Below are 114,237 nucleotides of genomic sequence, written 5' to 3'. Positions count from 1 at the left end.
CGGAATCGGAGCAGGAACAGTGAACTGGCAGGATACGTTCGACAACATAAAGAATTTTGATGTCAGCGAGCTGGACTTCAACAATGCCGGCATCTGGCCGATGCCGGTCAAGGTTGTGTTCCTGCTCCTGGTATTCGGTCTCGTTCTCGGCGGCGGCTACTGGTTCTTCGTAAAGGACCTGTACACCGAGGTGGAGCGCGCCGCAGAGCAGGAGCAGGAGCTGCGCCAGGAATACGAGCGCAAGGCCTATCGCGTGGCGAACCTGGATCGCTACCGCCAACAGATGGTGGAAATGGAGGAGACCTTCGGCGCCCTGGTGCGTCAGCTTCCCAGCGATACCGAAGTGCCCGGGCTTCTGGAGGACATCACGAACACCGCACTGGGCAGTGGCCTGGATCTGCAGGAGTTCGCCCTTCAGGACGAGGTTGAGCAGGACTTCTATGTGGAGCTGCCGATCAACATCCGGGTGCGGGGTACCTATCACGAACTGGCAACATTCGTGAGCAGCGTCGCCGGACTTCCGCGGATCGTGACCCTGCATGACTTCTCGATCAGCCGCTCTGACGGCAATGACGAGCTGCGCATGCAGATGGTGGCCAAGACGTACCGGTACCGGGCAGGAGGCGAACAATGAGAGTAACCGCAGTCGCCCGATACCTGGTGATCGCGGGCCTGAGTCTGGTGCTCGTGGCCTGCTCGCGGGATCAGGGCTATCAGGACCTGGACGAATTCATGAAAAAAGCCCGTAACGAACCCCAGGGGAAAGTAGAGCCCCTGCCGGAGTTCAAGGCTTACGAGGCGTTCACCTATGCAGCCTCCGATCGCCGCTCACCTTTTGAGCCGCCGGCTGAAGTGGTGCTGTCGGATCAGGAGGATGAAGAGGATGAGCCGGAATCCGAGATCAAGCCGAATGAGAATCGGCCGACCGAGCCGCTGGAGCGCTTCGAAATGAGTGATCTGGCAATGGTGGGCTCCCTGCAGCGGTCCGAGGAAGGGCGGCTCTACGCCCTGGTCCAGGATCCCGAAGGGGGCATACACAGGGTCACAGTGGGTGACTATATGGGGCAGAACCATGGACGCGTGCAGCGGGTAACCGAAACGCGCATCCAGCTGCGGGAAATTGTCGGTGACGGCAGCGGCGGTTGGGTCAAGCGGCCCCGGACCCTGTCGCTGGAACAAGAGTGAGCCGGGGTGCTGTCATGCAGATCACAACACGGAATCAGAAAAACCGCCTGAGGCACGCAATGCTGAAACAAATCGAGAAACTGCTGGTGATTGGTGCACTGGCGCTCACGTCCGCGGGAGCCGGGGCCCTGACACTGGAGAATGTGGACTTTTCCTCGCTGTCAGGCGATCGAACCGAGATCGTCCTGGGCTTTGATGGGGAACCGCCGGAAGCCTCTGGCTACACCATCCAGGATCCGGCACGTATCACGCTGGATCTTGATGGTGTCAGCAGCGACCTCGAGCAGCGCTATCACGATCTTGGTGATGGCAATGCACAGAGCATGACGGTTGTTGAGGCGGAAGATCGTACCCGGCTGGTACTCAACCTCACACGCCTGGTGCCCCATGAGGTGCAGCGTGATGGCAGCCGTATGGTTGTGACTGTGGGTGCGGATGCAAACCGGAGGGCCGGGACATCCAATGATTCAGACGGTGACGACGCTGGCGACAGTGAGGTCTCGGGCAGCGGCACCCAGGCGGTGGCTGGGGCCCCCATGGCGCCAGCATCGGATGCCTCGCTGGAAGGCGTGGACTTCAATCGCACCTCGGACGACAAGGGCGAGGTGGTACTGGATCTGTCCAGTTCGAGGGTCTCCGTGGACATGGATGAGCAGGCGGGCAAGATCCGGCTTGATCTCGGGCAGGTGGCTCTGCCGGAGCGTCTGCGCCGCCGTCTCGATGTGACCGATTTCGGAACGCCCGTGGAGCGTATTGATACCTTCACCGAGGATGGGCGCACACTGGTGGAGGTGACCGCTTCCGGCACCTATGACTACGCGGCCTACCAGACGGATGACCGCTTCACTCTCAGCGTGGAGAAGTTGACCGAGCAGGAGGCGGAGCAGCGCCAGGAAGAGCGCTTCCCCTACGATGGCGAGAAGCTCTCGCTGAACTTCCAGGACATCGAGGTCCGCTCCGTGCTGCAGCTGATCGCCGACTTCACCGGCCTCAACCTGGTGGCGTCGGACACGGTTACGGGCTCGATCACGCTGCGGCTTGAGAACGTGCCGTGGGACCAGGCGCTGGATATCATTCTCCAGACGAAAGGGCTCGATAAGCGTCGGATGGGGAACGTCCTGCTGGTCGCCCCAGCCCAGGAGATCGCGGAGTATGAGCGCCAGGAGCTGGAAACCGAGCGCCAGATGGAGGAGCTCCGGCCTGTGCGCCTTGAGACCATCCAGGTGAACTACGCCAAGGCTGGCGACATCGTCTCCCTGCTGCGCGAGGACGACGAACTGATCTCGGATCGCGGGTTCATCTCCTCCGATGACCGGACCAACACCATCAGTGTGCGTGAGACAGCGCCCACGCTGAAAGAGATCCGCGATCTGGTTGAGACCTGGGATCGCCCGGTGCGTCAGGTGCTGATTGAGGCGCGGATTGTGCAGGCCGATGTGGACGTCTCCAGCGACATGGGGATCGCCTGGGGTGTGAGCGGCAACGAGGGCAACTTCTCGATTGGCGGGAGCAGTGACTCGTTATCCGATGCGGCGGGTGGTAACTTTGGGGCTGGCGATTTCCCGGCGGACATGAACGTCGATCTTGGTGTGAGCGGTACCGGCACCAGCTCTGCAGCGATTGGCTTTACCAGCAGTGATTTTCTGCTGGACCTTGAGCTGTCCGCCCTGGAGTCTGACGGTCAGCTTGAGATCGTGTCCCAGCCCAAGGTTGTGACAGCCGACCGTCAGGAAGCGAGCATCAAGTCCGGCGAGGAGATCCCCTATCAGGAGGCGACGTCCTCGGGGGCGACGAATGTGTCGTTCAAGGAAGCGGCACTGGGACTTAACGTGACACCACAGATCACCCCGGATGACAACATCATCATGGACCTGGAGGTGAATCAGGACTCCCGTGGTCAGGTGACGGCAGGGGTTCCGAGCATCAACACCAGATCCGTCCAGACACAGGTGCTGGTGGGAGATGGTGAGACCGTGGTGCTTGGGGGGATCTATGAGTCCGAGGTCTCGAAGAATGTTGTGAAAACACCATTCCTTGGCGATATCCCCTACCTCGGCGCGCTGTTCCGGCAAACCACTGAGCAGGATACGAGAACGGAGCTGCTGATCTTCGTGACACCACGGATCATGGAAAGCAATGTGCTCGACTGACCGCCGGAACACCACCGGGTCATGGAAAAGCCACCTGCGGGTGGCTTTTCTTTTGTGGTAGTCTCAGGCACTGAACTGGAGAGCGGGTGCTCGGATCCTCTGCTATGGCGCTGCCGGAAAGAATCATCCTCGTTGGACCCATGGGGGCGGGCAAGAGCACCGTCGGCCGTCAGCTCGCCCGCGCACTCGGCTACCGTTTCCTTGATACCGACCGGGAACTGGAGGCGCGTACCGGTGCGGACATCCCCTGGATCTTCGACATGGAAGGGGAATCCGGATTCCGGGACCGGGAAAGCCGGGTGATTGATGAGCTTCTCAATGAATCTGGTATTGTGCTGGCAACAGGCGGCGGTGCCGTGCTGCGGCCGGAGAACCGGCAGCGGATGACGGATGGTTATGTGATCTATCTGCGTGTCACGCCGGATCTCCAGTACGAGCGGACGCGTATGGACCGCAACCGGCCACTGCTGCAGAACCCTGACCCGCGGGCGGTGCTGGAACGGCTGTTCGAGGAACGGGATCCGCTCTACCAGGAGATTGCGGACCTGACCGTCGAAAGCAGTCAGCGCGGTCCCCGTCACCTGGTACGCCACCTCTCGCGGGTTCTCGATGAATCGGAAGGACATGCGCATGCAACCGAAGCAGGATCATCTGAACGTTGAACTGGGAGAGCGCCGCTACCCCATTGTGATCGAGGAAGGCAGCCTTGGACGCATGGATCTCAGTCCATGGGTGACGGGGGAGCAGGTGCTGATCGTCTCGAATGAGACGGTCGCGCCGCTCTATCTGGAACAGGCCCGTGCCAGCTTCCCGGGGTGTCGGGTGGATGAGGTGATCCTGCCGGATGGCGAGCGCTACAAGACCTGGGAGACGCTTAACCGCATCTTTGATGTGCTGATCGACAAACAGCACACGCGCCGGACCACCCTTGTGGCGCTCGGCGGTGGGGTGATCGGCGATATCACCGGTTTTGCCGCCGCCACCTGGCAACGGGGTGTGGACTTCATCCAGATCCCGACCACACTGCTCGCCCAGGTGGATGCTTCCGTTGGTGGCAAGACCGGCATCAACCATCCCCAGGGCAAGAATATGATCGGGGCCTTCCATCAGCCACGCATTGTGGTGGCCGATCCGCTGACGCTGGGCTCTTTGCCGCCCACGGAGATGGCTGCGGGCATGGCCGAGGTCATCAAGTACGGCCTCATCCGGGATGAACACTTCCTTTCCTGGCTTGAGGAGCACATGGATCACCTGATGGCCATGCAGCCGGAGCCACTCAAGGAAGCCATCCGCCGCTCCTGTGAATGCAAGGCCGCCATTGTGGCCGAGGACGAGCGTGAAGCCGGTGTGCGGGCATTGCTCAATCTCGGGCATACCTTCGGTCATGCCATCGAGACACACACCGGCTACAGCGACTGGCTTCATGGTGAGGCGGTAGCCGCTGGCATGATGATGGCCACGGATCTTTCCGAGCGTCTGGGCTACCTGAACTACAACGATTCGGTGCGCGTGCGTCAGCTGCTGATCCGTGCGCGGCTGCCCGTGAACCCGCCGGAGGGAATGTCGCCGGTGCACTTCCGGGCCCTGATGCAGGTGGACAAGAAAAACGTCAGTGGCCGGGTAAGGCTGGTCCTGCTCCGGGCGCTTGGTGATGCCTTCGTGACCGAGGACTTCGACCCCGAGGCCTTCGAGGCCACCCTCAATCACTTCTGTCATCCACTGGACTGAACGATGAGTGAGCAGGTGGGTCAGGGCACGGCGGACCCCTTCGCCGAAAGCCCGGGCTTCTTCTTCACCGGGGCACAGCGCCAGCACCAGCTGGATACCCTGGGGCATCTGGTTGCGTTCGGAGATATGGTGCTTGCTGTCACCGGTGAGCCGGGTGCCGGCAAGAGCCGTCTTCTGGCCGAGCTCGCCCGTAATGCCTCCCACCTCCTTTCCGTCCAGCGGCTGCGTGCGGAAGGCCTCTCGGATGCCTCATCGCTGCCCGGCATGCTCTCGCGCCTCAGCGGTCAGGCACTGGTGGGTATGGCGCCGACAGAAGCGGCCAGGGCCTTCTTTCAGTGGAGTGTCGGGCAGGCTGAGCGGGATCGGCGCTGGGTCCTGGTGCTGGACGATGCGGATGCTCTGGGAGACGACGTCCTTGAGGCACTGGTCGATGGTTTCGCCGCCAGTGACACAGGGCGGGCAGCTGTCCCTGTGCTTGCGGGAACGGAGGGTCTGACCCGCCGTTCCCCTCTGACTGATCCGGCCCGTAGTGCCATTGTTCATGAAGCGGTTCTGCCGCCTCTGCAGGAAGAGGACGTCCGCCACTTCATTCACGCCAGCTTCGATCACGTGGGAGAGGATGCCACGCCGCTGCTAACCGACAGCGTCGTTCGCCGGGTTCAGCAGCAGAGCGGCGGTAACCTCCGCGCCATACGGACGGTGGCGCCAGGGATTCTCAGTGGCCGGGCGGCTCCGGAGCCCAACCCCCGTCATGCTGCCTCGAGCCGGTCGCCGGTCGCTGGGCCGCGCCGGTTTCCGTGGCGCCTCTGGGCCGGTGTTGCGCTTCTGGCGCTCGGGGTCAGCGTTATCCTGGTGTCGCTCCAGTACGGTGGCGGAGGGAATCCGGAACCCGTGACAGAGAAGGAAATGGCCACGGAAGCGGCGTTTGATGAAGTCAAACGCGCCCGCGAGGTTATTGCGGAAACGGAGCAGGCTGGGCAGCCGAAAGGGGTCAGTGAAGGCCGTATCAGGCGTGAGCCGCTTCTGGATGTCGCACCCATCATGGTCCCGGTTCGGGAAACCAGCCCGGAAACCGAACCTGGGCCGGAGCCGGATACGGATTCGGCCGATGCGGAAGCTGTGGCTGACACAGACGGGCAGGGCGGAAAGGAGGGGTTCAGCCCCCGCAACCCTGACCGCTTCCGCGAGGCACAGTGGTATCGGGAACAGGCCAGGGGTGCGTTTACCCTTCAACTTCTGGGTAGTTTCAACGAATCCACTGCCCTAGAATTCATGGAAGAGTACGATGTGGGCGATGCGGTCTATACCCGGACGCGGCATCAGGGTGAGCCATGGTTCATTGTGGTGCATGGCACCTATCCGGATCGGGGGGCAGCCCGCGAGGCCATTGATTCCCTGCCGGAGCGGGTTCGGGCCATGGGTCCCTGGCCACGTGCTTACGAGGATCTATAGGCTTAAAAGCTATAAAAACCTGCCTTGCTATCTTTTTCCAGACTCAATGATTTGAGCGGATTTTCGCGCGCGTGTAGACTACGCAGCCCTTTTGTGAAAACCGAGGGCTTAAAGATGCCTTGAGGTATTGTTTAAGCCTTTGTATTAGAAGAAAATCTCCAAGAGAGACTGCTATGATGACAGGTTTGTACCAGCCCGGTGAATACAGGGATAACTGCGGGTTTGGCCTGATCGCCCACAAGCAGGGTGAGGCCAGCCACAGGCTCCTGAATACGGCCATAGACGCGCTGACCTGCATGACCCACCGTGGCGGTATCGCCGCCGACGGGAAGACAGGGGATGGATGCGGTCTGCTGCTGAACCTTCCGGACGCCTTCCTGCGCAAGGTCGCGAAGCAGGATCTCGGGGCAGACCTGGGGGCTGACTATGGTGTGGGTCAGATCTTTCTGAGCCGTGACCCGGAGCGTGCCGCCCGGGCACGCTCCGTGGTTGAGGAGCGGCTGGCGGGCGAAGGACTGAATGTCGTCGGCTGGCGTACCGTGCCGACCAACACGGAATGCCTGGGGCAGATGGCACTGGATGCGCTGCCCGGCATTGAGCAGGTCTTTGTGACTTCAGGGTCCGTGGACCCGGATCGGCTGGGTGTGGCGCTTTTCGTTGGTCGCCGCCGTGCCGAGATTGACCTTGAGGACGACCCGGAATTCTACGTCTGCAGTCTCTCCAACCGCACGCTGTCCTACAAGGGCCTGATGATGCCGGTGGATCTGCCGACCTTCTACCCGGATCTGGGCGATCCGGACATGGCCACTGCTGTGTGTGTTTTCCACCAGCGCTTTTCCACCAATACCGCGCCCCGGTGGCCCCTGGCCCAGCCATTCCGCCTGCTGGCCCACAATGGGGAGATCAATACCATCGAAGGCAACCGCAACTGGGCGGTTGCACGGGGCTCCAAGTTCAGCAGTCCCAATCTGCCGGATCTGGAAGAGCTGCAGCCGCTGGTTAACCGTACCGGGTCGGACTCCTCCGCGATGGACAACATGCTGGAATTGCTGCTGGCCGGAGGCATGGACATCTTCCGGGCGCTGCGCATGATGGTGCCGCCGGCCTGGCAGAACGTGGACAGCATGGACGCCGGCCTGCGCGCCTTCTACGAATACAACTCCATGCACATGGAGCCCTGGGACGGTCCGGCGGGGATGGTCATGGCGGATGGCCGCTACGCCGTCTGCATGCTCGACCGTAACGGCCTGCGTCCCTCGCGCTGGGTGGAGACCGACGATGGTCTCATCACCGTGGCCTCGGAAATCGGTGTCTGGGACTATGACCCCGCTTCGGTGGTCGCCAAGGGCCGGATCGGGCCCGGGCAGCTGCTTGCCATCGATACCCAGGCCGGTGAGCTGCTGAGGACCGAGGATGTCAACGAGCGCCTCAGGAATGCACGTCCCTACAAGCAGTGGCTGCGCGAGAACGCCCTCAGGGTGGAGTCGACTCTGCTCCACGAGAGTGGTCAGTCCTTTGAGCTCATGGAAGAGGATGATCTCAAGGTCTACCAGAAGATGTTCATGGTCTCCTTTGAGGAGCGTGACCAGGTCCTGCGTCCGCTGGGTGAAAGTGGCCAGGAGGCGGTGGGTTCCATGGGGGATGATACGCCCATGGCGGTGCTCTCCAGCCGGGTCCGCCATGTGGCGGACTACTTCCGCCAGCAGTTCGCCCAGGTGACCAACCCGGCGATCGACCCGCTGCGTGAGTCCATCGTCATGTCCCTGGAGACCTGCATCGGCGCTGAACGCAACGTGTTCGAGGAGACGCCGGAGCATGCCAACCGGATCATCCTCTCCACGCCGGTTCTGTCGCCCGCCAAGTTCGCCCGGCTCGAAGAGAATGACCGGCCCGGTTTTGAGGTCCAGCGTATACGGTTGAGCTATCGTCCGGAGCTGGGGCTGAAGAAGGCCCTGGAAGCCGTGCGCGAGGAGGCCGCCGAGGCCGTGCGCAACGGTAAGGTGCTGCTGATTCTCAGCGACAAGGGGCTCCAGAAGGGCGAGCTGCCGATCAACGCCATGATGGCTACGGGTGCTGTACACCATCACCTGGTGGCCCAGGGCCTGCGCAGTGATGCCAACCTGATCATCGAGACCGGCTGGGCTCGTGACTCCCACCACTTTGCCGTGCTGTTCGGTTTCGGCGCGACCGCCGTCTACCCGTATCTGGCGTACCAGGTGCTCAACGACCTGGTCACCAGCGGTGAGCTGATGATGGACCCCATCGATGCCAAGAACAATTACCGGCGCGGCATCAACAAGGGTCTGATGAAGATCCTCTCCAAGATGGGGATCTCCACCATTGTGTCCTACCGGGGCGCGCAGCTGTTCGAGGCCGTGGGGCTTTCCGATGAGGTGGTGAACCTGTGCTTTAACGGCGTGACCAGCCGCATTCAGGGGGCCACCTTCTACGACTTCCAGCAGGATCAGGAGGTGCTTTCCGATCTGGCCTGGAAGTCGCGCAAGCCGATCCCGCCGGGCGGTTTCCTCAAGTACATGCATGGCCAGGAGTACCATGCCTACAATCCGGACGTGATCCGTACCATTCAGGAAGCGGTCACCACCGGCGATTACGGGCGTTATCAGGAGTATGCCGGGCTGGTGAATAACCGGCCGGTCGCGACGTTGCGTGACCTGATGGTGTTCCGCAAGGACATCCAGCCGGTGTCGCTGGACGAAGTGGAGCCGGCGGACAATCTCTATACCCGGTTCGACACGGCCGCCATGTCCCTGGGCGCGCTGTCGCCCGAGGCGCACGAAGCCCTGGCCGTGGCCATGAACCGCCTGGGAGGGCGCTCCAACTCGGGTGAGGGCGGGGAAGACCCGGCCCGCTACGGCACGGAGAAGCGTTCCAAGATCAAGCAGGTGGCCTCCGGGCGCTTCGGGGTGACTGCCGAGTACCTGCGCGAGGCGGACGTGATGCAGATCAAGGTCGCCCAGGGCGCGAAGCCCGGCGAGGGTGGGCAGCTGCCGGGTGGCAAGGTGAACGAGCTGATCGCACGCCTGCGCTTCGCCGTTCCCGGCGTAACGCTGATCTCGCCGCCGCCGCACCACGACATCTACTCCATCGAGGATCTGGCGCAGCTGATTTTCGATCTCAAGCAGGTCAATCCTAAGGCACTGGTCTCGGTGAAGCTCGTCTCCGAGCCCGGCGTGGGTACAGTGGCTGCGGGTGTGGCCAAGGCCTACGCGGACCTGATCACCATAGCCGGCTATGACGGTGGCACGGCGGCCAGCCCGCTGACCTCCATCCACTATGCCGGATCCCCCTGGGAGCTGGGGTTGAGTGAAGCCCAGCAGGCCCTGCGGGCGAACGACCTGCGCGACAAGGTGCGCCTGCAGACCGACGGCGGCCTCAAGACCGGCCTGGACGTGGTCAAGGGCGCCATTCTGGGGGCGGAGAGCTTCGGTTTCGGTACGCTGCCCATGGTGGCAGTTGGCTGCAAGTACCTCCGGATCTGCCACCTCAACAACTGTGCCACCGGCGTCGCGACCCAGGATGAGCGCCTGCGCTCCGAGCACTTCCAGGGCACGGTGGACATGGTCATGAACCTGTTCCGGTTCATTGCCCAGGAAACCCGGGAATGGATGGCTCTGCTCGGTGTGCGCACCCTTGAGGAGCTGGTGGGCCGTACGGACCTGCTGGAGCTGCTGCCCGGGGAGACCCCGCGCCAGCGCAATCTGGATCTCACACGGATCCTGGACAACAGCCACATCCCGGCGGACAAGCCCCAGCACTGCATGGTCGAGAAGAACACGCCCTTCGATCCGGGTGAGATGGCGGAACGCATGGTGGCTGACATGCTGCCGACCATCCAGGAGAAGCGGGGTGGCACCTTCGAGTACCGCATCACCAACTGTGATCGTTCGATCGCCGCGCGCGTGGCGGGTGAGATCGCGGCTGTGCACGGCAGTCAGGGCATGACGGATGCGCCCATTACCGTCAATCTCACCGGTTCGGCCGGTCAGAGCTTCGGTGTCTGGAACCCGGGCGGTCTGCATCTGAACCTGGAAGGGGATGCCAACGACTACGTGGGCAAGGGGATGACCGGAGGCAGCATCCGCATCCGGCAGCCGGCGACCAGCCGTTTCGAGACCCAGAAGACGGCCATCATCGGTAACACCTGCCTCTATGGTGCAACCGGTGGCTGGCTGTTCGCGGCCGGCATGGCCGGGGAGCGTTTCGGCGTGCGCAACTCCGGCACCCACGCGGTGGTCGAGGGCGCCGGGGATCACTGCTGCGAGTATATGACCGGTGGCCTGATCACGGTCCTGGGCGAGACCGGCCAGAACTTCGGTGCTGGCATGACCGGTGGTTTCGCCTATGTGCTCGATGAGAGCCGGACCTTCGTGGACAAGTACAACCATGAACTGGTGGAGATCCACCGCATCTCCAGCGAGCACATGGAGCCGTACCGGAACCATCTGCGTGGGGTGATCCGCGAACACGTCGAGGCCACGGGAAGTGCCTGGGGCCAGCATATCCTTGAAAACCTGGACGAGTACATCGGCGCCTTCTGGCTGGTCAAGCCCAAAGCCGCCAGTCTCAAGGGGCTGCTCGAAAGCACCCGTGCCCGGCCCGAGTAACGGCGGGCACGCACCCGGTTTTCAGGAATTCTGAGTTGAGGACGATTCATGGCTGAACGACTGAACAACAACTTCCAGTTCATTGAGGTCGGGCGCTGCGACCCGGAGAAGGTGGCGGTGACCACCCGCCGCGAGGAATTCGGCGAGATCTACAAGCCGTTCCGTAAGCAGGAGGCGGCCTCACAGTCCCACCGGTGCCTGCACTGTGGGAACCCTTACTGCGAGTGGAAGTGCCCGGTTCACAACTACATCCCGAACTGGCTGCAGCTGGTGTCCGAAGGCAATATCCTCAAGGCTGCCGAACTGTGCCACCAGACCAACTCGCTGCCCGAGGTCTGTGGCCGTGTCTGCCCCCAGGACCGGCTCTGCGAAGGGGCCTGCACCCTCAATGATGGCTTTGGGGCCGTGACCATCGGCTCCGTGGAGAAATACATCACGGACACCGCTTTCGCCCTGGGCTGGCGCCCGGACCTGTCAAAGGTCGAGTGGACGGACTACCGGGTGGCCGTTATCGGGGCCGGCCCTGCCGGGCTCTCCTGTGCGGACGTGCTGGCGCGTAATGGTGTGAAACCGGTGGTCTATGACCGCTATCCTGAGATCGGGGGCCTCCTGACCTTTGGCATTCCCGAGTTCAAGCTGGAAAAGCACGTGATGCGCACGCGCCGGGAAGTGTTCGAAGGCATGGGTATCGAGTTCCGCCTGGGAGTGGATGTGGGCACGGACGTGGCCATTGAGGACATGCTCAAAGAGTACGATGCTGTCTTCATGGGCATGGGCACCTACACCTATATGAAGGGCGGCTTCCCGGGCGAGGAATTGCCGGGGGTCTATGAAGCCCTGCCATACCTGGTCTCCAACGTGAATCGCCGCCTCGGCTTCGACAGCGAAGACGGGCGCTTCATCAACATGAAGGGCCAGCGCGTGGTCGTGCTCGGGGGTGGCGATACCGCCATGGACTGCAACCGCACCGCCATCCGCCAGCAGGCCGCCAGCGTCACCTGTGCCTATCGGCGTGACGAGGCCAACATGCCGGGGTCGCGCAAGGAGGTCTACAACGCGAAGGAAGAGGGGGTGCAGTTCAAGTTCAACCGCCAGCCCATCGCCATTATCGGCGAAGACCGGGTGGAAGGTGTGAAGGTGGTTCAGACCCAGCTGGGTGATCCGGATGAGAACGGTCGCCGCCGCCCCGAGGCGGTGCCGGGCAGCGAGGAAGTGATTCCCGCGGACGCCGTCCTGGTGGCGTTCGGCTTCCGGCCCAGCCCCTCGGACTGGTTTGACGACCAGAACGTGGAAACCGACGATGGTGGCCGGGTTATGGCTCCGGAAACAAGCCAGTACCCGTACCAGACGTCAAACCCCAAAATCTTTGCCGGCGGCGACATGGTGCGCGGCTCGGACCTGGTCGTTACGGCCGTGGCCGAGGGGCGCAAGGCCGCCGACGGCATCATGGACTATCTGGATATTTAATGACCCCACTCCAAAACGACAGGCTGTTACGCGCCATCGCCGGCGAGCCTGTGGATGCCACCCCGGTCTGGATGATGCGCCAGGCCGGGCGTTACCTGCCTGAATACCGCCGGGTGCGCGAGCAGGCGGGCAGTTTCATGGCCCTGTGCCAGGACGACAGCCTGGCCTGTGAGGTCACTCTCCAGCCGCTTGAGCGCTTCGATCTGGACGCGGCCATCCTCTTCTCCGACATCCTCACCATTCCGGATGCCATGGACCTGGGACTGCACTTCGTCACCGGCGAGGGCCCGCGCTTCCGTAAGACCGTCACGACGGCCGAGGATGTGGCGGCACTGCCAGAGCTGAATGCGGAGCGCGACCTGGGTTACGTGATGAACGCGGTATCCACGATCCGCCGCGAGCTCAACGGCCGCGTTCCGCTGATCGGTTTTGCCGGCAGCCCCTGGACGCTGGCCACCTATATGGTGGAAGGCGGTTCCAGCAAGGATTTCCGGGGCATCAAGCGGCTGATGATGGAAAGCCCGGAGGTCCTGCATGGGCTGCTGGGCAAGCTGGCGGATGCGGTGACCGACTATCTCAACGCCCAGATCCGGGCCGGCGCCCAGGTGGTGCAGATCTTTGACACTTGGGGCGGGGCGCTCAGCCCCCAGGCGTACCGGGCATTCTCGCTGGATTACATGCAGCGCATTATTGATGGCCTGATCCGTGAAAACGATGGCCGTCAGGTGCCCGTGATTGTCTTCACCAAGAATGGCGGTCAATGGCTCGAGACCATGGCCGGCTGTGGCGCGGACTGCCTGGGGCTGGACTGGACGACCCACATCGGCGAAGCCCGGCAGCGTGTGGGTGATCAGGTCGCTCTGCAGGGCAACCTGGATCCCTCCACGCTGTACGCGCCCGATGATGTGATCCGCAGCGAGGTGGAGCGGATCCTGGGTGAATACGGCACCGGTCCCGGTCATGTCTTCAATCTGGGGCACGGTGTGCACCTGGATGTGGACCCGGACAAGGCAAAGGTCATGGTCGACGCAGTGCATGAGTTCAGCGCCCGCTGAATGCCACGGAGGCGGCAGGGATGAGTAAGCGCAGCAAGGCCCGTACCGCCTACGTCTGCGGTGACTGCGGCGCCGAATACAGCAAGTGGCAGGGCCAGTGTGGCGCCTGCGGTGCCTGGAACACCCTCTCGGAAGTCCGCCTCGGGGGCGATACTGCCGGGGAGGCACGTGAGAGCCGATTTGCCGGCTATACCGGCCAGCGCGCCGCGATCCAGTCCCTTGACGACATCGATCTCACCGAGGAGCCGCGCATTCCAACCGGTATCACCGAGTTCGACCGCGTGCTCGGTGGCGGACTTGTAGCCGGTTCCGCCGTGCTTCTGGGCGGTCATCCCGGGGCCGGCAAGAGCACACTCCTGCTCCAGGTGCTGTGCGAACTGGCCCGCTCCCAGTCTGTTCTCTACGTCACCGGCGAGGAGTCCCTGCAGCAGGTGGCACTGCGTGCCAAGCGTCTGGAGCTGAGTGCCAGCGGCGTGCGCATGCTGTCGGAAACCGGTGTGGAGCGCATGCTGGAGGTGGCCGGCGAAGAAAAGCCGACGATCATGGTGGTCGACAGCATCCAGGTGATGCACGTTGCGGACGTGGAGTCCGCGCCCGGTTCCGTTTCCCAGGTGCGCGAGAGCGCGGCCACGCTGACCCGTTTTGCCAAGCAGAGCGGCGTGGTGCTCTTCCTCGTGGGGCACGTGACCAAGGACGGTGGACTGGCTGGCCCCAAGGTCCTGGAGCACATGATTGATGCTTCACTGATGCTGGAGGGCGACAGCGACAGCCGTTACCGCACCCTGCGGGGCATCAAGAACCGCTTCGGTGCCGTGAACGAGCTGGGCGTTTTCGCCATGCTGGAGCAGGGACTGCGCGAGGTGCGCAACCCCAGCGCGATCTTCCTGAACCGGGGTTCGGAGGCGGCCCCCGGCAGTGTGGTGATGGTGGTCTGGGAGGGCACGCGCCCGCTCCTTGTGGAGATCCAGGCCCTGGTGGACGACAGCCAGGGGGGCTACCCCCGCCGCGTGGCGGTGGGGCTGGACCAGAACCGGCTGGCCATGCTGCTGGCGGTGCTGCATCGTCATGGCGGCCTCCACTGCGGCGACCAGGATGTCTTCGTGAATGTGGTCGGTGGCGTCAAGGTAGCCGAGACCACGGCTGACCTGGCGTTGCTCTCCGCTATCATTTCCTCTTTCCGGGACCGGCCCCTGCCCAGGGACCTGGTCATCTTCGGCGAAGTGGGCCTCTCCGGTGAGATCCGGCCTGTTCCCAGCGGCCAGGAACGCATTCTGGAGGCGGCCAAGCACGGCTTCGGCAAGGCGCTGGTGCCTTCGGCCAATGTGCCGAAACGCCCGCCCGAAGGCATGCAGGTGACTGGCGTGAACCGGCTCTCCGAGGTGCTTGACGCCCTGAATGGTTTCTTTCCCCACTGACGCCTGCGGGAACGGACGCTATAGTTGGGCGATACACCCTGCGTACTGAATTCAGCATCCGGAGTTCCGTCCCATGACCCGAACCGTGACCGTTGAGAAGGACGGAGCCCTCCACCTGATCCGCATTGAACGTCCTCATGTCCGGAACGCTGTGGATGGCCCCACTGCGGATGCGCTGGCTGACGCATTCCGTGCCTTCGAAAAAGACGAACAGGCCAGGGTGGCCGTCCTCTCCGGTGCTGGAGAGCATTTCTGCGCCGGGGCCGACCTGAAGGCGGTGGCCAGCGGCGACGGCCGTAACCGCCTGTCTCCCGAAGGCGATGGCCCCATGGGCCCTACTCGCATGCGTTTGACCAAGCCCGTCATTGCTGCGGTGAGTGGCTACTGTGTGGCCGGTGGCCTGGAGCTGGCCGCTTGGTGTGATCTCCGGGTAGCGGATGAAACCGCGGTATTTGGCGTTTTCTGTCGCCGCTTTGGGGTGCCGTTGATTGATGGTGGCACAGTGCGTCTTCCCCGATTGATTGGGCAGAGTCATGCCATGGACATGATCCTCACCGGCAGGGACGTGGCGGCGGATGAGGGGCAGCGGATGGGGCTCGTCAACCGGCTGGTGCCAACGGGCCAGGCAATCGCGCGCGCCGTGGAGCTCGCGCGTCAACTGGCGGGGCATCCCTGGACCTGTCTCCGGGAAGACCGGCTCAGCGCTCTGGAGCAGTGGGGAATGTGCGAGACGGAGGCGATTGCCAATGAATTCACGCATGGACAGCGCACCCTGTCCTCAGGTGAGACGGTAAGTGGCGCTGCCCGTTTTCGTGATGGCCAGGGGCGTCATGGTGGGGCGGAGTGAAGCTGGAATCCGCCTCCTGAAGCGCGTCCTTTTCGGTCTGGGCGCCGCCCTGGTCAGTGTCCAGGCTCTGGCTCAGGCGGGTGGCGACGGCAACTGTCTAGCCAGCAGTGTCCAGCCCGAAGCCATTGACCTTGATCAGCCGCGTGATCAACTGGCCCGGCAGAGTGACCTGGTTATTCCGGACGGGAGCCGTGTAGGCCGAATCCGCATCGTTCGCCGCCCTATTTTTGATACCAGTGAGCCAGAGCAGGACAATGCCCTTTACCGGGCTTTGAATGCCCTCAACACCCCTACCTGGAAGTCGGCCCTGCGGGCTCAGCTGGTCTTTGATCAGGGCGACAGTTATGAGCCGGGCCTGCTTGCTGAATCCGAACGGATCCTGCGTCAGCGCGAATACCTGACGGCCGCCTGGGTGGGCGTCACCCGTGTCTGTGGCGATAAGGTGGAGGTAAGCGTCCTGGCTCGGGATACCTGGACGCTGCTGCCCAGTTTCGGTGCGTCCCGTTCCGGGGGCGAGAACACGACGAATGCCGGCCTCTCCGATCCCAATTTCCTGGGCTCCGGCAAGAGCCTGGGCGTTTCCTACACCAGTGATCCGGATCGCACCGAAACCAGCCTCGATTTCGATGATCCCAACGTGCTCGGTTCCCACTGGCAGAGCGGCTTCTCCTATGACCAGCGCAGTGACGGGCGTGGACGCAGCGCCTACCTGGAACGCCCCTTCTATAGTGAGCAGTCGGGATGGCGTGTGGGGCTCCAGGGCGTGGACGACGTGCGGGAGGAGTCGCGCTTTGTGGGGGCAGAGGCCATCGCCGATTACCGCCGCAGTCGTGAGTACGCCAGTGTGGACTGGGGCTGGCGGCTGGCGGAACGCGGCGACCGCCAGCTGCGGCTGCTCGGGGGGTATCGCTATGAAGCTTTCGCATTTGAGCGTCTTCCGGATGAACCGGCCCTGGATATACTGCCGGAGGACCGGACCCTGAGTTACCCGTGGATTGGTTTCGATTACCGACAGAATCGCTTCCGGGAGATGGTGAACCTGACCCGGCTGCAGCGGGTGGAGGACGTCCGCGATGGTTTTGTGTGGCGCACGGAGCTGGGCTATTCATCGCCCGGGCTGGGGGCCACCGAGGATCGGGTGGTACTGAATATGTCGTTCAGCGATGCCCTTCTGGCCAGCGACACCCGCTATGCCCGATATACGCTCAGCCAGAGTGGCACCTATCGGCTGGATGAGAGCCGTGTCGAGAACCTCCAGGGCACGTTCAGCCTGGACTATTTCCATGGGGGAGCTGTGCGCTGGAACAGCTGGTATACCAATCTGTCATTCACGGCGGCACGCAACCTCACCGCGGACCAGCAGCTGCTGATCGGTGGCGACAATGGCCTGCGGGGTTACCCCAGTGAGTACCAGCAGGGCAACCGGCGTGCGCTCTGGACGCTGGAGCGGCGTTATTTCCCGGATTGGCATCCGCTCAGTCTCTTCCGTATGGGCGGTGTGTTGTTCACGGATGTAGGGCGGGCATGGTTTGATGACGGGCGTCACAATGGCCCGGACGATGGTGTCCTGAAGGACGTGGGATTCGGGTTTCGACTGGCCTCCAGCCGGATCGAGGTGCAGCGGATGCTGCACCTGGACTTTGCATTCCCGCTGGATGGAGACGACAGCATCGACCAGATGCAGGTGCTGTTAAGGGGGCGTACCCGGTTCTAGTTCATTCCGGCCTGATGCTCGATGCGATCGGCTGTCCCGCTGATCAGCGCCCGCATCAGTTCGGCGGTTTTCCCGGGCGCCTCGATCATGGGCATATGCGCGATGCCCTCAAGGATCTCCAGGCGACTGTCCGGAATCGCTTCCGCCACCAGGGGCGCGTTGGCGGCATCAATGATGCGGTCATCAGCGCCCCAGAGAACCAGTGTTGGAGCCTGGATGCGCGCCAGAATGGCCCGGAAATCCATCTCCCGGTCCGCCTCCATGTCCTCGAAGATTTTCCGGTTGATGTCACGGTTGCGGTAGGCTTCACGGGCCATTACGGAGCTTATCGGCCAGGGGATAAAAGGGGGCTCGTTCATGGCGAAGGCCATCAATTCGTCGTAGTCGGACGGATCGTTCAGAACCAGCGGGTTCTCTCCCCTGGCCAGGCGCCTGTCCAGTTCCGCCGGGTGTTCATGGATGCCTGCGTTATTGAGAAGCGAAAGGCTGGTAATCCGAGCCGGGTATTCCGCTGCGGCTACGGCGACGATGGCGCCTCCCATGGAGTTGCCGGCCAGGTGGGCATGCTCGATGTCCAGGCGGTCCAGAAGCTGCATCAGTCGCTGCGCCTGGCGGGGAATACCATAGGCAAGTCCGGGATCCTGGACGCTGTCGCCATGGCCGGGGAGGTCAGGGGCGACAATGTTGTACTCACCCTCCAGCTGTTGGGCCAGCTTCAGCCAGTTTTCCTTGTTGGCGCCGAAGCCGTGAACCAGTATCAGGGTCTGGCGGTTTTCGCGCAGCTCCGGCGTGCGCAGGATGCTGAGCTCGCCGTACTCGAACGTCAGCTCCTGTGATTCAAGGCCGGCGGCGCTGGTTTCGTAGTTGATGGCCGCATCGTGGATGGATTGCTGCATGCTGGAACACCCTGCCAGCAGCAGCATGGACAGCAGCAGGGTGATGATACGCAGGGCGCATTTTTCCATCTGGATCTCCCGTTCCCTGAAAAAGGGTCAAGAATAGCGGCTCCCCCAGCTGTCATCCAGCGTTCTGCGTGCGTATCATCACGGCAGTTGCCATTCAACGGCTTTAGTGGAACCGCAGAGGGAAACCATGATGAACCAGAACGGATACGACGTTGTTGTCTTCGGTGCCACCAGTTTTGTGGGGCGCATCCTGGCTGAATACCTGCTGCATACCTTTGGTGTGGGCGAGGACCTGACCTGGGCGATCGCCGGACGTTCCGAGCAGAAGCTGGAAGCGCTGCGCTCGGAGCTGGGCTCCATGGCGGTGGATCTGCCCGTGATCGTGGCGGATGCCTCGGACGAGGCAGCACTCCAGTCCATGTGTGACGGCACGCGTGTGGTCATCTCCACCGTCGGGCCCTATGCACTCTACGGTGAGCCTCTGGTCCGGATCTGTGCCGAGAGTGGTACTGACTACTGTGACCTGACCGGCGAGGTCCAGTGGCTGCGCCAGATGATCCAGAAGTATGAGGACACGGCCCGGAACTCGGGAGCGCGCATCGTCAATTGCTGTGGCTTTGATTCCATTCCCTCGGACATGGGGGTCTGGTTCATGCAGGAGCAGGCGCAGGCGCGTTTCGGCAAGCCGCTGACCCGGGTGAGTATGCGGGTGAAGGCGGCCAAGGGAGAGCTTTCCGGCGGTACTGTCGCCAGTCTTCTGAATGTGGTGAAGGAGGCGTCCTCCAATCCGGAGCTGCGCCGGGAGCTCGCCAACCCCTACTCCATCTGTCCGCCGAACCATGGCTTCACAGCGCGCCAGCACACCGTGAAGAAAGCCGAGTATGATCCGGATTTCCAGGCCTGGACCGCGCCTTTCGTGATGGCGGCGATCAACACCCGGGTGGTGCATCGTTCCAATGCGCTTTCCGGCAAGGCCTACGGCAGTGACTTCCACTATGACGAGGCCGTGCTGGTGGGCAGGGGCCTCAAGGGGCGCGCCACCGGCTGGGGGATGACCGGTTTCATGGGGGGCTTCATGCTGGGGGCTTCCATTGCGCCGACCCGCTGGCTGCTGGAGCGCTTCGTGGTGCCAAAGCCCGGTCAGGGGCCCTCGCGTGAAGCCCGGGAGAAAGGCTTCTTCGACCTGAGGTTCTTTGGCGAAACCGAGGATGGCGAGACCCTGCGCGGCAAGGTGACAGGGGATCGTGACCCCGGCTATGGCGCGACCTCGAAAATGCTGGGGCAGGCCGGTGTCTGCCTTGCCCGGGATGTTGACCGGGAGCAGGTCGGGGGTGGCTTCTGGACCCCGGCCACGGCGCTGGACGGCCAGCTGCTGGAACGGCTTCAGAACGCCTCGGGCATGACCTTCGAGCTGCTTGAGGATCAGGCCTGAGGGCGGGCTGATCAGCCGCTTTCCACCTGTCTCAGAAGCTGCCCGAGAAGCCCTTCCGCCGCCTCGATCGGCGCCCGCCATTCCTCATAGTTGTGGACCATGGCGGGGGCATGGGGAATCGGGGGGGCTTCGTCCTGTTCGTCATCCCGTGCCGAGTCCGAGATGAACTGCAGCCGTTCGGGATTGGCGTCAAAGTGCTCCACCAGAAAATTACGCACGTTCTGTGACAGGGGCATGCGGTAGAGCTTGGTCAGGCGCAGGGCAATCAGCTCGGCCGCTGGCCCCAGGTTGTCCGAAAGTTCCTTGACCACGGCCGCACCAAGTCCCGCCTTGGCATCCGCACTGAAGCTCATTTCCAGTCCTTCCAGAAAGGCGCCACGGCTGCTTTCCAGTGCGCGCTGGACACTGGGGTTGTCCAGGTCGAGCAGCGGCCGCAGGATCAGAAGTACCCTTATGGCGAGGTGCTTGGCATGCTGGAGTGACATGGGCGAGTCATGCCTCAGCACCCCCATGTTGCCCGGTTCAATGCCATGGTCGTCCAGGTAGCGTACGAACTGGCCGGCGAACTCCAGTTTCTGTTCGTCATTGAGGGAGATGGTGCTTTCGCGGATGCGCAGTCCCTCACCCGGCAGTGCCAGGCTTTCGTTCTCGAACAGGCGTTCGCGCAGCAGTGTCCAGCGCTCAAGGGCACGGACGTAACGCACGTAGCGGTCCTGCAGGCGCCCCACTGCCTGACGGGTGAGCTTGGCATAGCGCAGGGCCATGCGGAGATTGCGCACGGCGCGGCGGTTGGTCTCGAGTTCATCCCGGCCGGACCAGCGCAGGCGCCCGACCAGGCGTGTCAGCGCGTTACTGGTTTCCTGCAACAGGGTGTCGGTATCGGCCTCCAGAATGCTGTGGTCCAGCGATGTCAGACGGGTCTCAATCAGGAAATAGGCCAGCTCACGCAGATAGAGCACGGCCGAGGCCTTAACCTGCCGATAGGCATTGTGCCAGCGTTCCAGCTCGTCCAGAGCCCTGGCCAGCTGCCAGTCGCCCTCGTAGTCGAGGGTCAGGCGGGTGATCTCACGTCCGCTGAGCAGTTCGAAAGCCAGGCCCAGGATGTCTTCGACGTCCTCCAGAGTCATCAGGGACAGGTCCTCCTGATGCGCGGCGGCATAGACCTGGCTGATGAAATGGTCGCCACGGGCCACGCCCTCGTCCTGGTTGGGCGCGTGACCCTGGAGGCGTTCGCGCAGCAGGTCGGCGATCTCGCCCGAATATTCCTTGAGCTGCGTCAGTGCAGCTTCGATGTGTTCCTCATACCGGAGGTTGAGGTCCCGGATGCGGCTGAACATACCGGCGCGCCGGAAGACCTCGATTTCTTCCGCGATGGTGGCAAGGGTGTTGTCATTGGTCAGGTCAAAGACCGCAACGGAGATGGTGTTTGACCCCAGATCCTGTTTGCGCAGGAGAATCGAGGCGGCGTCGCGCTGGCGCTCGGGCTTGGTCAGGGTGCCCAGGTGCAGATCCCTGGCGGTGAAGATCAGGTCGGGGATCATATCCAGTGTGCGGGTGATGTTGGTCCGTACGGTCTCCTGTTTCCGGCCACGGATGGTGGTTGCCATGATGCGGGCGACCACGCCGATGATGGCGGCGATGAACACGTAGATGGCAAAGAACAGGTAGGTGCGGAGTTCAACCGGCTCGCCGTAACCCAGCAGCGACCCCCCCTGCAATGCGAGGAAGGTTACCGGTCCCGCAGTCCACAGGAGTTGCGCAAGGGTCAGGGTCCAGGGGACCTCGCGGGTGCTTGAGACCAGGTCCTCAATGCGCGTACGCCCGACCCGTTCCAGATTGATGGTGGTACTGTCGTCCTCGGCATCCCGGTCGTTGTGCTCGAGACCCTGGCGGTTGAGAAGCTGGAACAAGTTGGCCGACCCGGTATCTGCAGGTGCTTTTCCATAAATTCTAGCACTTACAGCTCATGGTGGGGTGTTACAGCCAGGGCGCGCGGCTGGTTTCCACCTGCCAGAGAAGATGGTCCATGAGACGGGCTCCAGTCCCCCAGGGGATGAAGGGGATCCGGAACCCTCCGGAGCCCAGCCTGATGCCCAGGTTGGCCAGGCCTGCGTGGCGCTGGAGCGGGTTCTGGAACAGTCTCAGCGTCTGTACCCGATAGGCGTCGAACAGGGTGTAGTGGCAGCCGATAAGACCGCCGCGCAGGATCAGCCGTTCACCCTGCAGGCACCAGCCCTGGCGGCGCCAGTTGAGCAGGATCAGTGGGGGTACCGGCAGGAAGAGGGCCAGAGTCCAGGCCGGTACGTCACTCACCGCCACCCAGACAGCAGTGATTACTGCCAGCAGCCCCCAGAACGCGAACCGTGGCAGCATGAAACGGGCACTCACCTGCTGGAAGCGGAGGTTTTCCCAGTCCAGGCCCGGGTACAGTGCTTCGATGATGCGGGCCTGCTCAACGGGAGTGAGGGAGGGGGCCATGAGAGCGCCACCGCCGCCATCCGGCTGGTCCGGCAGTGAGGGGCCAATGGGATGGCAGCTGAGGTGGTGGCGCCGGAACAGGCGGGCCACAAAGCTCTGAGCCATATGCAGATGCTGGATGCGCTGGTGGCGGATGCCCTGCTCACGCCGTGTCACCAGCCCGGAGGTGACACGGTAGCGTTCGCCCTCCCGGAACAGCTGGTAGCCCTGATAGCGCAGCAGTGCCATGGTCATCGAGGCGAGGGCCATCAGTAACAGCAACAGCAGTATGGCCAGCGGCAGCACCAGGAAATCCGGAAGCCAGCCCGGCATGGCCTCAAGCAACGTGTTCATGGCCTGCTCGGCCTGCTGGTTCCGGGCATCCCCCATGTTCCGGGTCAGTGCGCCCAGCAGCGAGGCTGCAATGGCGCCGCCCCACAGGATGGCCGGGCTGCTGATGCCGTAGATGATCAGGTCCGAGGGGCGGCGTCTGAGCAGCTCCTGGCTGGCGGGAGAGTCGGCACCGGGGACCTCTGCCTCCGGCGCCTGCCGGGAGGGCGTTTCATGCAGGGCGCGATCCCGGAGGCCTTCCGCCTCAGCAAGGGGAATGCCGGGCAGGTGCACCTCTTCGCTGGCGGAGCCCGCGGATTCAATGGTCAGCCGAGCGAGCCCGAAAGGCCTGAGGTAGACCGGGCGCTCGAGCCGCACGTTCTGTATGCGTTCGAACGCCAGGGTCAGCTTGTGCCGGGTGAACACACCCTGTTGCACCTGGAGGGCGCCGTCGTGGACACGGTAGAGGAACCGGAGCCAGCCCATGACCGCCATGGCCACACCGAGGAGGACCAGTGTCAGGGCCGTGGTGGCGATCATCAGGGGGGATTCGCGTGCGAACGCTACCGTACCCGCGACCAGCCCCAGCAGTGGGCCCGGATTGCTGCCCACCAGCTGGCGCAGGAAGGTCAGGCCGTGATGGATGATGGCCAGGGGCGAGACCCGGTGCCAGTCACTGCTGTACGTCATCGTCCCCGCCGGTGTGCTCCGGGTTCTCTGTATCGTCGGCCTGATTAAGCAGGTACTGGCGCAGCTGCTGCCCCAGGGTCTCCTCCAGTCCCGGAATCACCAGGTCCGCCTGCTGGCCACCGGCGCCGTAGCACTTGAGAGTGACCAGCCCGAACCAGCGTTCCAGCGGGCCGTTCTCGGTCTGGATGTGCTGGATGCGGTTACGCGGGATGACGGTCGTGTTTTTCCATAGCAGGCCTTCATGGAAGAGGACATCCTGCTCGCGGATGGCATAGCGCTTGACCCTGGCGGCGGGATAGCTGAGCAGGGTGGGTATCAGCAGTACCAGCCACGCGGCCGCCACCAGCATGGCGCTGAGGGGGATGACACCCAGGGCGCTGAGCGCCAGCCCGGCGGCCCCGGCCGGCAGCCAGAATGCGAGTCCGCTCAGCAGGACCATGCGCGCATAGTCCGGCGCCAGGTGCTGCCACTGTGCTTCCTCGATGCTGGGCAGCTGTTGGGGGAGCAGGCTATGGTTGGAGAAAGACGTCTGCATGGGCATCCAGGGGAGCCGGATATGGGAGTGACGAGTATCAGGGGCGTGCGCCCACTGTTGCAAGCGCTTGCCGGGCTGACCTTCATGTTTCCGGCCGCAGTCTGGGGTTACGGTTCTCTGGAATGGCAGCAGTGGCGGGATTACGACGAGCCGGGCCCCGCGACGGCCGCGGAGCCCGTCAGCCGTTCGGTTCGCGGTCTGCAGGTGGGAGACCGGCATGGGCTGCGTTTTGTGTGGGATTACCAGCCACTGCGGATCCGGTCCGGCCAGCCCGCCCACAATGGCCACCTGCACCGTATGGCGCTGGAGACCCGGCAAGAGCGCGGCGCCTGGAAGCTTTATGCCAGGGCAGGCATCCATGCGACTTCCAATGTGCTCAAGCATCAGGAACCCCATTCCGATGTCTGGGTCGGGCGTCTCGGGCTCTGGCGTGACCTGACTGCCAGCGGAGGCTGGGCGCTCGGGGTGCGTGGGGACCATCGCTTTGGTCGTTTCCAGTGGGTGCCGGCGCTGCGTGGTGGCTTTGCCGCGGGTTACGGGCAGGTGACGCTTGACCTCCCGAGGATGGTGCGGTGGCGAAGCCCGCACGGGCGCTGGTCTCTGAAGGCGGCACGCCAGGGTGAAAAATGGGGAGCTCTGGACGACCAGCGCGGGCTTGAGAGTACGATCCGGCTTGAGGAGTGGAAACTGACCCTGATCCGGCGCTTCAGTTCCCTGTACCGGGGGATGGGCGTGGAGCTCGGGGCTGGCATGAGCCTGGATACCCGTGTGCGCTACCGGGAGGAAAATGGCCGGCTGATACGGCAGACACTGGGAGATCAGCCGTTCCTGCTGGTCCGACTGCACTGGTGATCTATACTGGACTGATTACCGGGCATTCATGAAACGGCTGTAGCGAGAGGTGTCATGGCCGAAACGGAATCCACACAGCCCCCGACCCGCGGGTCGCCCAATAACTGGGTGCAGTACCTGAGCCAGGTGGAAATGCCGGTTCTGGCGGAAACGCTGAGAGAGATCAGCAAGCTGACGGACAGCGACAGCTCCACCGTCAACCAGCTGGCGGATGTCATCCTCAAGGACGCGGACCTGACCTCTCAGGTCCTGAGACTTTCCAACACGGTGTTCTACAACCGCTCCCGGGTGAGCGTGAGCACCGTCAGCCGGGCCATCACCCTGATCGGTTTTGATGCGGTGCGGGCCATGGCGATCTCGTCCCTGGTGATCGATGCACTGCTCTCGCGCAATCCACGTACTCACCTGCTGCGTTGTCTGGCGCGGTCGCTGCATGCGGCCGTCCAGGCCCGCTCTCTCCTGCCTTCACGCAGTGGCGAGAAAAAGGAGGAGGTCTTTGTGGCCGCGCTGCTCAGCCATATCGGCGAGCTGGCGTTCTGGGCCTGCCGTATTCCCCAGGCCGATGAGCTGGACCGTAAGATGAACCAGATGGATCCCGTGGAAGCCCAGAAGGAGGTTATCGGAGCAAGCTTTGCCAGCATCACGCGGGGGCTTGTGAGCACCTGGTCTCTCGGACCACTGGTGAGCGAGGTGGTTTCGTCGGGGCGGGCGAACTCAGCGGCGTCGTCACTGGTGCGCTATTCACTGACACTGGCGGAAGCCTCTGAGCGCGGCTGGCAGGATCGGGAAGTGGATCAGGTCGTGGACAAGCTGGCCCGATCACTGAAGCAGCCCAAGGATGAGTTACTCGAAAGCATCCAGGAGAACTCCCGCGAAGCGGCGGAGGTGGCGGTGTCTTACGGTATGCCCCAGGTCACGGCTCTGCTGCCGGATCGGGATGACAGTGGTGCTCAGGGTGAAGGCCAGCTGGACTCCCACGGTGACCCCATGCTGCAGCTCCAGATCCTGCGGGAGCTGTCGGAACTGTTGGTCGACAACCCGGACCTGAACCTGGTGTTCCAGACGGTGGTGGAAGGCATGCACCGTGCCATCGGGCTCCAGAGGGTGGTGCTGCTGATGCGCGATCCCAAGGGCAATCACCTGGTCACTCGCAAGGTTCTGGGTGAGGGGACAGCGCACTGGCGGGATGAATTCATCATCGATATGAACGACCGGGATGCGTTACTGACCAGGGCAGTACTGCGGGGCGAGTCGTTTCACCTGGAAAAGCCGCAGGAGAAGCCCTGGAAAAATCTGGATCGACCAGGGTTCGATCGCCACATCGGGCGCCGTGCCGGCCTGTTCGGTCCGCTGATGGTGGGCGAACGGGTCGTTGGCCTGTTCTATTCGGATAACAGTGATCTGTTCCAGCCCCCGGGCCAGGAACAGTTCCAGGCGTTCAGCCACTTTGTGCAGCAGGCCCAGCTCTGTCTGAACAACCTCTCCGAGAAGGGCTGACTCCTGCCCCGATGCGGTGTTGTGCTAGACTTCTGCGCCCTGTCAGTCACCGGCATCGGAGTCGAAAATGACCAGTCACAGTGCCTATCCCAACCTGCTTGAACCCCTGGATCTCGGGTTTACCGAGCTGCGCAACCGGGTCCTGATGGGCTCCATGCACACGGGCCTGGAAGACCGGTTCTGGAATCTCCACAAGATGGCGCGTTACTTTGCCGAAAGGGCTGAAGGCGGCGTGGGGTTGATGGTAACCGGTGGCTTTGCCCCCAATATGGTCGGCCAGCTGGCGCCTTTTTCCTCCACCATGAACAACCCGGCCACGGCGCGCCTGCACCGCCATGTCACGGGCGAGGTTCACGATGCCGGTGGAAAGATCTGCCTGCAGCTGCTGCACGCGGGGCGTTACAGCTACCACCCGTTCAGCGTTTCGGCGTCCGCCATCCAGGCGCCTATTAATCCCTTCAAGCCGAGAGCGCTTTCCACCCGGGGTGTGGAACGCCAGATCCGGGCGTTCGTGGATGCCGCCCGGTACGCGCAGAAGGCCGGGTATGACGGCGTCGAGGTCATGGGCTCTGAGGGCTATTTCATCAACCAGTTCCTGTGCGGGCGCACCAACCTGCGAACGGACAAGTGGGGTGGCCCTTTCGAGAATCGCATGCAGCTGCCGGTCGAGATCGTACGTCGGATCCGGGAAGCGGTCGGGCCGGAGTTCATCCTGATCTATCGGCTTTCCATGGCGGACCTGGTGGAAGGCGGCCAGAGCTGGGACGAGGTGCTGATGCTTGGGAAGGCGATCGAGCAGGCCGGTGCCACCCTGATCAATACCGGGATCGGCTGGCATGAAGCACGCGTGCCGACCATCGTCACCTCGGTGCCCCGGGCTGCCTTTACCGGTGTGACAGCCAAGTTCCGGAATGAGGTCGAGATCCCGGTCGTGACCACCAATCGCATCAATGACCCGGCCACGGCCGAGACCGTGCTGGCACGTGGTGATGCGGACATGGTTTCCATGGCCCGGCCGCTGCTGGCGGATTCGGAATTCGTGCGCAAGGCCGAGCAGGAACGCGCGGATGAGATCAATACCTGTATCGCCTGCAACCAGGCCTGCCTTGACCATGTCTTCCAGGCGAAGAAGGCGAGCTGCCTGGTTAATCCCCGCGCCGGGCGTGAGACCGAACTCAATCCGACCCTTGCCGCGGTGAGCCATCGTGTGGCGGTCGTGGGTGCCGGCCCGGCCGGCCTTGCCGCTGCCACGACAGCGGCAAGGCGGGGACATCAGGTGACGCTGTTCGAGGCGGATCCGGTGATTGGCGGTCAGTTCAACTATGCCAAGCGGATTCCCGGCAAGGAGGAGTTCGCCGAAACCCTGCGTTATTACAATCGCCAGATCGAACTGCTGGCCATCGATCTCCGCCTCAACACCCGTGCCGATGCGGATGCTCTGGTTGAGGAGGGCTTTGACGATGTGGTGATCGCCACGGGCGTGAAACCACGAACCCCGGAGATCGAGGGAATCGACCACCCCAAGGTGTTGGGCTATCTCGATGTCCTCCGCCGTGATAAGCCCGTGGGCCGGTCCGTGGCCATCCTCGGGGCAGGCGGTATTGGCTTCGACGTGGGTGAATTCCTGACCCATGATTTCGAGCATCATCCCGAAGGGCAACAGATCTCGGTTGCTGACTGGCAGCGCGAATGGGGTGTCGACCCGAGCTGGGAGTCGCCGGGCGCGCTGACGGAGCCCCATCCGGAGCGCTCGCCGCGCGAGGTCTACCTGCTGCAGCGTAAGACCTCCAAGCCCGGCAAGGGGCTGGGCAAGACCACCGGCTGGGTCCATCGGGTTCAGCTGCGCAACCGGAATGTCGAGATGATTCCGGGCGTACAGTACCGGCGCATTGATGACGAAGGGCTACACATCAGTGTCCAGACGGAGGACGGTCATGAGGACCGGGTCCTGGCGGTGGACAATGTGGTGGTGTGCACGGGGCAGGAGCCGTATCGGGATCTGTCGGAGGAGCTGACCCGTCGCGGTGTGATCACCCATCGGATCGGCGGCGCGGATGTCGCCACGGAACTTGATGCCAAGCGGGCCTTCCAGCAGGGGACCGAGGTGGCGGCTGCCCTGTAAGGAAGAAGGGGGCCAGAAGGCCCCCCGAGGATGTGACGTCCCTGTCATGCCATGACCCTGGTGGGTCGATTGCCCAAGATCGAAGCTTGGCTTCGATGGTTTTCATATTAGATGACAAGCAATCTCAAATGCAAACAAAAATCCATTAATAGGTAGAAAGGCGTGACCGCATCCCTGAGGTTTAAAGGGGACGCGCCTCGTCCACCATGAAAAAAGGGCCCGAGGGCCCTTTTTCCATCACTGTTGCATTTCTGTCAGTCCGCACTGTCCGTGGGGGCATGTCAGAAGTTCACTTCAACACCGGCCCAGTAGGTGCGTGGCATGCCAGGGCGGGCACCCGCCGGGTTCCAGGATGAGATGTATTCCTCATCCGTGGCGTTCTCGACGCTCACAATACCGCTCACCTGTTCGGTGAAGGCGTAGCGTCCGGAAACATCCACCAGGAACCGGGATTCAATGGTCTCGTCCGCGGGGATAGCGCCGCTGCCGGCCTCGGAACGGGCATCGCTGACGTAGTTGCCGGTCACGTCACCGGACCAGGGACCGGTCTCGATGCCAGCGCTGACGGTCAGCTGATGCTCGGGGATATCCGGCAGCTCATCGCCTTTCTGCGCATCGCCCCAGGAGGCGAATTCGCGGTCAATGTTGTTGCTCGTGAATTCTGACTCGGTGTAGGTGTAGGTCACGCTGAGTGGCAGGTTGAGGCCGAGCTGCTGATCCGCGCCCAGATCGTAGAGTGCTGTTGCCTCCAGGCCCTGGATCTCGACTTCACCACCATTGAAGGTTTCACCGTTCTGGACTTGCTGGCTGTTACACCCGGAGGAGAGGCTGCATTCGGCCAACAGGTTGTCGTAGTCGTTGTAGAACGCGATCAGCTCGGAGGAGAAGGCACCCTGATTGTAGCGTGCGCCCAGCTCGTAGTTGATGCTGGTTTCCTCTTCCGCATCCGGCTTGGAGCCAGCGGGGGAGAAACCACGGTGCACACCCCCCAGCAATGTCAGTGCGTTGCTGACCTGGTAGGTGGCGCCGATGCCCGGTGTGACCACATCGTAGCTGTTCTCCCGGCCACCGGTGACGGTGCTCCGGGCCACATCACCGAACTCGGTGCGCTCCAGATCGATGGACTCGTAACGCACGCCTGGCATCACCTGCCAGCGGCCGAAGGACATGGTGTTGAGCACGTAGCCGGCAATGGCATCCGCCTCGGTCTTGCGGTTGGAGCCGGTGCGCGGGCCGCCACTGGTGCCGGTGAACACCATGGAGCCGGTCTCCGTCATGGCGTACTCATCGTCCCACTCATGCCGGTCGATTTCGTCCTCGTGGACGCGCAGACCCACGTCCAGGTCGTGCTTGATGTCGCCGGTTTCAAAGCGATAGCCGAGTTCCGTTTGGATGCCCTGGCTGTAGTACTTGCGGTTGCCGGCATCAACATTGGCGATCAGGCCCCGGTTGCTCTGTCCCTGGTAGGCATCGCTGGTGGCCGGGGTGCCCTTGAGCCAGTTCAGCAGGTTCTGATTGTCATCAGGGTTGGTGATGATCTCGGAGTGGCTGGTGCCCTCAACATTCCCCAGCTTGTACCAGTTCCTCTCAAAGTTGTTCCGGTAGAGCGTGGTGCTCAGGTCGAGATCCTCCGAGAATTCGATGTAGTGGGTCAGGCTGTACTGCTCGCGCTCGCTGTGGAAGCGATCCTGGGCCGAGGCGGCATAGCGGCGGTAGGGATCCTTCCGGAAATCGGAAAGGGTCTGGCCCATGTAGCTTTCGTTGGCGTCGCGCTCGCCCATGCCAACCTTCAGGTCCACCTGCTGGTAGTACTCGGCGCCCGGGGCGGAGTGCCAGCGCAGCTTGCCCACGAATTCGCGGCGTTCAAAACCGGTGTCCTGCTCGCTCAGGTTCTCGCTGCGCTCGCCCTGCACATCACGCGGCGTATCCAGGTCGCGGAAGCCATCGGAACCGTCGGTGTAGCCCTCGATCATCCAGCCCCACTGCCCCTCGGAGCCGCCAATGTGGGCATGATGGCGCTCACCGCCGTCGGAGCCGAGCATGGACTGGATGCGGCCACTGAATTCCTCGGACGGGATCGGCGTCGAGATCATGTTGAGGGCGCCGCCGTTGGTGTAGGGGCCGTACTGGATGGCGCTGGAGCCCTTGCGGACCTCCACATTGTGCATGCGCCCAACCGGCGGGAAGTAGTAGGCGGAAGGGGCTGCATAAGGAGCAGGAGCGGCCAGGATGCCGTCCTCCATCAGCGTGATCTTGCTGCTGCGGCCGGTAGCCGTGCCCCGCATGCCGATGTTCGGGAAGAGACCGAAACCGTCCTCCTGGCGCATGTTCACGCCCGGGATCTGCCTGAGCACCCGGATGGGGTCACCGTAGTTGTGTCGGTCGAGGGCTTCTTCATCGATTACATGGGCCGAGCCGGGCACATTGCTGATGCGTTCCGGTCCGCCGGTGATGGTCAGCTGATCCAGCGTGAAATCCTGCTGGGATCCGCCTTCCTGAGCCTGGGCGGCGCCGGTTGTGAGTGCAGCGGCAACGGCTAGTGCGAGGGTTCTGCGTCGGGAGTGGATTGTCTGCATGGTTTTCTTTCTTCTCCGCTGGACTGAGCTTGAAATTGATAAAGAAACGTAATGAGAACGATTATTGTGCGCAAAAGATTATTTAAAGCTTAACGCAGTGTCAATCTTTTATTTTCCTCAGGTTATCCGGAGGGCGTTGAAGGCAGGAACCGGCTGCGGTAGGCCCCCGGCGTCATGCCGGTACGGGCATGGAAGAGCCGGGAAAAGGCGCTGGTGTCTTCGTAACCCACGGCCCGGGTGATTTCCGCCAGGCGCCGGTGGGGCTGTTCCAGCAGTTTCTTGGCCTTTTCCACGCGCAGTTGCTGGAGGTAGCGCAGGGGGGTATCGCCGGTGGCATTGCGGAAGCGGCGCTTGAAGGTGCGCGGGGTCATATGGAAGTGCTCGGCCAGCTGGTCAATGCGGATGGACTCGGCGAGGTGTTCCGCAAGCCAGTCCTGTACCGCGCTGATGGCCTCGTCCTGGTGGTAGCGCCGCGCGTGGATGCTGCCATAGGCGGCCTGGCTTTCCCGGCCCATGTCCATCACGAAGGCCCGGGCCAGGGCACGGGCCGTATCCACGCCGCAGTAGCGCTCCACGAGGAAGAGGCCGAGGTCCAGCCATGCCATGCCGCCGCCGGCGCAGAAGACGTTGTCATCCGCGGTGATCAGCCGGTGGGGGCGCAGGTCCACTTCCGGGTAGCGTTCACGGAACAGGCCACTGTAGCCCCAGTGAGTGGTGGCCTCGCGACCGTCCAGCAGGCCGGCCTCCCCCAAAAGGAAGGCGCCGGTGCAGTTGCTGGCCAGGTCGCGGCCTTCGTCGTGCCACCGCTGGAGGAGGGGAAGCAGCGTCCGGTTGGCATCCAGGGTCCCGTCAATGTCGCCGCCGATGGTGGGAATGATCACCAGATCGGCCTGTGGTGCCGTGTCCCAGCGGCTGCCGGCCATCAGGCTGACGCCATTGACGCAGTGGCAGGGGCCACCGTCAGCGGTCGCGAGGGTAACGCTGAACCTTGGTTCCGGCTGTTGATCGTGGATACGGGCCCAGGTTACGCCCGCCATCCGGAACAGATCCATGACGCCGGTAATGGCGGTGGCCAGGGCTTTCTCAAAGCCGATGATGGTGACCTGGTAGTGCTCGGGTTGGGGCATTCTGGCATCCATGGCTGGCAGGATCCGCCAATATTGTGTCATTGATGACAGTAGGCGGCCATGGTCGGTTGTGGCAGTGTGGGCATGGAATGAATCACTGGAGACCCCATCGCCATGGCCGATACCCTGCTTGACCGACGCGATCTGGCGTTCCAGCTCTACGAAGTGCTGGATACCGAATCCCTGAATGAGCGTGAGCGCTTCAGCGATCACAGCCGGGAGACCTTCGATGCGGTTTTCGATACGGCGGAGCGTATCGCCCGGGAGCAGTTCGCCAGCCACAACAGCCTGGCCGACAGGGAAGAGCCCCGTTTCGAGGACGGCAAAGTCACCATGCGCCCGGAGGTGAAGGCGGCAGTGGAGGCCTACGCCGAGGCCGGCTTCATTGCTGGGCGCTATGATTACGATCTGGGCGGCATGCAGCTGCCAGAGACGGTCATGACCGCCTGCAATGGCTTCTTCATGGCGGCCAATCCCAGCACAGCGGGCTATCCCTTCCTGACCACGGCGGCGGCCAATGTCATCCGCACCTTCGGATCCCGGGAACAGCAGGACTGGTTCCTGCAGCCCATGCTGGAAGGGCGATTCACCGGCACCATGGCGCTGACCGAACCCCAGGCCGGCTCCTCCCTGGCGGATCTGCGCACCAGTGCCAAGCCCACTGACGAGGGGCATTATCTGATCAAGGGCGCCAAGATCTACATCTCCGGGGGCGAGCATGAGCTCAGCGACAACATCGTGAACCTGGTGCTGGCACGCATCCATGGGGCGCCTCCGGGAGTGAAGGGCATCTCGATGTTCATCGTGCCCAAGTACCGGCTGGGTGCGGACGGCAATCCCGGGGAGCGCAATGGCGTGGGCCTGGCCGGGCTGATCCACAAGCTCGGGTACCGGGGCACCACCTCCACGGCGCTGAGTTTCGGGGACGATGCGGACTGCCATGGCTATCTGGTGGGCGAGCCCCATCAGGGCCTCAAGTACATGTTCCAGATGATGAACGAGGCCCGTGTGGGTGTCGGTTTCGGGGCTGCCGCCATTGGTTACCGGGGATACCAGCACAGCCTTGAGTACGCCCGCGATCGTCGCCAGGGGAGGCCGCCCTCCGAGAAGGATCCGACCACCGAGCCGGTACCGATCATCCAGCATGCGGACGTGCGGCGCATGCTGCTGGCGCAGAAGTCCTGGATGGAGGGGGCGCTGGCCCTGTGCTTCTATGGCGCGCGGCTGATGGACGACAGCCATACCCACCCGGACGAGGCTCAGCGCCATCAGGCACGTCAGCTGCTGGATCTTCTGACGCCCGTCATCAAGGCATGGCCTTCCGAGTACGGGCCGAAGGCCAATGATCTTGCCATCCAGGTCTACGGTGGCGCCGGCTACACCCGCGAATACCCGGTGGAGCAGTGCTGGCGGGACAATCGCCTCAACCCCATCCACGAGGGTACCAACGGTATCCAGGCGATGGATCTGCTGGGGCGCAAGGTCTGGCAGGGCAACGGCGAGGCCATCCAGCAGCTGTTCGGAGCCATTCAGGCGGACCTTCAGGAGGCGCCGGACGAGCGCTGCCGGCAATGGGCCTATTCACTGAGCGAAACCCTGCAACAGGCCGGCAAGGTCACCCAGTCCTTGGGGCAGGCGCTGGCCCAGGAGCCCCCGGAGAAGGGGCTGGCCAATGCGAGTGTCTACCTGCGGCTCTTCGGCCACATCTGCGTGGCCTGGATGTGGCTGCGCCAGGCCAATGCCGCCACACAGGCCCTGGCCGGGGAGGTTTCGAGTGCGGATGAGGCCTTCTATCAGGGTAAGCTCCAGGCGGCCCAGTACTTCTTCCACTGGGAACTGCCCACGGTGGCCCAGGACCTGGTCCTGCTGCAGAACCGGGATGACACCTGTTACGCCATGCGTGATGAGTGGTTCTGAGCAGTAGGAGCTTGCTTCGCAAGCGATCAGGGTTATCGCGCGCAGGGCGCGCTCCTGCGGTGAAATAACAAGATTCAGGAAATGGGACTATGGCTCTGGTAAATGTTGAAGCGAAGGATCACATCCTGTTCATCGGCCTGAACCGGCCGGAGAAGATGAATGCCATGAACCGGCAGATGTACCACGACATCGCCGCCGCCTACGGCCGGCTGAACCGCGAGCCGGAACTGCGTGTGGGGCTGGTCTATGCCGAAGGGGATCACTTCACCTCGGGCCTGGAACTGGACGACTGGGCGGGCGTATTCGCCAACGGTGAGGGGCTGACCCTGAACGAGGGCGAGATGGACCCCTTCGGAATCGTGGGACCGGCCATGGACAAGCCCGTGGTCTATGCCACCCAGGGGATCTGCTTCACCTGCGGGGTGGAGATGATGCTCAACACGGACATCCGGGTGGCGGCGGACAATACCCGTTACGGCCAGCTGGAAGTCAAGCGCGGCATCTTCGCCTGCGGTGGCGCGACCATCCGTCTCCAGGAGGAGATCGGATGGGCCAATGCCCAGCGTTACCTGCTGACCGGGGATGAGTGGAGCGCCTCTCAGGCACATGAGTGGGGGCTGGTGCAGGAGCTGGTGGCGCCCGGAGAGCAGTTTGAGCGTGCCCGTGAACTGGCGGAAAAGGTCGCCAGGGCGGCCCCCCTGGGTGTTCAGGGCAGTCTGCGTTCCTCGCGTATCGCCCGCACAGAGGGGCATGATGCGGCGAAGGCCCGACTGTTTCCGGATCTCGCTCCGGTCATGCGGAGTGAGGATGTCCAGGAAGGCATCCAATCCTTTCTGGAGCGGCGTGAGGCGGTCTTCAAGGGGACCTGAGCGGGCCCGGGATGGGCGTTCTGCCGGTTGATCCACAGTCTGAGCGCCGATATGCTGCCAACCTTAAGCGTATGTAACGTTGCAAGAGATTGAATACGATGGACGACTGGCAGATCGACGTGGAGAGCCAGAAAGCTCGCCACAGCAGTGGCCTGGAGCTGACGTTCGAGGGGCGCCCCCGGACCAAGCATTTTTCAGGCAGCCCTTCCAGAGTGCCGGATGGTATGCAGTCCCTGGAGCTGGTACGCCTGATCCGTGAGGGCTACCAGGCCTTTGAGGCGGCCTGGCCGGAAGAGGGTGGCCCGCATGTGGCGCAGGCCACCGGCAAGCCGCAGCAGGAAGAGGGCAGTGGCGTCAAGGTCAGCCACCGCCGTCGTCGCAAGCTTTCCCGCAGCAATTCACCAGGGTAGCTCGGACCCGTCCGAGTGCCGGAATACCCCGCTGTTTTCCTGGTTCAGTTCGTCCACCCGCTGGATCAGCCGTTCTGCGGCCTCGCTGGGCGTAATGTGGCCGGTATTGCCGGTCATGGCCGTCTGAACGTAGCCTGGATGCATAATGCCGACACTGATGCCTCTTGGTTGCAGATCCACTGCCAGTGATTGTGAGGCGGCATTGAGTGCAGCCTTCGTCATCCGGTAACCGTAGCGCCCGCCTGAGTCATTGTCTGCGATTGATCCCATCCGGGATGTCATCATGACGACTTTACCGCTTTTGGGGATCAGCTCCAGCAGTGCGGTGGTGACCTTGAGCGGCCCCAGGGTGTTCACCTCGAACTGGGTCTGGATCCGATCCCAGTCCATATCCGCCAGGTTCTCATCGGTCATCAGGCCAGCGTTGTTGTAGAGCACATCGATGGTTTCCCCCTCGAGATTGCGCCGCGCCTTGCCAAGGCTGATGTCGTCGGTAACATCCACGCCTTCGATGATATTCACGCCCAGGGACTTCAACTCATCCGAGGCTGCGCGGCACAGCGCTGTTACCCGGTCACCGCGTTCGTGCCACTGGCGGGCGAGTTCGAGTCCGATGCCACGGTTGGCACCGGTAATGACCACGTGTTGGCTCATGAGTCCTCCTGTCGTGATTTAACTGGTCAGCGCAGGCCTGTCTGGTAACCTGCGCCGTATCAACAGCCTATTACGAAACCATTGAGGAGGAAAACGTGTTGCAGATACAAAGGTCATTACTGGTGGCAGGCATCGCTGTAGCCCTGACAGCACCGGCTGCGGCGCAGGAGTCGGACGAATGGAGCGGCTCGGTTGAACTTGGCCTTGTTGAAACCTCCGGCAATACCGAGGAAACCACGATTTCCGGTGAGGCGGATGTCACCCGCAACTGGAACGACTGGCGGCAGAATGTCCTTCTCCAGTCCCGGTACGCGGAACAGGGCGGGGAGCGGACCGCCGAACGCTATTCCGCGGCGACCCAGCTCGACTACAAGTTCAATCCCAATGACTTCGTCTTTGTCCGGGGCCGTTACTCCAACGATGATTTCAGTGGTTACCAGTTCCAGGCCTCGACCTCGGCCGGCTACGGGCGACGCCTCTGGAGCGAAGGGGACAGCTACTTCGATGTATCGAGCGGTCTGGGTTATCGTTACGGTCGGTTCGATACCCCTGATCCCGAGGAAGGGGAGGAAGAGGAAGATCCCATAGGGCGTCTCGCTGCTGACTTCCGCTATCAGCTGTCAGAAACCGCGCACTTCCGCCAGGAGGCGGAAACCGAAGTGAGTCTGGATGACGGGGATGCCATTTCGCGCTCAGTGACCGCGCTCCAGGCAAACGTGAACAGTTCCCTGGCCATGAAGCTCTCCTACACGGTTGAGCACAACTCCAATCCGCCGACGGGGACTGAGCGGACGGACACGATTACGGCGGTGACGCTGCTCTACGGCTTCTGAGTACCCATAAAAAAGCCCCGCCAGAGGGCGGGGCTTGCAGGCTGATCCAGGCTGACTGTTATTCGGACATCTTGTCCACGCGTTCCTGGATTTCCGGATTGGAGTTGTAGGCCACGGCGATGGCGTTGTATTCCTCAACGGTCATGCCCGCGTCCTCAATCACCTTGACCATCTCGGTCTGGGCTTTCTGCTGGAGTTCGCGTGCCTTGTCCTCGGATTCGGCAGATTCGATCTGGGACACATAATCCTCGCGAACCTTACCGATCTCATCCTGCAGCTCAACAAAGTTCTGGAGTTCTTCGTCGGAGAAGTCGGTGTTCTGCTGCTCCGGGGCACTCATGCTCTGGCCCTGATTCTGCTGGGCCTGACCCGTGCTGCTGTCCTGTGCCACGGCGGTCATGCCGGCAGTACTCAGTGCGAATGCGATGGCTGCGGTCAGTGCTTTCAGTTTCATGTTGGTACCTCCTCAGGGTAACGGGTTCTGTGGTGCGACACCCAGAGGAAACAACTGCTATGCCAGAACGGCGTCGAATGAATAGATGTTAAATGAAAACGCCTCCCGCAGGAGGCGTTCATGACAGCGGGTAAAGCCCTATTCGCCTGCCATTTCGTCCACTCGCTCCTGGACGTCCGGATTGGAGTTATAGGCCACGGCAATGGCGTTATACTCCTGAACGGACATGCCGGCATCCTCAATGGCGCTGACCATTTCGGACTGGGCTTCCTGCTGAAGCTGGCGCGCCTTGTCCTCGGATTCCGCCGCCTCGATCTGGGAGACGTATTCCTCGCGGATCTTGCCAATGCTGTCCTGAAGATTGACGAACTGCTGCAGCTCTTCGTCCGAGAAGTCCGCCGGCTGCTGGGACTGTTCCATTCCCGGATCCTGCTGGCCTTCGCCGCTGCCGTAATCCTGGGCCAGTGCCTGGGCGCCGGTCAGGCCGAGTGCCAGTGCAAGTGCAAGACTGGTGATTCGAATCATTATGGAAGTCTCCTTTGCTGGATTCGCACTGTCTCGTTGCAGGAGCTGTGCCAGCGCAGGATCACAGTCTGAAAATTGCCGTTTCTTAATCAGTTACTGGTCCCTCTGTTGAGTAAACGCCATGAGTTGGAGTGCCTGAGGGTGTGACATAATGACACATGGGGCGTTGCTGTGTGACATTATGCCACCCATACTCAGGGAGGAATCGATGAAACATCTGCGTCTGCCCGGCCTCCAGTTCACGCTGATTCTGGCAGTGGTTCTGCCGCTGCTGCTGGTCAGTGGTGTGGCGGTCTACTGGGGGCTGGGCGTGGTCCAGTCCCACGATGAGGAGCGTCTCCAGCAGGACCTGGCGCTTCTGGCCCAGGCAACCCGTTATCCGCTCTCCCGGGCGCTCCAGAACGGGGACTATGTCCAGGTCAACGACATCACCACCTCCATCTTCAGTGTGGGGCGTGTCTACGGGGCTTCCGTTTACGATCAGCGTGGCGACCGTGTCTCACAGGTGGGCATTGTGGACCGGGATGTGAGTGACAGCCGCAGCGCAGCGGATGCGGTGGCGCAGGGGGATGACCTGGGAACCTATCGGGAGATTGAGGGCGAGGATGTGTTCTCCCACTTCACGCCGCTGTTCAGCGAGGATGGCCGGATCATCGGGCTGTTGCAGATCACCCGCCAGCGCAGCGATTTCGACCAGAGGCTGGCGGATCTGCGCAACAACGCCTGGTGGATCTGGTCGCTGACCGCCGGTGCCATACTGCTCGTGGCAATCGGCGGGCATTATGGTGGCGTGGGGCGCCACGTCGGCCGGCTTTCCAGCGTCATGGCCCGGGTCCAGGACGGCGACCGGCGCATTCGGGCCCAGTTGCGGGGGCCGCGGGAAACCCGTCAGCTGGCGGCGGCACTCAACGAGATGCTCGACAGCATCGAAGCGGCGGAACAGGAGATCATTGACCAGAAAGCGCGGGAGACGCGGCTTAATCAACGCCTGCAGCACCAGGAGAAAATGGCCATGATCGGGCGGGTGGCCGGCGGTGTCGCCCACGAGCTGGGGGCGCCGCTGAGTGTCATCGACGGCCGCGCCCGCATGCTGGAGCGCCGTACAGGGGATGAGCGTGGTCAGCGCAATCTCGGGGATATACGTCACCAGGTCCAGCGCATGACCCGGATCGTACAGCAGCTTCTGGACTGTTTCCGGCATTCCCCCAGTGCCGCCGAGGAGCGCTTCACCACCGCGCAGTTGATGACCGGCGTGCTCGATGCCCATGGTGATGCCCCTGAAGGGATCACCCTGGAAATCGACAACGCGGCGCCGGAGGCGGTGATCAATGGCGACCGGACACGCTGTGAGCTGGCGGTCTCCAACCTGCTGCGCAATGCCTTTCTGGCGGCCAGCTCCCGGGTCATGCTGAGTGTCCGAAAGGGGCCCCAGGCCATTGCTGTAACCGTCGAGGATGATGGTCCGGGCATCCCGCCCGGTGATCGCGAAGCCGTTCTTGAGCCTTTCCACACCACCCGTGCTTCCGGTGAGGGCACGGGCCTGGGGCTGGCCGTGGTCCGCAGTGTGATGCAGGAACACGGGGGTGCCATCATCATTGGAAGCAGCCGCTGGGGTGGTTGTGCCATGGTACTGCAGTGGCCAAGGGCCGGTGGATCGGAAGGAGGTGAATCCGCATGAGTGTGCGTATCCTGGTCATCGAGGACGATTCGAGCCTGCTGGATCTGCTGCGCGAGGAGCTGGAGGCGGAAGGCTACGAGGTGGTCACCACCCAGCGGGCTGATGAGGGCCTCCGGCTCTGCCAGGAAGGGGCGCCGGATCTGGTGGTATCGGATCTGCGCCTGCCGGACAGCGATGGCATGGCCGTACTGCGGGGGACTCAGGCGCTTCCTGAGCCACCGCTGTTTGTTCTGATTACCGCCTTCGGGACCGTGGATCAGGCGGTGGATGCCCTCAAAGCCGGTGCGGATGAGTTCCTGACCAAGCCCCTGTCCATGGATCACCTGCTTCTGATGATCCGGCGTCTGCTTGAACAGCGGGCGCTGCGCCGTGAGGTGGATGCCTATCGCTCCAGTGGGGATGCCGCCGGTTTCCACGGGATCATTGGTGGCAGCGACCCCATGCATCGGCTGTACGATCAGATCCGGCAGGTGGCAACCGGGGCCATGCCGGTGCTGGTGCTGGGGGAAAGTGGGGTGGGCAAGGAGCTGGTGGCCAGGGCCCTCCATGCGGAGAGCCCGCGGGCGGAGAAACCTTTTGTGGCGGTCAACTGCGCCGGTATTCCCGCGGATCTCATGGAAAGCGAATTCTTCGGCCATGCCAGGGGTGCTTTCACCGGCGCGGATCGGGCGCGGACGGGTCTTTTCGGTCAGGCCGATGGCGGCACACTCCTGCTGGATGAGATCGCGGAAATGCCGCTGGCGCTGCAGGCCAAGCTGCTGCGGGCGCTGCAGGAGGGCAGTATCCGCCCCGTGGGGTCGGATACCGAGCAGAGCGTGGATGTGCGGGTGATCGCCGCCACCCATCAGGATCTGCAGGCCCGCGTGGCCAACGGTGACTTCCGTGAGGATCTCTACTACCGGCTGGAAGCGCTTGCACTGGAGGTGCCGCCGCTGCGTGAGCGTGCCGATGATATTGAGCGGCTGGCCATGTTTTTTCTGGACGCCTCGCTGCGGCGCAGTGAGCGCGGGGACCTGCGCTTTGATGACGCGGCTCTGGCCTGCCTGCGCGCCTACGACTATCCCGGCAACATCCGTGAGCTGGCCAATGTGGTCGAGCGGGCGGTGACGTTCTGCAATGGCGAGCGCATCCTGCCGGAGCATCTGCCACCGCGGGTGCGGGAAGCGAGTGACGCCGCCGGGTCGCCTCCCGAACCCACGGGTGCGGACACGCAGGGGCTTCTTGCGCCGGGGGAGGCGCTGCCGACACTGGAGACGCTGCAGCAGCGGTATGTGGAGCATGTGCTGGCGCAGGTGGCGGGGAACAAGCGCCAGGCCGCCCGCATTCTGGGCGTGAACCGCCGGACCCTCTATCGCTGGTTATCGGAGGATGACGAAGACTCCGCGTAACCCGGCAGACGATCCATTTCATCCCATGGCTCGCCATGGGTGCCTTCCCGGCATGCCACCCGCCGGTGCAGCGCGGCCCGGGCCATCATGTGGGCGCTGACCGGGGCCGTGGCGAACAGAAAGACGGTGATCAGTATCTCCTGTGCGCTCAGACCCTCGTGGCCCACGCCGAACCAGATCATGGAGCCCAGCAGTGTGGCGCCCACGCCCAGAGTGCTGGCCTTGGTGGGGCCGTGAAGGCGCATGTAGACGTCCGGCATGCGCGCCAGCCCTATGGAACCCAGAAGGGCCACCAGGGCACCGCTGAGCAGCAGCAGTGCGATCAGTGCATCCAACCAGAACGGCAGTGCCATGCTTTCCCCCATCATTCGATCACGTCCCCGCGCACCAGGTACTTGGTCATGGCCACCGTGCTTACGAATCCCATGAGCGCGATCAGCAGGGCCGCTTCGAAGATCAGTGATGAGTCCATGTAGATGCCACCCAGAACGATCACGGCGATGGCATTGACGTTGAGGGTGTCCAGGCCAAGGATCCGGTCGACGATGTCCGGCCCGCGCAGCAGGCGGTACAGGTTCAGAAGCAGGCTCAGGCTGAACAGCGCAAGGGCGATGGGCAGTACTGTGGCGGTCATTCCAGGATCTCCCTGAGCGGTGTCTCGTAGCGTTCGCGGATCTGTTCGATGAGTTCGTCCTCATCGTCCAGATGCAGGACATGCACCAGCAGGTAGGCCCGGTCCGGGCTCAGGCCCGCGGACACCGTGCCCGGAGTCAGCGAGATGCTGCTGGCCAGCATGGTGATGGCGAACTCATTGGTCAGCGACAGGGGGTAACGCACGAATGCCGGCGCCAGCGTATCCGGATCGCGCAGGATCAGTCGTGCCACACTCAGGTTCGAGCGCAGTATGTCCACCAGCAGCCGCAGCATGTACAGCAGCAGGCGGCCCGGGTTGTGCAGGTGCGGACGTTCCGGCCAGAACTGCTGGGTCGAGAAGGGGATCAGCCAGCCCAGCACCGCCCCGATCAGCACCTGCCCCGGGCTGATCGAGTTGACCAGCAGCAGCCAGAGCACCAGCAGGAACAGCGAAAAGTGGGGCCTGGGCCACCAGTGGGTCAGCTGCGGCATCAGTGTCATGTCAGTGCCCTCCCGTCAGTCTGAGCCCGGCCTCATGGACCGTCCTCACGTAATCACCGGGCGCCATCAGCTGTGCCGCTACTGACCGGGTATAGTCCATCAACGGTGCTGCGGCCAGGCTCAGCACCAGTCCGGCCCCTACCAGAACGATCACACAGGCGAGCCGAACCCGGTCGGCCCTCATGTCATGATCCCGTTCCGGTGACTGGCGCCAGAAGAACTTGCTGCCCGCCCGGCTGAGTGCCACCAGCATCAGGAAGCCGGCCCCGAGCAGAAGCGGCCAGAAAATTCCGGCGGCGCCTTCCGCGAGGCTCGCCTGGAGCATCCAGGCCTTGCTGACAAAACCGCTGAACGGCGGAAGCCCGGCCAGCGCCACTGCGCCAAAGAAGAACAGGATACCCAGGGTTCGCCTGTCCTTCATGGCGGCGGTGACGACCATGTAGTCTCCGGCTGCACCGCGCTGGCGGGCAATCAGGTCCGCGAACAGGAAGAAGCCTCCGGTCAGCAGTGTGGTGTGCACCAGATAGAAGAGCGCGGCGGCCAGGGCTTCGGTACTGCCCAGGGCAATGATCGCCATGAGGGTGCCTGTGGAGACGATGACCATGTAGGCGGTCATGTTGCGCAGGCTGGTGGCGCCCAGAACCCCGATGCCACCCAGCGCCAGCGTGGCCAGCGCGAGGGGCCAGAGCCACTGCCAGGCGGTCAGGGCCGCCAGTGGTTGATCCAGGGCGAACACCAGCGGAAAGACACGGATCATGGCGTACAGGCCGACCTTGGTCATGACCGCAAACAGGGCCGCTACTGGTGCGGCGGCCGCAGTGTAGGCGCGTGGCAGCCAGAACAGCAGCGGCAGCAGAGCCGCCTTGACTCCGAAAACCACCAGCAGCACCAGGGAGGCGGCCTGCAGAAGCGGCTGGTCGGCCTGTGGCGCATTGCTGATGCGTGTGGCCAGATCCGCCATGTTCAGTGTGCCCGTGAGGCCGTAGAGCATGCCCAGTGCCAGCAGGAAGAGCGCCGAGCCGATCAGGTTGATGATCACATAGTGCAGCCCGGCCCGGCTGCGTGCGGTGCCCCCGCCGTGCAGCAGCAGGGCGTAGGAAGCGATCAGCAGTACCTCGAAGAAGACGAAGAGGTTGAAGATGTCGCCGGTCAGGAAGGCGCCGTTGAGCCCCATGAGCTGGAACTGGAAGAGGGCGTGGAAATGGGCGCCGGCATCGTCATCACCCCGGCAGGCGTAGATGAGCGCCGGCACGGCCAGGGTGGCGGTCAGCACCAGCATCAGTACGCTCAGCCGGTCCGGAACCAGCACAATCCCGAAAGGTGGCGCCCAGCCACCGAGGGCATAGACCAGCCGTCCGTGCTCCAGGACCATGCTCCCCAGCCAGAGCACCAGGCCGAGACCGGCCACAGTGGCGCCCAGGCTGATGAAGCGCTGGGCGTTCAGGCCCAGGCGCGGCAGGGTGACCAGCAGTGCTCCGGTGATCAGGGGCAGCAGTATGGGCAGGACCGGCAGGTGATTCATGGGCGCCAGTCCTCCTCGGGATCCACACCGTCAACGTGGTCATTGCGCAGCTCCACCGCGGCGCGCAGGGCAAGCACCACCACGAAAGCCGTCATGGCGAAACTGATCACGATGGCTGTCAGAACCAGTGCCTGGGGCAGTGGGTCCGTTGGGTCCGCGGACTCACCGATGACCGCCGGGGCCGCCAGTGCCAGCCGGCCACTGGCGAACAGGAAGAGGTTGACGCCATGGGACAGAAGGGTCAGTCCCATGATGACCGGGAAGGTGCGACCGCGCAGCACCAGGTAGATGCCACAGGCGGTGAGCACGCCGACAGCAATGGCGTAGAGTGCTTCCATCTATCCGATCTCCTTGCCGGGGCCGTGCACGGTCATGAGTTTGCCCAGGTTGGCGAGGATCAGCAGTGTGGCCCCGACCACGGTGGTGAAGACGCCCAGGTCGAACAGCAGCGCGGTGGCCAGCTCCAGATGACCCAGCAGGGGCAGTTTGTAATGCCCGAACCAGGAGCTGAGGAACGCTTCGCCGAACACCAGGCTGCCCAGCCCGGTGCCGCAGGCAAGCAGCAGCCCCAGCCCGATCAGGGGCCGGAAGGGTGTGAGCATGCGTTCATGGGCCCAGGCAAGACTGCCGGCCATGTACTGCAGTGAGAGCGCAACCGCCGTGATCAGTCCGGCGATGAAACCGCCACCAGGCATGTTGTGCCCACGCAGGAAGATGTAGGCCGAGACCATCAGCGCTATGGGCAGTATCGGCCGCGCCATGGTGCGCAGGATCAGCGGGTGGGGATTCGAGGCCCAGTACTGGTCCCGCTCCTGCGGGATACGGTCTTTGAGCTGGAGGTTGCGGGTCAGGGCGAAGACGGCCACGGCTGCGATTCCCAGCACCGTGATCTCGCCCAGGGTATCGAAGCCGCGGAAATCCACCAGTATGACATTGACCACATTGCTCCCGCCGCCACCCGGTTTGCTCTGGCTCAGGAAGAAGTCCGCGATGGTGCTGTGGGGGCGGGTCATGATCGCGAAGGACACCAGTCCGACACCGAGCCCACCCAGAGTGGCAACGCCCAGGTCGCGACCCTTTCGCAACCGGCTCGACTCAAGGGGCGTGGTCTGTGGCAGGAAGGACAGGGCCAGCATCATGATGATCACCGCCATAACCTCGACCGAGAGCTGTGTCAGCGCCAGGTCCGGCGCCGAGAAGCGGGCAAAGGTGAGAGTGACGAAAAGCCCGGCGCTGCCAAGCAGGAGCAGGGCGAACAGGCGCTGGTGGTGGCCGAGCACCACCCCTACCGCCGAGGCCATCAGCAGTACCAGGCCCAGACCGGTCAGGGGATCCACGGGGGTCATGGTCTCGCCACCGTGCCACTGGATGCCGGAAAGCAGAACCGGTCCGGCCAGCACAATGGCCGAGAGGATGATCAGGGCGATGTAGCGCTGGACCGAGCCGTTCTCCAGTGCATGGACCAGCCGTTCGGCCGTACCGCCGGCGCGGGTCATCAGCCATTCAAAGATCTCACGGGCATCGGCCGGAGGCAGCTGGTCGTAAAGCCGGAACAGTGGCTCCCGGGCCATGTAGACGAGCAGACCGCCAAGCATGGCCGCCAGGCTCATGAAGAAGGCGGTGCCGATGTGGTGGAGCTGGTGCATGTCGTAGTCGGGCAGGGCGCTGCCTGCCGCCGCGGAGGCGACGGGGCCGATGAGACCATGGACCACCGACTCGGCATGCCAGCTCACCAGCACCACCGCCAGCGCCAGCACGGCAGCCGGGACCTGTATGCCCACGCCGGGGTTCTTAGGGGGCCAGACCGGCAGATCCTGCGGTTTACCGTTGAAGAACACGTTGTGGAAGATGCGGAAGGAATAGGCGGCGGAGAACAGGCCGGCAATGGCGGCCAGTGCCGGTGTGAGCCATTGCAGGGGCGGCATCACGGATGCGTTCATGCTCTCGATGAAGAACATCTTCTTGCTCAGATAACCGCCGAGCAGCGGCAGCCCGGCCATGGAGGCGGCGGCCACGGCGCTGATGACTGTCAGAGCCGGAAGTGTTCGCCACAGGCCGTTGATGCGGCGCATGTCCCGGGTGCCGGTTGCCTTCTGGACGGCGCCGGCCATCATGAACAGCGGTGCCTTGAACAGGGCATGGTTCAGCAGGTGGAAGAGCGCGGCCACCATAGCCATGCGTGTGCTCAGCCCCACCAGGAGGGTGATCAGCCCGAGATGGCTGACGGTGGAATAGGCCAGAAGCTCCTTGGTGTCATGCTTGAACATGGCGATGAAGGCGCCCGTCAGCAGTGTGGCCATGCCGGCGGTTGAAATGCTGTAGAGCCAGGCGTCCGTGTCCCCCAGGGCGGGGTGGAGCCGGGCCAGGAGGAAGATGCCGGCTTTCACCATGGTGGCCGAGTGCAGGTAGGCGGAGACCGGCGTGGGCGCCGTCATGGCATTCGGCAGCCAGAGGTGGAACGGGAACTGGGCGGACTTGGTCATGGCGCCGATGAGGACCAGGCCGAGCATCCAGGGGTAGAGCGGGTCCGACGTCAGTGCTGTTTCCGGTGCCAGGATGTCACTCAGCTGGAAACTGCCCACGCTGTTACCGATCAGCAGAACCCCCGCCATCAGTGCCAGCCCGCCACCGCCGGTAATCACCAGGGTCATACGCGCGCCACGGCGGGCCGGGCGTTCGTCCTGATGGAAGCCGATCAGGATAAAGGACACCAGGCTGGTCATCTCCCAGAACACCAGCATGAACAGCAGGTTCTCGGAGGTCACGATGCCCAGCATGGCGCCCATGAAGGCCAGCATCAGCGAATGGAAGCGCACGGCCCCGTGCTTGCCGGCGAAATAGAAATGGGCGTAGAGCGTGATCAGCAGGCCCATGCCGGCGATGATGAGCGCGAAGAAAAGCCCCAGTGCATCCAGCCGGAAGGCCGGCGAGAGACCGATCCCGGGCAGCCAGGGGTAGTGTTCGATGAGAATGGCGCCTCCCAGAACATCCGGGGCCTGGCTCAGCAGCACGCTGACCACGGTGATTCCGATGGCTCCGGCAATCAGGGCAGGCAGGATCGCTGTCGAGCGCCGCGAGACCAGCGGCGTAATCAGGGCCCCGAGCAGGGGCAGCGCGACAATCGACAGCAGCATCATGAACGCAGGTATCCTTGAGTTCCGACGCCGCGAAGGGTAATGGACGGGGGCTGGATTGTCAGCTACCCGAAGGAGGTATAGGCTGCTTCCGTTATGAGAGAGATCCCTGCCCGAGATCCTGAGCGTGAGCGTGCCACACTGGCACGGCTGGAGCGGTTTGCCCGTCTGACCGACTCCCGTTTCCGGGTTCCGTTCACCGGTATCCGCTTCGGCATCGGTCCCCTGATGGGCCTGATTCCGGGGATCGGGGATTTCGCCGGGCTGGTGCTGTCCCTGTACCTGATCCAGCAGGCCCGCCGGATCGGGGCGCCGCGTTCGCTGCAGCTGCGCATGCTGGGCAACGGTCTGGTGGATGCCGTGGGTGGAACCCTGCCGGTTGCCGGCGATGTGTTCGATGTGTTCTACCGTGCCAACAATCGGAATGTGACGCTGCTGCGTGAGCACCTGGAAGCACGGGTCGCCGAGCCTGAGCCGGGGTGGTGGCCGCATCCCGCGTGGCTGCTGGCGGCTGCGCTGTTGCTGGTGGGGTTGATATGGCTGATCGTCGTCTAAACCGCTTGCATCCTGTGCCAATGGAGTGAAACTGGGCGGCAGGAATCTACGACCGGAAACAAACGCATGTCTGAACCCGTTCAGTACGCCGGGACCACGCCGGGCTCTGATGCCAGCCCTATTGTCAGCACCCTTGATAACGCGGTGGCGAGCCTGGAGAAGGCCCCATCCCACGCTAAGGTCCATTGCGTAAGTCAGGTCCTGGACCAGGCCCGCAAGCTTCTGGGCCTGCCGGAAGGGCCGGCGCTGCTGTTCGAGCGTGCCCCCCGGCTGGAGCAGGCCGGGCTTTTCGTGGGCAGCGACTGGGAGCTGCCGGATTCCCTCCAGGCGCGCTTTGTGCCCTCCACCTTTGCCGAGGGCGACGCCCGGCTGATTGCCCTGGAATGTCTCAGCGAACTGCGCATGCTGGCCGTGGCCAGTGGCAGCTGGTTCCATCCGCGGCTGTCCGCCGAGCAGGCGGAACACTTTCTGACCCAGGTACTGGCCTTCAACCTGCAATCGGTGTTCGGCATCAGTGATGAAGCCGCGCGTAACCGCCCGGCGGACATCCAGCGCATGCTTGACCATCATCTGGGGTTCGTGGCCGAGCACATCGGCTTCGACAGCATTCTGGACCATGTGGTGGCTGAAGTGTGGCGCCTTCTGCGCCAGCGGCCGCTTCAGGTGGACAACATCCGCCAGATGATTGACCGTATCGCGGACTGTCTTTTTGATCCGGAGGTGAGCCTGGGCACCACGGCTCGCGGTGCCGAGCAGCTGGTGAGCGCGCTCTACGGACCCACCCAGCATTCCCGCGAGGATCCCGGACTGGAGGTCTACGAGGAACGGGTCCGAGGGCTCGACAACATGGCGCTGGACGCCGAAGCCGCCAGTTTCGCCCGCGCCATGCATGATACGGGGCTGGTTTCTCCCTACCATGCGACGTTTCTGCGCTATGCGCTGGAGCAGGACGATGCCGAGATGGTTTCCCGCTGTCTGGGGCTGAGCAGCACCGGGAGGGACTGCCTGCTCTGCTACCGCCGTTTCATGATGGACCTGGCCCGCTACAGCCTCTTTCCGGAGAACTGTCATGCCCTCTATGGGCTTGCCTGTCTGCTGGAGCGGGGCATTCTCTATCAGAACAGCATTGCCGCCGCCCTCTGGCGCCAGATGAAAACCCCGATCCATGCGGATGTGCGCGCGCTGCTGACCGGGCTCTATGGGGATGCCCATGAACCCGGTGTCTATCTGATGGGAGGGCTGATCGGTGCCCTGGGCCTGCCGCTTGGACTGGGCCAGGGCAACAATCCGGCCTGCCAGTCCACCCGTGCGCTCTCCATGTGGGCGTACACGGACCCCGCTTACCTTCTGCAGTTGGTGCGCTGGGCGTCGCGGGACAACCAGGTGGTGATGGAGTTCGAGGGCCAGGCCCTGAACTCCGCCTACCTCTATACGGGTGTGGTCAGCCAGTGGAACCTGGACCTGGATCCACTGTCACTGGTGCTGGTGCCGCATCTCGACCGGCTTTATCTGGAAATGGGGCGGCTCTCTGACGGCCGCGGGGAGGACCCGCACCGCTGGATCAATCCGGAATTCCACGGCTGGTGGGTGCACCGTGGGTTTGCGATCGCGGTGGACGTGGAGACCGGCAAGCTCGAGGATCCGGACGGCTTCATCCGGACCTTCTATTCACTGTACAACCCGCTCTACAACGGCAATACCCCCGTGGTGCACCCGCAGCCGGCCGGTATTGCCGTCACCGACAGCCAGGCCCGGTTCGTGGGCTGGCACGCCATCGCCATACTGCGTGTGGCCCTGGACCAGGACGAGGTGATGCGGGTGTATTTCTACAACCCCAACAACGACAGCGGTCAGGACTGGGGCAAGGGCGTGACCGTCTCCACCGAGGGCTATGGCGAGCAGCACGGCGAATCGTCCCTGCCGATCAGCGAATTCACATCGCGGCTCTATATCTTCCACTACGATGTGACCGACTGGCAGCTGCACACCACCGAAGTCCCGCCTGAAGAGATTCAGGGCGTGCGTGCCCTGGTGGAAGGCAGCTGGGCCGCGGACCGGCTGTAGGAGCGCGCTTGCGCGCGATCACATGCCAGCCACGGTAAAGCGCCCCTCCGGGAACCATCGCGCGCAAGCGCGCTCCTACGGGGGTGAGGTTCAGAACGAGCGACGGTGGTCGTAGGCCTGTTCCGGCTTGCCCGTGTTGCGTGCCACCGCCGTGCGCTGGTTGGCCCGCGCAATGATCTTCTTCTGAAGGCGGCTTTCCCAGCCCAGCGCCGTGCGGTCATCCGCCTGCCAGGCACGGTTGTAGAGCAGTTTGGTGGCCGCCACCGCATCCGGCGATTTCGCTTTCAGCTCCTCCACGAACGCCAGGGCGTCATCCAGGGGGGTATCGCTCACATGCGTGACCATCCCCAACCGTTCCGCTTCGGGCGCCTCGACGACCCGGGCGGTCATGGTCAGCTCCTTGGCCTTGTCGATGGGCATGAGTTCGGAGAGGGTGGTGGTGATGCTCATGTCCGGAATCAGCCCCCACTTCGCTTCCATGATCGAGAACTCGCAACCCCGCGTGCTGTAACGGAAATCCGCGCCCAGCGCGATCTGCAGACCACCGCCGTAACAGACACCATGGGTCACGGCGATCACCGGCGCCGGCACCTCCCGCCACAGGTAGCCCACGTCCTGGGCCAGGTTGCTGATCTTCCGGCCCGGCTTGAACAGCAGCTTGGCGAAGTTGACCGGATTTGCCGACACGCTCTTCACATCCAGTCCGGAGCAGAAAGCCTTGCCGGCCCCCTGAATGATGACGGCCCGGATCGAACGATCCTTCTTCAGGGTTTTCGCGGTGCTGGCGATGGCATCGAACATCGCCATATCCAGGCCGTTGTACTTGTCCGGCCGGTTCAGTGTGACGTAGGCGATGTCGTTGTCGATTTCCAGAGTGACTCGGTCAGACATGGTATTTCCTTTTTGGGCCGGATATCTCGAAATCTCTGAACGGATAGGGGCTGGTAATCTCTGACGGGAATGTCTGGAGCCATGGATGGCGGAAGACAAGCGTACAGGGATGTATTTACAGCGTTTCCCGGCAGAGATTACCAGCCCCTATCCTGCGCGTACACTCAGGCTGGAGAGGGTCCCTCTGTCTGCATAGGCGCCTGATACCGCCGCAACCGAAGCGCATTGGTCAGCACACAGACACTGGACGCGGCCATCGCCAGCGCCGCAAACATCGGCGACAGCAGCACCCCGATGAAGGGATACAGGATCCCCGCTGCTACTGGAATCAGCAGCGTATTGTACCCGAACGCCCAGAACAGGTTCTGCTTGATGTTGCGGATGGTTGCCCGGGACAGCCCTATGGCATTGGGTACGTTCTGGAGATCCCCGGACATCAGCACCACCTCCGCCGACTCGATGGCGATGTCCGTCCCCGTGCCAATGGCAATGCCCACATCCGACTGGGCCAGCGCCGGCGCGTCATTGATGCCGTCGCCCACGAAGGCAACTGCGCGACCGCCCTCCTGCAGGGCCTTGACCGCATCCACCTTGCCGTCCGGCAGCACCTCCGCCTGGACTTCATCAATACCACACTGGCGGGCGATGGCGTTGGCAGTGTGCTGGTTATCCCCGGTGATCATGGCCACGCGCAGGCCCGCGTCATGCAGGTGCCGGATGGCATCGACCGTGGTTTCCTTGAGTGGGTCCGCCACGGCGATCACGGCGGCCAGTTGCCGGTCCACGGCCGCGTACAGTGGTGTGCGGCCCTGATGGCCCAGCTTCTCCGCGGTATTGCCGGCCTGGTCGGTGGGGACGCCCAGCTCTTTCATGTAACCGGCCCCGCCCAGGGCCACTTCATGGCCATCCACCTGGGCGATAACGCCCTTGCCGGTCGCTGTATCAAACCCGGATACTTCAGAGAGGTTCAGTTCACGCGCCTCGGCGGCCGCCACAATGGCCCGGGCAATGGGGTGTTCCGAAGCCTGCTCGACACTGGCGACCAGCCGCAGAAGCTCGTCCTCCTGTTGATCACCCATGACCTCGAAGTCCGTCATCTCCGGCTGACCACGGGTGAGGGTGCCGGTCTTGTCGAACGCGACCACGTCGGTATTGCGCAGCCGCTGCAGAGCGTCGCCCCGGCGGAAGAGGATGCCCATCTCGGCACCCTTGCCGGTGCCCACCATGATGGATGTGGGCGTGGCCAGGCCCATGGCGCAGGGGCAGGCGATGATCAGCACTGCCACGCCGTTGATGAGTGCGAAGCTGAGTGCCGGATCCGGTCCGAACAGCAGCCAGATGCCGAAGGTCAGGGCGGCGGCCACCATGACCACCGGAACAAAGACACCGGCCACCCGGTCCACCAGCGCCTGGATGGGCAGCTTGGAGCCCTGGGCCTCCTCCACCATGCGCACGATCTGCTGCAGGGTGGTGTCATTGCCCACGCGGGTTGCGGTGAAGGTAAGGCTGCCGGACTGGTTGATGGTGCCGCCCACGACCTCGTCGTCCTCGGCTTTCTCAACCGGTACCGGCTCGCCTGTGATCATGGATTCATCCACCCAGGAACCGCCGCCGGTTACGGTTCCGTCCACCGGGATCTTCTCGCCGGGGCGTACCTGGACTGTATCGCCCTGGACCACGTCCTCAATGGCGATCTCCTGGGCGTCGCCATTGCGGATCACGCGCGCAGTGCGTGCCTGGAGCGTGAGCAGCCGCTTGATCGCTTCACCCGTCCTGCCTTTCGCCCGCGCTTCCATGTAGCGTCCCACCAGGATCAGGGTCACGATGACCGCCGCGGCCTCGTAGTATACCTGCACCTGACCTTCGGGCAGGATTGAGGGCAGGAAGGTGGCCACCACGGAGTAACCCCAGGCCGCCGTCGCACCCAGCATCACCAGTGAGTTCATGTCCGGGCCGCCGCGCAGCAGGGCGGGTAACCCCTGGCGGAAGAAGCGCAGGCCGGGGCCAAACAGGACAATGGTGGCCAGAACGAAGAACAGGTAGTACAGCGGCTGCTGGCCGATGGCCTGCATCTGCCATTCATGGAAGGCCGGGATGAAGTGGGCGCCCATATCGAGGATGAACACGGGCAGCGTGAATGCCGCTGCCACCGCCACAGAGCGCTTCAATGCCCGTGCTTCCGTAGCCTGGGCATCCTCCTGATCGTTGCCGGTGGTCTTCTCCCGGATCGGCGACGCACTGTAGCCGCTTTCGCTGATGGCGCGGGCCAGTTCACCGGCTTCGACGGTGCCGGCCACCACCTCCACCGTGGCCTTTTCTGTCGCCAGGTTCACGCTGGCATCCACCACGCCGGATACGGCCAGCGCGGCCTCTTCCACTCGGCTGACACAGGAACCGCAGTGCATGCCGGTGACCTGGAAGCGGAAGGTTTCGGTCGCCACATCGAATCCGGCCTTCTGGACCGCCTCTTTCAGGGTCCCTGGGGAGACGGAGTCGCCTGCATGGACCCGGGCTCTGCCTGTGGCCAGGTTCACACTGGCTTCGCTGACGCCGTCCACGCCGTGAAGGGCCTTCTCTGTCTTGCTGACACAGCCGCCGCAGTTCAGCCCTTCAATGGTGAGGTCGTATTCGCGCTCTGTTGTACTCATGGGTGCTCCTCCTGCCGCTACATTCAGCGGTTGAGATCCTTGTGATAGACCTCTGGGTTAGCGTATACAAACAGAATAAATGCCGTACCATGGTACGGGGTCAAGTTCAGGATCCGGGAGAACCATGCTGACCATTGGAAAACTTGCCGCTGCCTGTGATGTGGGGGTGGAAACCGTCCGTTTCTACCAGCGCAAAGGGTTGCTTGAGACCCCATCGAGTGAAGGTGGCGTAAGACACTACGGCAATGAGGACGTGCGTCGTCTCCGTTTCATCCGCAAGGCGCAGGCTGCAGGGTTTTCCCTTGCGGAGATCGGGGAATTGATCGGCCTGGATGCCAGTCATGATCATACGCGGGCTCGGGAACTCGCCCGGACCCGTATCGAGGCCCTTGAGGTCAGGATCCGTGAGCTGCAGCAGGCGCGCGATTCCCTGAGGCAGCTTGCAGCGGAGTGTGAAGCGGACGATTCTGGACCCTGTCCGATTCTGGAATCATTCGGGGTCTGACTGAGGCAACAGGCTGCAGCCTCAGCCGAGCTTGAGACCACTCAGCATGGGTTCGAAAACAAAGCTCAGCAGGAAGGCGAGGATTGCCGCTCCCCCTCCCATGGCCAGGGTCTCAAGCCCGGCCCGGAAGCGGCTCATCCCCAGGATCTGGCCCTTGACCCAACCGATTCCGAAAAGGGCGAGGATCGCGACTGCACCACTTACAAGAAACATTTGCAGACCTGCCAGGAAGGGAATGAGGAAAGGCAGCAGTGGTATCAGCCCCACACCAATGAACACCCAGAAGGTGGAGGCAGCGGCCTTCATGGGCGCCGGACCTGAAAGGGCGTAGCCGAATTCCTCCTGAATCATGGTGTTCACCCAGAGGCGCTTATCCGCGCTGATGGTCTCTACCACCTGCTCCAGTATGTCCCCTGAAAAGCCTTTCTGCCGGAAAATCTCACGGATCTCCTCGCGTTCGCCTTCGGGATCGTGATGGATGTGGCGTGCCTCCTGTTCGCGCAAGCGGTCCCGCGCATCATGGTCGCTTTTCACTGCCTGGTAGTTACTCACTCCCATGCTGAAGGCATCCGCGATAAGGCTCGCGATGCCGAGTACGAAGGCGACCATGCCTGGAAGGCCAGCGCCGGCCACACTGGCGATGACGGCCACGGTGGTGACGCAGCCATCGATACCACCGAGTATTGCATCCCTCAGGTAGCTCTGCTGCGGTTGCTGCGACAGGCGTTCCCGGATGGCATCCGGCTGGTGGCTGTGTTCCAGTGGGTTATCGTCCATTCAGGGCTCCCTGGGTCGCGTACAATTACCCGCCAATGTAACCCCTGTGGGCGTTTATAGCATTGTTACACGTCTAATCGGCAGCATAGAGTGACCCCATGGATACCCAGACCAGTGCCCTCCACGAGGTCCGCCTCGATCATGTCGTGTCGCTGTTGACCCGGAGTACGGCCCGCAGTGTGATTGACTTGGGCTGTGGTTCCGGTGCCCTGCTTCAGCGGTGCCTGGAATCCGGGGCGTTTGACCGTCTGGTGGGGTTGGAGTCTTCCGGCGTCTCATTGCGCAACGCGCGGGAACGCCTGGCTCACTGGCTGGAGCAGCCGGAGCCGGGGGTCCAGCTCGTCCGGGGTTCCTTTCAGGAGCCGAATGCCGCCTGTTCAGGCTTCGATGCGGCAGCGATGGTGGAAGTCATCGAGCATGTTCCACCACGGGATCTGTCGACCGTTGAGCGGGCGGTTTTCGAGTATTTCCGACCGTCCTTCCTGGTCATGACCACGCCAAACCGTGATTACAATCCCCTGCTCGATCTTGCTCCCGGCGAGCTCCGCGACCCTGACCACCGGTTTGAATGGAGCCAGGCCCGTTTCCGCCAGTGGGCCTCCGGTGTCGCCAAGCGCAACGGCTACCGCGTGCGTTTCGGCGGCATCGGCGAAGCGGATCCGGAGCTGGGCTCACCCTCGCAGCTGGCGTGTTTTGAGCGTATCGATTAACCCATACCGCTTCGAGCGCTCGATTTGAGACAGCCATAACACTCCGGATCGCCAGTGGGTGACCTGTCCCACATCCCGTGCTGACCGCGATTGATAAACTGGCCGCCGCCTATCCCGGGAACCCGGAGTCTGGAGGTTATGGCGATCCGGTTGATTACGGTCTTTTTCCTTTTCTGCGCTCTGTTCGTTCCGTCAGCGCTGGCCTCCTCGTTGGACCGTGCACGGGAAGCGCTCGACCAGGATACCCCGGAGCGTGCGGAATCCATCCTGTCCGAGAATATCCAGCCCGACAGTGTGAGCGATGAGGAGCGTGATGAACTCTTTTTCCTGCTCGCCGAGACCGCACGTCACTACGAGCACTTCAGTGAGGCCGGTAACCAGCTTAACCGCATCAGTGACCCGTTCTGGGGGGGCATGGGGTATTACAACCTGGCCATGGCGTACCTGGAGCGGCAATCGCTGAGTCGCACGCGCGTTGCGCTGCGGGTGGTCCGGTCGCTGGCTGCTGGCGATGGCTCACTGCGGGGCGCGGATCTGGTCAGCCGGGCGCGTATCGCCGAGGGGCTGCTCGCCCTGCGTCAGGACGATGCCCGGCGGGCGGAGCAGGCCCTGAGCCGTGTGCGCACGGACAGCACCCTGGTCAGCGAGGGCCTCTACCTGCTTGGCATCGCACGGGCCCGAAACGGCAGCCTGCACCGTGCCCTCCAGACCTGGCAGCGGGTGGCGCGTTTTCCGGTGGCCTGGCCGGGGGTGGCGGAGGCACGGTTGGCGCGCGTCTGGGGTTACAGCGAGTCCGGTCATCACGGTGAAGCGCTGACAACGGCGGAACGCAACCATGCCTACCTTGAGCGCAGCATCGAACGGCTTGACGGCCTGCGGGAGCAGGTGAGGGAACACGGGTTGGCGCGCCTGATCCGTTCGGAGCTGCAGGGAGATCAGGATCTGGTTGAGTTCCTGCGGGGCAGCAGGAACCACACCCGTTCGCCACTGATTGCCTGGGTGCTGGAATATGTGGCGGATGGCGGCGATCCCTCGGTGGAGTCAGCGAAACTGGACTCCGGATTTCTCGGGTTCCTGGCAGATGAGCGTGAACGGCTGGTGGGGTTCCGGGACCGCAACCTGCGGCAGCAGGCGCTGGTCTATGAGCAGGTGGCCCTGCGCCAGACGGAAAGGCCGGTTCAGCGGGGCGGATGGGAATGATGCGTGCCGGTCGCCTCCTGAATGCGGGCCTCATTGCGCTCCTTATGACCGGTGCCAGTGGCGCGCGCGCAACCGTGCTCCTGCAGGAAGGCGCGGCTACGCTGGGGGACCTCAGCCCCATTGTCATCCGTACGGGTAGCGGCACCGGGCCGGACGCCTCGCTGGAAGAGGCGGTGCGCCGTCACGCCCGGGTTTTCCGGCGGGCGGATGACCCGCTGGTGCGGGTGCATACGCTTAACCGCATCCAGAATCTCCAGGCCCGTTTCGGCGATCCGCTGGGCCTCTCCGAGAAAGCCTCAGAACGTCTGCACAGGGAGGCGCTGGACGACTTTGAGACCCTGCTGGCAGGCGCAAAGGGCGAACGGGAGGCGGAGCTGCTGTACGAGGCGGCCCGGGCCAGCGATATCGCGGGCCAGCCACGGCGCTCCGTGGGGTATCTGGAGCGGATCCTGGAGCAGCATGGGAATTCGCAGTTCATGGCGGAAGCGGCATTCCGCACGGGCGAGCACCGTTTCAGTCAGGGCCGATACGCGGACGCGGCGGAGGCTTTCCGGGCGGCCCGTGAGCATGGGCCGGATGACGATTTCCGCAATGACAGCCTCTACATGCTGGGTTGGAGCCGTTTTCTCAATGACGAGGCCATGAAGGCGGCGGGGCTCTTCCTGGTGTTCATGGACCGCTATCACGATCAGGGCACCGGCTTCGCCAGTGTCTCGGGCAAGGACGCCGAGCAGGTGGCGGATGCCCAGCGGGTGCTCAGCCTCATCGCCACCTATGATCGTGGCCCGGAAACACTCGCGCGCGTGCTCGATGCCCATGGCGACCGCCCCTATGTCGCTACCCTCTATGATCACCTCCTGCGCTTCCTGAGGGAGCGGGGTGATCATCAGGGCAGTGTGGCCACCGCCGAAGCCTTCCGTGCCCGCTACCCGGACCATGCCGCGGCGCCGGCGATGCTCACGGAAGTGGTTGAGAGCTGGCGGCTGGCGGGCAACACCGAACGGATGCGTGATGCCATGGCGGAGGCGGTGGAAGCCCATGCCGAGCCGGACGCGATGGCCGCGCTTGACCGGCCGGTGCGCCGGCAGGTGATGGGCTATCTGCGTGCACTGGGCGTGTGGCATTACACCCGTGGCCAGGCTCTGGAAGGCGGCGAATCCCGCAGCCATTACCGCCAGGCATCCCAGCGGCTGCGCCAGTACGCCGACCGTGCCGGGCGCTTCCGGATGGAGGCCGACGCCATGGGAACCGGTGCCGGCTACATGGTGCTGCTTGCAGGGGATGCCGCCCTGCGGGGTGGCCGCATCGCGCAGGCTGCCGGCCTGTATGAGTGTGCGGCCTGGTCCGAACCGCCCTTTCCGGGCGCGGGTGAGGCAGCCTATGCGCTTGTTCAGCTGCGCCAGGACCAGTGGCACAGGCAGGAGGACGCGGATGCCAGGAATCGGCTGATCGCGGATGCCCGCCGCTTTGTTCAGGACTTCCCCTGGTACGCTGATATCAACGGCGTGCGGCAGACACTGGCGAACCGGCTGTACGAGGCGGGGCGGTATACCGAAGCACGCGGGGTGGCGCGGACCCTGGTGGACGCCGATGCCACAGACGATCAGCACCGGGCAGGCTGGATCCTGCTGGGGCATCTGCGCACGGACGCGGAGGAATACGCGAATGCCGCCAGCGCCTGGGCCGAGGTGCGGAAGCTGACACCGGAGGAGGACGATCGTCTGGCGGATTTCCGGGAGCGCCATGGCCTGGCTCTCTATCGGGAGGCTCAACGGCTGGCCGCCGGGGAACAGTCAGAGCAGGCCCGAACCTGGTTCCAGAAGGCCTACAGGGCAGCGCCTGGCACCGATGTGGCCGCCAGCGCCCGCTATGATGAAACCGGCCTGGTGCTGGAGCTGGCGCAATGGGATGAAGCCATCCGCCTTCTGCAGACATTCCGCCAGCGCTTCCCGGAACATGAGCTGGCCCCGGGGGCGGGCGAACGTATTGTGCATGCCCACCGCCAGGCGGGCCGCCCGGGAAAGGCAGCGGATGCCATGCTCGCGACAGACCCGGATGATCTGGACCCTGAGGAACGCTGGAGCCGTCAGCTGCGGGCCGCCCGCTACTACCGTGAGGCGGGGCGCCTGCCGGATGCGGTGGCGCTTTACGAACGTTACCTGGCGGACGGGACCGACCATCTGGGCGGGCATGCCTTCCAGCAGGAGCGCCGGCATGAGCTTGCAATGATGCAGAAGACGCTGGAAAGGGAGGAGGCACTGGCCGGGACCCACAGGGCCATTGTCGAAGCCGAGGATGGGGCCGAAGGAACAGCCCGGAGCGCCCGGCTGGCCAGTCGCAGTGCACTCTGGCTGGGCCGGCGTGCTGCTGACGTGTTTGGGCGGATCGAGCTCGGGGCGCCGCTGGAGGAGTCGCTGGCACGCAAGCGTGACGTCCTCTCCGAGAGCCTGGAATGGTTTCGCAGAGCGGAGCGTTTCGGCATCGCGGAGACCGCCACCGAAAGCACCTATCGCATGGCGGAGCTGTACCGCCAGCTGGCTCAGGACGTGCTTGACTCCGAGCGCCCCTCAGGCCTGACGGATCTCCAGGCCAACCAGTACGAGATGTTGCTGGAAGAGGAAGCCTATCCCTTTGAGGAAAAAGCCATTGAACTCCACCAGCGCAATCAGCAGCGGATCCCCGAGGGCCACTGGACGGGATGGGTGAGCCGCAGCCTCGACAGCCTGGCGGATCTTTTCCCGGCCCGCTATGAACGCGACCTGCAATGGACGGAGGCACGCCATGAAGCGGCGCGCTGAATGGGGGATGGTGCTCGTCCTGGGGGTCCTGGCCGGCTGTGCCGGTATGCAGTCAGGGCCGGAGCCCGACGGACGTATGCCCGACAGAGTGGCGCTGGTTACGCCAGCGCTGGATCCGTCGGACCGGGATCGGCTGGAGCAGGTGCGCGCTGCGCTCGCTGGTGGTAGCCCGGCTGCTGCGGGGCGACAGCTTGAGCGGGTGGAAGACGATCACCGCTTCCACCCGGACGTTCTGATGCTGAGGGCCATGGTGGCCCGTCACCAGGACAGGCCGGGGCGGGCAGTTCGGGCGCTGGAGGCACTGCTGGACCAGTCCCCGCAGCATGCGGCGGCGGCCAACGACCTGGCGCTGCTCTACCGGCAACAGGGGCGGATTGATCAGGCCACGGCGCTGCTGCGCCAGGCGTTGGAGGCCAATCCTGATCGCCCGCAGCTGCACTACAACCTCGCTGTCCTCTCGGAACTCTATCTGCTCGATCTGGAACAGGCTCTGACCCATTACCGGCGTTACCAGTCGCTGACGGACGCCGAGGATGAGGAGGTCGCCCTGTGGATCCGGGACCTGGAACGGAGGGTGGAATGAAGACGCGGCACAGAACCCTGTTGATGGCCCTGGCGTTGTTGGCCCTGGCGTTGTTGGCCCTGCCGGTGACAGCCCAGGACGACCCGGAAGGCATCCGCATCGAGGGTGTGGACGAGCGCCCGGGTGTGATGCACCTGATGCCCTGGCGACTGCCCAGGGATGCCCCCATGGAGGCGCCCAGGGCGGAACAGGGGCGTCTGGGAGAGCTCCTCAGCCCCCTCGATGATCAGAGCTACCGTCGTTATCTCAGATACCGCAGTGACCCCGGCATGCTTCTGGAAGCGCTGTCGGGGGCTGCCTCAACCGGAGAGACCCGCTGACCATGCAGACACCGATAGCCAACGCAACGGAGATCCCACTGATGGAATCCGCAGTCCGTTTCTTCCAGCAAGGGGGGCTGTTCATGGTTCCCATTGCCCTGATCCTGCTCATCGGTCTGGCGATTGTGCTGGAGCGCATGATCTACCTGCAGGTGGCACGACGGCGCAACCGCAGGCTCTTTGAGTCCGGGCTCTGGCCGCTGTTGCAGAAGGGGGAGTTCCAGAAGGCCTCGAAAGCGGCCCGGGAGTCGGGCGTCGAGGTGGGCGAGATGGTGGCCGCCGGGCTGGCCCGCTTCCGTAACAGCCAGTCGCGTTCGGACGTGGAATATGCCATGGAGGAGGGGCTGATGGAGGTGCTGCCACGCTTCGAGAAGCGCACGCCCTACCTGGCCACCCTGGCCAACGTGGCCACACTGCTGGGGCTGCTGGGCACCATCATGGGCCTGATCTCGGCCTTCACCGCCGTGGCGGAGGCCGATCCGGCGGACAAGGCCAGCATGCTCTCGGACAGCATCTCCGTGGCCATGAACACCACGGCTTTCGGCCTGATGTCCGCCATTCCGCTGCTGCTGGCCCATGCCTATCTCCAGACCCGTACCAATGAAATGATCGACAGTCTGGAGATGGCCGGGGTCAAGCTCCTGAACCTGATCTCGGAAACCCAGGCGGGCAGTACCGCGCGCAGTGAAGGGTGAGGCCGGCCCATGAGACGACGCCGACATCGCCGGCAGACGGCGGAAGCCGACCTGAACATCACGCCTTTCCTGAACCTGATGATCGTGCTGGTGCCCGTGCTGCTGTTGAGTATGGTCTTCACCCAGACCCGCATCCTGGAACTGCGCTTCCCGGAAGCCGGTGAGCGCCTGGATGAGATGGTGGACGACGGGGAGGAACTCGCGCTCTACGTGATCGTGCGTGACGGGCGCCTCGAGGTGGGTGACCGTAATGGGGGCGTACTCCGGCATTTCGAGCCGGTTGAAGAGGGCCGCCCGGACTTTGCGGGGCTGCGGGAGCTTCTCAAGGGCGTGAAGGAGCGCTTCCCGGAGATCCGTGATATCCGGCTTCTGGCGGGGCCGGATACGGATTACCAGACACTGGTGACCACCATGGATACCGTTCGTGGCTACCCGGAGGTGGTGGCGGCGGATGCGGTCACCGCGGAACTCTTCCCGGACATCGCCCTCGGTGATGCGCCGGCGCCTGAGGGTGGGGGGGCGGACTCATGAAGGCATCCCGCCGCGCCCGCCGTATCCAGCGCCACTATCGGCGCATGAACCGCCCGGGTGGGCTGAACCTCACCGCCCTGATGGACATTTTCACCATCCTGGTGTTCTTCCTGATGGTGAACTCCTCGGATGTTCAGGTCCTGCAGGAGGACAGCGATATCCAGCTGCCGCGCTCCGCGGCGGAGCAGGTGCCGGAAAGTATCCTGCGGGTGGTGGTGGCCGGTGAAAGCATCCTCGTCGGTGGCAGCGAGGTGGCCCGGCTGGACGGCGTAACCGAGGGCAAGGGTGGCGAGATCATTGCCGATCTCCAGGCGCACCTGGCCGGGAGCGTGGAATCCGGTGATAAGGCCAGGGCGATGATCGTGGCGGACCGGAACCTGGATTACGCACGCCTGCGGCCGGTCATGCGCAGCGCGGTGAATGCGGGCTACACCCGGATTCATCTAGCCGTTGAAAGCACGCCGGAGAGTGAAGGAGGTAGGCCTTGAGCCGTTCTCCGTCGTTGCCGTGGCGCAGCACCCGGGGCGAGGACCGACTGCTCGGGGTGATACTGGCGATGCTGCTGGTGGTTTTCCTGCCGCTGGCCGTGCTGGTGCCTGGAATGGAGTTGCCGGAGCGGGCACCGGAGCAGTCGGACGAACCGGATCCGCAGATGGCGCGCATGCTCGAGGAACCGGAGGAACCTGAACCGGAGCCCAAGCCGGAACCTGAAGCCAGCGAGCCGGAAACGGAACCGGAGGCGGAGGCACCGCAGGCGCCCCAGCCGGAGGAGACGGTTGAAGAAGCGCGGGAAGTGGCGCGTGAATCCGGTCTGGTGGGGATGCGGGATCAGCTGGCGGAGCTGCGTTCGCTGGCGCCGGAGAGGGAGACTGCCATCCGGGAGCCGGGGAAAAGTGCGGATAGCGGTGCCGGGGCGCTTCCGGAGGGGCCGGACGAAGAGCAGCTCATGGCGGATTCGGGCGGCCCTGGTGAACCGGGCGACGTTTCTGTCGAGGAAGGCGAGATAGCCCGCCGCGAAACCCGGGATGTTGCCGGCTCCGAAGACAACTCCGGCGCACAGCCCGCCGAACCGGAGGAGCGCCCCATGGCGAACATCCGGGAGACCTTTGAGCGCAACAAGTCCGCGCTCTTCTCCATCTACAACCGCGCCCGCCGTCAGAATCCGCTGCTGGAGGGTGAGGTGGTGCTGGCCCTGAGAATCGCTCCGGGCGGGAACGTGCTGGATGTGGAGGTGGCCAGCTCAACGCTGGGCGATGAGGGCGTGGCGCGGAAGATTGCCCAGCGTGTTGCGCTGTTCAATTTCGGCGCCATGGAGGTGCCGGAGCGTTCGGTCCGGTTCCCGGTGGATTTCGCGCCACCGGGTTAGGCGTCAGGCGGCCTGCCGGGGATGCCCTTCCTCCGGAACGGGGGACTCGCCATTGAGTTCCGTCAGGTTGCGGATCATCAGCGAGCGGCAGTGCTCCATGAGCCAGGGCACATCGGCACTGCTCAGGTGCTCTGTCTCCACCGGCGGCAGCACCCTTACGGTGATGGTGTGTGGGCCTTTGCCCGATGCCAGTGTTTTCAGGTAGTCGCTGATGCACACCATGGTGATGGGGACCCCCGTGGCGATGGCGGTATGGAAAGCGCCCTTGCGGAAGGGCAGCAGGCCCTGCCCACGGCTGCGTGTGCCCTCCGGCATGATCCATACCGACTGCCCTCTGGCCGCGATCGCGAGATTGGCGGCCGTCATGGCGGTCATTGCCCTGGCCCTGTTGCGCCTCCGGATGAGCACGTTGCCGCCCAGCCAGAAGATCTGACCGAACAGGGGGATCCACCCCAGGCTCTGTTTGCCGACAACCACAGCATTGTCCGGGGTCATGCTGCCGACCACGTAGAGATCCAGGTTCGACTGGTGGTTGGCGATCAGAACGCGCGGCTCGTTGGTGGGAAGGTGCTGCCAGCCTTCCAGGCGTACCCGGGCATTGAGGACCCTCAGGCCGCACCATGCGTACATGCGTGCGCAGACCCTGTTGTTGCCGCGATGGAATGGGCGTGCCACACAGAGCAGAAAGCCGGCCAGGGTTGCTGGTATTGCCGTAATAAAAAGGCCGATCCTGTGAAACCAGCGCATTCGGTATTCCTCGTACAGGTGTTCACTTTATTTCAGTGTACAGCCGTACCGGAAAACTGTCATCGGTCAAATTGTAGTCAGCTGTAACCATCGCCAATGAGGTGTTCCGGAGGGCTCCGGGTCAGGGGGTGGCGTCGTCGAGGCAGGTCAGCAGCATGGCCCAGAATTCGGAAAAGTCGTTGACGACCACATCCGGCCGGTAGGGGTGGTTGGTATCACCCGGAAACAGCCGGTTTAGGGCCGGCAGGTCCCACTGGGCGCTGTTGAAGAATACGGCGGTCTGGCCAGCGCGCTGGGCCGCGCTTACATCCGTGGTGCTGTCGCCCACGTACCAGATGCCGGTGTCCGAGGCTTGCTCCAGGCGTTGCGCCGCGAGCAGCAGCTGGTCCGGGTGAGGTTTGCGGTGGGGCACGTCGTCGCCACAGATGTTGAGGGCGAACAGTTCTGTCCAGCCGCCGTCATCCACCAGCCGCAGTTCCTCCTCGAAGAATTCACGGTCGCGGTTGGTGATCACGCCAATGCGCAGGGGAAGTGTGTTCAGCGTCGAGAGCAGGTCCCGCACCCCCGGTTCCAGTGGCAGCACGGAGCCGTAGTGGCGGCGGTAATGATGCCGGAAAACCTGGTGGGCAAGGCTCTTGCTGGTGTCGTCCTCACCGAAAAGCACCTCGAAAATGTCGGTTCTTGAGATCTTGCGGTCGGCGCGGACCTGGGGGTGCAGGCGGGAGTGGTCGCGTGCGTAGTCCACCAGGCGCTGCTCCTCCGGGGAGCGGGCGTTGGAGGTGGTGGCGATGTTGTCCAGAAGGCCCCGTTCCCGGAGTTCCGGCAGCATGTCGTCCACCGCGTGGTACATGGCGTCCAGGGTATCCACCAGGGTGGCGTGCCAGTCGAACAGGATAACCCTGGGGAGTGTCAGGTTGACCACCGAGGGGTGCCAGTCCGGTTCGATACGGGGTTCCGGCGGCTGCGGCGCCGGATAGGGGGGCGGGCGCCTGGCATCGAGTGTGGCCCTGGCATCGCCCTCCAGATTTTCCGCGATGCGGTCGGTCAGCGCCTCGAAGGAATGGGCGATGGCGGCTGGATGGTGGTCGGGATCGCCGGCAAAACGGCGTTCGATGTACTCCGGCTCCCACTGGCCACCGTTGAAGAACACCGGGGTGACGCCCGCGTTGCCGGCAGTGATCATGTCCGTGGTGCTGTCGCCGACATACCATACCCGTTCATCCGCCGGGCAGCCTGCAGCCTCCGCAGCTTTCAGGATGATCTCTGGGTCGGGTTTGTAGGCGGTGACGTCCCCGGCGCAGACGATGACGTCGATCAGCGGCGTCCAGCGCCCGCCATCAACCAGGGTGAGTTCATGCTCCAGGAATTCCCGGTTGCGGTTGGTGGCCACACCCAGGCGGATGCCGGCGGCACGCCAGACGCTGAGGTACTCGAAGATCCCCTCCTGGAAGGGCCTGACTTCGCCGTAGTGGCTGCGGTAACAGGCGTTGTAGGCTTCGTGGGCAATCTGCTTGGCGGCAGTGTTGTCGCCGAAGATGGCATTGAAGATATCGGTGCGGGAGACCCGGCGTTCCGAAAGGATGCGCGGGTGGAGTCGACGGAAGAGGCGGATGTAGCGCACCAGCCGCGCGTCATCCGCGGTCTTGCACTGGTCTTCCGGGAGCAGTTCCTCCACCAGTCCCAGCTCCTCCAGTTGGGGGAGCATCTCTTCCATGGCTGAGAACATCGCGTCGTGGGTATCCACAACGGTTCCGTGCCAGTCAAAGAGGATCAGTTCAGGTGTCGCTGAGGCGGGCCAGTTCACGGTGCAGCTCCGCTTCGTCGCCGAGGTTCAGTTCCACCAGGCGCCGGAGGTGGGTGGCGCTTTCCAGGTCCATGGACCGGCACTCGAAACCCAGGCAGTCATCTTCCCGGTGCCGCAGCGTGGCGCCCATGGTGATCTGGGTGGTGTTGTCCGAAAGCCAGATGGTGATGGTGTAGCCCTCGCCGGGCTGCCCGCTGAAGTCCTCTGGAGCTTTCAGTAGCGCACCGTGGAGTGAGATGTCCTGTACCTGGCTGGGCCAGATGCGGTCTCCCAGATGGATCTCACAGGCGGCATCGAACAGGATGCGGCTGAAAAAGCGGCGTTCCCGGCTGGCCATGGGGCAAACCTCATCAGGGCGTTTCCTTCACTATAGTGAAAGATGCCCTGATGGGGAAAACCACTCAGGCAAGTTTCTTGTGCTTGACCCGCTTGGGTACCCAGGCGTCCTCGCCCTTGCGGGCGCGCAGGTCGCGGTCGTAATCCGAGAAATTGCCCTCGTGGAAGACCACCTCGCCGTCACTCTCGTAGGCCAGGATGTGGGTGGCGACCCGGTCCAGGAACCAGCGGTCGTGGGAGATGATCATGGCGCAGCCCGGGAATACCAGCAGGGCTTCTTCCAGGGCACGCAGGGTTTCCACGTCCAGATCGTTGGTGGGCTCGTCCAGCAGCAGGACGTTGCCGCCTTCCTGCAGCAGCTTGGCCAGGTGCACCCGGTTGCGTTCACCGCCGGAGAGTTCCTTGATGCGCTTCTGCTGCTCAGCGCCCTTGAAGTTGAACCGGCCCACGTAGGCGCGGGACTGGGTCTGGTACTGGCCCACCTGAATGATGTCCTGGCCGCCGCTGATTTCTTCCCAGACGCTGTTCTCCTCGTTGAGTTCGCGCATCTGGTCCACGTAGGCCAGTTCCACGGTCTCGCCCAGCACGATCTGGCCCTCATCCGGTTGCTCGGTACCGGCGATCATGCGGAAGAGGGTGGACTTACCGGCGCCGTTGCCACCGATGATGCCGACGATGCTGGCCGGCGGCACGCTGAAGGTCAGGTTCTCGAACAGGACTTCGTCGTCATAGCGCTTGGTCACGCCCTCAACCTCGATCACCTTGTTACCCAGGCGTGGACCCGGCGGAATATAGAGTTCGTTGGTCTCGTTGCGCTTCTGGAATTCCTGGGAGTTGAGCTCCTCGAAGCGCTTCAGGCGGGCCTTGTTCTTGGACTGCTGGCCCTTGGCCTGGGTCTTGACCCATTCCAGCTCCTGCTGGACGGCCTTGCGCTGGGAAGCTTCCTGCTTGGCCTCCTGCTCCAGGCGCTTCTCCTTCTGCTCAAGCCAGCCCGTGTAGTTGCCCTGGAAGGGAATGCCCTGACCACGGTCCAGTTCGAGGATCCAGCCGGCGACGTTGTCCAGGAAGTAGCGGTCGTGGGTGATGGCCACCACGGTACCTGGGAAGTCGTGCAGGAAACGCTCCAGCCACGCCACACTCTCGGCGTCCAGGTGGTTGGTGGGCTCGTCCAGCAGCAGCATGTCGGGACTGGAAAGCAGCAGTCGGCACAGCGCCACGCGGCGGCGTTCACCGCCTGAAAGATGGTGTACGCCAGCGTCCCATGGCGGCAGGCGCAGGGCATCCGCAGCCACCTCCATGCGTCGCTCGATATCATGGCCCTCGGAGGCCTGGATGAAGGCTTCCAGCTCGCCCTGCTCCTTGGCGAGGGCGTCGAAATCCGCGTCCGGCTCGGCGTAGGCGGCGTAGATCTCATCCAGACGCGCCAGCGCCTTGTGGACCCCTTCAACGGACTCCTCAATGATCTCACGGACGGTCTTGTTCTCGTCCAGCTGTGGCTCCTGGGGCAGGTAACCGATGTTCAGGCCCGGCAGAGGGCGCGCTTCGCCCACATAATCCGTTTCAACACCGGCCATTATCCGCAGCAGGGTCGACTTACCCGCGCCGTTGAGGCCGAGAACGCCGATCTTAGCGCCGGGGAAGAAACTCAGGTTGATGTCCTTGAGGATCTCTTTCTTCGGGGGAACGACCTTGCCTAGGCCATTCATGCTGAATACGTACTGAGCCATGGAATGGGTATCCTGCTGGGAAGTCGGAAAATGGAAGCTTGAATCTGGACGTACGTTAACCAATCGCAGCTTTCGAGGCAATAAAGACCGCCAGTGGCGGGCGTTCTGGCGCGTTTTGGGGCGGCGGATGTTATTGCGGCCCCTTTTCGGTAGAATAGCCTCGCCTTCAGAGAGACCCCGAGAGTTCATCATCGACCATTTTCTGGCAAGCAAAGGCGTTCCTCGGGGCGCGTCAATTGCCAGCACACGAGAGGCTGACAATGTTTAAGCGAGATATGACCATTGCCGGTTACGACGAGGAAGTCTGGAATGCCATGGAGGCGGAAGTCCGCCGACAGGAAGAGCATATCGAACTGATCGCGTCTGAAAACTACACCAGTCCACGCGTGATGGAAGCGCAGGGCTCGGCACTCACCAACAAGTACGCCGAGGGTTATCCCGGCAAGCGCTACTACGGTGGTTGCGAGCACGTGGACGTGGTAGAGGAGATCGCCATTGAGCGTGCCAAGAAGCTGTTCGGAGCGGATTACGCCAACGTCCAGCCGCATTCCGGTTCCTCCGCCAACAACGCGGTCTACCTGGCGCTGATGAAGCCGGGTGATACGGTGCTGGGCATGAGCCTGGACGCCGGTGGCCACCTGACCCACGGGGCCAGCGTCAACTTCTCCGGCAAGACCTACAATGCGGTGCAGTATGGCCTGGACACGGAAACAGGCATGATCGACTACGACGAAGTCGAGCGCCTGGCGGTTGAGCACAAGCCCAAGGTCGTACTGGCCGGTTTCTCCGCTTACTCCCAGGAGCTGAATTTCAAGCGTTTCCGCGAGATCGCGGACAAAGTGGGCGCTTACCTGTTCGTGGACATGGCCCATGTGGCCGGTCTGGTAGCAGCCGGTGTCTACCCGAACCCGGTGCCCTACGCGGACGTGGTGACGACCACCACTCACAAGACCCTGCGGGGCCCGCGCAGTGGCCTGATCCTGGCCAAGTCCAATCCGGAGCTGGAGAAAAAGTTCAACTCCGCGGTCTTCCCGGGCAGCCAGGGCGGCCCGCTGATGCACGCGATCGCCGGCAAGGCGGTGTGCTTCAAGGAGGCCATGCAGGATGACTTCAAGGAGTACCAGCAGCGTGTGGTGAAGAATGCCCAGGCCATGGCCGAGGTGTTCCAGCAGCGCGGCTTCGACGTGATCTCCGGCGGCACGAAGAACCATCTCTTCCTGCTGAGCCTGATCAAGCAGGACATCACCGGTAAAGACGCGGACGCCGCGCTCAGCAAGGCCAATATCACGGTCAACAAGAACGCGGTCCCCAACGACCCGCGCTCGCCGTTTGTGACCTCAGGTCTTCGGATCGGCACACCGGCGATGACCACGCGTGGCTTTGGTGAAACCGAGGCACGGGACCTGGCCGGCTGGATGTGTGATATCCTTGATGATCTGGAAAATGAAGAGACCATCGAGCGGGTCCGTAAGCAGGTTCTGGAGCTGTGCCGGCGTTTCCCGGTCTACGCTGACTGACCTCCTGCTGATACCCGCTTGCCGTCCGGGAGTGTAACGGGATGCATTGCCCTTTCTGCGGCGAGGCGGATACCAAAGTGATCGACTCGCGCCTGGTTGCCGATGGCGACCAGGTGCGCCGTCGTCGTGAGTGTCTGTCCTGCCGCGAACGCTTCACCACCTTTGAAGGGGCGGAGCTGATTATGCCCCGGGTGGTCAAACAGGACGGCTCGCGGGTTCCCTTCGATGAGGACAGGATGCGCGAGGGCCTGATGAAGGCCCTCGAAAAGCGTCCTGTGGATATTGAGGCCATTGAGGCCGCCATCAATCGGATCAAGTTCCGGCTGCGTTCCACCGGTGAACGGGAAGTGAAATCCCTGATGATCGGTGAGGAGGTCATGTACGAACTGCGCCAGCTCGATAAGGTGGCTTACGTTCGTTTTGCTTCCGTGTACCGCAGCTTCCAGGACATCAATGAATTCAAGGACGAGATCGAGCGGCTGAGCCACTCCGGTGACGTGGGCGATGAATCCCCCGTGACCGTGGCGGCACGGGCGCTGAAGGAATCCGTGGATAAATAGTCCGGAAACGGGTGCCCGCCTTGACCAACGCTTCCGATACCCGATACATGGCCCTGGCGCTGCAGCTTGCCGAACGCGGTCTGTACAGCGCACACCCCAACCCCAGGGTTGGCTGCGTGGTGGTCAGTGAGGGCGACATTGTGGGCTGTGGCTGGCACCGACGGGCCGGCGAGGCTCACGCGGAGGTGAACGCGCTCGCCGAGGCGGGGGCGCGTGCGCGCGGGGCAAGCGTGTATGTGACCCTGGAGCCCTGCAGCCATCATGGGCGCACGCCGCCCTGTGCCCAGGCGCTGGTTGATGCCGGTGTTGCGCGGGTGGTGGTGGCCACCGGGGATCCGAATCCGGCGGTAGCCGGCCAGGGGCTGGCGCTGCTGGAAGCGGCGGGCATCGAAACGCTCAGCGGCGTGCTGGAGGAACCGGCGCGGGCGCTGAACGCGGGTTTTCTGCGGCGCATGGCCGGTGGCGCACCCTGGGTCCGGCTCAAGGTGGCCGCCAGCCTTGATGGGCGTACCGCCATGGCCTCCGGTGAAAGCCAGTGGATCACGGGACCTGACGCCCGCTCGGACGTCCAGCGGCTGCGTGCCCGCTCCGGTGCCATCATCACCGGTTCCGGGACGGTTCTGGACGACGACCCGTCGCTGACGGTGCGCCCTGAAGAGCTGGGGGAGCTCGGAGACAAAACGCTGCCGCCGCAGCAGCCTCTGCGTGTGGTGCTTGACCCGCGTTTGCTTACGGCCCCTGACGCCCGTGTGGTGACGGGGGAGGGGCAATGCCTGGTGGTGAGCACTGCGGCGGCTCTGGAGGAAAGCCGGGCCAGGCCCCTGCGTGACGGTGGTGCCGAAGTGGTTACCGTGGACCCCGATGGCAGTGGCCGACCGGCGCTGGCGGCGGTCCTGGGGCTTCTGGCTGCGCGTGGGATCAATGACGTGCTCATTGAGGCGGGTGCCACGCTGGCGGGCGCGGCCCTGGAAGCGGATGTGATTGACGAATTCTGGCTGTACCTGGCACCAACAATGCTGGGCAGTCGGGCGAAACCCATGGCGGAGCTGGCGCTGGATCGGATGGCGCAACAGCACCGGATGGAGGTATGGGACCGGCGGGTGGTCGGCGCGGATCAGCGACTGATCCTGAAACCCGCGGTGTCCGGCCATTAAGAGACAGCGAACAGGGTGCAGAATGGCGCTGAACAGTATTGAGGAAATCCTTCAGGACATCCGCGAGGGTCGGATGGTCATCCTGATGGACGACGAGGACCGGGAGAATGAAGGTGATGTGATCATGGCCGCCGAGTGCGTCCAGCCCGAGCACGTGACCTTCATGGCCACTGAGGCGCGCGGCCTGATCTGCATGCCCATGGCCCGCGAGCGCTGTGAGCGCCTTAACCTGCCGCTGATGGTACAGCGCAACAGTTCCGGGTTCGGCACCAAGTTCACGGTCTCAATTGAGGCGGCCAAGGGAGTGACTACGGGGATTTCCGCCGCTGACCGGGCCCGCACCGTGCAGGTGGCTGCATCCCGGGGTGCCAGGGCGGAGGATATTGTGAGCCCGGGCCACATCTTCCCGCTGATGGCGCAGCCCGGAGGCGTGCTGTCTCGGGCGGGTCACACCGAGGCGGCCTGCGACCTGGCCAGTATGGCCGGATTCGAGTCGGCCGGTGTGATCTGTGAGGTGATGAACGATGACGGCACCATGGCACGCCGCCCCCAGCTGGAGGAGTTCGCGGAACGCCACGGACTGAAAATCGGCACCATTGCGGACCTGATCCACTACCGCACCATGAACGAACGCACTGTTGAGTGCGTTGATCACTACGAGATGGCGACGGAATACGGGGTATTCCGACTGCACACCTATCGCGATTCCATTCAGGGTGAGACCCATCTGGCACTGACCATGGGTGAGGTGGACCCGGAGAAGCCAACGCTGGTCCGGGTCCACATCACGGACACCCTGCGGGATCTTCTGCACGCCAACTATCCGGGATCGCCACGCTGGCCGCTGCACGAGGCCATGCGCAAGGTGGCCGAGGAAGGCTCAGGGGTGATCGTGCTTCTGAACAACGGCCAGGACAGCTATGCACTGGAGGAGCGCATTCGAGGCTTTTTTGAGGCCCACTCGGATGGCAAGCCATCCACGGACTCCTCAGGCAGTTCCGGTGTCTACCTGACCGTGGGTACCGGTTCCCAGATCCTGCGTGAACTCGGGGTGAGCCGGATGCGGCTGATGAGCGCCCCCATCAAGTTCTCGGGGATTTCCGGATTTGATCTGGAGGTTGTGGAATACCTCCCCTACGATGACGGGAACGGCCAGTAAGGTTGAGACCCGCTACGGAGACAGCAATGACAGACATCAAGACCATTGAGGGTGACTTCACCGACTGCCGCGGGGACTACGCGCTGGTGGTGGGTCGCTTCAACGGGTTCGTGGTTGAGAGCCTGGTGGAGGCGGCTACGGACACCCTGATCCGGCATGGCATCAGCCGGGACAGTATCACCATCTACCGCGTACCGGGCGCGTACGAGATTCCGGTGGCGGCCCAGAAAGTGGCCCGGAGCGGGCGCCATGATGCGGTGATCGCACTGGGCGCGGTGATCCGGGGTGGCACACCCCATTTTGACTACGTGGCCGGGGAAAGTTCCTCCGGTGTGGGCAGTGTGAGTCTGGACACAGGGCTGCCGGTCATTTTCGGCGTACTGACCCTGGACACCATCGAGCAGGCCATTGAGCGCGCCGGCACCAAGGCCGGTAACAAGGGCGCCGACGCTGCCATGACGGCACTGGAAATGGTCAGCCTGTTCCGGAGGATTGACGCGCAATGAGTGAAGGCGGTCAGCCAGAGAGCAACCAGGGCAAGTCACGCCCGGCGGATCGCCGCAAGGCGCGCTCGCTGGCGCTTCAGGCCCTGTATCAGCGCCACTTCTCCGACAGCCCGATCAGCCAGATCGAGGCGGAGTTCGTGACCGACAACGACATGGAGAAGATCGACGGGGCCTACTTCCGGGAGCTGCTGCAGGGCGTGGATCGTTCCCGCAGTGACCTGGACCGTCAGTTCGAGCCCCTGCTGGACCGTCCGGTCAGTGATCTTGACCCCATTGAGCTGGCCATCCTGCGCATCGGCACCTTCGAGCTGATGAACCGCATTGATGTGCCCTACCGTGTGGTGGTCAACGAAGGTATTGAGTTGGCCAAGCGCTTCGGCGGGACCGACGGCCACAAGTACATCAACGGCATACTGGATCGCCTCAGTCCGCGCCTGCGCCCGGCGGAAACACGCTCGCGGCGGGCCTGATCCCGCCCGGTTCCACCATGGATGAATTCAGCCTGATCGACCGGTTCTGGAAGCCCCTGGGTGACGCGGTCACCCACAGTGAGGTGATTGAGGGCATCGGCAATGACGGCGCGGTTGTACGCTGCCCGCCCGGTCAGGATCAGGTGATGACCATGGATACCCTGGTGGAGGGCGTCCACTTTCCCAGTGATATGCCGCCCCATGCCCTGGGCTGGCGTGCTCTGGCCGTGAACCTCAGCGATCTCGCCGCCATGGGTGCCCAGCCTCTGTGCTTTACGCTCTCGGTGACACTGCCGGAAGCCAGTACTTCCTGGCTGGCCGCATTTGCGGACGGCATGAAGGCGCTGGCGGTGCGCGAGAACATCCAGCTGGTGGGCGGGGATACCACACGTGGCCCATTGAGCATCACGGTGCAGGCCCAGGGGCTTCTGCCGGCCGGGTCAGCCGTGCGCCGTGGTAATGCCCAGCCCGGTGACCGGATCTGCGTCAGCGGCAGTCTGGGAGAGGCCGGTGAGGCGCTCAACTGGTTGGACGAATCGGATACTCCGGATCCGGCGGTGGACACCGCGCTCCAGCGCTACCGGTACCCGGAACCCCGCCTGGCTCTCGGGCAGTGGCTGCGTGAGGCCGGCTCTGCAGCCGTGGACGTGAGTGACGGTCTGCTGGCGGATCTCGGGCATCTTCTGCTTGACCGGGGCGCCCGGCTGGACTGGCAGGCCCTGCCGGTTTCCGATGGACTGGTCTCCCTGCGGGGTCTGGAAGGGGCCCGGCGGTTGGCTGCGTCTGCAGGGGACGACTATGAGCTGCTGTTTGTCTGGCCGGGCGGTGGACCTGCACCGTCAGGGCCGAAGGGCAGTGCGTTGCCACTGACCGTGATCGGGACCGTGACAGAAGGCGCTGGCGTGACGCTCAATGGCCCTGAGGGCAGCATCCAGCTGGAGGAGCAGGGTTACACCCATTTCGGAGGGCACCATGACTGATACTGCGGTTAATCCGCGCGCACTGCTGCGGGATCCCGGTCACTGCCTGGCGTTGGGTCTGGGCTCCGGATGCACCCGGAAGGCGCCCGGAACCTGGGGAACCCTGGCGGGTCTGCTGCTCTACTCGCTGATCGTCTGGATGCCCTGGCCGGTTTACCTGGGCGTTCTGGTGTTGACCTTCGTGGCCGGGATCTACCTCTGCGAGCGTACGGCGAAAGCGCTGGGCGTGCATGACCATCCAGCCATTGTCTGGGACGAGTTCGTGGGCATCTGGCTGGCGCTGGCACTGCAGCCGACCGCGCTGGTCTGGCTGCTGTTCGCGTTTGTGGCCTTCCGCTTCTTCGACATCATCAAGCCCTGGCCCATCGGCTGGCTGGACCGTCGTGCCCCCGGTGGGGTCGGCATCATGGTCGACGACGTGGTGGCCGGCGCCTATGCCCTGGTGCTGATGGCGCTGCTCCAGTGGGGATTCTGAAGTGCTGCTTCAGTGCCGGGTCTCTGACTGCTGTTCCGGCAGCATCCGCACGACGCTCAGGAACCGGCGCAGTCCTACCTCGGCACGCTCACGGGTCGCGTAGGGGCCGCTGTCAAAACCTTCCCGGGTGGTGAAGTACCAGCGGTTGCCGACGCAGAAAAAACGGCTGCTGCGGAACGGGATGGGGGTGCGCTCTTCACCCGCCCTCGGTTTCGGCTCCATGGTTGCCCCCTTAAATACCATGTGGTTGTCGTTGTTTTCGGCCGCGTCTTTCCGGGTACTCACTGATCACCCCTCGCCGTCAGTATAGACAGATTTAAACCCAATTTGACAATCCGTCACGAATCGCCACCCACAGCGGGATACGGTTACATGATGTTACTGGATTGTGATTGGCAGGACTGCCTTAAGTCTACCGTTTATTTGTCCATTCCGGCCATAACATTGGCTTCAATTGCTTCCACGGCGGTCTCGATCAGCTCGGCGAGCTGTTCACCGTCCGGTACCAGGTCCGGGCAGGTGGTGAGATTGACGTGGACGGCGCCCGCGTAGCTCTGCGCCAGAATGGCCAGGCCGGCACCATGGAACAGGGGCGCCGAGTTGATCTGGTGTACCAGTCGGGCGCCCTTCAGGTAGAGGGGCACCTGGGGACCGGGGACATTGGTGATGGGTAAATTGAAGGCAGGCTGGTAGTGCTGGGCCAGATGGAATTCGCTGTAGAGCCGGGTCGACAGGGCCACCAGGGTGGAGGGCAGGCGTTCCGTCAGCCGGTCCGCCGCGATGGCTTCCCGGTAGTTCTCCGAGGTTCGGGTGTTATCGCGGATACGGGCCACCCGGCGTGCCGGGTCGGGTTCATCCGTGGCCAGGCTCACCAGCATGGCGGACATCTGGTTGCCCGTGGGCTGGCGGAGGCTGCGTGAGCGCACGGATACCGGTGTAAGCGCCACCAGGCTCTCCCGGGTGTCGATGCCGTGGCTGACCATGTAGCGGTTCAGGGCTTCCGCACAGATTCCGAGGACCAGGTCATTGAGACTGATATCCGGCCCGATAGCGGCCTTGAGCGTCTTGAGGCGCGCCAGATCAATGGAGGTGTTGTGCAGGCGGCGGCGTTCCGTCAGGTTGCGGTTGAAGGGCGTGCGCGGTGCGCCCAGAACATCCCTGGCGGCGCGGAGCCGGCCAATGGGGTGCTCCAGGAGGTCGCGCAGGGCCGCTGTCATGGTGGACTGTGTCAGGGTCATGAACTGGAAGGGCTTGCGCAGCAGGTTCAGGGAGGCCCGGGTCAGAAGCTGCTCCGGCCGTGGCGCGGGCTCCGGCTGCCACGCCGGCGGTCGTGTCTTGGTCGGGGTGTCGGGGGTGTATTCCAGGAGCTTGCCCATCACCTCTTCGCCACTGAAGGCATCGACAGCGGCATGATGCACCCGGACCACCAGGGCGAAGCCATCCACCGGGAGCAGGGAATCCCGGCCGAATCCATCGATCCAGGTCACCTGCCACAGGGGGCGCGTCCGTGGCAGAAGGGTGGCCAGGCGTTCCCCGGCCAGGTCCATGAGGGCGTCATAGCCGCCGCCCTGGAGATCCACGGATTCCAGGTGCCGGTTGATGTCGAAATCCGGGTCGTCAATCCAGTACGGGCGGTCCAGGTTGAATGGCAGGGTCATCAGCTTCTGGCGGAAGAACCCCGCCAGGTGCAGGCGGTGGTTCAGGTAATCCCGGAAGTCATCGAAGGTCAGGGCCTTTTCCCGTTCCGAGGCATCAAAGATGTAGACGCCCCCAATGTGCATTGGCGTGGTTTCGGATTCGAGAAAGAGAAAGGACGCGTCCAGTTCGTTCAGCTGATGCATCAGGGAAATCCGCTCTGCTCCGTGATGGGTGATGTCCGTTTCAGGCCGGATCGAGCCAGGGGTCGAAGTAGTCCGGTCGGGAGAGGTGCTCCCAGAACCAGTTGATGGCCTTGCCCTGGTCTCCGCGCCGGCGGGCCATGCAAAGTATCACTGGCGGGCGCTTGGTGGCTACGTCCAGCGCGACGAGTTCCCCGGACGCCAGGGCCGTTTCCACCTGAGGGCGGGGTAGCCAGCCAATCCCGAGCCCGGCTTTCTGGGCCTCGATCTTGTGGGCCATGCTGGAGACTGTAAGAGAGCGCTGACGGGCAAAAATGCCCGCCGAGCCGGCAGGCAGCTGGCGGGAACTGTCCGCTGCCACAACGGCGGGCCAGGCGCTCAGAGCCTCCTCGGAAAACGGGCCGGTTTCCTTCGCCAGGGGATGATTCTTTGCCACCGCATAGACAAAGGGCACCTGCCCGATATCCCGGTGCTCAAAGCTGCCGGGAGGCTGGATCTCCCGGGAAGCACCGGCGATCAGGTCCGCCCGGCCGGTGTGCAGGGCATCCCAGGGGCCGTTGAAGACCTCGTCCATCAGGTGGATCTCCACCGGCACGCCCAGTTCATTGAAAGCGCTTACGGCGGGGAACAGTGAGGCCATGGGCAGCAGTGCATCCACCGCAATGGTCACGCTTGTCTCCCAGCCCTCAGCCACGCGCCGGGTGGTGCGTGCCAGTGTGTTGGCGGCCTCCAGAAGCTGCCGGCCTTCCTCCAGCAGGTAGTGGCCGGCATTGGTCAGGGTTGCCCGGTGGCCGGAGCGGTCAAACAGCAGCACATCCAGGTCTTCCTCCAGCTTGTGCACCGTGTAGCTGATGGCGGAGGGCACCCGGTGCATCTCCTCGGCGGCAGCGGCAAAGCTGCCCTTGCGGGCGATGGCGTCGAGCACGCGCAGGGCGTCTATGGTGATGGGAAATGCCATGGTCAGAAAAACTGAAAGGGTTGGCCAGATTTGGTTGCTTGTTGTGAGCGCCAGTCTAACGCAATCTGACGTCAGGCGTATTCATTCCCTGAACGTTTCTGAAAGAAGGAGGTCCCATGGGGCTGCTGATCAATGGGCAGTGGCATGACCAGTGGTACGACACCGCTAAGAGCGGCGGTGCCTTTGTGCGCGAGAGCGCCCAGTTCCGCAACTGGGTAACACCGGACGGCAGTGCGGGGCCCACAGGCGACGCCGGCTTTGCCGCCGAGCCCGGGCGCTATCACCTCTATGTGGCGCTGGCATGCCCTTGGGCGCACCGCACGCTGGTTTTCCGCAAGCTCAAGGGGCTGGAGGACATGATTCCGGTGTCCATTGTGCATCCGGACATGCTGGAGAACGGCTGGGAGTTCCGGCCGGATGAGCCTTTCCATCGTGATCATGAGAACGGTGCCCGTTTCATGCACGAGATCTATACTCGGGATACGCCGGATTACACCGGCCGGGTCACGATTCCATGCCTGTGGGACACGCACCAGAAGCGGATCGTGAGCAACGAATCCGCTGACCTGATCCGGATGTTCAACAGTGCCTTTGACGGCCAGGGCGCACGGGCGCTGGACTTCCACCCGGTGTCGCTGCGCGAGGAGATCGAGGCCGTGAACGAGCGGGTGTACAACAGCGTCAACAATGGCGTCTACCGGGCCGGCTTTGCCACCGCCCAGGACAAGTACGAGCAGGCGTTCACGGAGGTTTTTGATGCCCTGGACTGGCTCGACGGGGTTCTGGCCGGGCAGCGGTACCTGGTGGGTAACCGCCTGACGGAAGCGGACTGGCGCCTGTTCACGACCCTGGTGCGTTTTGACGCGGTCTACTACAGCCACTTCAAGTGCAACCGCCAACAGCTGCGTGACTTCCCGAACCTGCAGGGCTATCTGCAGGATCTTTACCAGATCCCGGGCGTTTCAGAGACGGTGAACATCGACCAGATCAAGCGTCATTACTACCGCAGCCAGAGAACCATCAATCCGACCCAGATTGTGCCGGCCGGGCCGGAACTGGAGCTGGAGCGGCCCCATGGGCGGGGGCATCTGGGTCCAGACTTTCCGGAAGCCTGTGCCAGCGCCTCAGTCTGAGCGCTGAACCGCCAGATCCACCAGGTGGTACATGGCCTGGCGGTGAGGGGAACCGGGCAGGGTTTCAAGGCATTGCCGGGCCTTTTCCGCTTCCTCGGCCGCGCGCCCGCGGCAGTACTCGATGGCGCCGCTGTTGTGGACAGCCGCAAGCACCGGGCCGAGCTGGTCCGGGCCGCCGCTGCGAATGGCCTGGCGCACGGTTGCCGCATCCTCGGGCGTGCCCTTTGCCATGGCGTGGATCAGGGGCAGGGTGGTCTTGCCCTCGGCAAGGTCGTCACCCACATTCTTGCCCATGGTTTCGGCGCTGCCCTCGTAGTCCAGAACGTCGTCCACGATCTGAAAGGCCATGCCCAGGTGCTGGCCGTAATCCCGCAGCGCGGTTTCAGTGGCTCCGTCCGCCTGCGCCAGAACGGCGGCGGAGTGGGAGGCCGCCTGGAACAGCATGGCGGTCTTGCTGTGAATGACGTTGCGGTAGTCCGTTTCGGAAAGATCCGGGTTGCGGACATTGGTCAGCTGCAGCACCTCGCCTTCGGCGATGACGCCGGTGGCCTCGGACAGCAGGTCCATCACCCGCATGTTCTCCAGGCGCACCATCATCTGGAAAGCACGGGCGTAGAGGAAATCGCCGACCAGGACGCTGGGGGCATTGCCCCAGCGGGCGTTGGCCGTTTCCCGACCCCGGCGCAGTTCGGAGGTGTCGACCACGTCGTCGTGCAGCAGGGTGGCGGTATGCAGGAACTCGATCACTGCCGCCAGGGTCGCCTGGCGCTGCCCGCCGTTACCCAGGGCGCCGGCGCTGAGCAGGACCAGCAGGGGGCGCAGGCGCTTGCCACCACTGTCCACAATGTAGTGGCCGATGTGCTCGACCAGTGGCACACGGGAATTCAGCTGATCGTGGATCTGCGCGTTGACGCGCTCAAAGTCGTCCCGGACGGGGGCGTAGATCGCATCCAGACTCATAGGCATTCGGGCAGTTGTCGGGCGGCGCCCCAGCGGCTGCCGGGACATGCAGGAGCCGTACATTATGGGGCGCGCCCGGGGCTGTCAACTTGAACGGTCAGCTCCCCGCCCCTGTTACCAGCGCCAGCAGGGTATAGCCCACTACGGCAATGCCGCCGGCGAGGACGGTCAGTGGGATCTGGGTGCGCACATGGTCCATCAGGTCCGCACCCGTGGCCAGTGAGGACAGCACCGTGGTGTCCGATATGGGCGAGCACTGGTCCCCGAAGACAGCGCCTCCAATCACAGCGCTGAAGCAGAGTGTGACGAAGAACGGCTCCGGCGCAATGTGCCAGGCCAGGGGCATGGCGATGGGGATCATGACCGCGTAGGTGCCCCAGGAAGTGCCGGTCGCGAAGGCGATCACCAGGCAGAGGCCGAACAGCAGTGCGGGCATGAGTGCCGCGGGTATGCTGTCGCCAACGGTGGAGACCAGGAAGTCGGCGGTGCCAACGGCGTCGGTGACGTCCTTGAGGGATACGGCCAGCCCCAGGATGATGGCGCCGATGGTGACGCCCTTGCAGCCATCCACGAACCCACCCATGACCTCGTCAAAGGGCATACCCTTGACCAGGGCGATCACAATGGCGGTGATCACGGCGAGGATGAACGCTTCGGCCACCAGAAGAAGCGGATCCTGGTCGCCTCCGGTCCAGCCGAGCAGGAAGTAGGTCACAAAGTAGGGGATGATGGCAACGCCCAGAAGGACCCCGATTGGTGCCAGGAAGTCTAACAGGCCGGTACGGTAGCCTTCCGGAACGCGGTTATCGGTAAGCTCCCTGGAGGTCAGTGGGCTGGCGCCGTCGCGGTCGAGCTTGCCGGTATCCCGGGCCCGGCTCATGGCTTCGCGCATCCGCCTGCCGGGTGAAAAGGGCAGCCGGTCCAGTGCGAAGAGCAGTGTGATGAGCAGGGCGGCGATGGCGTAGAAATTGTAGGGCAGGGCCTGGAAGAAGAACTGGATGCCATCCTCGCTGCTGTCGAAGAGTGGGATGGTGCCGGCCAGAAGGCCGCCCACATAGATGGGCCAGACGTTGAATGGGATCAGGGTGGCCGCGGGCGAGGCCGTTGAGTCCGTGATGTAGGACAGCTCTTCGTGGGAGACGCGGTGTTTATCCGCAAGCGGTCGCGCCGTGGTGCCGGTCAGCACGGTTGAGATGGTGCCGCCCTGGTGGAAGATGAGCCCCATGATCCATGTGAACAGGCGGGCACTGACCGGGCCGCGGACCATCCGTTCCCCGGCCCAGCCGGCGAAGCGGGCAGCGCCGCCAGTCCGGGTCCATATGCCGATGAGACCGCCCAGGGCCCACAGGTAGACCAGCAGGATGAGGGCGTAGCTCTCCGTACCGATAGAGGGGATCAGGAAAGCGTCGATGACGTTCACCTGCCCGGCAATGAGTCCGCCGGCAATGATGCCGATGGCAAGGGCGCTGATGACCTCGCGCAGCCAGAAGGCGAGCACAATCGCGAGTGCGGGCGGTACCAGAGACCAGAACCCGAAGTGCTCCGCGTCGCCCGGGTGGGATTGGCCCACCAGGTAGAGGCCAGTGCCGCCCAGTGCAATCCCGGCAAGGGCGGCGATCACGCGTCTGTTCGGCCCTGTAACGGGGCTGCTTTCGTGACGGTTTCCGTTCATGTTCCGGTCTCCCTGATTCTGCATGCTGCCTGGCCGGAGCATAACGCACCCGGTTGCTCACCACGAGGGTTGTTGTGCTTGTCTCCGGGGGCGGATTTCTCTATAATCCGCAGCCCTGTAACTCATCCCAATACCTGCCGCTCCCTGCTATAGGGTTGCCAGAGTGCTTCCCTTAGAACCAGGTCAAAGAGCAGGGATGGGTCATCGACGGAGAAGGCGCATGTACGCAGTGTTTGTCAGCGGTGGTAAGCAGCACCGCGTTCGCGAAGGCGAAAAGATCAAGCTCGAGAAGATCGAGACCGAGACCGGCGGTACGGTTGAATTCGACCGTGTTCTGCTGGCGGGCGAAGGGGACGATGTGAAGATCGGCACCCCGGACCTGGAAGGCGCGAAAGTGACCGGCGAAGTGGTCAGTCACGGTCGTCACGACAAGATCCAGATCATCAAGTTCCGCCGCCGGAAGCACTCCATGAAGCAGATGGGGCACCGGCAGTGGTACACTGAAGTCAAGATTACCGGTATCAAGGCTTAAGGGGGCAGCATGGCTCACAAAAAGGCAGCAGGCAGTACCAAGAACGGACGCGATTCCGAGTCGAAACGACTGGGTGTGAAGGCGTTCGGTGGCCAGGCGGTCAAGCCCGGCAGCATCATTGTTCGCCAGCGCGGCTCCAGCTTCCATGCCGGCCAGGGCGTGGCCATTGGCAAGGACTTCACCCTGTTTGCCCTGGACGAGGGCGTGGTGCGGTTCGATGTGAAGGGGCCCCGTAACCGTAAGTATGTGAGCGTCGAATCCGCGGGCTGAACCGCGCTTCCGGACGCTGAACGACCCCGTGCCGACGTGCTGTCCGCTGCTGGCTGAGCCAGTGGCGGTCGCCGACCCGGTACGGGGTTTTTTGATTCGAGGCATTCCATGCAGTTCGTAGACGAAGTCACCATTGTGGTCCAGGCCGGGAAGGGTGGTAATGGCTGCCTGAGCTTCCGCCGTGAGAAGTTCGTGCCCAAGGGTGGGCCGGACGGAGGCGACGGTGGTGACGGCGGTTCTGTTCTCCTGCGGGCACACGGCGACCTCAACACCCTTGCGGATTACCGCTATCAGCGTAAGTTCCGCGCCGGTACCGGCGAGGATGGCCGTGGCAGCAACTGCTCCGGCCGTAAGGGTGAGGACCGGGTTCTGGATGTGCCCGTGGGCACAACCGTGGTCGACTGCGATACGGACGAGATCCTGGGCGACCTGACCGAGGCGGGTCAGAGCCTGCTGGTGGCTCAGGGCGGCTTTCACGGGCTCGGTAATACCCGCTACAAGTCGAGCGTGAACCGGGCGCCGCGCCAGACCACCTCCGGCTCGCCGGGTGAGGCCCGGGAGATCCGCCTGGAGATGAAGGTGCTGGCGGACGTGGGCCTGGTCGGCCTGCCCAATGCCGGCAAGTCCACACTGATCCGCGCCATGTCCGCGGCCAAGCCACGGGTCGCGGACTATCCCTTCACGACCCTGGTGCCCAACCTGGGCGTGGTATCCGTGGCGGCGCACCAGAGTTTTGTGGTGGCGGATATTCCGGGGCTGATCGAGGGCGCCTCCGAGGGCGCTGGCTTGGGGATCCGATTCCTGCGTCACCTGGTACGCACCCGGCTTCTGCTGCACTTGGTGGACCCGATGCCCTGGGATGACGCGGATCCCGTGGATTCCGTCCATACCATCACCCGTGAGCTGGAGCGTTTCAGTCCGGCTCTGGCCGAGCGTGAGCGCTGGCTGGTCATCAACAAGTCGGACTCCCTTCCCGATGCCGAGGAGGAAGTGGAGCGCATGCGCAAGGCGCTGGACTGGCAGGGCCCGGTTTTCCTGGTATCGGCGCTCAGTGGTGACGGAATCCAGGCTCTCTCCCAGGCGATCATGCGCTGGCTTGAGGAGCGCGACGAACTTGAGCGGGATGATCCGGAGTTCGCGCGGGCCGAGGCCGAGCTGCGTGAACGTGTGGATGAGGAAGCCAGGGAGCACATCCAGTCGCTGCGTAGCCCCCGACAGGATGATGACGACGATGATGACGACGACGAGGACGATGATCACGATGTCGAGGTGGTCTACGTGCGCTGAGGCTGCGCGCCATGACTGAGCGCCAGCGTATTGTTGAGGCCCGGCGGCTGGTGGTGAAAATCGGCAGCGCGCTGCTGACCGACGACGGTCGCGGTCTTTCCCAGAGCATTCTGACCCAGTGGGTGGACCAGCTCATGGTCTGGAAGCGCGCTGGCGTGGAAATCGTGCTGGTCTCGTCCGGTTCCGTGGCCGAGGGCATGAGCCGCCTTGGATGGCTGCAGCGGCCCGAGCATGTGCATGAACTGCAGGCGGCTGCGGCAGTGGGGCAGATGGGTCTGGTGCAGGCCTGGGAAGCCCAGTTCCAGCGCTACGGCAGCCATACCGCCCAGATTCTTCTCACCCATGATGACCTTTCCGACCGCAAGCGTTACCTGAACGCGCGGAGTACGCTCAGGACGCTGTTGCCCATGGGCGTTGTGCCCGTTGTGAATGAGAATGACACCGTTGTCACCGATGAGTTCCGTTTTGGTGACAACGACACTCTGGGCGCGCTGGTTGCCAATCTGGTGGAAGCGGATGGCCTGATTCTCCTGACGGATCAGGAGGGTCTCTATGACAGCGATCCACGCCGCAATCCTGACGCCGCGCTGATTCCGGAGGCGCATGCCAGCGATGAGCGTCTGGACGCCATGGTCGCCGGCGGGGGGCGGGGTGCGCTCGGTAGCGGGGGTATGGCGACCAAGGTTCGCGCGGCCCGCCTTGCGGCCCGCTCCGGCGCCTTCACGCTGATCGCGGGTGGACGCATGGAGGCGGTCCTGACCCGGGCCCGGGCCGGTGAGCCGGTAGGCACCCTTCTGGTTCCGGACCAGGAGCGGCTGGATGCCCGTAAGCAGTGGATGGCGGGGCATCTGCGCACGCGTGGGCGGCTGGTTCTGGACGCAGGGGCTGTGCGGGTGCTCACTGAAGGCGGGCGGAGTCTTCTACCGGTCGGGGTGCGTCGGGTAGAGGGTGCATTCCGGCGTGGCGAAATGGTTTCCTGTGTGGATGAACAGGGCCGGGAGGTCGCGCGTGGGCTGGTCAGCTATGATGCGGCTGAAGCCCGGCAACTGGTGGGATGCCCCAGTGAGCAGATTGCCGAGCGGCTGGGTTACCTTCAGGAGGAGGAGCTGATACACCGGGATAACATGGTTCTGGTGTAAACCGGCTTTCCCGCCCCCTGAAACAGACAGACCCCGCCGAGGCGGGGTCTGTCTGCTGGACGGCAACCCGGTGCCGATCAGGCGGACTGAAGCGCCTTGATGCGGGCGTTGAGGCGGCTCTTGTGGCGGGCCACCTTGTTCTTGGCGAAGATGCCCTTGTTTACGCTGCTGTCGAGCACGGGTTCCATTTGACGGAACGCTTCCCGTGCACCTTCCGCGTTGCCCTTGTTCAGCTCGGTCTCGACCTTCTTGATGAAGGTACGGGCGCGTGAGCGCTGGCCAGCGTTGTGCTTGCGCTGGATCTCGTTGAGGCGGGCACGCTTTCTTGCTTGCGGAGAGTTAGCCACCGTTTGACTCCTCGAATTCGGGTTACCAATGGGTCTGAAATGACGCGGAATAATGCCGCGCAGATGGCCTGTTGTCAAGGACAGGGCGGTGGTGCTGTCGTCATCCGGCGGGCGGGGTGGTAGTATCCGGCGTTTTCACCCGGGATCACCAGGCATGACTCAGGAGCCGCAGACAGAGCCAGCATCGCAGAGCGATGAGACGCCGCCGGCCGGTCGCTCCCGTGGCCTGCTGGGGTCCTCCGGCATCTTCGCCGTTTTCACCATGTTTTCCCGGGTCCTGGGGCTGGCCCGGGACATTGTGATCGCGCGCTACTTCGGGGCCGGCCCGGACGCGGACGCTTTCTTTGTGGCGTTCAAGATTCCCAACTTCCTGCGTCGGCTTTTCGGTGAGGGTGCCTTCAACCAGGCGTTTGTGCCGGTGCTCTCCGAATACCGCCAGAAGTATGACACCCGGTCGGTGCACTCACTGGTCAATACCGTGGCCGGGTCATTGGGGTTTGTGCTGCTGGTGCTGTCCGTGCTGGCGGTACTGGGCTCGCCCTGGATCACAGCGGCGTTTGCGCCTGGCTTCATCGGGGACGAAGTGCGCTACCCGCTGGCGGTGGAAATGCTGCGCATCACCTTCCCCTATCTGATGCTGATCTCGCTTACGGCCTTCTGCAGCAGCACACTGAACAGCTACGACATTTTCGGGGTCCAGGCGTTCACGCCCGTGATCCTGAACCTGAGCATGATCGCCAGCGCCATCTGGCTGACCCCCTATATGCAGGAGCCGGTGCTGGCACTGGCCTGGGGGGTGCTGATCGCCGGTGTTCTGCAGCTGCTGTTCCAGCTGCCGTTTCTGGCCCGCCTCAATCTGCTGCCGCGGCCAAGAATCGATTATAGGCATGAAGGCGTTATCCAGATCATGAAGCTCATGGCACCCGCGCTGTTCGGGGTCTCGGTCAGCCAGATCAACCTGCTACTGGATACCATACTGGCCTCAATGCTGGAGACGGGCAGTGTGTCCTGGCTCTATTACTCGGATCGCCTTTCAGAGTTGCCGCTGGGGATCTTTGGTGTCGCTATCGGCACCGTGATCCTGCCGAATCTCTCCCGCAAACACGCGGACGAGTCCATGGATGCCTTTTCACGCACTCTGGATTGGGCGCTGCGCAGCGTGCTGCTACTGGGTATCCCGGCAGGCTTGGCGTTGTGCCTGCTGGCGGAGCCGTTGGTCGCAACCCTCTTCCATTACGGCGAAACCACAGCGCGGGATGTGTTCATGTCGGCGCAGAGCCTGCGGGCCTATGCCCTGGCGCTGATTGCCTTCATGCTGGTTAAGGTTCTGGCGCCCGGTTTCTTTTCCCGGCAGGACATGCGGACCCCGGTCCGGATCGCGGTGATCGCCATGACCTCCAATATGGTCTTCAACCTCATCCTGGTCTGGCCGCTGGCACACGCCGGGCTGGCGCTGGCAACGGCACTCTCCGCCTGGATGAACGGCAGCCTGCTGCTGCGGGGGCTGTACCGCGAAGGCGTCTTCCGGCCCCAGCCAGGCTGGGGGCGCTTCGCGCTGCAGCTGCTGGCGGCCAACGCTGTCATGGGTGGGCTGCTGTTCGCCTTCGCGCCGGCGGCTGCGCAGTGGCTGGACTTTGATCTGCTCACGCGCATCGCCTTCACTGCCGCTCTGGTGACCGGTGGGGTCCTGGCCTACTTCGCCGTGCTCCTGATCTGCGGCGTGCGGCTGCGGCATTTCCGTATGCATTGAGGCCTGTTGCAACGGCGGGCATTGGGCCCGGTCCCACCATTGCGGTATAATCCGCGGTCCCCGAAAATCAGGAGGAGCCCCGCATGCGGCTGATCCGAGGGCTGCACAATCTCAAGCGCTGGGCGGAACGCAGTGACAACCCCCTTGCGAATGGGTGTGTCGCCACCATAGGCAACTTTGACGGTATCCATCGTGGTCACCAGGTAATCATTGACCAGGTGCGGGACCGGGCCCATCAGCTGGGCGTTCCCTCGGTGGTAATGGTGTTCGAGCCCCAGCCGCGGGAGTTCTTTGGCGGTGCCGATGCGCCGCCACGGCTGATGCGTTTCCGGGAAAAAGTGGAAATGCTGCTCTCCCATGATGTGGATATTGTGGTCTGCCTGCAGTTCCGCTCCCGGCTGCGCAATCTCTCGGCCATGGACTTCATCGAGCAGGTCCTGATGGAAGGGCTGAACGTGCAGCACCTGGTGGTGGGCGATGATTTCCGCTTCGGCTGTGACCGCAGGGGCGATTTCCGGCTTCTGCAACAGGTTGGTGCCGAGCGGGGTTTTGAAGTGGAGCATACCCAGACCATACGGGTGGGGGGCGAACGTATCAGCTCCACCCGTCTGCGGCAGGCGCTGGGTGAAAACCGGCTGGCGGATGCCCACGAACTGCTGGGGCGGCCCTATTCGCTCTCCGGCAGGGTGGTTTACGGCAAGGCCCTGGGGCGTGAACTCGGGGTGCCCACGGCCAATATCCTGCTCAGCGGGCGCAAACCGCCGCTACGGGGGGTGTATGTGGTGACGGTCGAGATGCCCGGTGGGCATGTTGAGCGGGGGCTTGCGAACATCGGCATGCGCCCGACGGTCAATGGGCAGTACCCGTCGCTGGAGGTGCACCTGCTGGATTTCTCCGCCAACCTCTACGGTCGGCGGTTACGGGTGACCTTCCTTTACCATCTGCGGGACGAGGTCAAGTTCGATTCCGTGGACGAGCTGGAAAAACGGATTCACGAGGACATCAACCAGGGGCGTGACTGGCTGGCGAACAACCGCCCGGTACCGACCAATGTGGAACGCTGACCGAAACGACAGACTCCGGGAACCTTCATGAGCGATTACAAAGACACGCTGAACCTGCCAAAGACGGATTTCCCCATGCGTGGGAACCTCTCCAAGCGCGAGCCGGAAATGCTTGAGCGCTGGAACCGTCTGGACCTCTACGGCACGCTGCGCCAGCGCCGTGCGGGCGCCGAGCGCTTCGTGCTGCACGACGGCCCGCCCTACGCCAACGGCAGCATCCACATTGGTCATGCGGTCAACAAGATCCTCAAGGACATGGTGGTCAAGTCCCGCAACCTCATGGGCTATGATGCCCCTTATGTGCCGGGCTGGGACTGTCACGGGCTGCCCATTGAGCACAAGGTTGAGCAGGACATCGGCAAGGCCGGCGACAAGGTGGACTACAAGACGTTCCGCCAGGCCTGCCGCGATTACGCCGCCGAGCAGCTGGACAACCAGCGTCAGGACTTCATCCGCCTGGGGGTAATGGGGGACTGGTATAACCCCTATCTGACCATGGACCCGAAGGTGGAAGCGGACATCGTCCGTTCCCTGGGCCGTATCATCGACAACGGGCACCTGGAGCGGGGCTTCAAACCCGTCTACTGGAGTGTGGTCGGCCAGTCCGCGCTTGCTGAGGCCGAAGTGGAATACCAGGAGAAGACCTCCATCCAGATTGACGTCCGTTTCCCGGCTGTCGATCCGGGTAGGGTGGCTTCCGCGTTTGGTGAAAACGGACTGGATGCTCCGGTATCACTGGTGATCTGGACCACGACCCCCTGGACCATTCCCGCGAACCAGGCGGTGGCCGTTAACGAGGAACTGGAATACAGCCTGATCCGTGCCGACGCTGGTCGTGGCGCCGAATACCTCGTGGTAGCCGAAGAGCTGCGCGAGACGGTGACCGAGCGCTGGAGCCTGCAGAACGCCGAGGTGGTGGCACGCTGCCGTGGCGCGGCGCTCACCGGGGTGATGCTGCAGCACCCGCTCTATGAACGCCAGGTACCTGTTGTGCTCGGGCATCATGTTTCCACGGATGCGGGTACCGGCCTCGTTCATACCGCACCGGACCACGGCCCCGATGACTTCGAGATCGGGCGCGAGAACGGCATCGGCACACTTAACCTGGTCAAGGCGGACGGCACCTACGCCGAAGCGGCGGGTGAGTTCGCGGGCATCCACATCTACAAGGCGGATACGCCGGTCTGTGAAGCGTTGGCGCGCGAGGGCTGCCTGCTGTTCCAGGAGTCCTTCAAACACAGTTACCCGCACTGCTGGCGGACCAAGACGCCGCTCATCTACCGGGCCACGCCCCAGTGGTTCATCAGCATGGACCGCAACGGGCTCAAGCAAGGCGCTCTGGAGGCCATTCCCGGTGTGCGCTGGATTCCGTCCTGGGGGCAGCAGCGCATCGAGGGCATGATCGAGCAATCCCCGGACTGGTGCATCTCACGCCAGCGTACCTGGGGGGTGCCAATCACGCTGTTCGTCCATAAGGACACCTATGAACTTCATCCGCGCACCCCGGAGCTGATCGAGGCGGCCGCGAAGGCCATCGAGAAGGACGGCATCGACGCCTGGTATGAGCTGGATGCGCGCGAACTGCTTGGCGATGACGCGGACACCTACGAGAAGGTGACGGACACACTGGACGTCTGGTTTGACTCGGGTGTGACCCACGCCTCGGTGCTGGACCGGCGCGAGGACCTAAACCGCTACCCCGCGGACCTGTACCTGGAAGGCTCGGACCAGCACCGCGGCTGGTTCCAGTCCTCGCTGAAGACCGGCATTGCCATCAAGAAGATGGCCCCCTACAAGGAAGTGCTGACGCACGGTTTCACCGTGGACGAGAAGGGCTACAAGATGTCCAAGTCCATGGGCAACGTGATCGCGCCCCAGAAGGTGATGGACGAGCTGGGCGCGGATATTCTGCGGCTCTGGGTCGCGGCGACGGACTACAGCGCCGAGATGTCAGTCTCCCAGGACATCCTCAAGCGCACGGCAGACGCGTACCGGCGTATCCGCAATACCTCGCGCTTCCTGCTGGCCAATCTGGACGGGTTCGACCCGGCCACAAACAGTGTGGCCTTTGATGACATGGTGGCGCTGGACCGCTGGATGGTGGACCGGGCGCGGCGCCTTCAGGAGGAGGTGATCGACGCCTACAACCGCTACAGCTTCCTGCAGGTGTACCAGAAGGTACACAACTTCTGCATCCTGGATCTGGGCGGTTTCTACCTGGACATCATCAAGGACCGCCAATACACCACCCAGCCGGACAGCCTGGAGCGGCGTTCCTGCCAGACAGCGCTCTATCACGTGGCCGAGGCCCTCTCGCGCTGGATCGCGCCCATCCTGACCTTTACGGCGGATGAGATCTGGCAGCATATCCCCGGGGAGCGCGATGAGAGCGTGCACTGGGCCACCTGGCACGAAGGGCTGGAAGCGCTGCCTGCGGACGCGCCGATCAAGCAGGATGAGTGGGATACGCTCATCGAGGTGCGCAGCGCCGTGAACAAGCAGCTTGAAGCGGCCCGGAATGAAGGCACGATCAAGGGCTCGCTCAGCGGCGAGGTCACCCTCTACGCGGACGGCGGGCTTAAGGAACTGCTGGAGCGCCTGGGTGACGAGCTGCGTTTCGTGATGATTACGTCCGAGGCCCGTGTCGCGCCGCTGGCCGAGGCGGGTGATGCCCCGGAGACGGACGTGGAAGGGCTCAAGGTGGCGGTGGTCGCCGCCGGCCATACCAAGTGCGAACGCTGCTGGCACCATCGCCCGGATGTGGGCGAGCACAGCGAGTACCCGGATCTATGCGGCCGCTGCATCAGCAACATCAGCGGCGATGGCGAAAAACGGCGGTTTGCGTAACGGTATGCTGACACCGTTGGCCCGTAACGGGCTTATCATCGCGGCCTTCATCGTGATCGCGGACCTGACCACCAAGGCCGCCGCCACGGCCATGCTGGATTACGGTGAGGCCAACGTGGTTCTGCCGTTCTTCAATCTGACGCTGCTGCACAACACTGGCGCGGCCTTCAGTTTCCTCTCGGAGGGGGCCGGCTGGCAGCGCTGGCTTTTCATATCGCTCGCGGTCGTCATCTCGGGGGTGCTGGTGGTGTGGCTGACACGGCTGAAGCGGCACGAGACCTGGCTCGGCATCGCGCTGGCGTTCGTGCTTGGCGGCGCTGTCGGCAACCTCTACGATCGCGTGGTGCACGGCTATGTGGTGGATTTTTTCCATTTCCACTGGGCCGGCTACCATTTCCCCGCCTTTAACGTGGCGGACAGTTTCATTACCGTTGGCGCCATTATGCTGCTGCTGGATCTGTTTATAAGCGGCGAGCAGGGCGACAGCGGGTCACAGCAAAAGGGCAACAGGCAATGAGCGTAATCGGACCGGACAGCCAGGTGACCCTGCATTTCGCGTTGCGGCTGGAAGACGGCTCGGACGTGGATTCCACCTTTGAGAAAGAGCCGGCCACGCTGACCGTGGGCGATGGTAACCTGCCGGAGGCGTTCGAGCGCTGCCTGCACGGCCTGAAAGCAGGCGACCGGCAGACCTTCTCAGTACCGCCTGAAGACGCCTTTGGCCAGCCCAACCCGAACAACGTCCAGACCTTCAAGCGCCGCGAGTTCAGCCCCGAGTTGCCGCTGGAAGAGGGCATGGTGCTCTCCTTCGCGGATGCGGCCAAGGCGGAAGTGCCCGGTGTCATCAAGGCGTTTGATGATGATACCGTTGAGGTAGATTTTAACCACCCACTCTCGGGCAAGACACTTGAGTTTGAAGTCTCGATTGTGGATGTCCAGTAAGCACCGGGAATCATGACCATGCAGATCAAGCTCGCCAATCCCCGTGGATTCTGTGCCGGCGTTGACCGCGCCATCGAGATCGTCAATCGGGCGCTCGATGTCTACGGCGCCCCTATCTACGTGCGGCATGAAGTCGTCCACAACAAGTTCGTAGTGGACAACCTGCGCGAGCGTGGCGCCGTATTCGTGGACGAGCTGCACCAGGTGCCCGACGATGCCTGGGTGATCTTCAGCGCCCACGGCGTCTCCCAGGCTGTTCAGCAGGAAGCCCAGGACCGCGGGCTGCAGGTTTTTGATGCCACCTGCCCGCTGGTGACCAAGGTGCATATGGAGGTCATGACCTACAGCCGGGAAGGCCGTGAATGCATCCTCATCGGCCATGCCGGCCACCCCGAGGTGGAAGGCACCATGGGCCAGTACGACCGCAGCAATGGCGGTGACATCTACCTGGTGGAAAGCGAGGCCGATGTCGAGAAGCTGCAGGTGAAGAACCCTGAAAAGCTGGCCTTCGTGACCCAGACAACACTTTCCATGGACGACACCGCACGCGTGATCGATGCCTTGCAGACCCGTTTCCCGGCCATCCAGGGTCCGCGAAAGGACGACATCTGCTACGCCACCCAGAACCGTCAGGACGCGGTGAAAATGCTCGCCGCCGAGTGCGACCTGATGCTGGTGGTGGGCTCGCCCAACAGTTCCAACTCCAACCGCCTGCGCGAGCTGTCTGAACGTATGGATACGCCCGCCTACCTGATTGATGCGGCTGACCAGATTGAAGCCTCATGGCTTGAAAACGTGGGCGCCGTGGGCGTGACGGCCGGGGCCTCCGCGCCTGAGGTCCTGGTTGAAGAGGTCGTGGCGCGCCTGCGCGAGTTCGGTGGTGAGACTCCTGACGAGCTCGAAGGCGAACAGGAGAACGTGGTGTTCAGCATGCCCAAGGCGCTGCGGATTCCCGCCAAAGAAGTGGAAGCCTGAGTCCAGGCTTCCACATTCCCTGCCGGTGTGATTCCTTTCACATCGTTTTACCGCTCATCCCCTGATCCGTTCCGCTCGTCGGCCACCGGCTGACATTTCCGTAACCCACGCTATTCTGAACATTGAGTCATTGAACCGTGTCCATCGATTGGACGAGGCGCGTCATGAGGCGTATTGGAATGGAAAATTCTGTCCGCACAGCAGGGCTAACCCAGAGAGGGTTCACGCTGGTTGAACTGATGATCGTGATCGTGTTGTTGGCTGTGATTGCGGCGGTTGCGGTGCCCGGGTTCCAGACCCTCGTTGAGAACAATCAGGTGACATCAAGCACCAACCGTCTTGTGGGCGCACTAAATTTTGCGCGGTCGCAGGCGCTGCGCGAAGGGCAGCAGGTAACGCTCCAGCCAACCAGTGGTGATTGGGATCAGGGATTCCAGGTTGTCATGGGTGGTAATACGCTTCGCCAGTTCCAGGGATCTGAAACCCGAATGGCGATCTCCGGTAACGCGGTAACCTTCCGGGGGAATGGTCTGGCAACAAGTAACGAAACGCTACGGCTTTGTGGAGACAGTGGAGGCAATGATCGGCGCATTGATATCAGCCGCGGCGGTCAGGTGACAACCACCGAGGAGGACTGCCCATGAAAACGGGATCTCTGGCAGAAGGACGTTCCGAGAGAGGGCTCTCTTTGGTTGAGGTGCTTGTTGCGGTCGTGATTCTGGCGATCGGACTCCTTGGAATTGCCAGCACCCAGTTGGTGGCGTTGGAGCAGACCAACCTGGCGCATAAACGAACAACCGCGACCATGCTTGTTTCGGAAATGGCGGATCGGGTCAGGGCCAACAATGGCGATATACCAGCCAGTGTGCCGGCGGATCTCCAGCGCCGCATGGATGATGTGCTGGGTACCGATGCGGATATGGATATGGAAATGAATGACGACATGCTGGAAGTAACTCTGGAATGGAAGGAACGGGACCGTTTCGAGGACGACGGCGAGCGGGATGAATCCTTCACCATGCAGGCGAGGATGAACAATGACTGACGGTTACGGTAACCAGCGTGGCCTCTCGGTGGTGGAGCTGATGGTAGCCCTGTTGCTTGCCAGCTTTCTCACTATGGGGATGGTCTACATCTTTACGAGTAACAGCGATACATTCCGCTTGAACGAAGCCAGTGCACGGGTTCAGGAGTCCGGACGTATGGCTATGGATATTCTCGGGCGGGCTATCCGGAACGCGGGGTACTGGGGGTGTATGGATCCACCGGAAAATCTGACTTGTCCCGACGGTGGTGATGGGGATCAGCCGTTTTCATGCATGCTGAACAATAATGTCGAAGATATCGATTCCATGTTCACAACCCTTGGGGGTGATGACAACGTTGGCGGTAGCAATGGTTTCGGGGCCGTCGCTGGATCCGATGTCATACGCTTTGGCGGTGTGCAGGGCAATGCATTATTAACAGCTACGACGCAGACACCCGTCAACTCGGCCACGATTTTTTCTGGCCAGAATCCGCAGGCCCTGGTCAACGACGGTGACATCCTGATCATCAGTAATTGCCAGGCAGCGGATGTTTTTCAGGTGAGTAACACGCGGAACAACGGGTTTACGGTTAATACAGGTACTGGCAGCCCCGGCAACGACCGACAGAACCAGTCGGCCTATTCCCAGGGGGCCAAGTTCTTCCGGCCGAGCAGAGTTGCATACTACATACGGGATGATGATGGGCGACGTTCGCTTGCTTTCAACACCCTGGATATGCAGGCCGATGGCAATGGCACCGTTGGGCAGTACTCCACATCCAGAGAGGAGGAGCTCGTCAGCAATATATGGGGTATGCAGATCCAGTATGGTCGGGACACGTCGGGAGACGGGAGTGTTGACCAGTGGAGTGATCCGGGCAGCGCTTCGGATGCTCAGCAGGCGTTGGCCGTGCGTTACAGCTTTCTCGTGCGTTCCCGCAATGAGGATGTGGTCGAGGAGCCTCAGACCTATTGCTATCCCGGATGGCTGGACTGCGAGAGCAACCCCGGGCTGAGAACCACGGCGGGTGACCGGCATCTTTACAGGGTCTACACCAGCGTCAGTACGCTGCGCAACAGGGTAGGAGGGTGATATGTATCGTCAGCAGGAGTATGGCAGCGCGCTGTTACTGGCTCTGATTCTGCTGCTGGTTCTGTCTCTTCTCGCGATTTCCGGAATGGAGGGCAGCCTGATGCAGGAGCGCATGAGCACGGCGCAGCGTGAAGGGGTGATGGCGCTGGAGATTGCCGAGTCCGGGGCTCAGGACGCCGAAACCTGGATCGAGGAGGACGTTGTGACCCTCACGGAGTTCGATGGAAGTGACGGGCTTTACGATGCGACAGAAGACGGCGAGCAATCTCCGGATCCCCATAGCGCGGATATCTGGGCCAGTGATTCTACACAGACGCGAACCGCCGATTCGGTTGAGGGGGTGACGCCCCGGTATTTCATTGAATATATGGGCGAAGGGTTTGCGCCTGAAGAGTTAACCGACGGCAATATTGGCGGTTACCAACATGATAGTGGAGGTTCCGATACCCATGCTTTCCGCATTGTTGTGCGGGCCGAAGGCCCCTCCGGTCGGGGGCAGCGCATGATTGAAGTCTTCTATACACGCCAGATCTGAGGGTAGCGGGGTAGTCATCATGAATACGGGCAAATTACGGACGGTTATCGTCGCGTTGGGCGCAATGGCAACGGCAACGATTGCATCCGCTGACGATGTCACACTTTCCGATACGCCATTGTTTATTGCGTCAACGGCGGATCCCAACCTGATGTTCATCCTTGATGACAGCGGCTCCATGAGGTGGGGCTTTATGCCGGATGAGCTTGATGGTGGTAATAATTTTGGGTCACTCGACTGTACTGGTAGGCGATATAATTACGCAGGCCAGACTTACCGCCTTTGTGATGTTGACGAGGATGCCAGGTATCTCGCGTCTCCAAGCACCAATGACCTGTACTTTGACCCTGATGCGACGTATCCCCCGCCTCTGAAGCCCGATGGCTCTTCCTATCCGGATGCCGACTACACCAATGCCTGGGTGGATGGGTACGCGGCCGCCCGAACGGATAACCCTGTGACGGTTGACCTTGGAACACGGTATGCCGCCCTTATGGATCCCTATTTCCACGGCGGTGGTTTCATGCTGGCCGATGGTACCGATCCCAATGGATACCTTGATGAGGCTTTCTATTACGAGCTTCAGGATGGTTCGGGGTGCGATACACTGATACCACCTGACAGTTGCTTCAGTGCCAGAAAACATCCGAGTACTGACGAGGAAAAACAGGCTTTTGCGAACTGGTACGCGTACTACCGTACTCGTGAACTGTCATCCAGGCTGGGCATTACCGAGGCTTTCATCGATCAGCCGGAAAGCATGAGGATTGGCTATGACACGATTAACTCCAGCTGGGTTGAGCGTGGGGTCCGGCCGTTCAGCGGAGAGGACCGGACTGAGTTTTTCGAATGGCTGCAAACGCATAATGCGGGTGGCGGCACTCCCCTGAGGAATGCACTTGATACGATCGGGGGGTATTACGAAAGTGAATCCGATGAAGGGCCGTGGGCAGACGAACCAGGGGTAGAGGATGGGCAATCTGCTGACACCTTCATCGAGTGTCGTCAGAGCGCGGCGATTCTGATGACCGATGGCTATTACAGCGGCGGCAACCCCGGAGTGGGGAATGTGGATGGCTCGAACGGAGACGGTATAAGTGGTCCGGACAGCGAGACGTATACCTATGAATCCGGGTCACCCTATGCGGACGAGCACAGCAATACCCTGGCGGATGTGGCGATGGAGTATTGGGTCAGGGACCTGCAACCCAGCGTCGCTAACCGGGTGCCGACGACAGAGGATAATCCGGCATTCTGGCAGCATATGAGTACCTACGGTATTGGACTCGGCGTTACCGGCAGCATCACTGAAAGTGATGTCTCGGAGGCAATCAGTAATGATGAGAACCTCGAGTGGCCGGACCCTGCTGACAGTGATTCCGCCAAGATTGATGATCTCCTTCATGCCGGCATCAACAGTAGAGGCGGTTCGTTCAGTGCGACCGAGCCCAAGCGGTTCGCCAATGACTTATCCAAGCTTCTCAGCGACTACATTGACATGACGGGGTCTTCCTCCGGTGTCACTTTTGACACCGCAACTCTCGAAGAGGACTCGCTGATTTTCGGTGCCCGTTTTGATTCCCTGAACTGGAGTGGGGATCTCGACGCCCGCCCGCTTGAAACTGATGACAACCTGGATAATCCCCAGGTCGGGGAGCCGGTCTGGTCCGCGGCGGATAAGTTGGATGCCATGGATTGGCAGGAGCGGGAAATCATGACGGCTGTAGGCGGGACCGGTGTGGCCTTTGAATGGGACCAGTCGGTGCTCTCGGATGAACAGGTTGGTGACCTGCGATTTGGCTCCGGCACGAGCGCGGAACGGGATACTCGGGCGCAGAACCGGTTGGACTACCTGAAAGGTGACCGCTCCATGGAGGGGAGTGGCACTGGCGATTTCAGGGAAAGGGACTCAAGGCTTGGTGATATTGTCAACTCAACGCCGGTGCGCGTTTCTGAGCCCGCATCCGGATGGCCGGACAATGATGAATTCGGCGAAGACGGTAACCGCTATTCGGATTTCCGCTCTGATAAAAAAGATCGCACGCCGGTCATCTACGCGGGAGCCAATGACGGCATGCTGCACGGGTTCAGGGCCACTGAGAACGGCGGTGACGAGATGTTTGCGTTCATGCCATCGGCGATTTTCTCGGATGAGCCTGGCAATGGTCTCCACCATCTAACATCGCAGGATTACCGCCATGACTATTACGTTGACCTGGCACCGTTGGTATCCGATGCGTTTATTAAAGGAAAGGACAGTAACGGAGACATCACCGGTTCCGCGGACTGGCGCACGGTCCTTATTGGCGGTTCCCGTTTTGGCGGAAGAGCCATATTCGCGCTTGACGTGACCGATCCGGATTCCATTTCGGAGGCCACGGCTGCGGAGACGGTACTCTGGGAATTCACTCATGAAGATGATCCCAGGATGGGGTACATCACCGAACCGCCAATCATTGCCAAGGCCCCCTGGGGTAATAACGACATGCGTTGGACGGCGTTCTTCGGTAATGGCTACAACCCGGAGGAGGATGCGACCGGGTTCTTCATGCTGGATCTTGAGGGTGGCCTGGATGGAACCTGGACTGAAGACGATGACTATGAGTTTGTTTCCTTCGAGACAGGCACCGATGCAACGGGTCTTTCCCCGGTCGCCGTCTACGATAAGGATGGTGACAGCATCGCGGACAGGATCTACGGCGGTGATCTTGCAGGCAATCTCTGGGTAGCAAAGTCCGGCAGCAAGGGATTTGAGTCGGCCTACACCGAGGGGCAGGGTAAGAATGAAACGGCATTACCCCTGTACGAAGGTGCTGCAATTGATGGGGATGATCAGCCCATAACAGCGGCTCCCCTGGTGATTCCCAACGCCCTTTCGAACGAGGGGGGAGAGCCTGACCTCTACGTTCTGTTTGGTACCGGGCAGTATCTGAACAACGATGACCTTGGGGATAAGAGCCTTCAGAGCCTTTACGCTGTTCGCGATATCGGCACCTCTGAAGTTCAGCGGAGTGATCTTGCGCCCAGGGAGCTCCAGGAGGATACCGATGCGTCGGATGGGGCAGAAGTGCTGTTCTCCGAGGCAGTGGACGAGACCAATCTGGACAGTGGCTGGTATGTGGACCTGAAGGTTGCGGACCAGGATCCGGAAGGGGAGCGCCTGACGTTGTCACCGCAGGTCCGGGGCGAATACATTTTCGTGAATTCCACCATACCCTCCGATAACCCCTGCGTTGCCGGCGGGCAAACACGGGTCATGGCGTTTGGGCTTCGCGGTCTGACTCCGGAAAGGCCACTCTTCGAGGCCTATGATGGAAAGGTAACGGCGTATCGGAAAGTGGATGGCATTGCCAGTCAGTCCGCATTCCTGGGGGATTATCGATTTACACCCCTTTCCACGGGCGAAGTGGACGTTGAGGAAACCGATATCCCGGATGATGATGAGCGGCTTGGCCGGCAGGGCTGGCAGGAGATGATTGAATGAATTGGTATACGAGTGCTAACGGTAGGATCAGAAACGGGCGGCTTGGTCTGATTACAGGTGTCCTGACTCTTGCTCTGGGGCTAGCTTTCGGCACAGCCACTGCTCAGTCTGATCGGTTGTCTCCCGCGACGAACGACTCGGGGAGTCGTGTCCAGGGGGCGATCAGCGCTGTGGACTGGAAGGACCATACGATTGTGTTGGAAGGTCGTCAGTTTACGATACCCCGTGAACTGAAGGTTGATGGGGTGGATCTGGATCGAGAGAAGGTTCTTCAGCGCTTAACCGTGGGCTCGACGATTACCGTCATCCACAAGAATGATTACAGTAATACCGTTAGCCGTATCCGGACGAGGTTAAAATGACTGAGTGGGAAGGATATCAGCGGAACGCTGCGTCGAGGTCGCGTGGTTTCACGCTTGTCGAGCTGATGATCGTTGTCGCCATCATCGGCATCATCGCCGCCATTGCCTTCCCCACCTACCAGGACCATGTGGAGCGCACGCGGCGTACCACGGCCCAGGGGGACCTGATGGAGTTGGCGCAGTGGATGGAGCGCCGTTATAGCGAGAACTTCAGTTACCTGAACGATGATGACAGCGCACCCACGCTTCCCTTCAGTCACTCACCGCGTGAGTATGATTCCGGGGATGCGTTCTATGACATCAGCTTCAGTGGCAGTGTTACCCAGAATTCCTTCACGCTCCAGGCCCAGCCAAAGAACGGGCAGAGTGGCGACGACTGCGGTACGCTGACCCTGGATAACCAGGGTAACCGTGGTGCTGGGGGTAGTGACTGCTGGTGAATGCGCTCAGGGGCAGGTGACGGGTTTCCCGGCGCTGCCCTGAACGATCCCATCTCCAGAGTGGTCCTGAGCGTAGCGTAAGCGCCCGCCCATATTGATGATGAGCTGTCCGGCATTTTTCTCGTCACCGCTTTCCGGACACCAGGTCAGATTGCCGAGGGTTCCGCGGACCATGCCGTTCGGGCGGTACTGGAAATAGCCCCGGTTGCCCACTCTTACTGTCCATGAGCCGGATTCCGATGGTTCCTTGATGCGCAGTGATTGCCGGCCGGCCGTGAGCGCGCGCTGGTTTTCAGGATCCGCAAAGACATGCACCGGTTTCTGCCAGTCCCCGGTGCATTCATTGCTGTCATCCAGGGGGCAGATGGTCACGATGGTGCCCTGGCTGACGGCCTGGGTTCGGGCAAGATGGAACAGCCCCACCATGCTCTGCATCTGGGTCCGGCGGGCGGTGTTCTCAAAGAGCTTCTTCAGGCCGGGGACCATGGTGGTGGTCACAATGGCCAGTACCGCAATGACGATGATCAGTTCAAGCAGCGTCACGCCGCGTTCCGTGCGTCTCATCCCTGAGTCCTCTTCTGTCTGGTCCGTTCAATCCCTGTTCGGATGAGCGGATTCTAGGCAAAGAGGGCCCTGGAGGGCAACGAACGGATTCGCGGAAGTGCTACTCCATGCCCAGTTTCTTGAGCTTGTAACGCAGGGCCCGGAAGCTGATCCCCAGCCAGCGCGCGGCTGCCGTCTTGTTGCCTTCGGTCTGGGCCAGAGCTTTCTCGATGGTGGTGCGCTCGATGGATTCCAGGTAGGACTCCAGGTCCATGCCGCTCTCCCCAGGCTCCGGAATGCCCGCACTCTCCTCCGGGGCCAACCCTGTTGAGGGGGCACTATTGAGCTGGAGGTCCTCGCCCCGGATCACATCCTCCTCGCTCAGGGTGAAGGCCCGCTCCAGGCAGTTCTCCAGCTCCCGTACGTTGCCCGGGAACGGGTGGGCCTGCAGGGCGGTTACCGCGTCGTCGCTGAGCTGGGCCGGTGGCAGATCGTAGTCCCGTGCCAGGCGTTCCAGGATGTGCCGGGCCAGTATCGGGATATCAGCGGTACGCTCGCGCAGGGAAGGCACCCTCAGTTCAATCACGTTGATCCGATAGAACAGGTCCTGACGGAAGAGGCCGTCCTCCACCAGCGCGGCCAGATTGCGGTGCGTGGCGCTGAGGATACGCACGTCCACGGCAACCTCCTCCTTGGCCCCGACAGGCCGGATGCGCTTCTCCTGAATGGCCCGCAGCAGTTTCACCTGCATGGGCAGCGGCAGGTCCGCGACCTCATCCAGAAACAGGGTGCCCTGATGCGCAGCCTGGAAGAGCCCCTCACGGTTCTCGGTAGCGCCGGTAAAGCTGCCCTTGCGGTGGCCAAAGAACTCGCTCTCCATCAGTTCCTGGGGAATGGCGCCGCAGTTGACGGGCACGAAAGCATGCTCCCGGCGGGGCCCGTGTTCATGGATCAGCCGGGCCACCAGTTCCTTGCCGCTACCGGACTCGCCGCTGATGTAGACCGGGGCCTGGCTGCGCGCGACCTTGCGGGCCTGGCGCCGGAGTGTGTCAATTTCCGGCGACTCGCCGAGCAACAGCTCCTCGTCTCCGGCGCCAGTGGTTCCCCGGTCCTCGCCTGCGTTTTCCGGGGGCAGTCGCAGCGCACTTTCCACCAGCTCCCGCAGGCGCGGCAGTTCCACGGGCTTGGAGACAAAATCGAAGGCGCCGGTCTTGAGCGCCGTTATCGCGGAATCCATGCTGCCATAGGCGGTGATCACCGCTACCGGTATGTCCGGGCACTGGCTCTGTATCCAGTCGACCAGGTCAATGCCGTTGCCATCCGGCAGGCTCATGTCGGTCAGGCACAGGTGGAAGACCTGGTTGGCGAGCAGGTCACGCGCTTCACCCAGGGTGGCGGCGGTGGTGCACTCAACAGCCATCCGGCTGAGTGTAATATCAAGCAGTTCCCGGATGTCCGGCTCGTCGTCGACAATCAGGGCCCTGTAATCGGTCATGGTTCATTCCCTGTCAGGTTGGCGCCCGAGGCACTGAAATCCAGAGCGCGGCGCCCCGGGTGGGCAAAGGTGATGCGGAAACAGCATCCGGTCTCGCCGCTCTCCAGCAGGAAGAGCCGGGCCTGGTTGGCCTCGCACAGTTCCCGTGCCAGATAGAGTCCCAGGCCGGTGCCTTCCTGTTCGGTGGTGTGGAACGGTTCGAACAGCGAGGCCTGTTGGGTCTCATCCAGCCCCGGGCCGTAATCCTGCACATCAATATAGGCCCTCTGACCGTCCTCGGTCACGCCGGTCCGCACCGTGAGCTGGAGGCGGCCGGTTCGCTGACGGCTGTAGCGCAGGCCATTATCAATCAGGTTGGTCAGTGCCTGTTGCAGCTGTGAGGGATCAAAACGGGCTGACCCCGGAACGCCGGAGAGTTTCAGGTCGATCAGTACCGGCTCCTGGACCGTCTCCACATAGTCGTTGACCACCCCGGCCAGCCACTCGCCCAGATCCATCAGACGGACACTGGTCGAGCGTCGGCGTGAGAGCTCCAGCACATTCTCGATGATGGCATTCACGCGTTCGCTGTGGCGCTGGATGATGCCGGCCATCCGGCGGTCGCCATCATCCGCGGTATCGGATTCGCCGAGAAGCTGGGCCGCGTGGCTGATCGCACCCAGGGGGTTGCGGATCTCATGGGCAATGCCGGCGGTGAGTCGCCCCAGGGAGGCCAGTTTCAGCTGTTGGGCCTGCTGGACGATCTTGCCCGTGTCTTCCAGAAAGATCAGGACCAGATGCTCCAGTGGGCTGTCCAGACGCATGAAATTCGCCTGAACGCTGGGCGTGTCGTTGCGGGCCTGGAATGGTGGTGTGCGTTCGCCAGGCTGCTCAAGCCATTGATCAAGGCGCTGCTTGAGCGCCTGGGGCAGGGTGGTCAGTCTTGGGGCTGCCGTGCGTTCTCCCAGCAGCAGCTCGCCGGAAGCGGCGTTGGCCATCCGGAGGGCCCCATTGGGCTCCGCGACCAGGATGCCGGTATGCATGCGCTGGATGATCTGGTGGTTGAGCTGTTCCAGCTCCTCAATGCTGCGGGCCCGTTCCGAGGCCAGCTGTTCACTGGAGGCCAGGCGGCGGGTGATGTTCTGGAGCAGGAAGGCGGCGGCAAAGTAGATAAGCCCCATGACGCCGGCCCGGACGATGTCATCCACACCGGACAGTCCCTGCAGCAGGAGCAGCGCGGCTGTAACCAGCGATGCCAGCGTGGCCAGTGCGGCGTAGAAGATGCCGACCCGGCCGGGAACCAGGATATTGCCCGCTGCCACGCTGATGATACCCAGGTTCACGATGCCGCTGCTGATGCCGCCGCTGAAGAAGGCGAGCAGGTGGATCATCAGTATGTCCGCCAGGATGGAGACTGTGATGTGCCAGGGGCGGAGCGCATAGCCGGCCAGCAGCAGCATGCCCGTGACGATGTTCATCGCCAGGTAGGTGAGGGCCGTGGCCTGGAACAGCCATTCGTTGTGCAGTCTGGTGCCGACCAGATCCGTCTCAAGCAGCAGCAGCGCCACCAGCAGCAGGCTGATGACGATCCGGTAGTAGTTGTAGATGCGGAAAAGACGGGCCCGCTGGTCCTTCCGCGCTGCCTGTGGCGACGCCTCCATGGAGACTCCGTGTGAGTGGAACGTCAAAATGGATTCAGGTGGTTATAATAGCGTCCCAGCGTCCATGGTGACAGGAGACAGGGGAATGACAGCGGGTTTGCGGGTCGTGATGGCCCAGTTCAATGCCACGGTCGGGGATATCCCCGGTAATGCCGAAGGGATGCTTTCAATGGCCCATGACGCGGTTCAGTCGCATGGGGCGGACATTGTGGTTTTCCCGGAGCTGGCGCTGACGGGCTATCCCCCGGAAGACCTGCTGCTGCGGCCGAGTCTGGGGACCAGGGTGGAGCGCGCACTGGAACACATTGCGGAGGCCATGCCGGAGGCCATCCTGATCTTTGGCGCTCCCCGGGTTACGGATGAGGGCCTGGTCAATGCGGCCATGGTGCTGGACTCCGGCCAGGTGCTCGGGCAGGCCGCAAAGCAGTACCTGCCCAACCAGGATGTGTTTGACGAGAAGCGGTGGTTCGTTCCGGGAACGGCCACCAGTGTGTTTGAGCTGCGGGGGCTGCCGGTTGCCATCACCATCTGTGAGGATATCTGGCACGATCAGCCGGCGGTTGCGGCGGCTGATCGCGGAGCCCGTCTGCTCATCAATCTGAATGCCTCCCCCTACCATTTGGAACGCCAGCCGGAGCGGCGGGAGCGGCTGGCCACACTGGCCCGTGCGCACAATCTGGGGATCATCTACGTGAACCTTGTGGGTGGCCAGGATGAACTGGTCTTTGATGGCGGTTCACTGGCTTTTGACGGTTACGGCCGAGAGTGCGCCCGGGCGCCGCGCTTTGATGAGGCGCTGCATCCGGTGCAGCTGGATGGTGATGGAAACCTGGCGGAGACGGAGCTGGCACCGGAACCCGATGAGGATGCTCTGGTCTACCGGGCCCTGTGCGTGGGGCTGCGCGACTACATCGGCAAGAACGGTTTCCCCTCGGTGGTGCTCGGCCTTTCCGGGGGGATTGATTCCGCCCTGACGCTGGTGGTGGCGGTCGATGCACTGGGCGCGGACCGGGTATCCGCGGTGATGATGCCGTTCCGGTACACCTCGGGTATGAGTCTGGAGGATGCCGAGCGCATGGCGGATGGTCTGGGTGTTGAGTACCGGGTGCTGTCCATTGAATCCATCTACGATGCTTTCATGGGGGCACTGGCCGAACCTTTTGGCGACCGCGCCGTGGATACCACCGAGGAGAATCTGCAGGCCCGGATCCGTGGCACCCTGCTGATGAGCCTTTCCAACAAGTTCGGCAGCATTGTTCTGACCACCGGCAACAAGAGCGAGCTTGCCGTGGGCTACTCCACCCTCTACGGCGACATGGCCGGTGGCTTCAGTGTGCTCAAGGACGTGTCCAAGACACTGGTCTACCGGCTTTCACGCTGGCGTAACCGGGCAGAGGAGGCGATTCCGCAGCGGATCATCGAGCGTCCGCCGTCGGCAGAGCTGGCACCGGATCAGAAGGATGAGGACAGCCTGCCGCCCTACGAGGTGCTGGATCGGATCCTTGAGCGCTATGTGGAGCAGGATGTCAGCGCGGAGGGCATCATCGCCGAGGGGTATGACCGGGAGGATGTGCTGCGGGCGGTCCGGCTGGTGGATATCAACGAGTACAAGCGCCGCCAGGCCCCCATTGGCACCCGCATCACGCGGCGTGCTTTCGGGCGGGATCGGCGCTATCCGATCACCAATCGGTGGCAGGCGGGCGACTGAAGCCCGTCACTCCTCGTCTTCCGGGCCGCCCATGAGCCCGAAGGTCAGTACGCTGGTCAGGGAGCGGTCCCGGATACCGAAAGTCTGGCGGGTGAAGCGTCCGTCATCGTTCAGCGCCGGGTTGTCCGGGAAGTTCTGGGCGAGCACGCGTGCGGTGTCCTTGCGTTCCTGATTCAGGCCCAGGCGGGCGTACATCTCGGCCATGATGACCAGCGCCTCTTCCACCGCCGGCGTTCGGTTGTATTCCTCAACCACGGTTCGTGCGCGGTTCAGTGCCGCGATATAGGCTTGCCGCTTGATGTAGTACTGCGCTGCCGCCAGCTCCTGCCCGGCCATCCGGTTACGGATGGCGATCATGCGCTGGCGGGCGTCGGCGGTGTACTGGCTTTCCGGATAGCGGCTGACCAGCTGTGAGAAATCCTCGAAGGCCTGGAGCTGCTGTCCGGGATCGCGGGCGTCTACTTCAATGGGGAAGTAGCGTGCGGCCAGCCCCAGGTCCATGTAATAGGAAGCTATGCCGCGCATGTAGAGCGCGTAGTCCGCGTTCTCGCTCTGGGGGTTCAGCCGCAGGAAACGGTCTGCCGCGCTGCGCGCACCCTGGAGGTCGAGGTTCTGGTAGCGGGCATAGATCAGGTCCAGCTGGGCCTGTTCCGCATACCGTCCGAAGGGGTAGTAGGTCTCCAGTGCCTCCAGGTTCTGTTGGGCGGACTCGAAGTTGCCGGCGTTCATGGAACTGCGGGCCTGTTCGTAGTACTCCTCCTCGGGCAGTGTTTCCTCCCCGGTGCTGGCACAGCCGGCCAGAAGCAGGGCGGTGAGCACGGGAGCGAGAATCCGGCCCGCAGTGCGCTGGATGGAACCTTCGGAATGGGGCAGCGACCGGCGCGTCATGCGATTACCTGTATACTGTGATGTAAAAGGGTGTGAGTTGACGGCCATTGTAACGGCCGGGATCATGATTCGGAACCAGCAGAGGGCAGGACAGCACAATCCATGACAAGCGGCACAGAACGCATCGAGGCAAGCTTCAGTGTACCGCCGGAACTCAGCGACCAGCGGTTGGACCAGGCCGTGGCACGGCTGATGCCGGAGCATTCACGCTCGCGCATCCAGGGGTGGGTGCGCTCCGGCGAGCTCACGGTCAACGGCGAGAAACGCCGGCCGCGGGATCGGGTACTGGTGGACGACCGGGTGGACGTAGCAGCACAAGCGGAGGCTGAGGTCACCTGGGAAGCGGAGGCCATCGATCTGGACATCATCCATGAGGATGAGCATCTGATCGTGCTGAACAAGCCGGCGGGTCTGGTGGTTCACCCCGCTGCCGGCCACGAGGCGGGGACCCTGGTCAACGCGCTTCTCCATCATGCCCCGGAACTGGAGCGTATTCCCCGGGCGGGGATCGTGCACCGGCTGGACAAGGACACCAGCGGGATCATGGTGGTGGCCCGTAGCCTGGAGGCGCACACATCCCTGGTGGCGCAGCTGCAGGAACGGCGTATGGGGCGCGAATACCAGGCCGTCTGTCTCGGGGAACTGACCGGCGGTGGCCGGATTGAGCAGCCCATCGGTCGCCATCCCCAGCAGCGCAAGAAAATGGCCGTGGTGCCCGATGGCCGCCCGGCGGTCACACATTACCGGCTGGTCAGGCGCATGGCCGGGTTCAGCCACATCCGCTGCCAGCTGGAGAGCGGGCGGACCCATCAGATCCGGGTCCACATGGCACACATCCGTCATCCGCTGCTCGGTGACCCGGTCTATGGAAGCCGTATGCGCTATCCCAGAGGGACGGATGAGGAGCTTCGGTCCGCGCTGGACGGGTTCCGCCGCCAGGCCCTGCATGCGGCCCGCCTTGAGCTGGCGCATCCGGCCACCGACGAGTTCTGCGAGTGGGAGGCGCCGCTGCCCGCGGATTTCCGTCAGCTTCTGGATGCCCTGTCTGCTTTTGAGGAAAGGCGGTCCGCTTCATGATCACGGAGTCTGACGAAAGCGTCTTCGTTCCGGACTGGCCCGCACCTGCCGGGATTCGATCCCTGGTCACCACGCGCCGCGGTGGTTTCAGTAGTGGTCCCTGGCGCAGCTTCAATCTCGGTTTTCATGTGAACGACGACGCGGGGGCCGTGCACGCCAACCGGGCAAAGCTGACCCGAGTCAGCGGGCTGGCTCCAGGGGCTGTTCACTGGCTTGAACAGGTTCATGGCAACCGGGTGGTGCGTGTCCCCGCCATGGAACAGACGCCGGTGGCGGATGCGGCCTGGACGGACCAGCCGGGTCAGGCCTGTGTGGTCATGACAGCGGACTGCCTCCCGGTGCTGTTCTGCGATGATCGAGGATCCCGTGTTGCCGTGGCCCATGCCGGCTGGCGGGGACTGGCGGATGGTGTACTGGAGGCAGCCCTGGGTGTTTTCCCGGAACCGTCGCGGGTTCTGGCGTACCTGGGGCCCGCCATCGGGCCCTCCGCCTTTGAGGTGGGCGATGAGGTCCGTGCCACCTTCATCGCGGAGGACCCGGAAGCCGGTCTCCATTTCCACCCGGCTTCCCCGCTGGGTGAAACCTGGTATGCGGACCTCTACGGCCTTGCCAGGCAGCGGCTTGAGACTGCCGGAGTCAAGCGCGTTTTTGGAGGCTGCGCCTGTACCTACTGGGATGAGGCGGATTTCTTTTCCTACCGTCGTGACGGCACCACAGGCCGCATGGCATCCCTGATCTGGCTTGACAACGCTTGAAGAGCCAGTAAAAGCCCCAATATCTCCCCACAAAGCCAAAATGAGCAACCGTTGGTGAAGGCACCACACGGTTCCTGGAACAGTGGGAGAATGAATCGATGCGAATCGACAAGATGACGAGCCGGCTCCAGAACGCACTGGCGGATGCCCAGTCACTGGCGGTCGGGAACGACAACAACACCATTGAGCCCCTGCACCTGATGCAGGCGCTGCTTGACCAGAAGGACGGCGGCACCCGCGGGCTGCTGCAGCAGCTGAGTGTGGACCCCAACCGCTTCCGCCAGTCCGTGGCCGAGGGCATCGATGGCCTGGCGCGTGTCAAGGACAACCAGGGCGATGTCCAGATGGGCCAGGAGCTGGGCCGTCTGCTCAACATGACGGACAAGCTCGCCCAGCAGCGTGGCGATGGCTATATCTCGAGCGAGCTTTTCCTGCTCGCCGCAACCGAGGACAAGGGCCCCCTGGGCAAGGTCTTCCGGGAATTCGGCGTTACCAAGGACTCGATGGCCCAGGCCATCGACAGCATGCGTGGAGGTGAGACCGTGGACGACCCCTCAGCAGAGGAAAATCGTGAGGCTCTGGACAAGTATACCTCGGATCTCACCGCCCGGGCCCGGGACGGTAAGCTGGATCCGGTGATCGGCCGGGATGATGAGATCCGGCGGACGATCCAGGTACTGCAGCGCCGCCAGAAAAACAACCCGGTTCTGATCGGCGAGCCCGGTGTGGGCAAGACTGCCATCATCGAAGGGCTGGCCCAGCGGATCGTGGACGGCGAGGTGCCCGATGGGCTCAGGGACAAACGGGTTCTGGCCCTGGATCTGGGCGCACTGCTTGCAGGTGCCAAGTATCGCGGCGACTTTGAGGAACGCCTCAAGGCGGTGCTGAACGAGCTCGGCAAGGAAGAAGGGCAGGTGATCCTGTTCATTGACGAGCTCCACACCATGGTTGGTGCGGGCAAGACCGAAGGTTCCATGGATGCGGGCAATATGCTCAAGCCGGCGCTGGCCAGGGGCGAGCTCCACTGCGTGGGGGCGACCACCCTGGACGAATACCGTGAGAACATCGAGAAGGATGCCGCCCTGGAGCGCCGTTTCCAGAAGGTGATGGTTAACGAGCCCACCGAGGAGGACACCATCGCCATCCTGCGTGGGCTCAAGGAGCGCTATGAAGTCCATCACGGCGTGGAGGTGACCGACGGCGCCATCATTGCCGCGGCCAAGCTTTCCAATCGCTATATCACGGACCGCAAGCTGCCGGACAAGGCCATCGACCTGGTGGACGAGGCGGCCAGTCAGATCCGGATCGAGATGGATTCCAAGCCGGAATCCCTGGACCGGCTCGAGCGGCGCCTGATCCAGCTCAAGATCGAGCGCGAAGCGCTCAAGAAGGAGAAGGATGAGGCCTCGAAGAAACGCCTGGATGAGCTTTCGGAACAGATCGCGGATCTCGAGAAGGAGTACGCGGATCTGGAGGAGGTCTGGAACACCGAGAAGGCCTCTCTCCATGGCGCCCAGAGGGTGAAGGAGCAACTGGAAGAGGCGCGCATCGAGCTGGACAACGCCCGCCGTACCGGGGATCTCCAGCGCATGTCCGAGATCCAGTATGGCCAGATCCCGGAGCTGGAGCGCCAGCTTGACCGGGCGAGCCAGGCGGAGATGATGGAGATGTCGCTGCTGCGCAACCGGGTGACGGACGAGGAGATCGCCGAGGTTGTCGGCAAGTGGACTGGCATCCCGGTTTCCAAGATGCTCGAGGGCGAGAAGGACAAGCTCCTGCGTATGGAGCAGAGCCTGCATGAGCGGGTGATCGGGCAGGATGAGGCCATCAGTGCCGTGGCCAACGCGGTGCGCCGTTCGCGTGCCGGTCTGTCGGATCCGCACCGCCCCAATGGCTCCTTCCTGTTCCTTGGTCCCACCGGGGTGGGTAAGACCGAGCTCTGCAAGGCACTGGCGAACTTCCTGTTCGATACCGAGGAAGCCATGGTGCGCATCGATATGTCGGAATTCATGGAGAAGCATTCCGTGGCACGGCTCATTGGTGCACCGCCGGGTTACGTCGGCTATGAACAGGGCGGCTATCTGACCGAGGCGGTACGGCGCCGGCCCTACTCAGTGCTGCTGCTGGATGAGGTTGAAAAGGCGCATGGCGATGTCTTCAACATCCTGCTCCAGGTCCTGGATGATGGCCGCCTGACCGATGGCCAGGGGCGTACGGTGGATTTCCGCAACACCGTGATCGTGATGACCTCGAACCTGGGCTCGGACATCATCCAGACCATGGCCGGCGAAGGCCAGTACGAGCAGATGAAGAGCTCAGTGATGGATGTGGTGAGCAGCCACTTCCGGCCCGAGTTCATTAACCGGGTCGACGATGTGGTGGTCTTCCATCCGCTCGACGAGGAGCAGATCGAGGGCATTGCCCAGATCCAGATCGACCAGCTCAATGCGCGTCTGGCTGAGCAGGAGCTGAGTCTGAGCCTCTCCGAGGAGGCGATGAAGAAGATCGCCGGTGTGGGTTATGACCCGGTCTATGGCGCACGGCCGCTCAAGCGGGCCATTCAGCGCTACATCGAGAATCCGCTTTCCCAGCAGCTGCTGGAGGGCGAATTCCAGCCGGGCACCACCATCCAGGCGAATGTGGAAGGCGATGCCTTCCGCTTTACTGCGGACTGAGGCTTGAGGCCTCAGTCGCAGTTCTCGTCACGGATTTTTTCGTAACGTTCGCGTTCCGCTTCCTTTTCCTCCGGGGAAAGGTAGCGGCGCTCCCCATCCTCCATAACCTGGACCCGGGCGTTCTGCTCCAGGGTCTTCAGTGCCTGGCGGGCCGCTTCACAGTTCTGCTCGCGGATCGCCTCTCTTTCCTGCTGCTCTTTCCCGTCCTGCGTTTCGCCATCAGCAGCCGCTTCCTGCGACTGCTCGCTGTCCGTACCGGCGTTCCCGCCTTCCGCGTCGGCCTGCCTTGAGCCGGTATCAATGGTGTTGGTGCTGCCCGTGGAAACCGGTTCAGCGTCGACCCCGGCAGGTGGGTTGGAGCCGAAGCTGGTCTCGCCGGCCTCGTTGGTCCAGCGGTAGATTTCAGCGCTCGCCGGCAGGGCAATGCAGAGGGCGGCAAGCAGGAAAAGCGGGCGGAAAATGCGCATGGCGGAGCTCCGTGGTGTGGATCAATCTTACTCCCGAATCTAGCCCATTACAGGCTGATCGCAAAATGTGCCGTCACGCAGGGTCTTACGGTTGACACTCCGGCACACCCTGTCAGAATTGACGGTGCCTGTAGGCGGTTGAATTGCATGGCGGCAATCCCGGTAGTGTAATTCCTCGGCATCCACACCACTCAACCCGCTGTACACCTTTACCCTCAGGGTGCAGTTGCCCCGGAGCCAACCTCCTCGCGGGGCGGTGTGGAACAGAGCCCGATTCGGCTTTCACAAGAAGCGTTTCCCCAGGGCACAGGCAGTGGAAGAGACATTGAACATTGATTGCTGTGTAAGAGGGTGATCCAACGTGGAATTACTGTCTGGTGCCGAAATGCTCATCCGGTCCCTCAAGGACCAGGGTGTTGAATACATATACGGATACCCGGGCGGGGCTGCGCTGCACATCTACGATGCGCTGTTCCGTCAGGACGATGTCAAACACATCCTTGTGCGCCATGAGCAGGCCGCCACGCATATGGCGGATGGCTATGCGCGCGCCACCGGTGAACCCGGCGTGGTTCTCGTGACCTCCGGTCCGGGCGCCACCAACACTATTACCGGTATCGCAACCGCCTCCATGGATTCCATTCCCATGGTCGTGCTCTGTGGCCAGGTTGCTTCCCATCTCATTGGTGAGGATGCCTTCCAGGAGACCGACATGATCGGCGTCTCCCGGCCGATCGTGAAGCACAACATGACGGTCCGGCATCCCTCCGAGATTCCCCAGCTTGTCAAAAAGGCGTTCTATCTCGCCAAGAGTGGTCGGCCGGGGCCGGTGGTGATTGATATTCCCAAGGACATGACCGCACCGAACGGGCGCTTTGAGTACGAGTACCCGGAAAAGGTGAGCATGCGCTCCTACAACCCTGCAGTGCGTGGCCATGCCGGTCAGATCCGTCGAGCCGTGGACATGATGATGAATGCCCGCCGTCCGGTCATCTATGCCGGTGGTGGCGTGGTCCTGGGCAAGGCCTCACAGCAGCTGACGGACCTGGCCCATGAGCTCGGGTTCCCGGTAACCAATACCATCATGGGGCTGGGTGGCTTTCCGGCTACCGATGAGCAGTCGCTGGGGTGGCTGGGCATGCATGGCAGCTACGAATCCAATATGGCCATGCATCATTCCGACCTGGTGCTGGCGATCGGGGCCCGGTTTGATGACCGGGTGACCAATGCCACGGACAAGTTCTGTCCCGGTGCCCGCATCGTTCATGTGGACATTGATCCGGCCTCCATCTCCAAGACGGTCCAGGCGGACGTTCCCATTGTGGGCCCTGTCGACTCGGTGCTTGAGGAGATGCTCTCGCTGGTGCGTGAAAGCGAGGAGCAGCCCGACCAGGAGGCGCTTGGGGCGTGGTGGAAGCAGATCCGGGAATGGGGCCAGTACCGTTCGCGCTACCATTACGAGCAGAACGGCGACAACATCATGCCCCAGGAGGCGATCCAGGCCCTCTATCGCGTTACCAAAGGGGATGCCTACGTCACCTCGGATGTTGGTCAGCACCAGATGTTCGCTGCCCAGTTCTATCCGTTCGACAAACCCAACCGCTGGATCAACTCCGGCGGGCTGGGGACCATGGGCTTCGGGTTCCCGGCGGCCATGGGCATCAAGCTGCACATGCCCGAACAGGAGGTGGTGTGCGTGACCGGTGAGGGCAGCATCCAGATGAACATCCAGGAGCTGTCCACCTGCAAGCAGTACCACCTGCCGGTGAAGATCATCAATCTGAACAACCAGGCCCTGGGCATGGTCAAGCAGTGGCAGGACATGAATTACGAGTCGCGTTACGCGCACTCGTACATGGAGTCGCTGCCCAACTTTGAGAAGCTGTTCGAGGCCTATGGCCATGTCGCGTTCACGGTAACCCGGCGCGAGGATCTTGAGCCCGTGCTCGAGAAAGCCTTCGCCATGAAGGATCAGCTCGTCTTCGTCGATATCTACGTGGACCCCTACGAGCACGTTTACCCGATGCAGGTGGCCGGCGGCTCGATGAAGGACATGTGGCTCAGCAAGACGGAGAGGGTCTGATATTATGCGGCGAATCATATCGATCCTGATGGAGAACGAGCCCGGCGCCCTCTCGCGTGTGGTCGGGCTGTTCTCCCAGCGTAACTACAACATCGAAAGTCTGGCGGTGGCGCCGACGGAAGACCCGACGCTGTCACGGCTGACGCTGACCACCGAGGGCTCGGACAAGGTCATTGAGCAGATCACCAAGCAGCTCAACAAGCTGATCGAGGTGGTCAAGCTGGTCGATCTCACCGAGGGCAGCCATGTGGAGCGCGAGCTGATGCTGATCAAGCTGCGCGCCACAGGGGCCCAGCGGGCCGAGATCAAGCGTACGGTCGACATCTTCCGCGGTCAGATCGTGGACGTGACCAGCACCGTCTACACGGTGCAGCTGACCGGTGATGGCGAGAAACTCGATGCCTTCATCCAGGCGGTTGGCACCATGGGCGTTCTGGAAGTGGTGCGCTCCGGCGTCTCCGGTATCGCCCGCGGTGAGAAAGTGCTGTCGCTCTGAATCGCCAACTCCATTTAAAGACACTCTGAACAGGGGAACGTAATGCAGGTCTACTACGATAAAGACTGTGATCTTTCCATCATCAAGGGCATGAAAGTGGCCATCATCGGCTACGGCTCCCAGGGGCACGCCCACGCCAACAACCTGAAGGAATCCGGCGTCAGCAACGTGGTTGTTGGTCTGCGTCAGGGCTCCTCTTCCTGGAAGAAGGCGGAAGAAGCCGGCCTGAAAGTGCAGGCCATCGAGGATGCCGTGAACGGCGCGGACGTGGTCATGGTCCTGACTCCGGACGAGCACCAGAAGGCCCTGTACGAGCAGCAGATCGAGCCGAACATCGGCAAGGGCGCCGCGCTGGCATTCGCTCATGGCTTCAATATCCATTACAACCAGATCGAGCCGCGTGCGGATCTGGACGTCATCATGATCGCGCCCAAGGGCCCCGGCCATACCGTCCGCAGCCAGTATGTTGAAGGCAGTGGCGTCCCCTCGCTGATCGCGGTTAAACAGGACGCCACTGGTAAGGCCAAGGACACTGCGCTTTCCTATGCTTCGGCTAACGGCGGAGGTCGTGCCGGCATCATCGAGACCAGCTTCCAGGAAGAGACTGAAACCGACCTCTTCGGTGAGCAGATGGTACTGTGTGGCGGTACCAGCGCGTTGATCCAGGCCGGCTTCGAGACCCTGGTGGAAGCGGGCTATGCGCCGGAAATGGCGTACTTCGAGTGCCTGCACGAGCTCAAGCTCATTGTGGATCTGCTCTATCAGGGCGGCATTGCGGACATGCGCTACTCCATCTCCAATACCGCTGAGTATGGCGATGTGACCCGTGGCCCGCGCATCATCAATGAGGACACCAAGAAAGAAATGCGCAAGTGCCTGGACGAGATCCAGAGCGGTGAATTTGCGCGTGAATTCATTCTTGAGAACCAGGCAGGTCAGCCCACGCTCAAGGCCAAGCGCCGTATTGCCGAGCAGCACCAGATCACCGAAGTGGGTGATCGGCTGCGTGGCATGATGCCGTGGCTGCAGAAAAGCCGCCTGGTCGGCAACGAGTGAGATTGTGTTGCAGTGCCCGGCAGTATTGAAGGGAGAAGTGGCCTGATGGCGGAACCTGAGCAGGACGTGTCGCCCCCGGCCGAGGCCGGAGAGGAGGAGGTTGAGGGCGCCGAAGTGGTGGAGGAAGAGGTTGTGGGTGGGTCCCGTGTGCGTAAGCGCGGGATCTACCTTCTTCCCAACCTGTTCACCACGGCGTCGCTGTTCTCGGGGTTCTATGCCATTGTGGCGGCCTCTAACAGTGACTTCGCGATGGCCTCCGTCGCCATTTTTGTCTCCATGGTCCTGGATGGCCTGGACGGTCGCGTCGCGCGGCTGACCAATACCCAGAGCCGTTTCGGGGAGGAGTACGACAGCCTGGCGGATATGGTCGCCTTTGGCGTGGCTCCCGGGCTGGTCGCCTTCTTCTGGGTGCTTAACGACCTGGACAAACTGGGCTGGGTTGTGACCTTCATCTATGTGGCGGGGTCGGCGCTCAGGCTGGCCCGCTTCAACACCCAGATCGGGTCCGTGGACAAGCGCTATTTCGTGGGGCTCCCGAGCCCCTCGGCGGCGGCAGTGGTCGCGGGCATGGTCTGGTGCCTTCATGGGCTGGAGCAGTCATGGTGGCTGGAGGTGCTGGCGGTCGTTCTTGTCGCGGGCGCAGGCACGCTCATGGTGAGCAATGTGCTGTACTACTCCGGCAAGGATCTGGATCTCAAGGGGCGGGTGCCTTTTGCGGCCATACTGCTGGTGGTGCTGGCCTTCGCGGTAGTCGCCATTGAGCCGCCTGTCATCCTGTTCCTCGCGTTCCTGGGATATACCCTGTCGGGCCCGGCGTTCTGGCTTTGGCGTCGACTGCGGCGCAGGAAGAGCGCGAGCCAGGGGTGATTGCGCGCCTGTAGCAGCGGCTGTTGGTGTCGATGTTACGGGTTATTCAAAAAACGTGTTGACGCTCACGGCGCA

General features: G+C 62.9%; 101 protein-coding genes (1 of these 101 only partly in view). 68 read left to right on the top strand and 33 right to left on the bottom strand.

The genetic code is table 11. The annotated features are described in order from the left end of the window. The 13 genes from F3089_RS08395 to F3089_RS08335 form a co-directional block, all read left to right on the top strand. Positions 1-23, top strand: partial view of a PilN domain-containing protein gene (locus tag F3089_RS08395; RefSeq protein ID WP_151440399.1) — the final stretch only. It extends 553 nt beyond the left edge of the window; 23 of the gene's 576 nt are visible here — the last part of the coding sequence; its start codon lies beyond the left edge, outside the window; its stop codon occupies positions 21-23. Beyond that, positions 20-634: a type IV pilus inner membrane component PilO gene (locus F3089_RS08390; protein WP_151440398.1), complete on the top strand. Its 615-nt coding sequence runs from the start codon at positions 20-22 to the stop codon at positions 632-634. The genes F3089_RS08395 and F3089_RS08390 overlap by 4 nt, the downstream gene beginning before the upstream one ends. Beyond that, positions 631-1,185, top strand: a complete 555-nt coding sequence (locus F3089_RS08385) for a pilus assembly protein PilP (protein ID WP_151440397.1) — start codon at positions 631-633, stop codon at positions 1,183-1,185. Before F3089_RS08390 ends, F3089_RS08385 begins: the two co-directional genes overlap by 4 nt. A gap of 59 nt (positions 1,186-1,244) precedes the next feature. Next, positions 1,245-3,335, top strand: coding sequence for a type IV pilus secretin PilQ (locus tag F3089_RS08380; RefSeq protein ID WP_151440396.1), 2,091 nt, complete (start codon positions 1,245-1,247; stop codon positions 3,333-3,335). Between the two features lie 104 nt (positions 3,336-3,439). Continuing rightward, a complete protein-coding gene (gene aroK / locus F3089_RS08375; RefSeq protein ID WP_151440395.1) occupies positions 3,440-3,997 on the top strand; it encodes a shikimate kinase AroK in 558 nt (185 codons plus the stop codon). Beyond that, entirely contained in the window at positions 3,966-5,063 is a 1,098-nt protein-coding gene (aroB, locus tag F3089_RS08370; protein WP_151440394.1) for a 3-dehydroquinate synthase, read from the top strand. Before aroK ends, aroB begins: the two co-directional genes overlap by 32 nt. A gap of 3 nt (positions 5,064-5,066) precedes the next feature. Beyond that, positions 5,067-6,515, top strand: coding sequence for an SPOR domain-containing protein (locus tag F3089_RS08365; RefSeq protein WP_151440393.1), 1,449 nt, complete (start codon positions 5,067-5,069; stop codon positions 6,513-6,515). Between the two features lie 173 nt (positions 6,516-6,688). Next, on the top strand, positions 6,689-11,140 hold the full coding sequence (gene gltB / locus F3089_RS08360) for a glutamate synthase large subunit (protein ID WP_151440392.1): 4,452 nt from the start codon (positions 6,689-6,691) through the stop codon (positions 11,138-11,140). A 48-nt stretch (positions 11,141-11,188) separates the two neighbouring features. Then, on the top strand, positions 11,189-12,607 hold the full coding sequence (locus F3089_RS08355) for a glutamate synthase small subunit GltD family protein (RefSeq protein ID WP_095618139.1): 1,419 nt from the start codon (positions 11,189-11,191) through the stop codon (positions 12,605-12,607). After that, positions 12,607-13,662 carry a uroporphyrinogen decarboxylase gene (gene hemE, locus F3089_RS08350; RefSeq protein ID WP_151440391.1) on the top strand — a complete coding sequence of 352 codons (1,056 nt, stop codon included), beginning with the start codon at positions 12,607-12,609 and terminating at the stop codon, positions 13,660-13,662. The genes F3089_RS08355 and hemE overlap by 1 nt, the downstream gene beginning before the upstream one ends. Positions 13,663-13,682: 20 nt before the next feature. Further along, on the top strand, positions 13,683-15,077 hold the full coding sequence (radA, locus tag F3089_RS08345; RefSeq protein WP_151440390.1) for a DNA repair protein RadA: 1,395 nt from the start codon (positions 13,683-13,685) through the stop codon (positions 15,075-15,077). A gap of 73 nt (positions 15,078-15,150) precedes the next feature. Then, entirely contained in the window at positions 15,151-15,924 is a 774-nt protein-coding gene (locus F3089_RS08340; protein WP_151440389.1) for a crotonase/enoyl-CoA hydratase family protein, read from the top strand. Next, positions 15,872-17,638, top strand: coding sequence for a BamA/TamA family outer membrane protein (locus tag F3089_RS08335; protein ID WP_225741715.1), 1,767 nt, complete (start codon positions 15,872-15,874; stop codon positions 17,636-17,638). The genes F3089_RS08340 and F3089_RS08335 overlap by 53 nt, the downstream gene beginning before the upstream one ends. On the opposite strand, the gene F3089_RS08330 is transcribed toward F3089_RS08335, so the two are convergent. Continuing rightward, positions 17,635-18,603: an alpha/beta fold hydrolase gene (locus tag F3089_RS08330; protein ID WP_151440388.1), complete on the bottom strand. Its 969-nt coding sequence runs from the start codon at positions 18,601-18,603 to the stop codon at positions 17,635-17,637. The two genes, F3089_RS08335 and F3089_RS08330, sit on opposite strands and share 4 nt — an antisense overlap. Positions 18,604-18,733: 130 nt before the next feature. Between F3089_RS08330 and F3089_RS08325 the strand changes: the two genes are divergently transcribed. Next, positions 18,734-19,975 carry a saccharopine dehydrogenase family protein gene (locus tag F3089_RS08325; protein WP_151440470.1) on the top strand — a complete coding sequence of 414 codons (1,242 nt, stop codon included), beginning with the start codon at positions 18,734-18,736 and terminating at the stop codon, positions 19,973-19,975. A gap of 11 nt (positions 19,976-19,986) precedes the next feature. Here the strand turns inward: F3089_RS08325 and F3089_RS08320 are convergent, their stop codons facing one another. The 3 genes from F3089_RS08320 to F3089_RS15860 all read right to left on the bottom strand — a co-directional run bounded on the left by F3089_RS08320 (position 19,987) and on the right by F3089_RS15860 (position 23,987). Then, a complete protein-coding gene (locus F3089_RS08320; RefSeq protein ID WP_151440387.1) occupies positions 19,987-21,885 on the bottom strand; it encodes a hypothetical protein in 1,899 nt (632 codons plus the stop codon). Between the two features lie 67 nt (positions 21,886-21,952). Then, on the bottom strand, positions 21,953-23,452 hold the full coding sequence (locus F3089_RS08315) for a PH domain-containing protein (RefSeq protein WP_151440386.1): 1,500 nt from the start codon (positions 23,450-23,452) through the stop codon (positions 21,953-21,955). Next, entirely contained in the window at positions 23,436-23,987 is a 552-nt protein-coding gene (locus F3089_RS15860) for a PH domain-containing protein (protein WP_192497311.1), read from the bottom strand. Before F3089_RS15860 ends, F3089_RS08315 begins: the two co-directional genes overlap by 17 nt. A gap of 21 nt (positions 23,988-24,008) precedes the next feature. On the opposite strand from F3089_RS15860, the gene F3089_RS15855 reads away from it, so the two are divergent. From F3089_RS15855 to F3089_RS08295, 3 genes are all read left to right on the top strand, one after another. Further along, entirely contained in the window at positions 24,009-24,839 is an 831-nt protein-coding gene (locus F3089_RS15855) for a hypothetical protein (RefSeq protein WP_192497310.1), read from the top strand. A gap of 54 nt (positions 24,840-24,893) precedes the next feature. Beyond that, positions 24,894-26,336: an HDOD domain-containing protein gene (locus tag F3089_RS08300; RefSeq protein ID WP_151440383.1), complete on the top strand. Its 1,443-nt coding sequence runs from the start codon at positions 24,894-24,896 to the stop codon at positions 26,334-26,336. A 67-nt stretch (positions 26,337-26,403) separates the two neighbouring features. Further along, the gene (locus tag F3089_RS08295; RefSeq protein ID WP_151440382.1) at positions 26,404-28,458 is read left to right on the top strand and encodes an NADPH-dependent 2,4-dienoyl-CoA reductase; all 2,055 of its coding nucleotides are present in this window, start codon (positions 26,404-26,406) and stop codon (positions 28,456-28,458) included. Positions 28,459-28,739: 281 nt separating this feature from the next. Here the strand turns inward: F3089_RS08295 and F3089_RS08290 are convergent, their stop codons facing one another. Continuing rightward, a complete protein-coding gene (locus F3089_RS08290; RefSeq protein ID WP_151440381.1) occupies positions 28,740-31,034 on the bottom strand; it encodes a TonB-dependent receptor family protein in 2,295 nt (764 codons plus the stop codon). Between the two features lie 122 nt (positions 31,035-31,156). Continuing rightward, positions 31,157-32,161, bottom strand: a complete 1,005-nt coding sequence (locus F3089_RS08285; protein ID WP_151440380.1) for a GlxA family transcriptional regulator — start codon at positions 32,159-32,161, stop codon at positions 31,157-31,159. A gap of 114 nt (positions 32,162-32,275) precedes the next feature. Here F3089_RS08285 and F3089_RS08280 point away from each other — a divergent pair, with 114 nt between their 5' ends. The 3 genes from F3089_RS08280 (at position 32,276) to F3089_RS08270 (ending at position 35,357) form a co-directional block, all read left to right on the top strand. Next, positions 32,276-34,078, top strand: a complete 1,803-nt coding sequence (locus F3089_RS08280) for an acyl-CoA dehydrogenase (RefSeq protein WP_151440379.1) — start codon at positions 32,276-32,278, stop codon at positions 34,076-34,078. Positions 34,079-34,167: 89 nt separating this feature from the next. Further along, positions 34,168-34,947, top strand: coding sequence for a crotonase/enoyl-CoA hydratase family protein (locus F3089_RS08275; protein ID WP_151440378.1), 780 nt, complete (start codon positions 34,168-34,170; stop codon positions 34,945-34,947). Between the two features lie 98 nt (positions 34,948-35,045). Next, positions 35,046-35,357 carry a hypothetical protein gene (locus tag F3089_RS08270; RefSeq protein WP_151440377.1) on the top strand — a complete coding sequence of 104 codons (312 nt, stop codon included), beginning with the start codon at positions 35,046-35,048 and terminating at the stop codon, positions 35,355-35,357. Here F3089_RS08270 and F3089_RS08265 read toward each other — a convergent pair. Next, the gene (locus F3089_RS08265) at positions 35,346-36,011 is read right to left on the bottom strand and encodes an SDR family oxidoreductase (RefSeq protein WP_151440376.1); all 666 of its coding nucleotides are present in this window, start codon (positions 36,009-36,011) and stop codon (positions 35,346-35,348) included. The two genes, F3089_RS08270 and F3089_RS08265, sit on opposite strands and share 12 nt — an antisense overlap. A gap of 95 nt (positions 36,012-36,106) precedes the next feature. Between F3089_RS08265 and F3089_RS08260 the strand changes: the two genes are divergently transcribed. Continuing rightward, positions 36,107-36,844 carry a DUF481 domain-containing protein gene (locus F3089_RS08260; protein WP_192497309.1) on the top strand — a complete coding sequence of 246 codons (738 nt, stop codon included), beginning with the start codon at positions 36,107-36,109 and terminating at the stop codon, positions 36,842-36,844. A gap of 58 nt (positions 36,845-36,902) precedes the next feature. Here F3089_RS08260 and F3089_RS08255 read toward each other — a convergent pair whose 3' ends face one another. Both F3089_RS08255 and F3089_RS08250 read right to left on the bottom strand, forming a co-directional pair. Continuing rightward, positions 36,903-37,298 (bottom strand): DUF4168 domain-containing protein, encoded by a 396-nt coding sequence (locus F3089_RS08255; RefSeq protein ID WP_151440374.1) that lies wholly within the window; start codon positions 37,296-37,298, stop codon positions 36,903-36,905. Positions 37,299-37,436: 138 nt separating this feature from the next. Next, positions 37,437-37,823 carry a DUF4168 domain-containing protein gene (locus F3089_RS08250; protein ID WP_151440373.1) on the bottom strand — a complete coding sequence of 129 codons (387 nt, stop codon included), beginning with the start codon at positions 37,821-37,823 and terminating at the stop codon, positions 37,437-37,439. A 208-nt stretch (positions 37,824-38,031) separates the two neighbouring features. On the opposite strand from F3089_RS08250, the gene F3089_RS08245 reads away from it, so the two are divergent. Both F3089_RS08245 and F3089_RS08240 read left to right on the top strand, forming a co-directional pair. After that, a complete protein-coding gene (locus F3089_RS08245) occupies positions 38,032-39,501 on the top strand; it encodes a sensor histidine kinase (RefSeq protein ID WP_192497308.1) in 1,470 nt (489 codons plus the stop codon). After that, positions 39,498-40,889, top strand: coding sequence for a sigma-54-dependent transcriptional regulator (locus F3089_RS08240; protein ID WP_151440371.1), 1,392 nt, complete (start codon positions 39,498-39,500; stop codon positions 40,887-40,889). The genes F3089_RS08245 and F3089_RS08240 overlap by 4 nt, the downstream gene beginning before the upstream one ends. Here F3089_RS08240 and F3089_RS08235 read toward each other — a convergent pair. From F3089_RS08235 to F3089_RS08210, 6 genes are read right to left on the bottom strand one after another with little or no spacing between them, the layout of a single operon-like run. After that, a complete protein-coding gene (locus tag F3089_RS08235) occupies positions 40,850-41,236 on the bottom strand; it encodes a Na+/H+ antiporter subunit G (protein ID WP_151440469.1) in 387 nt (128 codons plus the stop codon). The genes F3089_RS08240 and F3089_RS08235 overlap by 40 nt on opposite strands. Before the next feature lie 17 nt (positions 41,237-41,253). Continuing rightward, entirely contained in the window at positions 41,254-41,523 is a 270-nt protein-coding gene (locus F3089_RS08230; protein WP_095618116.1) for a K+/H+ antiporter subunit F, read from the bottom strand. Then, a complete protein-coding gene (locus F3089_RS08225; RefSeq protein ID WP_151440370.1) occupies positions 41,520-42,023 on the bottom strand; it encodes a Na+/H+ antiporter subunit E in 504 nt (167 codons plus the stop codon). Before F3089_RS08225 ends, F3089_RS08230 begins: the two co-directional genes overlap by 4 nt. A gap of 1 nt (position 42,024) precedes the next feature. Then, positions 42,025-43,545: a monovalent cation/H+ antiporter subunit D gene (locus F3089_RS08220; RefSeq protein WP_151440369.1), complete on the bottom strand. Its 1,521-nt coding sequence runs from the start codon at positions 43,543-43,545 to the stop codon at positions 42,025-42,027. Further along, positions 43,542-43,883 carry a Na+/H+ antiporter subunit C gene (locus F3089_RS08215; protein WP_077529163.1) on the bottom strand — a complete coding sequence of 114 codons (342 nt, stop codon included), beginning with the start codon at positions 43,881-43,883 and terminating at the stop codon, positions 43,542-43,544. Before F3089_RS08215 ends, F3089_RS08220 begins: the two co-directional genes overlap by 4 nt. Then, entirely contained in the window at positions 43,884-46,682 is a 2,799-nt protein-coding gene (locus tag F3089_RS08210) for a monovalent cation/H+ antiporter subunit A (protein WP_151440368.1), read from the bottom strand. A gap of 93 nt (positions 46,683-46,775) precedes the next feature. Between F3089_RS08210 and F3089_RS08205 the strand changes: the two genes are divergently transcribed. Next, positions 46,776-47,234 (top strand): DUF4112 domain-containing protein, encoded by a 459-nt coding sequence (locus tag F3089_RS08205; RefSeq protein ID WP_151440367.1) that lies wholly within the window; start codon positions 46,776-46,778, stop codon positions 47,232-47,234. Between the two features lie 66 nt (positions 47,235-47,300). Next, positions 47,301-49,298 (top strand): hypothetical protein, encoded by a 1,998-nt coding sequence (locus tag F3089_RS08200; RefSeq protein ID WP_151440366.1) that lies wholly within the window; start codon positions 47,301-47,303, stop codon positions 49,296-49,298. Between the two features lie 90 nt (positions 49,299-49,388). On the opposite strand, the gene F3089_RS08195 is transcribed toward F3089_RS08200, so the two are convergent. Together F3089_RS08195 and F3089_RS08190 are read right to left on the bottom strand one after the other, a co-directional pair. Continuing rightward, entirely contained in the window at positions 49,389-50,189 is an 801-nt protein-coding gene (locus tag F3089_RS08195) for a crotonase/enoyl-CoA hydratase family protein (protein ID WP_151440365.1), read from the bottom strand. A gap of 164 nt (positions 50,190-50,353) precedes the next feature. Beyond that, positions 50,354-52,837, bottom strand: a complete 2,484-nt coding sequence (locus F3089_RS08190) for a heavy metal translocating P-type ATPase (protein ID WP_151440364.1) — start codon at positions 52,835-52,837, stop codon at positions 50,354-50,356. A gap of 124 nt (positions 52,838-52,961) precedes the next feature. Here F3089_RS08190 and F3089_RS08185 point away from each other — a divergent pair, with 124 nt between their 5' ends. Then, the gene (locus F3089_RS08185) at positions 52,962-53,342 is read left to right on the top strand and encodes a MerR family transcriptional regulator (protein WP_151440363.1); all 381 of its coding nucleotides are present in this window, start codon (positions 52,962-52,964) and stop codon (positions 53,340-53,342) included. 21 nt (positions 53,343-53,363) lie between these two features. On the opposite strand, the gene F3089_RS08180 is transcribed toward F3089_RS08185, so the two are convergent. Continuing rightward, on the bottom strand, positions 53,364-54,119 hold the full coding sequence (locus F3089_RS08180) for a VIT1/CCC1 transporter family protein (protein ID WP_151440362.1): 756 nt from the start codon (positions 54,117-54,119) through the stop codon (positions 53,364-53,366). Positions 54,120-54,217: 98 nt separating this feature from the next. On the opposite strand from F3089_RS08180, the gene F3089_RS08175 reads away from it, so the two are divergent. The 9 genes from F3089_RS08175 (at position 54,218) to F3089_RS08135 (ending at position 62,322) form a co-directional block, all read left to right on the top strand. Further along, entirely contained in the window at positions 54,218-54,829 is a 612-nt protein-coding gene (locus tag F3089_RS08175; protein WP_151440361.1) for a methyltransferase, read from the top strand. Positions 54,830-54,967: 138 nt separating this feature from the next. Continuing rightward, positions 54,968-56,029, top strand: a complete 1,062-nt coding sequence (locus F3089_RS08170) for a tetratricopeptide repeat protein (RefSeq protein ID WP_151440360.1) — start codon at positions 54,968-54,970, stop codon at positions 56,027-56,029. Next, positions 56,026-58,827 (top strand): tetratricopeptide repeat protein, encoded by a 2,802-nt coding sequence (locus F3089_RS08165; RefSeq protein WP_192497307.1) that lies wholly within the window; start codon positions 56,026-56,028, stop codon positions 58,825-58,827. Before F3089_RS08170 ends, F3089_RS08165 begins: the two co-directional genes overlap by 4 nt. After that, positions 58,811-59,410, top strand: a complete 600-nt coding sequence (locus F3089_RS08160; protein ID WP_192497306.1) for a tetratricopeptide repeat protein — start codon at positions 58,811-58,813, stop codon at positions 59,408-59,410. Before F3089_RS08165 ends, F3089_RS08160 begins: the two co-directional genes overlap by 17 nt. Then, complete coding sequence (locus F3089_RS08155) at positions 59,407-59,730, top strand: hypothetical protein (RefSeq protein WP_151440357.1); 324 nt, start codon at positions 59,407-59,409, stop codon at positions 59,728-59,730. Before F3089_RS08160 ends, F3089_RS08155 begins: the two co-directional genes overlap by 4 nt. A 41-nt stretch (positions 59,731-59,771) precedes the next feature. Beyond that, the gene (locus F3089_RS08150; RefSeq protein WP_151440468.1) at positions 59,772-60,425 is read left to right on the top strand and encodes a MotA/TolQ/ExbB proton channel family protein; all 654 of its coding nucleotides are present in this window, start codon (positions 59,772-59,774) and stop codon (positions 60,423-60,425) included. Between the two features lie 9 nt (positions 60,426-60,434). After that, the gene (locus F3089_RS08145; protein WP_151440356.1) at positions 60,435-60,956 is read left to right on the top strand and encodes an ExbD/TolR family protein; all 522 of its coding nucleotides are present in this window, start codon (positions 60,435-60,437) and stop codon (positions 60,954-60,956) included. Further along, positions 60,953-61,444: an ExbD/TolR family protein gene (locus F3089_RS08140; protein ID WP_151440355.1), complete on the top strand. Its 492-nt coding sequence runs from the start codon at positions 60,953-60,955 to the stop codon at positions 61,442-61,444. Before F3089_RS08145 ends, F3089_RS08140 begins: the two co-directional genes overlap by 4 nt. Beyond that, complete coding sequence (locus F3089_RS08135; protein WP_151440354.1) at positions 61,441-62,322, top strand: AgmX/PglI C-terminal domain-containing protein; 882 nt, start codon at positions 61,441-61,443, stop codon at positions 62,320-62,322. The genes F3089_RS08140 and F3089_RS08135 overlap by 4 nt, the downstream gene beginning before the upstream one ends. 3 nt (positions 62,323-62,325) lie before the next feature. Here the strand turns inward: F3089_RS08135 and F3089_RS08130 are convergent, their stop codons facing one another. The 4 genes from F3089_RS08130 to ettA form a co-directional block, all read right to left on the bottom strand. Beyond that, on the bottom strand, positions 62,326-63,069 hold the full coding sequence (locus F3089_RS08130; protein WP_151440353.1) for a lysophospholipid acyltransferase family protein: 744 nt from the start codon (positions 63,067-63,069) through the stop codon (positions 62,326-62,328). A gap of 121 nt (positions 63,070-63,190) precedes the next feature. Further along, positions 63,191-64,873: an HAD family hydrolase gene (locus F3089_RS08125; protein WP_225741714.1), complete on the bottom strand. Its 1,683-nt coding sequence runs from the start codon at positions 64,871-64,873 to the stop codon at positions 63,191-63,193. Then, positions 64,845-65,210 (bottom strand): PilZ domain-containing protein, encoded by a 366-nt coding sequence (locus F3089_RS08120; RefSeq protein WP_151440352.1) that lies wholly within the window; start codon positions 65,208-65,210, stop codon positions 64,845-64,847. Before F3089_RS08120 ends, F3089_RS08125 begins: the two co-directional genes overlap by 29 nt. A gap of 64 nt (positions 65,211-65,274) precedes the next feature. Beyond that, a complete protein-coding gene (ettA, locus tag F3089_RS08115) occupies positions 65,275-66,936 on the bottom strand; it encodes an energy-dependent translational throttle protein EttA (RefSeq protein ID WP_151440351.1) in 1,662 nt (553 codons plus the stop codon). Between the two features lie 260 nt (positions 66,937-67,196). Between ettA and glyA the strand changes: the two genes are divergently transcribed. The 8 genes from glyA to F3089_RS08075 are packed head-to-tail and all read left to right on the top strand — an operon-like array spanning position 67,197 to position 73,757. Beyond that, positions 67,197-68,453, top strand: coding sequence for a serine hydroxymethyltransferase (gene glyA, locus F3089_RS08110; RefSeq protein ID WP_151440350.1), 1,257 nt, complete (start codon positions 67,197-67,199; stop codon positions 68,451-68,453). A 41-nt stretch (positions 68,454-68,494) separates the two neighbouring features. After that, positions 68,495-69,013 carry a transcriptional regulator NrdR gene (nrdR, locus tag F3089_RS08105; protein ID WP_095618076.1) on the top strand — a complete coding sequence of 173 codons (519 nt, stop codon included), beginning with the start codon at positions 68,495-68,497 and terminating at the stop codon, positions 69,011-69,013. Between the two features lie 20 nt (positions 69,014-69,033). Next, entirely contained in the window at positions 69,034-70,167 is a 1,134-nt protein-coding gene (gene ribD, locus F3089_RS08100) for a bifunctional diaminohydroxyphosphoribosylaminopyrimidine deaminase/5-amino-6-(5-phosphoribosylamino)uracil reductase RibD (RefSeq protein ID WP_353623143.1), read from the top strand. Between the two features lie 22 nt (positions 70,168-70,189). Continuing rightward, the gene (gene ribBA, locus F3089_RS08095) at positions 70,190-71,326 is read left to right on the top strand and encodes a bifunctional 3,4-dihydroxy-2-butanone-4-phosphate synthase/GTP cyclohydrolase II (protein WP_151440349.1); all 1,137 of its coding nucleotides are present in this window, start codon (positions 70,190-70,192) and stop codon (positions 71,324-71,326) included. 26 nt (positions 71,327-71,352) lie between these two features. Beyond that, positions 71,353-71,832: a 6,7-dimethyl-8-ribityllumazine synthase gene (gene ribH / locus F3089_RS08090; RefSeq protein ID WP_151440348.1), complete on the top strand. Its 480-nt coding sequence runs from the start codon at positions 71,353-71,355 to the stop codon at positions 71,830-71,832. After that, complete coding sequence (nusB, locus tag F3089_RS08085) at positions 71,829-72,302, top strand: transcription antitermination factor NusB (protein ID WP_151440347.1); 474 nt, start codon at positions 71,829-71,831, stop codon at positions 72,300-72,302. Before ribH ends, nusB begins: the two co-directional genes overlap by 4 nt. Before the next feature lie 17 nt (positions 72,303-72,319). Further along, a complete protein-coding gene (thiL, locus tag F3089_RS08080; protein ID WP_151440346.1) occupies positions 72,320-73,282 on the top strand; it encodes a thiamine-phosphate kinase in 963 nt (320 codons plus the stop codon). Beyond that, a complete protein-coding gene (locus tag F3089_RS08075) occupies positions 73,275-73,757 on the top strand; it encodes a phosphatidylglycerophosphatase A family protein (protein WP_151440345.1) in 483 nt (160 codons plus the stop codon). Before thiL ends, F3089_RS08075 begins: the two co-directional genes overlap by 8 nt. Before the next feature lie 9 nt (positions 73,758-73,766). Here the strand turns inward: F3089_RS08075 and F3089_RS08070 are convergent, their stop codons facing one another. The 3 genes from F3089_RS08070 to F3089_RS08060 form a co-directional block, all read right to left on the bottom strand. After that, positions 73,767-73,979, bottom strand: a complete 213-nt coding sequence (locus F3089_RS08070; protein ID WP_095618183.1) for a DUF6316 family protein — start codon at positions 73,977-73,979, stop codon at positions 73,767-73,769. 197 nt (positions 73,980-74,176) lie between these two features. Then, on the bottom strand, positions 74,177-75,598 hold the full coding sequence (locus F3089_RS08065) for a wax ester/triacylglycerol synthase family O-acyltransferase (protein WP_151440344.1): 1,422 nt from the start codon (positions 75,596-75,598) through the stop codon (positions 74,177-74,179). Between the two features lie 40 nt (positions 75,599-75,638). Then, positions 75,639-76,553: a LysR substrate-binding domain-containing protein gene (locus F3089_RS08060; RefSeq protein ID WP_151440343.1), complete on the bottom strand. Its 915-nt coding sequence runs from the start codon at positions 76,551-76,553 to the stop codon at positions 75,639-75,641. 116 nt (positions 76,554-76,669) lie between these two features. On the opposite strand from F3089_RS08060, the gene F3089_RS08055 reads away from it, so the two are divergent. Beyond that, positions 76,670-77,686, top strand: a complete 1,017-nt coding sequence (locus tag F3089_RS08055) for a glutathione S-transferase family protein (RefSeq protein ID WP_151440342.1) — start codon at positions 76,670-76,672, stop codon at positions 77,684-77,686. Here the strand turns inward: F3089_RS08055 and ispB are convergent. After that, on the bottom strand, positions 77,678-78,646 hold the full coding sequence (ispB, locus tag F3089_RS08050; RefSeq protein WP_151440341.1) for an octaprenyl diphosphate synthase: 969 nt from the start codon (positions 78,644-78,646) through the stop codon (positions 77,678-77,680). The two genes, F3089_RS08055 and ispB, sit on opposite strands and share 9 nt — an antisense overlap. A gap of 97 nt (positions 78,647-78,743) precedes the next feature. After that, positions 78,744-80,318: a Na+/H+ antiporter NhaC family protein gene (locus tag F3089_RS08045; protein ID WP_192497305.1), complete on the bottom strand. Its 1,575-nt coding sequence runs from the start codon at positions 80,316-80,318 to the stop codon at positions 78,744-78,746. 220 nt (positions 80,319-80,538) lie between these two features. Here F3089_RS08045 and rplU point away from each other — a divergent pair, with 220 nt between their 5' ends. The 4 genes from rplU to proB all read left to right on the top strand — a co-directional run bounded on the left by rplU (position 80,539) and on the right by proB (position 83,546). Beyond that, positions 80,539-80,850, top strand: coding sequence for a 50S ribosomal protein L21 (gene rplU / locus F3089_RS08040; RefSeq protein ID WP_077529122.1), 312 nt, complete (start codon positions 80,539-80,541; stop codon positions 80,848-80,850). A 9-nt stretch (positions 80,851-80,859) separates the two neighbouring features. Further along, on the top strand, positions 80,860-81,120 hold the full coding sequence (gene rpmA / locus F3089_RS08035) for a 50S ribosomal protein L27 (RefSeq protein ID WP_095618065.1): 261 nt from the start codon (positions 80,860-80,862) through the stop codon (positions 81,118-81,120). 108 nt (positions 81,121-81,228) lie between these two features. Then, the gene (gene cgtA, locus F3089_RS08030) at positions 81,229-82,407 is read left to right on the top strand and encodes an Obg family GTPase CgtA (protein ID WP_151440339.1); all 1,179 of its coding nucleotides are present in this window, start codon (positions 81,229-81,231) and stop codon (positions 82,405-82,407) included. An 11-nt stretch (positions 82,408-82,418) separates the two neighbouring features. Beyond that, complete coding sequence (proB, locus tag F3089_RS08025; RefSeq protein ID WP_151440338.1) at positions 82,419-83,546, top strand: glutamate 5-kinase; 1,128 nt, start codon at positions 82,419-82,421, stop codon at positions 83,544-83,546. 77 nt (positions 83,547-83,623) lie between these two features. On the opposite strand, the gene rpsT is transcribed toward proB, so the two are convergent. Then, positions 83,624-83,893 carry a 30S ribosomal protein S20 gene (gene rpsT, locus F3089_RS08020; protein ID WP_151440337.1) on the bottom strand — a complete coding sequence of 90 codons (270 nt, stop codon included), beginning with the start codon at positions 83,891-83,893 and terminating at the stop codon, positions 83,624-83,626. A gap of 154 nt (positions 83,894-84,047) precedes the next feature. Here rpsT and murJ point away from each other — a divergent pair, with 154 nt between their 5' ends. From murJ to F3089_RS07960, 12 genes are all read left to right on the top strand, one after another. Beyond that, positions 84,048-85,643, top strand: coding sequence for a murein biosynthesis integral membrane protein MurJ (gene murJ / locus F3089_RS08015; protein ID WP_151440336.1), 1,596 nt, complete (start codon positions 84,048-84,050; stop codon positions 85,641-85,643). Between the two features lie 83 nt (positions 85,644-85,726). Then, positions 85,727-86,707, top strand: coding sequence for a bifunctional riboflavin kinase/FAD synthetase (gene ribF / locus F3089_RS08010; protein ID WP_151440335.1), 981 nt, complete (start codon positions 85,727-85,729; stop codon positions 86,705-86,707). Positions 86,708-86,734: 27 nt separating this feature from the next. Beyond that, entirely contained in the window at positions 86,735-89,554 is a 2,820-nt protein-coding gene (gene ileS, locus F3089_RS08005) for an isoleucine--tRNA ligase (protein WP_151440334.1), read from the top strand. 4 nt (positions 89,555-89,558) lie between these two features. Continuing rightward, positions 89,559-90,071, top strand: a complete 513-nt coding sequence (gene lspA, locus F3089_RS08000) for a signal peptidase II (RefSeq protein ID WP_192497304.1) — start codon at positions 89,559-89,561, stop codon at positions 90,069-90,071. Continuing rightward, the gene (gene fkpB / locus F3089_RS07995) at positions 90,068-90,496 is read left to right on the top strand and encodes an FKBP-type peptidyl-prolyl cis-trans isomerase (protein ID WP_095618057.1); all 429 of its coding nucleotides are present in this window, start codon (positions 90,068-90,070) and stop codon (positions 90,494-90,496) included. The genes lspA and fkpB overlap by 4 nt, the downstream gene beginning before the upstream one ends. An 18-nt stretch (positions 90,497-90,514) precedes the next feature. Next, entirely contained in the window at positions 90,515-91,471 is a 957-nt protein-coding gene (gene ispH / locus F3089_RS07990) for a 4-hydroxy-3-methylbut-2-enyl diphosphate reductase (protein WP_151440332.1), read from the top strand. A 164-nt stretch (positions 91,472-91,635) separates the two neighbouring features. Continuing rightward, positions 91,636-92,115, top strand: coding sequence for a GspH/FimT family pseudopilin (locus tag F3089_RS07985; RefSeq protein ID WP_353623145.1), 480 nt, complete (start codon positions 91,636-91,638; stop codon positions 92,113-92,115). After that, positions 92,112-92,516: a type IV pilus modification protein PilV gene (gene pilV / locus F3089_RS07980; RefSeq protein WP_151440330.1), complete on the top strand. Its 405-nt coding sequence runs from the start codon at positions 92,112-92,114 to the stop codon at positions 92,514-92,516. Before F3089_RS07985 ends, pilV begins: the two co-directional genes overlap by 4 nt. Beyond that, positions 92,509-93,591: a PilW family protein gene (locus tag F3089_RS07975; RefSeq protein WP_151440329.1), complete on the top strand. Its 1,083-nt coding sequence runs from the start codon at positions 92,509-92,511 to the stop codon at positions 93,589-93,591. The genes pilV and F3089_RS07975 overlap by 8 nt, the downstream gene beginning before the upstream one ends. 1 nt (position 93,592) lies before the next feature. Further along, complete coding sequence (locus tag F3089_RS07970; RefSeq protein ID WP_151440328.1) at positions 93,593-94,126, top strand: pilus assembly PilX family protein; 534 nt, start codon at positions 93,593-93,595, stop codon at positions 94,124-94,126. Between the two features lie 19 nt (positions 94,127-94,145). After that, entirely contained in the window at positions 94,146-97,610 is a 3,465-nt protein-coding gene (locus tag F3089_RS07965) for a pilus assembly protein (RefSeq protein ID WP_151440327.1), read from the top strand. Between the two features lie 358 nt (positions 97,611-97,968). Beyond that, positions 97,969-98,412: a type IV pilin protein gene (locus F3089_RS07960; protein WP_151440326.1), complete on the top strand. Its 444-nt coding sequence runs from the start codon at positions 97,969-97,971 to the stop codon at positions 98,410-98,412. A 6-nt stretch (positions 98,413-98,418) separates the two neighbouring features. On the opposite strand, the gene F3089_RS07955 is transcribed toward F3089_RS07960, so the two are convergent. From F3089_RS07955 to F3089_RS07945, 3 genes are all read right to left on the bottom strand, one after another. Continuing rightward, positions 98,419-98,976: a GspH/FimT family pseudopilin gene (locus F3089_RS07955; RefSeq protein ID WP_151440465.1), complete on the bottom strand. Its 558-nt coding sequence runs from the start codon at positions 98,974-98,976 to the stop codon at positions 98,419-98,421. A gap of 100 nt (positions 98,977-99,076) precedes the next feature. Continuing rightward, positions 99,077-100,450 (bottom strand): sigma-54-dependent transcriptional regulator, encoded by a 1,374-nt coding sequence (locus F3089_RS07950; protein ID WP_151440325.1) that lies wholly within the window; start codon positions 100,448-100,450, stop codon positions 99,077-99,079. Next, positions 100,447-102,090 carry a sensor histidine kinase gene (locus F3089_RS07945; RefSeq protein WP_151440324.1) on the bottom strand — a complete coding sequence of 548 codons (1,644 nt, stop codon included), beginning with the start codon at positions 102,088-102,090 and terminating at the stop codon, positions 100,447-100,449. Before F3089_RS07945 ends, F3089_RS07950 begins: the two co-directional genes overlap by 4 nt. Before the next feature lie 85 nt (positions 102,091-102,175). Here F3089_RS07945 and F3089_RS07940 point away from each other — a divergent pair, with 85 nt between their 5' ends. Then, positions 102,176-103,798: an NAD+ synthase gene (locus F3089_RS07940; RefSeq protein ID WP_225741712.1), complete on the top strand. Its 1,623-nt coding sequence runs from the start codon at positions 102,176-102,178 to the stop codon at positions 103,796-103,798. Between the two features lie 6 nt (positions 103,799-103,804). Here the strand turns inward: F3089_RS07940 and F3089_RS07935 are convergent, their stop codons facing one another. Continuing rightward, positions 103,805-104,686 (bottom strand): outer membrane protein assembly factor BamD, encoded by an 882-nt coding sequence (locus tag F3089_RS07935; RefSeq protein WP_151440322.1) that lies wholly within the window; start codon positions 104,684-104,686, stop codon positions 103,805-103,807. Positions 104,687-104,788: 102 nt separating this feature from the next. Here F3089_RS07935 and rluD point away from each other — a divergent pair, with 102 nt between their 5' ends. From rluD to clpB, 3 genes are all read left to right on the top strand, one after another. Further along, positions 104,789-105,763 (top strand): 23S rRNA pseudouridine(1911/1915/1917) synthase RluD, encoded by a 975-nt coding sequence (gene rluD, locus F3089_RS07930; protein ID WP_151440321.1) that lies wholly within the window; start codon positions 104,789-104,791, stop codon positions 105,761-105,763. After that, positions 105,760-106,518 carry a peptidoglycan editing factor PgeF gene (gene pgeF / locus F3089_RS07925; RefSeq protein WP_151440320.1) on the top strand — a complete coding sequence of 253 codons (759 nt, stop codon included), beginning with the start codon at positions 105,760-105,762 and terminating at the stop codon, positions 106,516-106,518. Before rluD ends, pgeF begins: the two co-directional genes overlap by 4 nt. A gap of 98 nt (positions 106,519-106,616) precedes the next feature. Beyond that, positions 106,617-109,193 carry an ATP-dependent chaperone ClpB gene (gene clpB / locus F3089_RS07920; RefSeq protein WP_151440319.1) on the top strand — a complete coding sequence of 859 codons (2,577 nt, stop codon included), beginning with the start codon at positions 106,617-106,619 and terminating at the stop codon, positions 109,191-109,193. Positions 109,194-109,204: 11 nt separating this feature from the next. Here the strand turns inward: clpB and F3089_RS07915 are convergent, their stop codons facing one another. Continuing rightward, positions 109,205-109,660: a DUF4124 domain-containing protein gene (locus tag F3089_RS07915; RefSeq protein ID WP_151440318.1), complete on the bottom strand. Its 456-nt coding sequence runs from the start codon at positions 109,658-109,660 to the stop codon at positions 109,205-109,207. A gap of 361 nt (positions 109,661-110,021) precedes the next feature. On the opposite strand from F3089_RS07915, the gene F3089_RS07910 reads away from it, so the two are divergent. Genes F3089_RS07910 through pssA form a run of 4 tightly spaced genes read left to right on the top strand, consistent with a single transcriptional unit; the run spans position 110,022 to position 114,162 of the window. Then, complete coding sequence (locus F3089_RS07910) at positions 110,022-111,743, top strand: acetolactate synthase 3 large subunit (RefSeq protein ID WP_151440317.1); 1,722 nt, start codon at positions 110,022-110,024, stop codon at positions 111,741-111,743. A 4-nt stretch (positions 111,744-111,747) separates the two neighbouring features. Further along, positions 111,748-112,239: an acetolactate synthase small subunit gene (gene ilvN, locus F3089_RS07905; protein ID WP_077529096.1), complete on the top strand. Its 492-nt coding sequence runs from the start codon at positions 111,748-111,750 to the stop codon at positions 112,237-112,239. A gap of 42 nt (positions 112,240-112,281) precedes the next feature. After that, positions 112,282-113,295: a ketol-acid reductoisomerase gene (ilvC, locus tag F3089_RS07900; RefSeq protein ID WP_151440316.1), complete on the top strand. Its 1,014-nt coding sequence runs from the start codon at positions 112,282-112,284 to the stop codon at positions 113,293-113,295. Positions 113,296-113,340: 45 nt separating this feature from the next. Further along, on the top strand, positions 113,341-114,162 hold the full coding sequence (gene pssA / locus F3089_RS07895) for a CDP-diacylglycerol--serine O-phosphatidyltransferase (protein WP_151440315.1): 822 nt from the start codon (positions 113,341-113,343) through the stop codon (positions 114,160-114,162). Positions 114,163-114,237 lie beyond the last annotated feature (75 nt).

Source organism: Halospina sp. K52047b (genome assembly GCF_008709855.1).
Lineage (GTDB): Bacteria > Pseudomonadota > Gammaproteobacteria > Pseudomonadales > Oleiphilaceae > Halospina > Halospina utahensis_B.
The sequence above is the reverse complement of the archived record's forward strand: the minus strand, read 5'-3'. Positions and strand labels throughout refer to the sequence as shown.

What these genes read in the sequence shown, in the direction of transcription:
- F3089_RS08385 (WP_151440397.1), top strand. Translation starts at nt 631, where the DNA reads ATGAGAGTAACCGCAGTCGCCCGATACCTGGTGATCGCGGGCCTGAGT.
- F3089_RS08380 (WP_151440396.1), top strand. Translation starts at nt 1,245, where the DNA reads ATGCTGAAACAAATCGAGAAACTGCTGGTGATTGGTGCACTGGCGCTC.
- aroK (WP_151440395.1), top strand. Translation starts at nt 3,440, where the DNA reads ATGGCGCTGCCGGAAAGAATCATCCTCGTTGGACCCATGGGGGCGGGC.
- aroB (WP_151440394.1), top strand. Translation starts at nt 3,966, where the DNA reads ATGCAACCGAAGCAGGATCATCTGAACGTTGAACTGGGAGAGCGCCGC.
- F3089_RS08365 (WP_151440393.1), top strand. Translation starts at nt 5,067, where the DNA reads ATGAGTGAGCAGGTGGGTCAGGGCACGGCGGACCCCTTCGCCGAAAGC.
- gltB (WP_151440392.1), top strand. Translation starts at nt 6,689, where the DNA reads ATGATGACAGGTTTGTACCAGCCCGGTGAATACAGGGATAACTGCGGG.
- F3089_RS08355 (WP_095618139.1), top strand. Translation starts at nt 11,189, where the DNA reads ATGGCTGAACGACTGAACAACAACTTCCAGTTCATTGAGGTCGGGCGC.
- hemE (WP_151440391.1), top strand. Translation starts at nt 12,607, where the DNA reads ATGACCCCACTCCAAAACGACAGGCTGTTACGCGCCATCGCCGGCGAG.
- radA (WP_151440390.1), top strand. Translation starts at nt 13,683, where the DNA reads ATGAGTAAGCGCAGCAAGGCCCGTACCGCCTACGTCTGCGGTGACTGC.
- F3089_RS08340 (WP_151440389.1), top strand. Translation starts at nt 15,151, where the DNA reads ATGACCCGAACCGTGACCGTTGAGAAGGACGGAGCCCTCCACCTGATC.
- F3089_RS08330 (WP_151440388.1), bottom strand. Translation starts at nt 18,603, where the DNA reads ATGGAAAAATGCGCCCTGCGTATCATCACCCTGCTGCTGTCCATGCTG.
- F3089_RS08325 (WP_151440470.1), top strand. Translation starts at nt 18,734, where the DNA reads ATGAACCAGAACGGATACGACGTTGTTGTCTTCGGTGCCACCAGTTTT.
- F3089_RS08315 (WP_151440386.1), bottom strand. Translation starts at nt 23,452, where the DNA reads ATGACGTACAGCAGTGACTGGCACCGGGTCTCGCCCCTGGCCATCATC.
- F3089_RS15860 (WP_192497311.1), bottom strand. Translation starts at nt 23,987, where the DNA reads ATGCAGACGTCTTTCTCCAACCATAGCCTGCTCCCCCAACAGCTGCCC.
- F3089_RS15855 (WP_192497310.1), top strand. Translation starts at nt 24,009, where the DNA reads ATGGGAGTGACGAGTATCAGGGGCGTGCGCCCACTGTTGCAAGCGCTT.
- F3089_RS08300 (WP_151440383.1), top strand. Translation starts at nt 24,894, where the DNA reads ATGGCCGAAACGGAATCCACACAGCCCCCGACCCGCGGGTCGCCCAAT.
- F3089_RS08295 (WP_151440382.1), top strand. Translation starts at nt 26,404, where the DNA reads ATGACCAGTCACAGTGCCTATCCCAACCTGCTTGAACCCCTGGATCTC.
- F3089_RS08290 (WP_151440381.1), bottom strand. Translation starts at nt 31,034, where the DNA reads ATGCAGACAATCCACTCCCGACGCAGAACCCTCGCACTAGCCGTTGCC.
- F3089_RS08285 (WP_151440380.1), bottom strand. Translation starts at nt 32,161, where the DNA reads ATGCCCCAACCCGAGCACTACCAGGTCACCATCATCGGCTTTGAGAAA.
- F3089_RS08280 (WP_151440379.1), top strand. Translation starts at nt 32,276, where the DNA reads ATGGCCGATACCCTGCTTGACCGACGCGATCTGGCGTTCCAGCTCTAC.
- F3089_RS08275 (WP_151440378.1), top strand. Translation starts at nt 34,168, where the DNA reads ATGGCTCTGGTAAATGTTGAAGCGAAGGATCACATCCTGTTCATCGGC.
- F3089_RS08270 (WP_151440377.1), top strand. Translation starts at nt 35,046, where the DNA reads ATGGACGACTGGCAGATCGACGTGGAGAGCCAGAAAGCTCGCCACAGC.
- F3089_RS08265 (WP_151440376.1), bottom strand. Translation starts at nt 36,011, where the DNA reads ATGAGCCAACACGTGGTCATTACCGGTGCCAACCGTGGCATCGGACTC.
- F3089_RS08255 (WP_151440374.1), bottom strand. Translation starts at nt 37,298, where the DNA reads ATGAAACTGAAAGCACTGACCGCAGCCATCGCATTCGCACTGAGTACT.
- F3089_RS08250 (WP_151440373.1), bottom strand. Translation starts at nt 37,823, where the DNA reads ATGATTCGAATCACCAGTCTTGCACTTGCACTGGCACTCGGCCTGACC.
- F3089_RS08245 (WP_192497308.1), top strand. Translation starts at nt 38,032, where the DNA reads ATGAAACATCTGCGTCTGCCCGGCCTCCAGTTCACGCTGATTCTGGCA.
- F3089_RS08240 (WP_151440371.1), top strand. Translation starts at nt 39,498, where the DNA reads ATGAGTGTGCGTATCCTGGTCATCGAGGACGATTCGAGCCTGCTGGAT.
- F3089_RS08230 (WP_095618116.1), bottom strand. Translation starts at nt 41,523, where the DNA reads ATGACCGCCACAGTACTGCCCATCGCCCTTGCGCTGTTCAGCCTGAGC.
- F3089_RS08225 (WP_151440370.1), bottom strand. Translation starts at nt 42,023, where the DNA reads ATGACACTGATGCCGCAGCTGACCCACTGGTGGCCCAGGCCCCACTTT.
- F3089_RS08220 (WP_151440369.1), bottom strand. Translation starts at nt 43,545, where the DNA reads ATGAATCACCTGCCGGTCCTGCCCATACTGCTGCCCCTGATCACCGGA.
- F3089_RS08215 (WP_077529163.1), bottom strand. Translation starts at nt 43,883, where the DNA reads ATGGAAGCACTCTACGCCATTGCTGTCGGCGTGCTCACCGCCTGTGGC.
- F3089_RS08210 (WP_151440368.1), bottom strand. Translation starts at nt 46,682, where the DNA reads ATGATGCTGCTGTCGATTGTCGCGCTGCCCCTGCTCGGGGCCCTGATT.
- F3089_RS08205 (WP_151440367.1), top strand. Translation starts at nt 46,776, where the DNA reads ATGAGAGAGATCCCTGCCCGAGATCCTGAGCGTGAGCGTGCCACACTG.
- F3089_RS08200 (WP_151440366.1), top strand. Translation starts at nt 47,301, where the DNA reads ATGTCTGAACCCGTTCAGTACGCCGGGACCACGCCGGGCTCTGATGCC.
- F3089_RS08195 (WP_151440365.1), bottom strand. Translation starts at nt 50,189, where the DNA reads ATGTCTGACCGAGTCACTCTGGAAATCGACAACGACATCGCCTACGTC.
- F3089_RS08190 (WP_151440364.1), bottom strand. Translation starts at nt 52,837, where the DNA reads ATGAGTACAACAGAGCGCGAATACGACCTCACCATTGAAGGGCTGAAC.
- F3089_RS08185 (WP_151440363.1), top strand. Translation starts at nt 52,962, where the DNA reads ATGCTGACCATTGGAAAACTTGCCGCTGCCTGTGATGTGGGGGTGGAA.
- F3089_RS08180 (WP_151440362.1), bottom strand. Translation starts at nt 54,119, where the DNA reads ATGGACGATAACCCACTGGAACACAGCCACCAGCCGGATGCCATCCGG.
- F3089_RS08175 (WP_151440361.1), top strand. Translation starts at nt 54,218, where the DNA reads ATGGATACCCAGACCAGTGCCCTCCACGAGGTCCGCCTCGATCATGTC.
- F3089_RS08170 (WP_151440360.1), top strand. Translation starts at nt 54,968, where the DNA reads ATGGCGATCCGGTTGATTACGGTCTTTTTCCTTTTCTGCGCTCTGTTC.
- F3089_RS08165 (WP_192497307.1), top strand. Translation starts at nt 56,026, where the DNA reads ATGATGCGTGCCGGTCGCCTCCTGAATGCGGGCCTCATTGCGCTCCTT.
- F3089_RS08160 (WP_192497306.1), top strand. Translation starts at nt 58,811, where the DNA reads ATGAAGCGGCGCGCTGAATGGGGGATGGTGCTCGTCCTGGGGGTCCTG.
- F3089_RS08155 (WP_151440357.1), top strand. Translation starts at nt 59,407, where the DNA reads ATGAAGACGCGGCACAGAACCCTGTTGATGGCCCTGGCGTTGTTGGCC.
- F3089_RS08150 (WP_151440468.1), top strand. Translation starts at nt 59,772, where the DNA reads ATGGAATCCGCAGTCCGTTTCTTCCAGCAAGGGGGGCTGTTCATGGTT.
- F3089_RS08145 (WP_151440356.1), top strand. Translation starts at nt 60,435, where the DNA reads ATGAGACGACGCCGACATCGCCGGCAGACGGCGGAAGCCGACCTGAAC.
- F3089_RS08140 (WP_151440355.1), top strand. Translation starts at nt 60,953, where the DNA reads ATGAAGGCATCCCGCCGCGCCCGCCGTATCCAGCGCCACTATCGGCGC.
- F3089_RS08130 (WP_151440353.1), bottom strand. Translation starts at nt 63,069, where the DNA reads ATGCGCTGGTTTCACAGGATCGGCCTTTTTATTACGGCAATACCAGCA.
- F3089_RS08120 (WP_151440352.1), bottom strand. Translation starts at nt 65,210, where the DNA reads ATGGCCAGCCGGGAACGCCGCTTTTTCAGCCGCATCCTGTTCGATGCC.
- ettA (WP_151440351.1), bottom strand. Translation starts at nt 66,936, where the DNA reads ATGGCTCAGTACGTATTCAGCATGAATGGCCTAGGCAAGGTCGTTCCC.
- glyA (WP_151440350.1), top strand. Translation starts at nt 67,197, where the DNA reads ATGTTTAAGCGAGATATGACCATTGCCGGTTACGACGAGGAAGTCTGG.
- nrdR (WP_095618076.1), top strand. Translation starts at nt 68,495, where the DNA reads ATGCATTGCCCTTTCTGCGGCGAGGCGGATACCAAAGTGATCGACTCG.
- ribBA (WP_151440349.1), top strand. Translation starts at nt 70,190, where the DNA reads ATGGCGCTGAACAGTATTGAGGAAATCCTTCAGGACATCCGCGAGGGT.
- ribH (WP_151440348.1), top strand. Translation starts at nt 71,353, where the DNA reads ATGACAGACATCAAGACCATTGAGGGTGACTTCACCGACTGCCGCGGG.
- nusB (WP_151440347.1), top strand. Translation starts at nt 71,829, where the DNA reads ATGAGTGAAGGCGGTCAGCCAGAGAGCAACCAGGGCAAGTCACGCCCG.
- thiL (WP_151440346.1), top strand. Translation starts at nt 72,320, where the DNA reads ATGGATGAATTCAGCCTGATCGACCGGTTCTGGAAGCCCCTGGGTGAC.
- F3089_RS08075 (WP_151440345.1), top strand. Translation starts at nt 73,275, where the DNA reads ATGACTGATACTGCGGTTAATCCGCGCGCACTGCTGCGGGATCCCGGT.
- F3089_RS08070 (WP_095618183.1), bottom strand. Translation starts at nt 73,979, where the DNA reads ATGGAGCCGAAACCGAGGGCGGGTGAAGAGCGCACCCCCATCCCGTTC.
- F3089_RS08065 (WP_151440344.1), bottom strand. Translation starts at nt 75,598, where the DNA reads ATGCATCAGCTGAACGAACTGGACGCGTCCTTTCTCTTTCTCGAATCC.
- F3089_RS08060 (WP_151440343.1), bottom strand. Translation starts at nt 76,553, where the DNA reads ATGGCATTTCCCATCACCATAGACGCCCTGCGCGTGCTCGACGCCATC.
- F3089_RS08055 (WP_151440342.1), top strand. Translation starts at nt 76,670, where the DNA reads ATGGGGCTGCTGATCAATGGGCAGTGGCATGACCAGTGGTACGACACC.
- ispB (WP_151440341.1), bottom strand. Translation starts at nt 78,646, where the DNA reads ATGAGTCTGGATGCGATCTACGCCCCCGTCCGGGACGACTTTGAGCGC.
- F3089_RS08045 (WP_192497305.1), bottom strand. Translation starts at nt 80,318, where the DNA reads ATGAACGGAAACCGTCACGAAAGCAGCCCCGTTACAGGGCCGAACAGA.
- rplU (WP_077529122.1), top strand. Translation starts at nt 80,539, where the DNA reads ATGTACGCAGTGTTTGTCAGCGGTGGTAAGCAGCACCGCGTTCGCGAA.
- rpmA (WP_095618065.1), top strand. Translation starts at nt 80,860, where the DNA reads ATGGCTCACAAAAAGGCAGCAGGCAGTACCAAGAACGGACGCGATTCC.
- cgtA (WP_151440339.1), top strand. Translation starts at nt 81,229, where the DNA reads ATGCAGTTCGTAGACGAAGTCACCATTGTGGTCCAGGCCGGGAAGGGT.
- proB (WP_151440338.1), top strand. Translation starts at nt 82,419, where the DNA reads ATGACTGAGCGCCAGCGTATTGTTGAGGCCCGGCGGCTGGTGGTGAAA.
- murJ (WP_151440336.1), top strand. Translation starts at nt 84,048, where the DNA reads ATGACTCAGGAGCCGCAGACAGAGCCAGCATCGCAGAGCGATGAGACG.
- ribF (WP_151440335.1), top strand. Translation starts at nt 85,727, where the DNA reads ATGCGGCTGATCCGAGGGCTGCACAATCTCAAGCGCTGGGCGGAACGC.
- ileS (WP_151440334.1), top strand. Translation starts at nt 86,735, where the DNA reads ATGAGCGATTACAAAGACACGCTGAACCTGCCAAAGACGGATTTCCCC.
- lspA (WP_192497304.1), top strand. Translation starts at nt 89,559, where the DNA reads ATGCTGACACCGTTGGCCCGTAACGGGCTTATCATCGCGGCCTTCATC.
- fkpB (WP_095618057.1), top strand. Translation starts at nt 90,068, where the DNA reads ATGAGCGTAATCGGACCGGACAGCCAGGTGACCCTGCATTTCGCGTTG.
- ispH (WP_151440332.1), top strand. Translation starts at nt 90,515, where the DNA reads ATGCAGATCAAGCTCGCCAATCCCCGTGGATTCTGTGCCGGCGTTGAC.
- F3089_RS07985 (WP_353623145.1), top strand. Translation starts at nt 91,636, where the DNA reads ATGAGGCGTATTGGAATGGAAAATTCTGTCCGCACAGCAGGGCTAACC.
- pilV (WP_151440330.1), top strand. Translation starts at nt 92,112, where the DNA reads ATGAAAACGGGATCTCTGGCAGAAGGACGTTCCGAGAGAGGGCTCTCT.
- F3089_RS07975 (WP_151440329.1), top strand. Translation starts at nt 92,509, where the DNA reads ATGACTGACGGTTACGGTAACCAGCGTGGCCTCTCGGTGGTGGAGCTG.
- F3089_RS07970 (WP_151440328.1), top strand. Translation starts at nt 93,593, where the DNA reads ATGTATCGTCAGCAGGAGTATGGCAGCGCGCTGTTACTGGCTCTGATT.
- F3089_RS07965 (WP_151440327.1), top strand. Translation starts at nt 94,146, where the DNA reads ATGAATACGGGCAAATTACGGACGGTTATCGTCGCGTTGGGCGCAATG.
- F3089_RS07960 (WP_151440326.1), top strand. Translation starts at nt 97,969, where the DNA reads ATGACTGAGTGGGAAGGATATCAGCGGAACGCTGCGTCGAGGTCGCGT.
- F3089_RS07955 (WP_151440465.1), bottom strand. Translation starts at nt 98,976, where the DNA reads ATGAGACGCACGGAACGCGGCGTGACGCTGCTTGAACTGATCATCGTC.
- F3089_RS07950 (WP_151440325.1), bottom strand. Translation starts at nt 100,450, where the DNA reads ATGACCGATTACAGGGCCCTGATTGTCGACGACGAGCCGGACATCCGG.
- F3089_RS07945 (WP_151440324.1), bottom strand. Translation starts at nt 102,090, where the DNA reads ATGGAGGCGTCGCCACAGGCAGCGCGGAAGGACCAGCGGGCCCGTCTT.
- F3089_RS07940 (WP_225741712.1), top strand. Translation starts at nt 102,176, where the DNA reads ATGACAGCGGGTTTGCGGGTCGTGATGGCCCAGTTCAATGCCACGGTC.
- F3089_RS07935 (WP_151440322.1), bottom strand. Translation starts at nt 104,686, where the DNA reads ATGACGCGCCGGTCGCTGCCCCATTCCGAAGGTTCCATCCAGCGCACT.
- rluD (WP_151440321.1), top strand. Translation starts at nt 104,789, where the DNA reads ATGACAAGCGGCACAGAACGCATCGAGGCAAGCTTCAGTGTACCGCCG.
- pgeF (WP_151440320.1), top strand. Translation starts at nt 105,760, where the DNA reads ATGATCACGGAGTCTGACGAAAGCGTCTTCGTTCCGGACTGGCCCGCA.
- clpB (WP_151440319.1), top strand. Translation starts at nt 106,617, where the DNA reads ATGCGAATCGACAAGATGACGAGCCGGCTCCAGAACGCACTGGCGGAT.
- F3089_RS07915 (WP_151440318.1), bottom strand. Translation starts at nt 109,660, where the DNA reads ATGCGCATTTTCCGCCCGCTTTTCCTGCTTGCCGCCCTCTGCATTGCC.
- ilvN (WP_077529096.1), top strand. Translation starts at nt 111,748, where the DNA reads ATGCGGCGAATCATATCGATCCTGATGGAGAACGAGCCCGGCGCCCTC.
- ilvC (WP_151440316.1), top strand. Translation starts at nt 112,282, where the DNA reads ATGCAGGTCTACTACGATAAAGACTGTGATCTTTCCATCATCAAGGGC.
- pssA (WP_151440315.1), top strand. Translation starts at nt 113,341, where the DNA reads ATGGCGGAACCTGAGCAGGACGTGTCGCCCCCGGCCGAGGCCGGAGAG.